At 59.6% G+C, this 113,226-nt stretch carries 108 protein-coding genes and 1 pseudogene (2 of these 109 running past the window's edge); 46 read left to right on the forward strand and 63 right to left on the reverse strand.

Annotated features, from left to right (window positions below; all coding sequences use genetic code 11):
- Both gdhA and ettA read right to left on the reverse strand, forming a co-directional pair.
- Positions 1-32 carry the beginning of an NADP-specific glutamate dehydrogenase gene (gdhA, locus tag BLV67_RS26260; protein WP_069786481.1) on the reverse strand. Its footprint begins 1,306 nt before the window's first position, so the window shows 32 of its 1,338 coding nt (coding positions 1-32); it begins with the start codon at positions 30-32; its stop codon lies beyond the left edge, outside the window.
- A 348-nt stretch (positions 33-380) separates the two neighbouring features.
- Positions 381-2,045 (reverse strand): energy-dependent translational throttle protein EttA, encoded by a 1,665-nt coding sequence (gene ettA, locus BLV67_RS26265; RefSeq protein ID WP_056858231.1) that lies wholly within the window; start codon positions 2,043-2,045, stop codon positions 381-383.
- A 284-nt stretch (positions 2,046-2,329) separates the two neighbouring features.
- On the opposite strand from ettA, the gene BLV67_RS26270 reads away from it, so the two are divergent.
- Both BLV67_RS26270 and glyA read left to right on the forward strand, forming a co-directional pair.
- Positions 2,330-6,181, forward strand: coding sequence for a bifunctional diguanylate cyclase/phosphodiesterase (locus tag BLV67_RS26270; protein ID WP_069786480.1), 3,852 nt, complete (start codon positions 2,330-2,332; stop codon positions 6,179-6,181).
- A gap of 172 nt (positions 6,182-6,353) precedes the next feature.
- Positions 6,354-7,607 carry a serine hydroxymethyltransferase gene (gene glyA, locus BLV67_RS26275; protein WP_056858229.1) on the forward strand — a complete coding sequence of 418 codons (1,254 nt, stop codon included), beginning with the start codon at positions 6,354-6,356 and terminating at the stop codon, positions 7,605-7,607.
- Positions 7,608-7,803: 196 nt separating this feature from the next.
- Here glyA and yjiA read toward each other — a convergent pair whose 3' ends face one another.
- The 3 genes from yjiA to BLV67_RS26290 all read right to left on the reverse strand — a co-directional run bounded on the left by yjiA (position 7,804) and on the right by BLV67_RS26290 (position 11,221).
- The gene (gene yjiA, locus BLV67_RS26280) at positions 7,804-8,811 is read right to left on the reverse strand and encodes a GTPase (RefSeq protein ID WP_163005506.1); all 1,008 of its coding nucleotides are present in this window, start codon (positions 8,809-8,811) and stop codon (positions 7,804-7,806) included.
- Positions 8,812-8,941: 130 nt separating this feature from the next.
- A complete protein-coding gene (locus BLV67_RS26285) occupies positions 8,942-9,139 on the reverse strand; it encodes a YbdD/YjiX family protein (RefSeq protein WP_003176208.1) in 198 nt (65 codons plus the stop codon).
- A 15-nt stretch (positions 9,140-9,154) separates the two neighbouring features.
- Positions 9,155-11,221, reverse strand: coding sequence for a carbon starvation CstA family protein (locus BLV67_RS26290; protein ID WP_069786479.1), 2,067 nt, complete (start codon positions 11,219-11,221; stop codon positions 9,155-9,157).
- A 173-nt stretch (positions 11,222-11,394) separates the two neighbouring features.
- Between BLV67_RS26290 and BLV67_RS26295 the strand changes: the two genes are divergently transcribed.
- The 4 genes from BLV67_RS26295 to BLV67_RS26310 all read left to right on the forward strand — a co-directional run bounded on the left by BLV67_RS26295 (position 11,395) and on the right by BLV67_RS26310 (position 15,035).
- Positions 11,395-11,763: a PilZ domain-containing protein gene (locus tag BLV67_RS26295; protein ID WP_065911141.1), complete on the forward strand. Its 369-nt coding sequence runs from the start codon at positions 11,395-11,397 to the stop codon at positions 11,761-11,763.
- 386 nt (positions 11,764-12,149) lie between these two features.
- Positions 12,150-13,295: a mandelate racemase/muconate lactonizing enzyme family protein gene (locus BLV67_RS26300; RefSeq protein ID WP_069786478.1), complete on the forward strand. Its 1,146-nt coding sequence runs from the start codon at positions 12,150-12,152 to the stop codon at positions 13,293-13,295.
- Between the two features lie 25 nt (positions 13,296-13,320).
- Positions 13,321-14,250 (forward strand): LeuA family protein, encoded by a 930-nt coding sequence (locus BLV67_RS26305; protein ID WP_065911139.1) that lies wholly within the window; start codon positions 13,321-13,323, stop codon positions 14,248-14,250.
- A 38-nt stretch (positions 14,251-14,288) separates the two neighbouring features.
- Complete coding sequence (locus BLV67_RS26310; RefSeq protein ID WP_065911138.1) at positions 14,289-15,035, forward strand: sulfite exporter TauE/SafE family protein; 747 nt, start codon at positions 14,289-14,291, stop codon at positions 15,033-15,035.
- Positions 15,036-15,060: 25 nt separating this feature from the next.
- Here the strand turns inward: BLV67_RS26310 and BLV67_RS26315 are convergent, their stop codons facing one another.
- From BLV67_RS26315 to BLV67_RS26330, 4 genes are read right to left on the reverse strand one after another with little or no spacing between them, the layout of a single operon-like run.
- Positions 15,061-15,795 (reverse strand): hypothetical protein, encoded by a 735-nt coding sequence (locus BLV67_RS26315; RefSeq protein WP_017139307.1) that lies wholly within the window; start codon positions 15,793-15,795, stop codon positions 15,061-15,063.
- 26 nt (positions 15,796-15,821) lie between these two features.
- Positions 15,822-17,189: a DNA repair protein RadA gene (radA, locus tag BLV67_RS26320; protein WP_056858224.1), complete on the reverse strand. Its 1,368-nt coding sequence runs from the start codon at positions 17,187-17,189 to the stop codon at positions 15,822-15,824.
- Positions 17,190-17,224: 35 nt separating this feature from the next.
- Positions 17,225-17,764, reverse strand: a complete 540-nt coding sequence (locus tag BLV67_RS26325) for an ankyrin repeat domain-containing protein (RefSeq protein ID WP_069786477.1) — start codon at positions 17,762-17,764, stop codon at positions 17,225-17,227.
- A gap of 56 nt (positions 17,765-17,820) precedes the next feature.
- Positions 17,821-19,362: a catalase gene (locus BLV67_RS26330; RefSeq protein WP_069786476.1), complete on the reverse strand. Its 1,542-nt coding sequence runs from the start codon at positions 19,360-19,362 to the stop codon at positions 17,821-17,823.
- A 287-nt stretch (positions 19,363-19,649) separates the two neighbouring features.
- Here BLV67_RS26330 and mscL point away from each other — a divergent pair, with 287 nt between their 5' ends.
- Positions 19,650-20,066, forward strand: coding sequence for a large-conductance mechanosensitive channel protein MscL (gene mscL, locus BLV67_RS26335; protein ID WP_056858221.1), 417 nt, complete (start codon positions 19,650-19,652; stop codon positions 20,064-20,066).
- A 45-nt stretch (positions 20,067-20,111) separates the two neighbouring features.
- On the opposite strand, the gene BLV67_RS26340 is transcribed toward mscL, so the two are convergent.
- A complete protein-coding gene (locus BLV67_RS26340; RefSeq protein WP_065911135.1) occupies positions 20,112-20,888 on the reverse strand; it encodes a ferredoxin--NADP reductase in 777 nt (258 codons plus the stop codon).
- A gap of 424 nt (positions 20,889-21,312) precedes the next feature.
- On the opposite strand from BLV67_RS26340, the gene BLV67_RS26345 reads away from it, so the two are divergent.
- Positions 21,313-22,023 carry a helix-turn-helix transcriptional regulator gene (locus BLV67_RS26345; protein ID WP_065911134.1) on the forward strand — a complete coding sequence of 237 codons (711 nt, stop codon included), beginning with the start codon at positions 21,313-21,315 and terminating at the stop codon, positions 22,021-22,023.
- Between the two features lie 167 nt (positions 22,024-22,190).
- Positions 22,191-23,315 (forward strand): methyltransferase, encoded by a 1,125-nt coding sequence (locus tag BLV67_RS26350; protein WP_069786475.1) that lies wholly within the window; start codon positions 22,191-22,193, stop codon positions 23,313-23,315.
- 55 nt (positions 23,316-23,370) lie between these two features.
- Here the strand turns inward: BLV67_RS26350 and BLV67_RS26355 are convergent, their stop codons facing one another.
- The 3 genes from BLV67_RS26355 to BLV67_RS26365 are packed head-to-tail and all read right to left on the reverse strand — an operon-like array spanning position 23,371 to position 25,999.
- Positions 23,371-23,538, reverse strand: a complete 168-nt coding sequence (locus BLV67_RS26355; protein ID WP_010206690.1) for a DUF2474 domain-containing protein — start codon at positions 23,536-23,538, stop codon at positions 23,371-23,373.
- A 12-nt stretch (positions 23,539-23,550) separates the two neighbouring features.
- Positions 23,551-24,558 (reverse strand): cytochrome d ubiquinol oxidase subunit II, encoded by a 1,008-nt coding sequence (gene cydB, locus BLV67_RS26360; protein WP_056858218.1) that lies wholly within the window; start codon positions 24,556-24,558, stop codon positions 23,551-23,553.
- A 1-nt stretch (position 24,559) separates the two neighbouring features.
- Positions 24,560-25,999 carry a cytochrome ubiquinol oxidase subunit I gene (locus tag BLV67_RS26365; RefSeq protein WP_065911132.1) on the reverse strand — a complete coding sequence of 480 codons (1,440 nt, stop codon included), beginning with the start codon at positions 25,997-25,999 and terminating at the stop codon, positions 24,560-24,562.
- 317 nt (positions 26,000-26,316) lie between these two features.
- On the opposite strand from BLV67_RS26365, the gene BLV67_RS26370 reads away from it, so the two are divergent.
- Entirely contained in the window at positions 26,317-27,555 is a 1,239-nt protein-coding gene (locus tag BLV67_RS26370; RefSeq protein WP_069786474.1) for an MFS transporter, read from the forward strand.
- Between the two features lie 152 nt (positions 27,556-27,707).
- On the opposite strand, the gene BLV67_RS26375 is transcribed toward BLV67_RS26370, so the two are convergent.
- The 4 genes from BLV67_RS26375 to BLV67_RS26390 form a co-directional block, all read right to left on the reverse strand.
- Positions 27,708-29,891: a xanthine dehydrogenase family protein molybdopterin-binding subunit gene (locus BLV67_RS26375; protein WP_069786473.1), complete on the reverse strand. Its 2,184-nt coding sequence runs from the start codon at positions 29,889-29,891 to the stop codon at positions 27,708-27,710.
- A complete protein-coding gene (locus BLV67_RS26380) occupies positions 29,888-30,877 on the reverse strand; it encodes an FAD binding domain-containing protein (RefSeq protein WP_065911129.1) in 990 nt (329 codons plus the stop codon). Before BLV67_RS26380 ends, BLV67_RS26375 begins: the two co-directional genes overlap by 4 nt.
- Entirely contained in the window at positions 30,874-31,383 is a 510-nt protein-coding gene (locus BLV67_RS26385; RefSeq protein WP_069786472.1) for a (2Fe-2S)-binding protein, read from the reverse strand. Before BLV67_RS26385 ends, BLV67_RS26380 begins: the two co-directional genes overlap by 4 nt.
- 96 nt (positions 31,384-31,479) lie before the next feature.
- The gene (locus tag BLV67_RS26390) at positions 31,480-31,923 is read right to left on the reverse strand and encodes a DUF4879 domain-containing protein (protein ID WP_069786471.1); all 444 of its coding nucleotides are present in this window, start codon (positions 31,921-31,923) and stop codon (positions 31,480-31,482) included.
- A 209-nt stretch (positions 31,924-32,132) separates the two neighbouring features.
- Here BLV67_RS26390 and BLV67_RS26395 point away from each other — a divergent pair, with 209 nt between their 5' ends.
- Both BLV67_RS26395 and trmA read left to right on the forward strand, forming a co-directional pair.
- Positions 32,133-33,428, forward strand: coding sequence for an NCS2 family permease (locus BLV67_RS26395; RefSeq protein WP_065911126.1), 1,296 nt, complete (start codon positions 32,133-32,135; stop codon positions 33,426-33,428).
- Positions 33,425-34,504: a tRNA (uridine(54)-C5)-methyltransferase TrmA gene (gene trmA / locus BLV67_RS26400; RefSeq protein ID WP_065911125.1), complete on the forward strand. Its 1,080-nt coding sequence runs from the start codon at positions 33,425-33,427 to the stop codon at positions 34,502-34,504. The genes BLV67_RS26395 and trmA overlap by 4 nt, the downstream gene beginning before the upstream one ends.
- A gap of 38 nt (positions 34,505-34,542) precedes the next feature.
- Here trmA and BLV67_RS26405 read toward each other — a convergent pair whose 3' ends face one another.
- From BLV67_RS26405 to BLV67_RS32720, 3 genes are all read right to left on the reverse strand, one after another.
- Positions 34,543-35,010, reverse strand: coding sequence for a DUF2442 domain-containing protein (locus tag BLV67_RS26405; protein ID WP_069786470.1), 468 nt, complete (start codon positions 35,008-35,010; stop codon positions 34,543-34,545).
- A complete protein-coding gene (locus BLV67_RS26410; protein ID WP_065911123.1) occupies positions 35,007-35,435 on the reverse strand; it encodes a DUF4160 domain-containing protein in 429 nt (142 codons plus the stop codon). The genes BLV67_RS26405 and BLV67_RS26410 overlap by 4 nt, the downstream gene beginning before the upstream one ends.
- Positions 35,436-35,520: 85 nt before the next feature.
- Complete coding sequence (locus BLV67_RS32720; protein WP_141722699.1) at positions 35,521-35,751, reverse strand: hypothetical protein; 231 nt, start codon at positions 35,749-35,751, stop codon at positions 35,521-35,523.
- 81 nt (positions 35,752-35,832) lie between these two features.
- Here BLV67_RS32720 and aroQ point away from each other — a divergent pair, with 81 nt between their 5' ends.
- Positions 35,833-36,282: a type II 3-dehydroquinate dehydratase gene (gene aroQ / locus BLV67_RS26415; RefSeq protein ID WP_056858207.1), complete on the forward strand. Its 450-nt coding sequence runs from the start codon at positions 35,833-35,835 to the stop codon at positions 36,280-36,282.
- On the forward strand, positions 36,279-37,127 hold the full coding sequence (locus tag BLV67_RS26420) for a shikimate dehydrogenase (protein ID WP_069786469.1): 849 nt from the start codon (positions 36,279-36,281) through the stop codon (positions 37,125-37,127). Before aroQ ends, BLV67_RS26420 begins: the two co-directional genes overlap by 4 nt.
- A gap of 144 nt (positions 37,128-37,271) precedes the next feature.
- Here BLV67_RS26420 and BLV67_RS26425 read toward each other — a convergent pair whose 3' ends face one another.
- On the reverse strand, positions 37,272-37,937 hold the full coding sequence (locus BLV67_RS26425) for a TetR/AcrR family transcriptional regulator (protein WP_056862012.1): 666 nt from the start codon (positions 37,935-37,937) through the stop codon (positions 37,272-37,274).
- A gap of 80 nt (positions 37,938-38,017) precedes the next feature.
- The gene (quiC, locus tag BLV67_RS26430) at positions 38,018-39,919 is read right to left on the reverse strand and encodes a 3-dehydroshikimate dehydratase QuiC (RefSeq protein WP_017139331.1); all 1,902 of its coding nucleotides are present in this window, start codon (positions 39,917-39,919) and stop codon (positions 38,018-38,020) included.
- Between the two features lie 210 nt (positions 39,920-40,129).
- Here quiC and BLV67_RS26435 point away from each other — a divergent pair, with 210 nt between their 5' ends.
- Positions 40,130-41,464: an MFS transporter gene (locus BLV67_RS26435; RefSeq protein ID WP_065911121.1), complete on the forward strand. Its 1,335-nt coding sequence runs from the start codon at positions 40,130-40,132 to the stop codon at positions 41,462-41,464.
- A gap of 1 nt (position 41,465) precedes the next feature.
- Here the strand turns inward: BLV67_RS26435 and BLV67_RS26440 are convergent, their stop codons facing one another.
- Positions 41,466-42,344: a DMT family transporter gene (locus BLV67_RS26440; protein ID WP_065911120.1), complete on the reverse strand. Its 879-nt coding sequence runs from the start codon at positions 42,342-42,344 to the stop codon at positions 41,466-41,468.
- A 185-nt stretch (positions 42,345-42,529) separates the two neighbouring features.
- On the opposite strand from BLV67_RS26440, the gene BLV67_RS26445 reads away from it, so the two are divergent.
- The 3 genes from BLV67_RS26445 to BLV67_RS26455 all read left to right on the forward strand — a co-directional run bounded on the left by BLV67_RS26445 (position 42,530) and on the right by BLV67_RS26455 (position 44,992).
- Positions 42,530-42,946 carry a membrane lipoprotein lipid attachment site-containing protein gene (locus BLV67_RS26445; protein WP_065911119.1) on the forward strand — a complete coding sequence of 139 codons (417 nt, stop codon included), beginning with the start codon at positions 42,530-42,532 and terminating at the stop codon, positions 42,944-42,946.
- Positions 42,947-43,117: 171 nt separating this feature from the next.
- Complete coding sequence (ypfJ, locus tag BLV67_RS26450; RefSeq protein ID WP_065911118.1) at positions 43,118-44,005, forward strand: KPN_02809 family neutral zinc metallopeptidase; 888 nt, start codon at positions 43,118-43,120, stop codon at positions 44,003-44,005.
- The gene (locus tag BLV67_RS26455) at positions 44,006-44,992 is read left to right on the forward strand and encodes an alpha/beta hydrolase family protein (protein WP_069786468.1); all 987 of its coding nucleotides are present in this window, start codon (positions 44,006-44,008) and stop codon (positions 44,990-44,992) included.
- Between the two features lie 80 nt (positions 44,993-45,072).
- Here the strand turns inward: BLV67_RS26455 and BLV67_RS26460 are convergent, their stop codons facing one another.
- Genes BLV67_RS26460 through BLV67_RS26470 form a run of 3 tightly spaced genes read right to left on the reverse strand, consistent with a single transcriptional unit; the run spans position 45,073 to position 47,134 of the window.
- The gene (locus tag BLV67_RS26460) at positions 45,073-45,660 is read right to left on the reverse strand and encodes an HAD family hydrolase (protein WP_069786467.1); all 588 of its coding nucleotides are present in this window, start codon (positions 45,658-45,660) and stop codon (positions 45,073-45,075) included.
- A complete protein-coding gene (tesB, locus tag BLV67_RS26465) occupies positions 45,657-46,526 on the reverse strand; it encodes an acyl-CoA thioesterase II (RefSeq protein ID WP_017139338.1) in 870 nt (289 codons plus the stop codon). The genes BLV67_RS26460 and tesB overlap by 4 nt, the downstream gene beginning before the upstream one ends.
- Before the next feature lie 38 nt (positions 46,527-46,564).
- The gene (locus BLV67_RS26470; RefSeq protein WP_069786466.1) at positions 46,565-47,134 is read right to left on the reverse strand and encodes a GNAT family N-acetyltransferase; all 570 of its coding nucleotides are present in this window, start codon (positions 47,132-47,134) and stop codon (positions 46,565-46,567) included.
- A gap of 75 nt (positions 47,135-47,209) precedes the next feature.
- Between BLV67_RS26470 and BLV67_RS26475 the strand changes: the two genes are divergently transcribed.
- Entirely contained in the window at positions 47,210-48,130 is a 921-nt protein-coding gene (locus tag BLV67_RS26475; protein WP_058421550.1) for a histone deacetylase family protein, read from the forward strand.
- 171 nt (positions 48,131-48,301) lie between these two features.
- Complete coding sequence (locus BLV67_RS26480; RefSeq protein ID WP_069786465.1) at positions 48,302-49,528, forward strand: TIGR03862 family flavoprotein; 1,227 nt, start codon at positions 48,302-48,304, stop codon at positions 49,526-49,528.
- A 100-nt stretch (positions 49,529-49,628) separates the two neighbouring features.
- Here the strand turns inward: BLV67_RS26480 and rhlE1 are convergent, their stop codons facing one another.
- The gene (gene rhlE1, locus BLV67_RS26485) at positions 49,629-50,966 is read right to left on the reverse strand and encodes an RNA helicase RhlE1 (protein WP_069786464.1); all 1,338 of its coding nucleotides are present in this window, start codon (positions 50,964-50,966) and stop codon (positions 49,629-49,631) included.
- Positions 50,967-51,014: 48 nt separating this feature from the next.
- A complete protein-coding gene (yedA, locus tag BLV67_RS26490; protein WP_065911112.1) occupies positions 51,015-51,911 on the reverse strand; it encodes a drug/metabolite exporter YedA in 897 nt (298 codons plus the stop codon).
- A gap of 160 nt (positions 51,912-52,071) precedes the next feature.
- Between yedA and BLV67_RS26495 the strand changes: the two genes are divergently transcribed.
- Entirely contained in the window at positions 52,072-52,524 is a 453-nt protein-coding gene (locus BLV67_RS26495; protein ID WP_065911111.1) for an Lrp/AsnC family transcriptional regulator, read from the forward strand.
- A gap of 175 nt (positions 52,525-52,699) precedes the next feature.
- On the opposite strand, the gene BLV67_RS26500 is transcribed toward BLV67_RS26495, so the two are convergent.
- Together BLV67_RS26500 and BLV67_RS26505 are read right to left on the reverse strand one after the other, a co-directional pair.
- Positions 52,700-52,963, reverse strand: coding sequence for an acyl carrier protein (locus BLV67_RS26500; RefSeq protein ID WP_069786463.1), 264 nt, complete (start codon positions 52,961-52,963; stop codon positions 52,700-52,702).
- Complete coding sequence (locus BLV67_RS26505; RefSeq protein ID WP_069786462.1) at positions 52,953-53,519, reverse strand: hypothetical protein; 567 nt, start codon at positions 53,517-53,519, stop codon at positions 52,953-52,955. Before BLV67_RS26505 ends, BLV67_RS26500 begins: the two co-directional genes overlap by 11 nt.
- A 485-nt stretch (positions 53,520-54,004) precedes the next feature.
- Here BLV67_RS26505 and BLV67_RS26510 point away from each other — a divergent pair, with 485 nt between their 5' ends.
- The gene (locus tag BLV67_RS26510) at positions 54,005-54,313 is read left to right on the forward strand and encodes a DUF3077 domain-containing protein (protein WP_017139347.1); all 309 of its coding nucleotides are present in this window, start codon (positions 54,005-54,007) and stop codon (positions 54,311-54,313) included.
- Between the two features lie 132 nt (positions 54,314-54,445).
- Here the strand turns inward: BLV67_RS26510 and BLV67_RS26515 are convergent, their stop codons facing one another.
- The 3 genes from BLV67_RS26515 to BLV67_RS26525 form a co-directional block, all read right to left on the reverse strand.
- Positions 54,446-55,057, reverse strand: a complete 612-nt coding sequence (locus tag BLV67_RS26515; RefSeq protein WP_069786461.1) for a 3'-5' exonuclease — start codon at positions 55,055-55,057, stop codon at positions 54,446-54,448.
- 42 nt (positions 55,058-55,099) lie between these two features.
- A complete protein-coding gene (locus tag BLV67_RS26520; protein WP_065911106.1) occupies positions 55,100-55,576 on the reverse strand; it encodes a LabA-like NYN domain-containing protein in 477 nt (158 codons plus the stop codon).
- 118 nt (positions 55,577-55,694) lie between these two features.
- Positions 55,695-56,465, reverse strand: coding sequence for a DUF2076 domain-containing protein (locus BLV67_RS26525; protein ID WP_065911105.1), 771 nt, complete (start codon positions 56,463-56,465; stop codon positions 55,695-55,697).
- 180 nt (positions 56,466-56,645) lie between these two features.
- Here BLV67_RS26525 and BLV67_RS26530 point away from each other — a divergent pair, with 180 nt between their 5' ends.
- Together BLV67_RS26530 and BLV67_RS26535 are read left to right on the forward strand one after the other, a co-directional pair.
- A complete protein-coding gene (locus tag BLV67_RS26530; protein ID WP_069786530.1) occupies positions 56,646-57,305 on the forward strand; it encodes a YciC family protein in 660 nt (219 codons plus the stop codon).
- A 41-nt stretch (positions 57,306-57,346) separates the two neighbouring features.
- Positions 57,347-58,435 (forward strand): endonuclease/exonuclease/phosphatase family protein, encoded by a 1,089-nt coding sequence (locus BLV67_RS26535; RefSeq protein ID WP_069786460.1) that lies wholly within the window; start codon positions 57,347-57,349, stop codon positions 58,433-58,435.
- 126 nt (positions 58,436-58,561) lie between these two features.
- Here the strand turns inward: BLV67_RS26535 and hrpB are convergent, their stop codons facing one another.
- Positions 58,562-61,069, reverse strand: coding sequence for an ATP-dependent helicase HrpB (hrpB, locus tag BLV67_RS26540; protein ID WP_069786459.1), 2,508 nt, complete (start codon positions 61,067-61,069; stop codon positions 58,562-58,564).
- A 254-nt stretch (positions 61,070-61,323) separates the two neighbouring features.
- Here hrpB and BLV67_RS26545 point away from each other — a divergent pair, with 254 nt between their 5' ends.
- Complete coding sequence (locus tag BLV67_RS26545; RefSeq protein ID WP_065911212.1) at positions 61,324-61,743, forward strand: polyribonucleotide nucleotidyltransferase; 420 nt, start codon at positions 61,324-61,326, stop codon at positions 61,741-61,743.
- A gap of 8 nt (positions 61,744-61,751) precedes the next feature.
- Complete coding sequence (locus BLV67_RS26550) at positions 61,752-62,645, forward strand: cation diffusion facilitator family transporter (protein ID WP_069786458.1); 894 nt, start codon at positions 61,752-61,754, stop codon at positions 62,643-62,645.
- On the opposite strand, the gene BLV67_RS26555 is transcribed toward BLV67_RS26550, so the two are convergent.
- The gene (locus BLV67_RS26555; protein WP_058420178.1) at positions 62,642-63,700 is read right to left on the reverse strand and encodes a DUF6515 family protein; all 1,059 of its coding nucleotides are present in this window, start codon (positions 63,698-63,700) and stop codon (positions 62,642-62,644) included. The genes BLV67_RS26550 and BLV67_RS26555 overlap by 4 nt on opposite strands.
- A gap of 443 nt (positions 63,701-64,143) precedes the next feature.
- Here BLV67_RS26555 and BLV67_RS26560 point away from each other — a divergent pair, with 443 nt between their 5' ends.
- Together BLV67_RS26560 and BLV67_RS26565 are read left to right on the forward strand one after the other, a co-directional pair.
- Complete coding sequence (locus BLV67_RS26560; protein ID WP_003194418.1) at positions 64,144-64,623, forward strand: Lrp/AsnC family transcriptional regulator; 480 nt, start codon at positions 64,144-64,146, stop codon at positions 64,621-64,623.
- A 204-nt stretch (positions 64,624-64,827) separates the two neighbouring features.
- Positions 64,828-65,037 (forward strand): DUF2788 domain-containing protein, encoded by a 210-nt coding sequence (locus tag BLV67_RS26565; RefSeq protein WP_025999909.1) that lies wholly within the window; start codon positions 64,828-64,830, stop codon positions 65,035-65,037.
- Here the strand turns inward: BLV67_RS26565 and BLV67_RS26570 are convergent.
- From BLV67_RS26570 to BLV67_RS26585, 4 genes are all read right to left on the reverse strand, one after another.
- Entirely contained in the window at positions 65,032-65,667 is a 636-nt protein-coding gene (locus BLV67_RS26570; RefSeq protein WP_069786457.1) for a pseudouridine synthase, read from the reverse strand. The two genes, BLV67_RS26565 and BLV67_RS26570, sit on opposite strands and share 6 nt — an antisense overlap.
- Before the next feature lie 71 nt (positions 65,668-65,738).
- Positions 65,739-67,211 (reverse strand): AMP nucleosidase, encoded by a 1,473-nt coding sequence (gene amn, locus BLV67_RS26575; RefSeq protein ID WP_162232034.1) that lies wholly within the window; start codon positions 67,209-67,211, stop codon positions 65,739-65,741.
- A 186-nt stretch (positions 67,212-67,397) separates the two neighbouring features.
- Positions 67,398-69,050, reverse strand: coding sequence for an acyl-CoA dehydrogenase family protein (locus tag BLV67_RS26580; protein WP_065911216.1), 1,653 nt, complete (start codon positions 69,048-69,050; stop codon positions 67,398-67,400).
- A 69-nt stretch (positions 69,051-69,119) separates the two neighbouring features.
- Positions 69,120-71,519: a hybrid sensor histidine kinase/response regulator gene (locus BLV67_RS26585; RefSeq protein WP_069786456.1), complete on the reverse strand. Its 2,400-nt coding sequence runs from the start codon at positions 71,517-71,519 to the stop codon at positions 69,120-69,122.
- A 275-nt stretch (positions 71,520-71,794) separates the two neighbouring features.
- On the opposite strand from BLV67_RS26585, the gene BLV67_RS26590 reads away from it, so the two are divergent.
- The 4 genes from BLV67_RS26590 (at position 71,795) to BLV67_RS26605 (ending at position 75,360) form a co-directional block, all read left to right on the forward strand.
- On the forward strand, positions 71,795-72,592 hold the full coding sequence (locus BLV67_RS26590; protein ID WP_058420182.1) for a hydroxymethylpyrimidine/phosphomethylpyrimidine kinase: 798 nt from the start codon (positions 71,795-71,797) through the stop codon (positions 72,590-72,592).
- A 20-nt stretch (positions 72,593-72,612) separates the two neighbouring features.
- Positions 72,613-73,236: a thiamine phosphate synthase gene (gene thiE, locus BLV67_RS26595; RefSeq protein WP_069786455.1), complete on the forward strand. Its 624-nt coding sequence runs from the start codon at positions 72,613-72,615 to the stop codon at positions 73,234-73,236.
- Between the two features lie 17 nt (positions 73,237-73,253).
- Positions 73,254-74,537, forward strand: a complete 1,284-nt coding sequence (hemL, locus tag BLV67_RS26600) for a glutamate-1-semialdehyde 2,1-aminomutase (RefSeq protein WP_069786454.1) — start codon at positions 73,254-73,256, stop codon at positions 74,535-74,537.
- Positions 74,538-74,775: 238 nt separating this feature from the next.
- Positions 74,776-75,360: a tetratricopeptide repeat protein gene (locus BLV67_RS26605; RefSeq protein WP_056861983.1), complete on the forward strand. Its 585-nt coding sequence runs from the start codon at positions 74,776-74,778 to the stop codon at positions 75,358-75,360.
- Here the strand turns inward: BLV67_RS26605 and BLV67_RS26610 are convergent.
- From BLV67_RS26610 to BLV67_RS26640, 7 genes are all read right to left on the reverse strand, one after another.
- The gene (locus BLV67_RS26610) at positions 75,342-76,454 is read right to left on the reverse strand and encodes a succinylglutamate desuccinylase/aspartoacylase family protein (protein ID WP_069786453.1); all 1,113 of its coding nucleotides are present in this window, start codon (positions 76,452-76,454) and stop codon (positions 75,342-75,344) included. The two genes, BLV67_RS26605 and BLV67_RS26610, sit on opposite strands and share 19 nt — an antisense overlap.
- 9 nt (positions 76,455-76,463) lie before the next feature.
- Complete coding sequence (locus BLV67_RS26615) at positions 76,464-77,174, reverse strand: ABC transporter permease (protein ID WP_069786452.1); 711 nt, start codon at positions 77,172-77,174, stop codon at positions 76,464-76,466.
- Complete coding sequence (locus BLV67_RS26620) at positions 77,171-77,887, reverse strand: ABC transporter permease (RefSeq protein WP_069786451.1); 717 nt, start codon at positions 77,885-77,887, stop codon at positions 77,171-77,173. Before BLV67_RS26620 ends, BLV67_RS26615 begins: the two co-directional genes overlap by 4 nt.
- A gap of 31 nt (positions 77,888-77,918) precedes the next feature.
- Positions 77,919-78,689: a transporter substrate-binding domain-containing protein gene (locus BLV67_RS26625; RefSeq protein ID WP_069786450.1), complete on the reverse strand. Its 771-nt coding sequence runs from the start codon at positions 78,687-78,689 to the stop codon at positions 77,919-77,921.
- A 36-nt stretch (positions 78,690-78,725) separates the two neighbouring features.
- Complete coding sequence (locus tag BLV67_RS26630) at positions 78,726-80,783, reverse strand: oxidoreductase (protein WP_065911225.1); 2,058 nt, start codon at positions 80,781-80,783, stop codon at positions 78,726-78,728.
- A 74-nt stretch (positions 80,784-80,857) separates the two neighbouring features.
- The gene (locus BLV67_RS26635) at positions 80,858-81,712 is read right to left on the reverse strand and encodes a MurR/RpiR family transcriptional regulator (RefSeq protein WP_065911226.1); all 855 of its coding nucleotides are present in this window, start codon (positions 81,710-81,712) and stop codon (positions 80,858-80,860) included.
- Positions 81,713-81,817: 105 nt separating this feature from the next.
- Positions 81,818-82,144 (reverse strand): DUF1820 family protein, encoded by a 327-nt coding sequence (locus tag BLV67_RS26640; protein WP_003194436.1) that lies wholly within the window; start codon positions 82,142-82,144, stop codon positions 81,818-81,820.
- A 131-nt stretch (positions 82,145-82,275) separates the two neighbouring features.
- On the opposite strand from BLV67_RS26640, the gene miaB reads away from it, so the two are divergent.
- The 5 genes from miaB (at position 82,276) to lnt (ending at position 87,702) form a co-directional block, all read left to right on the forward strand.
- On the forward strand, positions 82,276-83,604 hold the full coding sequence (gene miaB, locus BLV67_RS26645) for a tRNA (N6-isopentenyl adenosine(37)-C2)-methylthiotransferase MiaB (protein WP_065911227.1): 1,329 nt from the start codon (positions 82,276-82,278) through the stop codon (positions 83,602-83,604).
- 227 nt (positions 83,605-83,831) lie between these two features.
- Entirely contained in the window at positions 83,832-84,836 is a 1,005-nt protein-coding gene (locus BLV67_RS26650; RefSeq protein ID WP_058420190.1) for a PhoH family protein, read from the forward strand.
- Positions 84,829-85,287 (forward strand): rRNA maturation RNase YbeY, encoded by a 459-nt coding sequence (gene ybeY / locus BLV67_RS26655; protein WP_056861975.1) that lies wholly within the window; start codon positions 84,829-84,831, stop codon positions 85,285-85,287. Before BLV67_RS26650 ends, ybeY begins: the two co-directional genes overlap by 8 nt.
- A 43-nt stretch (positions 85,288-85,330) precedes the next feature.
- A complete protein-coding gene (locus tag BLV67_RS26660; RefSeq protein ID WP_010206772.1) occupies positions 85,331-86,170 on the forward strand; it encodes an HlyC/CorC family transporter in 840 nt (279 codons plus the stop codon).
- An 8-nt stretch (positions 86,171-86,178) separates the two neighbouring features.
- Positions 86,179-87,702 (forward strand): apolipoprotein N-acyltransferase, encoded by a 1,524-nt coding sequence (lnt, locus tag BLV67_RS26665; protein WP_069786449.1) that lies wholly within the window; start codon positions 86,179-86,181, stop codon positions 87,700-87,702.
- 156 nt (positions 87,703-87,858) lie between these two features.
- Here the strand turns inward: lnt and BLV67_RS26670 are convergent, their stop codons facing one another.
- A complete protein-coding gene (locus tag BLV67_RS26670; protein ID WP_065911229.1) occupies positions 87,859-88,620 on the reverse strand; it encodes a YdcF family protein in 762 nt (253 codons plus the stop codon).
- 104 nt (positions 88,621-88,724) lie between these two features.
- Positions 88,725-89,036 carry a hypothetical protein gene (locus BLV67_RS26675; protein ID WP_065911230.1) on the reverse strand — a complete coding sequence of 104 codons (312 nt, stop codon included), beginning with the start codon at positions 89,034-89,036 and terminating at the stop codon, positions 88,725-88,727.
- Between the two features lie 262 nt (positions 89,037-89,298).
- Between BLV67_RS26675 and leuS the strand changes: the two genes are divergently transcribed.
- The 5 genes from leuS (at position 89,299) to BLV67_RS26700 (ending at position 95,451) form a co-directional block, all read left to right on the forward strand.
- Positions 89,299-91,905, forward strand: coding sequence for a leucine--tRNA ligase (gene leuS / locus BLV67_RS26680; RefSeq protein ID WP_069786448.1), 2,607 nt, complete (start codon positions 89,299-89,301; stop codon positions 91,903-91,905).
- An 88-nt stretch (positions 91,906-91,993) separates the two neighbouring features.
- Positions 91,994-92,599: an LPS-assembly lipoprotein LptE gene (locus BLV67_RS26685; RefSeq protein WP_065911232.1), complete on the forward strand. Its 606-nt coding sequence runs from the start codon at positions 91,994-91,996 to the stop codon at positions 92,597-92,599.
- Positions 92,600-92,638: 39 nt separating this feature from the next.
- Complete coding sequence (holA, locus tag BLV67_RS26690) at positions 92,639-93,676, forward strand: DNA polymerase III subunit delta (protein ID WP_065911233.1); 1,038 nt, start codon at positions 92,639-92,641, stop codon at positions 93,674-93,676.
- A gap of 223 nt (positions 93,677-93,899) precedes the next feature.
- Positions 93,900-94,064 (forward strand): alternative ribosome rescue factor ArfA, encoded by a 165-nt coding sequence (gene arfA, locus BLV67_RS26695; protein WP_003176285.1) that lies wholly within the window; start codon positions 93,900-93,902, stop codon positions 94,062-94,064.
- Positions 94,065-94,125: 61 nt separating this feature from the next.
- Complete coding sequence (locus tag BLV67_RS26700) at positions 94,126-95,451, forward strand: lytic murein transglycosylase (protein WP_065911234.1); 1,326 nt, start codon at positions 94,126-94,128, stop codon at positions 95,449-95,451.
- A gap of 126 nt (positions 95,452-95,577) precedes the next feature.
- Here BLV67_RS26700 and BLV67_RS26705 read toward each other — a convergent pair whose 3' ends face one another.
- From BLV67_RS26705 to BLV67_RS26765, 13 genes are all read right to left on the reverse strand, one after another.
- Positions 95,578-96,510 carry a S66 peptidase family protein gene (locus BLV67_RS26705; RefSeq protein WP_069786447.1) on the reverse strand — a complete coding sequence of 311 codons (933 nt, stop codon included), beginning with the start codon at positions 96,508-96,510 and terminating at the stop codon, positions 95,578-95,580.
- 119 nt (positions 96,511-96,629) lie between these two features.
- Positions 96,630-97,631, reverse strand: a complete 1,002-nt coding sequence (gene lipA, locus BLV67_RS26710) for a lipoyl synthase (protein ID WP_057444888.1) — start codon at positions 97,629-97,631, stop codon at positions 96,630-96,632.
- 26 nt (positions 97,632-97,657) lie between these two features.
- Positions 97,658-98,305 carry a lipoyl(octanoyl) transferase LipB gene (gene lipB, locus BLV67_RS26715; RefSeq protein WP_016973912.1) on the reverse strand — a complete coding sequence of 216 codons (648 nt, stop codon included), beginning with the start codon at positions 98,303-98,305 and terminating at the stop codon, positions 97,658-97,660.
- Positions 98,305-98,586 (reverse strand): DUF493 domain-containing protein, encoded by a 282-nt coding sequence (locus BLV67_RS26720; RefSeq protein ID WP_017136054.1) that lies wholly within the window; start codon positions 98,584-98,586, stop codon positions 98,305-98,307. The genes lipB and BLV67_RS26720 overlap by 1 nt, the downstream gene beginning before the upstream one ends.
- A gap of 85 nt (positions 98,587-98,671) precedes the next feature.
- Entirely contained in the window at positions 98,672-99,829 is a 1,158-nt protein-coding gene (locus tag BLV67_RS26725) for a D-alanyl-D-alanine carboxypeptidase family protein (RefSeq protein ID WP_065911237.1), read from the reverse strand.
- A gap of 171 nt (positions 99,830-100,000) precedes the next feature.
- Positions 100,001-101,002, reverse strand: a complete 1,002-nt coding sequence (locus BLV67_RS26730; RefSeq protein WP_065911238.1) for a septal ring lytic transglycosylase RlpA family protein — start codon at positions 101,000-101,002, stop codon at positions 100,001-100,003.
- Complete coding sequence (gene mltB, locus BLV67_RS26735) at positions 101,002-102,012, reverse strand: lytic murein transglycosylase B (RefSeq protein ID WP_017136051.1); 1,011 nt, start codon at positions 102,010-102,012, stop codon at positions 101,002-101,004. The genes BLV67_RS26730 and mltB overlap by 1 nt, the downstream gene beginning before the upstream one ends.
- Positions 102,013-102,029: 17 nt before the next feature.
- Positions 102,030-103,133 carry a rod shape-determining protein RodA gene (rodA, locus tag BLV67_RS26740; protein WP_065911239.1) on the reverse strand — a complete coding sequence of 368 codons (1,104 nt, stop codon included), beginning with the start codon at positions 103,131-103,133 and terminating at the stop codon, positions 102,030-102,032.
- A 31-nt stretch (positions 103,134-103,164) separates the two neighbouring features.
- Positions 103,165-105,063: a penicillin-binding protein 2 gene (mrdA, locus tag BLV67_RS26745; RefSeq protein WP_065911240.1), complete on the reverse strand. Its 1,899-nt coding sequence runs from the start codon at positions 105,061-105,063 to the stop codon at positions 103,165-103,167.
- A gap of 15 nt (positions 105,064-105,078) precedes the next feature.
- Complete coding sequence (gene rlmH, locus BLV67_RS26750) at positions 105,079-105,546, reverse strand: 23S rRNA (pseudouridine(1915)-N(3))-methyltransferase RlmH (RefSeq protein ID WP_003176297.1); 468 nt, start codon at positions 105,544-105,546, stop codon at positions 105,079-105,081.
- Between the two features lie 9 nt (positions 105,547-105,555).
- Positions 105,556-106,050 carry a ribosome silencing factor gene (gene rsfS, locus BLV67_RS26755; RefSeq protein ID WP_010206793.1) on the reverse strand — a complete coding sequence of 165 codons (495 nt, stop codon included), beginning with the start codon at positions 106,048-106,050 and terminating at the stop codon, positions 105,556-105,558.
- 69 nt (positions 106,051-106,119) lie between these two features.
- Complete coding sequence (nadD, locus tag BLV67_RS26760) at positions 106,120-106,767, reverse strand: nicotinate-nucleotide adenylyltransferase (protein WP_069786446.1); 648 nt, start codon at positions 106,765-106,767, stop codon at positions 106,120-106,122.
- The gene (locus BLV67_RS26765) at positions 106,764-108,029 is read right to left on the reverse strand and encodes a glutamate-5-semialdehyde dehydrogenase (protein WP_056861962.1); all 1,266 of its coding nucleotides are present in this window, start codon (positions 108,027-108,029) and stop codon (positions 106,764-106,766) included. Before BLV67_RS26765 ends, nadD begins: the two co-directional genes overlap by 4 nt.
- A gap of 174 nt (positions 108,030-108,203) precedes the next feature.
- Here BLV67_RS26765 and BLV67_RS26770 point away from each other — a divergent pair.
- A pseudogene (locus tag BLV67_RS26770) lies at positions 108,204-108,521 on the forward strand (DNA-3-methyladenine glycosylase); the annotation flags it as partial.
- A 161-nt stretch (positions 108,522-108,682) separates the two neighbouring features.
- Complete coding sequence (locus tag BLV67_RS26775; RefSeq protein ID WP_069786529.1) at positions 108,683-109,849, forward strand: hypothetical protein; 1,167 nt, start codon at positions 108,683-108,685, stop codon at positions 109,847-109,849.
- 459 nt (positions 109,850-110,308) lie between these two features.
- Here the strand turns inward: BLV67_RS26775 and BLV67_RS26780 are convergent, their stop codons facing one another.
- Positions 110,309-111,019: a hypothetical protein gene (locus tag BLV67_RS26780; protein ID WP_069786445.1), complete on the reverse strand. Its 711-nt coding sequence runs from the start codon at positions 111,017-111,019 to the stop codon at positions 110,309-110,311.
- 339 nt (positions 111,020-111,358) lie between these two features.
- Entirely contained in the window at positions 111,359-111,796 is a 438-nt protein-coding gene (locus BLV67_RS26785) for a hypothetical protein (protein ID WP_069786444.1), read from the reverse strand.
- 419 nt (positions 111,797-112,215) lie between these two features.
- Here BLV67_RS26785 and BLV67_RS26790 point away from each other — a divergent pair, with 419 nt between their 5' ends.
- Both BLV67_RS26790 and BLV67_RS26795 read left to right on the forward strand, forming a co-directional pair.
- Positions 112,216-113,169 (forward strand): RepB family plasmid replication initiator protein, encoded by a 954-nt coding sequence (locus BLV67_RS26790; protein WP_069786443.1) that lies wholly within the window; start codon positions 112,216-112,218, stop codon positions 113,167-113,169.
- Positions 113,160-113,226: the start of a hypothetical protein gene (locus tag BLV67_RS26795; RefSeq protein ID WP_069786442.1), read on the forward strand. It continues 335 nt past the right edge of the window; the window shows 67 of its 402 coding nt (coding positions 1-67); its start codon is at positions 113,160-113,162; its stop codon lies off the right edge, out of view. The genes BLV67_RS26790 and BLV67_RS26795 overlap by 10 nt, the downstream gene beginning before the upstream one ends.

The following is a 113,226-nucleotide window of genomic DNA, read 5'->3' on the forward strand; positions in this document are numbered from 1 at the left end:
CGCGAAAGGAAGGATTCGACAGATTCGATCATGGAGAAGTCTCGGCAAATTGATTGTTTTTAAATGAGATTGAGCCGGACCTTAGCAATTCATGTTGCACCTGAAAAGCGCAAAGTGTCGCCTTTGTGAATTTAAATGGTGCTTTATATATAAATTATTGTGATTTCTTGCACCATTAAGGGGATTTCACATCAGCAAATGCACCAACGGGTAAACCGCTATCGCAGGCAAGCCAGCTCCCACATTTGATCGGGTTGCCAGCTTGAAAGGCGGCCAAAGGTGGGAGCTGGCTTGCCTGCGATAAATCCACCTCGGCCCTCCTGAATTACGCGCAAAAAAAAGCGGAGCCCGAAGGCTCCGCTCTTTCAAACCAGCCCAACTCAGGCCAGTTTTTTGTGCCGTACACGGTGCGGCTGGGCAGCAGCATCGCCCAAACGCTTCTTACGGTCCGCTTCGTACTCGGTGTAGTTACCTTCGAAGAACACCGCCTGGGAGTCATCTTCGTAGGCCAGGATGTGCGTCGCGACGCGGTCCAGGAACCACCGATCGTGAGAGATCACAATGGCGGCGCCCGGGAAGTCCAGCAGGGCTTCTTCCAGGGAGCGCAGGGTTTCAACGTCGAGATCGTTGGACGGTTCGTCGAGCAGCAACACGTTGCCGCCTTCTTTCAAGGTGAGGGCCAGGTGCAAGCGACCGCGCTCACCACCGGACAGGTCCTTGACGAACTTCTGCTGGTCGCCGCCCTTGAAGTTGAAACGGCCGACGTAGGTGCGCGACGGGATCTCATAGTTGCCGATGCGGATCTGGTCCGAACCCTCGGAGACTTGCTGGAATACCGTTTTGCTGCCGTCGAGGTCTTCGCGGCTCTGGTCCACACAGGCCAGCTGCACGGTTTCACCGATTTCGATGCTGCCCGAATCCGGAGTTTCCTTGCCCATCAGCATGCGGAACAGTGTGGATTTACCCGCACCGTTACCCCCGATAACGCCGACGATCGCGCCTTTTGGCATGGAGAACGACAGGTTGTCGATCAGCACGCGGTCGCCATAGCCTTTGCAGACGTTCTTGAATTCGATGACCTTGTCACCCAGGCGCGGGCCGGCCGGGATGTAGATCTCGTTGGTTTCGCTGCGCTTCTGGAATTCCTGCGACTGCATTTCTTCAAAGCGTTGCAGACGTGCCTTGGATTTGGACTGGCGGGCCTTGGCGCCTTTGCGCACCCACTCCAGCTCTTCCTTCATGGCTTTTTCGTGGGCCGATTGTTGCTTGGATTCGGCCGCCAGACGGTCGGATTTGGCTTCCAGCCAACCGGAGTAGTTGCCCTCGTAAGGGATACCGGCGCCACGGTCGAGCTCGAGGATCCAGCCGGCGACGTTGTCGAGGAAGTAACGGTCGTGCGTGATCGCTACCACGGTGCCCGGGAAGTCGTGCAGGAAGTGCTCCAGCCAGGCGACGGAATCGGCGTCCAAGTGGTTGGTCGGTTCGTCGAGCAGCAGCATGTCGGGAGCCGACAGCAGCAGGCGGCACAGGGCCACACGGCGTTTTTCACCGCCGGAGAGGAATTCGACCTTGGCGTCCCACGCAGGCAAACGCAGCGCGTCGGCAGCGACTTCCAGCTGGCGTTCCAGGTTGTGGCCGTCGCCAGCCTGCAGGATGGCTTCGAGCTTGGCCTGTTCGGCGGCCAGTTTGTCGAAGTCGGCATCTTCTTCGGCGTAGGCGGCGTACACCTCGTCCAGGCGGGCCTGGGCGTTCTTGATCACGGCCACCGCTTCTTCGACCACTTCACGCACGGTCTTGGTCGGGTCCAGGATCGGCTCTTGCGGCAGGTAGCCGATGTTCAGTTCGGGCATCGGGCGGGCTTCGCCTTCGAACTCGGTGTCGACGCCGGCCATGATTTTCAGCAGCGTGGACTTACCCGAACCGTTGAGGCCGAGCACGCCGATCTTGGCGCCGGGGAAGAAGGACAGCGAAATGTTTTTCAGGATTTCCCGCTTCGGCGGAACAACTTTTCCCAGCCGATGCATGGTGAAGACGTATTGAGCCATGGTGAACCTAGCGTCAGTGACTGATGAATTAAGCGGGCGGAGCCCGTGCAGGCCATGCGCGGCGCGGGCCGTTGACTATCATCAATGCCTGCGAGCGGAAAAAGCCTGAATGTCTGGGGCTGGAACGCCCCCGCGTAACCGGCAAAGCTACCTGAATGCGCTTGGGCAGTCCAGCCAGGCGGGGCTGGCACTTTGCCACAAGGCAAGGCATGCTAGCCGCCCTCCGGGCGTCCGGCTTATAGTGCACGTCGCGCGCCAGTCCAGCCAAACCGCAGGATCACAGCTTGTCCAAAGTCACTCCGCCCACGCCCTTGCGCGCCGCTCATATAGCGCCGGGCGCGCCCCTGCACGGCACTTTTAAAGGCGCGTTGGCGACGCTGGTGCTGATGCTTCTGGCGCTATTGTTCTGGCAACTGCTGGACCAGCTGCAGCAAAACCAGAAAAACCAGCAGCAATACACCATCGACTACAGCGCCGACCTGGCTGAACAGATCAGCCTGAACATGGCCCTGAGCGCGAAAATCGCCCTGAACCTGCTGCCGATGGTCGAGCCGCCGCGCAACGACGAACAGCAACAGGCATTGATGCGTACCTTGCAACGTTCGCTGCCGGAGCTGCGCAGTGTCGCCCTGCTCGCCCCCAGCGGCGCGCTGATCAGTGACAGCGCCAAAGACAGCCAGGACCGCGCCTGGCTCGAGGAACTGGTGCAGCGCAGCCACTCGCAACCTTATTACCTGAGCAACAACGCCGACGGCACCCTGATCTATTTGTTGCTGCAGCAGCCCAGTGGCGGCTCGAAAATGTACTGGGCCTTGCGCCTGGCGCCCAACTACCTGAGCAACCTCACCCGCCAGGACGGCCAGGGCCAGCGCCCGATGTGGGCCATCGAGAACCGCCTGAACCACCGCGTGGTCAGCCGTGACAATGGCATGCCCGCACAGTGGGCCTCGGCGCTGACGCCGGATGAATTGAGCAAAAGCGTACTGGTCACGCCCCTGAGCAAAAGCGACTGGCAATTGCGCGGCCTGTTCGACCGCAGTGCGGTGCTGCAACAACTGCTGCCGGCGTTTATCGGTAAATGCCTGCTGGGCCTGGCGTTCTCGCTGATCCCGCTGATCGTGCTGCTGAACATGCGCCGCCGCCAGCGCCAGGTGCATGAGGGCCGCCGGCGTTACCAGGATATTTTCGAAGGCACCGGCGTGGCCCTGTGCGTGCTGGACCTGTCGGAGCTCAAGGCGTTTTTTGACAAAACCCGGGAGCAGACTCGCGAGCAATTGCAGGCCTGGCTGCACAATAACGCCGCAGAACGTCAGCAATTGCTCAGGGAATTGCGCATTACCGAAGTCAACCAGGTGGCCGTGCGCCTGTTGAATGTTGGCTCATGCGAGGAAGCCTGGGAACGCCTGATCGATGATTGCCCACGCAATGCCACCGCCATCGGCTATCAAGTGCTTGAGGCGGTGCTGACCCAGCAAAAGCAGCTGGAGCTGGAAATCCAGCTCAATGACGTCGCCGGTAACGATCAATACCTGTGGCTGGTGATGCGCCTGCCGGAGCAGCAGGACGACTTCAAGGCCGTGATCCTCAGCATCAACGATATCACCAGCCGCAAGCTGATCGAGCTGTCGCTGGTGGAGCGCGAGAGTTTCTGGTCGGACGTGGTGCGCACCGTGCCGGATCACCTGTATGTGCAGGACGTGATCAGCCAGCGCATGATTTTCAGCAACCACCATTTGGGCCACACCCTCGGCTACAACAAGGCCGAACTGCAGCAAATGGGCGAGTACTTCTGGGAAATCCTGTTGCACCCCGAAGATGCCGAGTACTACCACGACTTGCGCCAACGCCAGCGTGAGGTCGGTTACACCACGCAGTTGCAGTGCCAGTTGCGCTTTCGTCATCGCAATAACCAGTGGCGGCGCTTTGATATCCGCGAGCAGGCCCTGGCCCGCGACAAAACCGCGGTGGTCACGCGCATCATCGGCGTGGCCAAGGACATCACCGACCAGATTGAAGCCAGCGAATCCCTGCGCGACAGCGAGCAGCGCTACCGCATGCTGGCCGAAAGCATCAGTGACGTGATCTGCTCCACCGACAGCCAGTTGGCCCTCAACTACGTCAGCCCGTCGGTCAACGCCGTGCTGGGTTATGACGTGGACTGGGTGTTCAAGAACGGCTGGCAGTCGATCATCGCCAACCCGCAGCAACTGGCCGGCATTTACAGCCTGATGGAACAGGTCAGCCGTGCCCTGGGCGACGCCGCCGCGCTGAATACGCTGCGCGATCAAGTGCATACCCAGCTGTTCCTGTTCGACTGCCTGCGCGCCGATGGCCGCAAGGTACCGATCGAGATGCGCCTGGTGCTGGTGTGGGATGAACACGGCGCGTTCGAAGGCATCCTTGGTGTGGGCCGTGACATCAGCCAGCAACGCCGCGCCGAAAAAGACCTGCGCATGGCGGCCACGGTATTCGAGCACTCAACCTCAGCGATCCTGATCACCGACCCGGCCGGTTATATCGTGCAAGCCAACGAGGCGTTCAGCCGCGTCAGCGGCTATGCCGTGGCGGATGTGCTCGACCAGTTGCCGAACATGCTCACCGTCGACGAACAGCAGGAAGCCCACCTGCGTTACGTGCTCAAGCAGTTGCACCAGCACAGTACCTGGGAAGGTGAAGTGTGGCTCAAGCGTCGCAATGGCGAGCATTACCCGGCCTGGGTCGGCATTACCGCCGTGTTCGACGATGAAGGCGACCTGGCCAGCTACGTGTGTTTCTTCAGCGATATCAGCGAGCGCAAGGCCAGCGAACAGCGCATTCATCGCCTGGCGTATTACGACGCCCTGACGCACCTGCCCAACCGCACGCTGTTCCAGGACCGCCTGCACACCGCGTTGCAGTCGGCCGAACGGCAAAAGTCGTGGGTGGTGCTGATGTTCCTCGACCTCGACCGTTTCAAACCGATCAACGACTCCTTGGGCCACGCCGCCGGCGACCGCATGCTCAAGGAAATGGCCACCCGCCTGCTCGGCTGTGTGGCCGAAGACGACACCGTGGCGCGCATGGGCGGTGACGAGTTCACCCTGCTGCTGCAACCACGGGTGAGCCGCGAGATGGCGTTGAACCGCGCAATCAGCGTGGCCGAACAGATCCTGGCGAGCCTGGTGAAGCCGTTTGTGCTGGAGGGCCGCGAGTTCTTTGTGACCGCCAGTATCGGCATCGCCTTAAGCCCGCAGGACGGCAACGAGCTGAGCCAGTTGATGAAAAACGCCGACACGGCGATGTACCACGCCAAGGAGCGCGGCAAGAACAACTTCCAGTTCTATCAGGCCGACATGAACGCCAGCGCCCTGGAGCGTCTGGAGCTGGAAAGCGACCTGCGCCATGCCCTGGAACAGAACGAATTCGTGCTGTATTACCAACCGCAGTTCAGCGGCGACGGCAAGCGCCTGACCGGCGCCGAAGCCCTGCTGCGCTGGCGTCACCCGCGCCGTGGGCTGGTGCCGCCGGGGGATTTCATTCCGGTGCTGGAAGAGTTGGGGCTGGTGGTGGACGTGGGCGACTGGGTGATCTCTGAGGCTTGCCGCCAGCTCAAGACCTGGCACCAGAACAAGGTGCGCGTGCCGAAAGTCTCGGTGAACATCTCGGCACGGCAGTTCTCCGATGGGCAGTTGGGCGAGCGTATCGCCACCATTCTCAAGGACACTGGCCTGCCGCCGGCGTGCCTGGAGCTGGAGCTGACCGAAAGTATCCTGATGCGCGAAGTCAACGAGGCCATGCAGATCCTTGCCAGCCTGAAAAACCTCGGCCTGAGCATTGCGGTGGACGACTTCGGCACCGGTTATTCGTCGCTCAACTACCTCAAGCAATTCCCCATCGATGTGTTGAAGATCGACCGCACCTTTGTCGACGGCCTGCCGTCCGGCGAGCAGGACGCGCAAATTGCCCGCGCAATTATCGCCATGGCCCACAGCCTCAACCTGGCGGTGATCGCCGAGGGCGTGGAAACCCATGAGCAGCTCGATTTCCTGCGTGAGCACGGTTGCGACGAGGTGCAGGGTTATCTGTTTGGGCGGCCGATGCCGGCAAATCGGTTTGAGGCGCAGTTCAGTAACGACGCGCTGTTCATGTTCGACTGACCTCCACAGTGGACGCAGAGCGTCCAGGGCGGCATTCCCACGCAGAGCGTGGGAACGATCGGTGGCTAAAGTGAGCCCCACTTGTCCGCGACATGATGTCCTTTCATATGCCATCTAAAACCCATTGGGTTAGAATGCCCTCCTTTTCTGCCCCCGATCCTTGAGGACCGCCATGTTCAGCCGTGATTTGACTATTGCCAAGTACGACGCCGATCTCTTCGCCGCCATGGAGCAAGAAGCCGTGCGCCAGGAAGAGCACATTGAGCTGATCGCTTCGGAAAACTACACCAGCCCTGCGGTGATGGAGGCTCAAGGTTCGGTTCTGACCAACAAATACGCCGAAGGCTACCCTGGCAAGCGCTACTACGGTGGTTGCGAGTACGTCGACGTGGTTGAGCAACTGGCTATCGACCGTGCCAAGGAACTGTTCGGCGCCGATTACGCCAACGTTCAGCCGCACGCCGGTTCCCAAGCCAACAGCGCCGTGTACCTGGCCCTGCTGCAAGGCGGCGACACCATCCTGGGCATGAGCCTGGCCCACGGCGGTCACCTGACCCACGGCGCCAGCGTTTCCTCCTCCGGCAAGCTGTACAACGCCGTTCAATACGGTATCGATGCCAACGGCCTGATCGACTACGACGAAGTCGAGCGCCTGGCGGTCGAGCACAAGCCAAAAATGATCGTGGCCGGTTTCTCTGCCTACTCGCAGATCCTCGATTTCCCGCGCTTTCGCGCTATCGCCGACAAGGTTGGCGCCTACCTGTTCGTGGACATGGCTCACGTAGCCGGTCTGGTCGCCGCTGGCGTCTACCCGAACCCGGTGCCATTCGCTGACGTGGTGACCACCACCACCCACAAGACCCTGCGTGGTCCACGTGGCGGCCTGATCCTGGCGCGCGCCAACGCCGAGATCGAGAAGAAGCTCAACTCCGCAGTATTCCCAGGCGCCCAGGGCGGCCCGCTGGAGCACGTCATCGCTGCCAAAGCGATCTGCTTCAAAGAAGCCCTGCAGCCTGAGTTCAAGACTTACCAGCAACAAGTGGTAAAGAACGCCCAGACCATGGCCAGCGTGTTTATCGAGCGCGGCTTTGACGTGGTGTCCGGCGGTACTGAAAACCACCTGTTCCTGCTGTCGCTGATCAAGCAGGACATTTCCGGTAAAGATGCTGACGCCGCACTGGGCAAAGCCTTCATCACCGTGAACAAAAACTCCGTGCCGAACGACCCGCGTTCGCCGTTCGTCACCTCCGGCCTGCGCTTCGGCACCCCGGCTGTGACCACTCGTGGCTTTAAAGAAGCAGAGTGCAAAGAACTGGCCGGCTGGATCTGCGACATCCTGGCAGACCTTTCCAACGAAGCCGTGATCGACGCGGTCCGTGAGAAGGTCAAGGCCATCTGCAAAAAGCTGCCGGTGTACGGCGCTTGATTGCAGTTGCGTGACTGAAAAGCCCGGCTCTTGAGCCGGGCTTTTTTATGCCTGAAAAACGGCTCTCTCACCTGAAACCGAATCAAATGTGGGAGCGGGCTTGCTCGCGAAAGCGGTCTTTGAGTTGATACTTGTGCTAGCTGAACCACCGTATTCGCGAGCAAGCCCGCTCCCACATTTTTGACCGTGTTTCAGGTCAGGACTGGTAGACGCGATGGAAGCCTTCACGGATTTTGTCCTCGGGCAACTCGTCGGCAATAAACACAATCACACTTTCACGCGCCTCGCCCTCGGCCCATTCGCTGTCCCAATCGAAACCGTAGAGCTTGAGCACGCCCTGAAACACCATGCGCCGGTCTTCCCCGGCAATGTTCAGCACGCCTTTGTAGCGCAGCAGCTGTTTGCCGTGATCTTCCAGCAACTCATTCATGAACTCGCTGAGCCGGTCGATATCCAGCGGCTGGTCGGTGCGCAGCACCAGGCTGGAAATACGGTCGATGGATGGCGCGGCACTGACCGGGCGCAGGGTCATGCCGGCATTGAGGTTGAAGCCGCGCACGTCGAGCAGTTCGGCCAGGTCGATTTTGCCGTGGTCGACCACCCGAATCGGCGCGCGGCGGTTGATGCGGGTCAGGCGCTGGCTAAGGGCGTCGAAGGTGGCTTCGTCCACCAGGTCGCGCTTGCTCACCAGCAGGCGGTCGGCAAAACCGATCTGGGCCTGGGCGATGGTTTGGGTCAGGTGATGCTCGGCGTGGGCCGCGTCCACCAGGGTGATGATACCGTCGAGGATGTAGCGCTCGCGCAGCTCCTCGTCGATGAAAAAGGTCTGGGCCACGGGCGCAGGGTCGGCCAGGCCGGTGCACTCGATCACCAGGCGGTCGAAGGCGATCTCGCCGCTGTCCAGACGTTCGAGCAGCAGGTACAGGGCTTTGGTCAGGTCGGTGTGGATGGTGCAGCACACGCAACCGTTGGACAGGGTCATGACTTGTACAGGCTCGGCGCCCAACAGTTGGGTGTCGATGCCGGCATCACTGAATTCGTTTTCGATCACGGCGATTTTAAGGCCGTGCTCGGCTTTAAGCAGATGGCGCAGCAAGGTGGTTTTTCCGGCGCCGAGGAAGCCGCTGAGGATGGTGACGGGGATGGGAGAGGACAAAAAATTCTCCTTGAAGAAACACAGAAACAAATGGGGGAGCAGACCCATGTGGGAGCTGGCTTGCCTGCGATGCAAACAACTCGGTCTATCAGTCAGACCGAGGTGATGCTATCGCAGGCAAGCCAGTTCCCACACAAGCCCGCTCCCACATGGGATCACCGCCAGCCCGAATACCGGGTCAGCAGCACTTGGGCCCACCCTTGCCACCGTAACGGGCTTCCTGGCGTTCACGGAAGAACGCCTTGTAGTCCATCATCGGTTTATCCGGGTGCTTGGTTTGCATATGCTCGACGTAGGTGTCGTAGTCGGGCATGCCGACCATCAGGCGCGCGGCCTGACCGAGGTATTTACCGAGGCGACTGATGTCATTGAACATGGTTGCAATCCTCGTTTACGCGTCCGGTACAGCCTGGAACGGGGCTTCTTTGTCCGTGCGTTCTTTGTTGCCCCAGGCGGCGACGCCGACCTTGAGCGCATAGAACAGGATGCTGAAGACCACGAACAGGAACAGCACCGTCAGCGTTGCGTTGGTGTAGGCGTTCCAGATCACGTGTTGCATCTGGTCGATGTTCTTGGCCGGCGCGAGGATCTGGCCGTTGGCCAGGGCATCGCTGTACTTCTTGGCCAGCGACAGGAAGCCGATCGCCGGGTTAGCGTCGAACAGCTTGATGAAACCTGCGGTCACGGTGCAGATCAGCAGCCAGACAGCCGGCAGCATGGTCACCCAAATGTAGCGCTGGCGCTTCATTTTGATCAGCACAACGGTGGCGAGCATCAGCGCGATACCGGCGAGCATCTGGTTGGAGATACCGAACAGCGGCCACAAGGTGTTGATGCCGCCCAGCGGGTCGATCACGCCCTGGTACAGCAGGTAGCCCCACATTGCCACGCAACCTGCCGTAGCAATCAGGTTGGCGGTCCAGGACTCGGTGCGCTTGAGCGACGGCACGAAGGAGCCAAGCAGATCCTGGAGCATGAAGCGTCCGGCACGGGTGCCGGCGTCGACGGCGGTCAGGATGAACAGGGCTTCGAACAGAATCGCAAAGTGGTACCAGAACGCCATGGTGTTTTCACCCGGCAGCACACTGTGCAGGATCTGCGCGATACCCACCGCCAGGGTCGGCGCACCGCCGGCACGCGCCAGGATGGTGGTTTCACCGATGTCATGGGCCACTGCCGTCAAGGCTTCCGGGGTAATTGCAAAACCCCAGCTGCTAACGGTTTGCGCCACCGTCACCACGTCAGCGCCGACTACCGCAGCCGGGCTGTTCATGGCGAAGTACACGCCAGGCTCAATGACCGAAGCGGCAACCATGGCCATGATCGCCACGAACGATTCCATCAGCATCGCGCCGTAACCGATGTAGCGCGAGTTGACTTCGTTATCCAGCAGCTTGGGCGTGGTGCCCGAAGAGATCAGTGCGTGGAAACCCGACACCGCGCCACAGGCAATGGTGATGAACAGGAACGGGAACAGGCCGCCCTTCCATACCGGGCCGGTACCGTCGATGAATTGGGTGAGGGCCGGCATTTTCAGCTCTGGCATGGTGACCAGAATGCCGATCGCCAGGGCAATGATGGTGCCGATTTTCAAGAACGTGGAGAGGTAGTCACGCGGAGCGAGGATCAGCCACACCGGCAGTACCGCAGCGACGAAACCGTAGCCCACCAGCATCCAGGTGATCTGGATCCCGGTAAACGAGAAGGCCTTGGCCCACACCGGGTCAGCGGCGATTTGCCCACCCAGCCAGATCGAACCCAGCAGCAACAGCACGCCGATGACCGAGATTTCCCCAATGCGGCCCGGACGGATGTAGCGCATGTACACGCCCATGAACATCGCAATCGGGATGGTCGCCATCACCGTGAAGATGCCCCACGGGCTCTCGGCCAAGGCCTTGACCACGATCAGCGCCAGCACCGCAAGGATGATGATCATGATCAGGAAGCAGCCAAACAGCGCGATGGTCCCCGGAATGCGACCCATCTCTTCGCGAACCATGTCCCCCAGGGAACGGCCATTGCGACGAGTGGACAGGAACAGCACCATGAAGTCCTGCACCGCACCGGCCAGCACCACGCCGGCAATCAGCCAAAGCGTGCCGGGCAGGTAGCCCATTTGCGCCGCCAGTACCGGGCCGACCAGCGGGCCTGCACCGGCAATCGCCGCAAAGTGGTGACCAAAAAGAATGTGTTTGTTGGTCGGCACATAGTCCAGACCGTCATTGTTAAGCACTGCGGGGGTGGCCCGCCGTGGGTCGAGCTGCATCACATTGTTAGCGATGAACAGACTGTAGTAACGGTACGCAACCAGGTAGATGGCGACAGCAGCAACCACAATCCACAAGGCGTTGATCGCCTCGCCGCGGCGCAAGGCCACTACGCCCAGGGCGCATGCTCCTACAATTGCCAGCACCAGCCAGGGTAGATGGCGTAGCAGGCTATTATTATTTTTCATTTTTATATTCCAGCCAGGGTGGACAGAAAGACAGCCAGCCCGAGTTTAGCGCTGTTGGCCCTAAAGGCCAGCCCCCTACGTTGGTCTAGAGCCTTGCAACCGTAAAAAAAGCAGAAATAAACGCCCGATGATGGCGCAGGGCTACAATTCCCTTATCCACAGAGGGTTTGACCATGAGCGAACACCCGTCCGATCGCCGCCGTTTCCGGCGTATAGCCTTTGATGCCCGAACGACTATTGCGCAAGACCACTGGAATTGGCCGGTGCAATTGGTGGATCTGTCGCTCAAAGGTTTGTTGGTGCAGCGCCCTGATGATTGGCAGGGCGATCACACTCAGCTGTTTGCTGTGGATATCCGTCTGGATCCGCAGGCGCATATAAAGATGCAGGTAAGGCTGGCCCACGATGATCATGGGCAGTTGGGGTTTGTGTGTGAGCACATAGACTTGGAGTCGATCAGCCATTTGCGGCGGTTGATTGAGCTGAATGTGGGCGATCATGAAGAACTGGAGCGTGAGCTGGGCGCCTTGTTAGAGATTTGAAAACCCTCTAAACCGCAGAGGCGACGGGTGTCTGAATAGATCCACTCACCCGCCAGCCTCCGCTACATCCTCATCAATAAAAGTCATACCTTTAGATCAAATCATCATAACAACCCCGCCTGCACGACCACCTGGAAACATATAAACCCTTCACAAAAACGACATACGTCATTTTAATTAAAACTGTAACAACTCAATCCACATTGAATTCGGTGGGAAAAATATGCAACGCCGCTCCTTTCTTTAAAAAGCAACACTTCCAATAATGAAATTATTTTCATGATCGATCATTAAGACGATACGGTTCGCGCGCTTGATAAAAACACAGTTAATAAACTACATTTCACCTGTCCTTCCAGCCCGGCCCTCTAACAGGATGTTAAAGCATGCTTATTGCCAAAGCCGAAATCTTCTTGACCGAAATCCCCTATAAAAACCCCTACCAAACCGCTACCAACATAACCCCGAAGGGGCGGCATATAGTATTAAAGTTAACCACCGATACTGGCTTGGTAGGTTGGGGAGAGTCCGGAATTATCTCAAGACGCTATCCTGCTCAAGGTGATACTCCCGAAACCATGTTGGCCGTCCTTGAAAGTTATCTATGCCCGGCAATCATTGGAAAAGACCCTTGCGCATTCGAAGTTATCATGAGCCAACTCGACACGCTGATCAAAGGGCATCTATTTGCCAAGTGTGCGATTGATCATGCTCTGTTAGACCTCGCGGGCAAAGTGCTTAACATTCCAGTCTGCAACTTGTTGGGCGGTGCATACAACCTCAGCTATACCGTCAGTCGAAGTTTGCCATTTGCCTCCGCCAGGGAGGTGACTGAGCGGGCACTTGAACTACAGGCACAGGGCTATAACCGATTGACACTCAAAGGTTCCGGGGTACTGGAAGATGACTACGCGTGTTTCAAAGCGGTTAGACATGCGCTAGGCGATCACTTTGAGCTCGAAGTAGACCCCAACTGCGCCTACGACGTCCCCACCGCCATCCAATTTATAAAGCGAATTGAGCAGTATGGCGTTTTCGCTGTCGAGCAACCAACGCCAGGTCATGATATCGCTGGGTTAGCGGAAGTAAAGCGGAATGTAGCAACGACTATCATTGCCGATGAAAGCCTGTTTACCCCTAGGGATCTGAAGGACATCATTAGCCTCAATGCAGCACACGCTATATGTCTGAAACCCTTCAAATCCGGCGGAATATTAGCCTCACGTCGACTGTGTGCCGCTGCTGAAGTTGCAGATCTGCAAGTCAGCACGGGTAGCATGCACCCCTTCGGAATTGGCACTGCAGCTCTTCATCATTTTGTTGCCACGCTCAAAGATGTGGCAACCACCGGCTATGGCTGTCCTGCCGAGAGGTTCGCCGATGATATTGTTGATGAAAGCGGTTATTCATTTTGCGATGGCAGAGTAACACTCGCTATCGACAAACCCGGACTCGGCGTTGAAGTCAACGAAGATAAATTGTTGACGTATTCGTCACAATGCAAAGTCGTCGAACACTCAATGCACCGCTAACCCTCATGACAATGGATTGCTTGTGATGACATTTATTACGCTTGTCGACTCAACGCTGCGAGAAGGAAATCAAGCGCCAGGCGTCAAGCTGACAATCAAGTCGACGCTGGCCATTGGCCAAGCACTCGCGGATGCAGGCATCGACTTTATCGAAGCCGGTCACCCCTATGCATCAAAGCAGGAGTTTGACCGAGTCACCTCACTGGTAAAGTCGAGGCTGGCGAAAAACATACTGGCGCACTCGCGTGCGCATCGCGATGACATTGATGCCGTTTACGCAACGGGGGCTAATTGGATAGGGATATTTGCAGGCATTAATGAGGCCTCCCAAAAATACAGGCTCAGAAAAACAAAAGAAGAGATACAAGAACTTGTCAGGCGTAGCATCCTATATGCTAAATCGCTAGGGCTGAACGTGCGATACACCATTGAGGATGCCTCAAGAACTGATCTGGCAGCATTGATTGAAACCTATAAAATCGCCGAAACCGCCGGCGCCGACCGCATATGTTATGCCGACTCACTGGGCATCTGTGAGCCTTTCAAGGTTCGATCCACAGTTCAGCTGATTAAACAGGCATTACCCAACGTTGACTTAGAAGTGCACTTCCATGATGACAGAGGTTTGGCAATGGCAAATACACTGGCCTCCATCGAAGCAGGCGCTACCTTTGTGTCGTGCACCGTGAATGGCATCGGCGAACGTTGCGGTATCACTGAGACATGTCTACTGATTACAAATCTTCATTTCAATTCAATATTGTGCAGCGGCAAAAGCCAAAAGGTATTAAAACTCAGTAGTCTTGTTTCAAAAGCGATAGGCGACACCTTTGATCGCCGTCGTCCGATCATTGGTGAATATAGCTTTGTGCACACCGCAAAACTGCACCTAACCGCTAATAGCAGGGACCGCAATTGCTACCATTGGGTAGACCCCCTCTACTTGAACGAATAACAATTAATGCACTTCATCAGGGATGCAGGTCTTTCAATATGATTGAGCATGAGTGGCTGATAGGCGCAGGGTTGGTCGTACTGGGTGTTATGACGGGTTTTATCGGCACCAATACCGGCGGCAGTGTATTTCTAACAGTGCCGGTGATGATCTGGCTCGGAATATCCCCACAGGCGTCGATAGCGACAGCCCGTCTGGCATCGGTAGGGACGATGTTTGCCGGATTAAGACACTTTCATAACAATGGAAAAGTGGATTACAGGTTAGCGGCCCCCGCCGCCGCACTTGGGTTGGCTGGCGCCTTGGTCGGTGCAAGTCTGCTCGTGCAAATAGATCCGGCGCTGCTGCATAAAATCATTGGCGGTCTGACACTGCTACTGGTGGGGCTTTCACTCATCAGGAAGCCTCACTCGCCGAAGACGGCCCCTTCTTCGCTCAGGCGCTTTTGCGGGTATATCCTGTTTATTCCCGTCGGCATGATCGGCGGCCTGTTCGGCGGGCAGGCCAAGCTATCAACTTATTTGTATATTATATTTTTTAAAAAAACGATCAGTGAGTCAGTTGGCACACGTAAGGTGGGTGGCCTCATCCTCTCAGTCGGCTCGTTAATAATATTCGGTGTCAGCGGAATTATTAATTGGCAGTACGGGTGTTGCCTGATCATAGGCACGCTATTTGGCGCCAATGCGGGCGCCAAGTTTGCTCTTCAGAAAGGCGATAAGTGGATGGAAAGCGCTTTCAACGTAGTCGTGATTGCCTTGGCGTTGAAAATGATCTTCTGGTAGTGACGCTCTCACGCAAAAGCGACACTCAGGGAAACGCGGCACTCGGGGGGAATTCGCTTTCCGTGTCCCAATAACCCGCCTTCTGACGCGACACGGCCTGCCATTGCCCATCGATAAAACGATAGGTCGTGTAGCGGGTTGCGAAATCATCGTCGCCGTCACCGTCCATAAAGGACGAGACCTGCAGTAACTCATCCGTACCGCCGGCGGCTGACGTAGCGATCTGCCAGGCGGCTTTGCCGGTCTGGGCCAGGGTCAGCGGCTCGACCTTGCCGGCCGAGCCCTTATAGCTCATTGGTTTGAGTTGCTGTTTGGCCGGCAGCAGCAGCTGAGTCGCCGGGCCGCTGTAACTGCCCATCGGCGCCGTCTGGTCGATGCTCAAAAAGTACACAGTGTCCGGCAGGCCTTTAAGCGGGGCCTTCTTGACCTTCGCCAAGGGGTAGCCAAGATCGTCGTGCGCAAGCACAGCGCCGGACGCCGACAGCAAACGTACCTGGGCATTGAGCAACGGGTTTTCCACCAGATCGCCGGGCTCGTCAAATGAGTCCTCATCCAGGCCATTGCCCCAGCTGTCTTTATGCAACTGCGCGCTGATGCGCTGGTCTTCCAGCACCTGCAGCACGCTGCCGTCTGCTGTCGCCAGTTCCTGGGCCAGGCGGTAACCGGCCGGCAGTGGGGCCGACTCAGCCAAGGCAATGCCCGACAACCCGAGCAAGGCCACGAACAGGGCACATACCCCCCAACGATTGGTCTGTTGCATTGCGTTCATCCCTGATTGCTTCACGGTTATTCGAACAGTGCATCCAGCGCCTGTTCCAGCCGCGTAACGCCAATAATCTTGATTCCCGGCGGCGATTCCTTCGGCATATTGCCCTTGGGTACGATCGCGCGCTTGAAGCCGTGCTTGGCCGCTTCCTTCAAACGCTCCTGGCCGCTCGGCACCGGGCGCACCTCGCCCGACAGGCCGACCTCACCAAACACCAGCAAGTCATGGGGCAACGGCTTATTGCGCAGGCTGGACATCACCGCCGCCATCAACGCCAGGTCGGAGGCGGTTTCCAGCACCTTGACCCCGCCGACCACGTTGAGGAATACGTCCTGGTCATGGGTGGGAATACCGCCGTGACGGTGCAGCACCGCCAACAGCATTGCCAAACGGTTCTGATCCAGGCCGAGGGTGACCCGGCGCGGGTTGGCCAAGTGGCTGTCATCCACCAGCGCCTGCACTTCCACCAACATCGGGCGAGTGCCTTCCCACGTCGCCATCACCACACTTCCCGGCACTTCTTCCTGGGCACGTGTGAGAAAAATGGCTGACGGGTTGGAGACTTCTTTCAACCCCCGGTCGGTCATGGCAAACACGCCCAACTCATTGACCGCGCCAAAGCGGTTCTTCACGGCCCGCAGCAAACGCAAACGACCATCGGATTCGCCTTCGAAATACAGCACGGTGTCGACCATATGCTCAAGCACTCGCGGCCCGGCCAAGGCGCCCTCTTTGGTCACGTGGCCCACCAGAAAAATCGCCGTACCGCTCTGCTTGGCATACCGCACCAGCAGCGCCGCACTTTCGCGCACCTGGGACACGCCGCCGGGTGCCGATTGCAGCTGCTCGGTGAAAATCGTCTGGATCGAGTCGATCACCATGACCTTGGGTTTTTCGATGCGCGCCGTGGCGATGATGCTTTCGATGCAGGTTTCGGTCATGACCCGCAGTTGATCCTGGGGCAAGCCCAGGCGACGGGCGCGCATGGCCACTTGCTGCTGGGACTCCTCACCCGTGACGTACAGCGCCGGCATGCGGCTGGCAATGCTGCACAGGGTTTGCAGCAGGATGGTCGATTTGCCGATGCCGGGGTCGCCGCCGATCAGCACCACCGAGCCGTCCACCAGCCCGCCGCCCAGTACGCGGTCCAGCTCCCCGGACGCGGTGGAGAAACGCGGAATTTCTTCGACGCTGACTTCGGCCAACGTCTTGATCTGCGCCTGCTGCCCGGTCCAGCCGGCACGGCCGGTGGGGGCTGCAGCGCCGCCGCTTTCGATCATGGTTTCCGTCAGGGTGTTCCATGCACCGCACTCGGTGCACTGGCCGGCCCACTTGGGAAAGGTCGCGCCGCACTCGGTGCAGCCGTACATGCGCTTGGCCTTTGCCATTTGAGAACCTCCAACCGAAAAACCGCGATGATAGCTCAGCGCGGCGCCGGGGTCCGGATTTCACCACTGGCCAAACGTGAAGCGCTATTGCCGATCGGGTCTTCGGCGTTAAGGTCGGCGCCTTTGGCCTTTAACTCATCCAGCAACTCAACGCGCTTGAACAGCCCGGCGTACATGGCGGCGGTCTGCCCGGCGCCGTTGCGCTGGTCGGGGTTGCAGTCGGTGGCGAGCAGGCGCTGGGCGATTTTCAGCTCGCCTTTGAAGATCGCGCCCATGAGGGCGGTGTTACCGCGTTTGTCTTGCACGCAGGCGTCGGCGCCGGCGTTGAGCAGGCGTTCCACGAACGGAGCCTGGCCGTGGTAGGCGGCAAGGATCAGCGCGGTGTAACCCTTGTCATCCTGGGTGTTGAGGCTGTAGCCGGATTCGATAAAGGTGTTGAGCATGTCGATATCGCCACGGCGGGCGGCGTCGAAATAGTAGTTCTGCAACTGGGCCTTGAGCGCGACCGGGTCGGGCGACTCGGCATGGACGACAAAGGCCAGCATGGCCATCAGTAAACCGATAGAAATTCGCATGGGTTTTCTCCAGCTCGGGGTCGACGCCCATCAGCGGGCGCCGACCGTCACCAACGTCAGTCAGTCAGTTTTTCTGCCAGCGCCTTGACGCGCGCCAGGTCGCCTTTTGCCACCTTGGTCACGCCAGTGCCGTACTCAGGGTCAGCCTTGTAGAGGAACGACAGGATGATGTGCTTGCTTTCGTCATCGGTGGTGGCCAGGGAGCCGCCGAAGTTGTCGATCAAGTCCTGACGCTCTTTCTTGCTATAGGAGCGGTACAAGTCACCGGCCTGTTTGAAGTTCTGCTCGCGCTGGATCTTGGCCTGCTGGGTGCTGCCCGACAGCGCCGACTGGCTGTAGCGCGCGGCTTGCGGCTCTTCACGCGGCAGCAGGCGGCTTGGCTGGTAGTTCACGCCCGTGGTGGTCTTGCCGGTGTTCATTGCGCCATCCTGGTTACCGTTGTTGACGGTGACGCGAGGTGCGTTGATCGGCAGTTGCAGGGCGTTCGGCCCCAGGCGGTACATCTGCGTGTCGGCGTAGGAGAACACCCGACCTTGCAGCAGGCGGTCTTCCGACGGCTCAATGCCCGGCACCAGGTTGGCCGGGGCCATGGCCACTTGCTCGGTTTCCTGGAAGACGTTGGCCGGGTTGCGGTTCAGCACCATCTGCCCGACTTTGCGCTCCGGTACGCCAGGCCAGATCTTGGTGGCGTCCAGTGGGTCGAAATCAAACTTGGCCAAATCCTCAGGCTTGAGCACTTGCACGTACAGGTCCCACTTGGGGAAGTCGCCTTTGTTGATGTGAGTGACCAAGTCGTTAGTCATATGGCTGTAGTCACGCCCCTGCACATCGGTTACTTGCTTGGGGTCCAGGTTCTTGATGCCCTGCAGGCTCTTCCAGTGGAACTTGACGTAGTGCACTTCGCCCTTGGCGTTTATCAACTTGTAGGCATGTACGCCGTTGCCGTCCATTTCGCGATAACTGGCGGGCGTGCCGGAGTCGGAATACAACTCGGTGAGTGTGCGGGTGGATTCTGGAACATGGGAGAAGAAGTCGAAACGACGGGAGTCATCGTCGAGGTTAGTGCGCGGGTCAGGTTTGAACGCATGGACCATATCCGGAAACTTGATGGCGTCGCGGATAAAGAACGTCGGGAAGTTATTGCCTACCAGGTCCCAGTTACCTTCGCTGGTGTAGAACTTGGTGGCGAAACCGCGCGGGTCACGCAGGGTTTCCGGGGAATGGTTGCCGTGCACCACCGCCGAGAAACGCACGAAGACAGGGGTGGCTTCACCGGCTGCGAAGACTTTGGCTTTGGTCAAGTCGCTGAGGTTGTCAGTAACGGTAAACGTGCCGTGGCCGCCGGTGCCACGAGCGTGAACCACGCGCTCCGGGATACGTTCACGGTCAAAGCGCTGCAGCTTTTGAATAAGTTGCACGTCTTGCAACAGCACCGGGCCATTGGCCCCGGCGGTTTGTGAATTCTGATTGTCCCCCACGGCGGCGCCGTTATCGCGGGTCAGGTTGGCGGCGTGTACGGAAAGGGACAGCAGGCTGACAGTGACCAGTGCCAGCGCATATCGCGCTGAAACAGGCCCGCGGCTCATTGACGTGTTCATCGAGGTTTCCTCTGGTTTTTTTAGCGCACATTCAGTTGTGCTTGCCAGAGGCTAGTGACCTGCGGGTCAGAAGATAAATAGAAAAACACCACCGGGCTGATTAAGAAAAAAGTGTGGTAAGACCCTGAATTGAAGCGTATTCCGCGCGCGATTGGTGGCACTTTGCAAACTATTTGCGATTTAATGGGTCGATAAAAATTGACAGTGTTAACGGTTGTGTCGAGCGAGCAGGCTACGACTGACTTACACTGACCTCCACCCTTCTCATCTGTAACAAGGAATAACCTATGGGCGTGATCAGTGAGTTCAAGGCCTTCGCGGTCAAAGGTAATGTGGTCGATATGGCCGTCGGTATCATCATCGGCGCCGCGTTCGGAAAAATCGTTTCCTCGTTTGTAGGCGACGTGGTGATGCCACCCATTGGTCTGCTGATCGGTGGTGTGGACTTCGGGGACCTGGCGATAACCCTCAAGGCCGCGCAGGGTGACGTGCCCGCCGTGGTCCTGGCGTATGGCAAGTTTATCCAGAGCGTCATCGACTTCGTGATCGTCGCCTTCGCCATCTTCATGGGCGTGAAAGCCATCAACCGCCTGAAACGCGAAGAAGCTGTAGCCCCAAGCCTGCCGCCGACGCCGACCAAGGAAGAGCTGCTGCTGGGTGAGATCCGTGATCTGCTCAAAGCACAGAACGACAAGCCGCTTTAACCCGTGTTTACCTGGAAAAGGCGCCTGTTTCAGGCGCCTTTTTTATTACCAGTAGTTTTCCACCGCCACCTGCCCAGGGCGCCGACTCAGGCTCAGTTGCAGGTCGCGCTGCTTGAGCAATTGGCGGGTGTCATCGACCATCTGCGGGTTGCCGCAGATCAGCACGCGAGAGTGCTCCGGGGTCAGTGCTACGCCGGCAGCGCGCTCCAGCTCGCCATTCTCGATCAGCGTGGTGATGCGCCCGTTGAGCGCCCCTGGGTGCTGCTCACGAGTGACGATGGGAATGTAGGTGAGCTTATGCGCGTACTCGGCCAGGTACTCACGCTCGCCCAGCGTGTCAATCAGCGACTGATACGCCAGCTCCTTGGCCTCTCGGGCGCTGTACACCAGCACGATGCGCTCGAATTTCTCCCAGACCTCGAAGTCCTGCAGAATCGACAAAAACGGTGCCACCCCGGTGCCGGTACCCAGCAGCCACAGATCACGCCCGTCCACAAAGCGGTTCAAGGTCAGATAGCCAGTGGCTTGGCGCTCCACCATCAAGGTATCGCCCACCTTCAGGCGGCTTAATTCACTGGTGAACTCGCCTCCCGGAACCACAATAGAGAAGAAGTCCAAGTGTTCGTCAAATGGCGAGGACACGATGGAATAGGCGCGCCACACCGTGCTGCCGTCCGCCTTGGTCACGCCCAAGCGCACAAACTGGCCGGCGGTAAACCGAAAGCCCGGATCACGGGTGGTGCGCAGGGTAAACAGGCTGGGCGTCAGCGATTGCACCTCGAGCAAGGTCTGGCAGGTAAATTTCTCAGCACTGGCCGTCATGAGGGGCTCCGTTGAACAGGTGCCCTAGTGTCCCTCAAAGTCGCGCAGGGAAACACCGGTGGTTTGTACTGGCATTGCCACGTGCACGGGGGAGCCGTTCGCGTGTTAACGCTCAAATCGAATCTATCCAGTCCAACTAAACATTTAGCTATTTCTCACCTTCCAACAGGCCATTGCCTGTCACTGTGTAGTTAAACCGCTATCAATTTAATATCACTGCCAAAATATTAATTTTATTAGATATTTCGGTGCAACAGCGATGCATGTACAAAAGATCGCTCGGCGTATAAGTATTAAACAAAGAAAATACGAACAATCAGTAAATTTTTTTCACGCTACGAGCTGTAGGCTTTGTCCTACACTGTTTTCCGTACCCGCTGGGAGATAGGACGTGCCCAGGCAACAACACTATGGAGAGTTACCGATGGTCAACTGGCGCAATACACGACTCCCCAAACTGGAAGGTGAGAACAAGATCAGCACTATTTATGAGATGGTGATCAATCACACCTATGAGCTCGGGTTCCAATACTGCTCATTCACGATGAGCTCACAACAATCAGGCACTCAAACAAAACCCATTCACTTCAATAACTACCCAAGCGAATGGAACAACGTCTACAAACAAGCGCATTTCTTTGACATTGATCCGGTCGTCGCCCACTGCAAAAGCAGTGTGATGCCCATCGTGTGGGATGAAAAAACATTCAACACCACGCCGCACCTATGGTCGTTGGCCCAATCCTTTGGTGTGCATTTGGGGTGGACCCAGGCCGTTCACGACTTTCAAGGCGTGTTCAGCATGCTCACCCTGGGCCGCAGTAACGGCGAAGTCAGCCCGGAAGAGCTTTACGAGAAAGCCGGCCAGGTCCTCTGGCTTTGCCACGTGATGCACGCGGCGGTGGCACAAGAATATGCCGGAAAAACCAGCGTCACGGCGCCTTGCAAGTTGACGCCACGAGAAACAGAAATCCTCAGGTATTCAGCCTTGGGCAAGACGGCGTGCGAAATTGCCATGATCCTGTGCCTGTCGGAGCGCACCGTAGGCTTCCATATCAGCAGTTGCTTGAGAAAACTTGGGGTCAATAACAAGATTGCGGCCGTGCTTTGCGCCTCCAAAGCCGGGTTGTTTTAACCGCTGAAGAAACACCGCATGTAATCCCGCCGAAAAAAAAGTAACATTTACGGCCAATTCTGAGTGTTGATACGGCGCATGGGTGCCACTTCGTTGTTCACTCAGATGGTTGCGCCGGCCTCCCGTGCCCGCTGCCGCCCCATCGATGACCCAGAGCTCCCCCCGCCATGCCCCTGCTTGACAGCCCCTTCGCCCAGCTCGACCTGATTCGCCAGCCAGAGCAACACAATGACCCGTTGCAGGCCTTCGATGCCGCCGACGAGTACCTGCTCAGCTACCTGGCCGAGCAGCAGCCTGGCGCGGCAACCCGTGTACTGGTGCTCAACGACAGCTTCGGCGCCTTGGCGGCCAGCCTTGAAGGCCAGGTGCAGGTCACGTCCAGCGGCGACTCGTTTTTGGCGGCCCAGGGTCTGGAAAAAAACCTGGTACGCAACGGCAAGGCCTTTGATGCCGTGGCATTCGTGCCCGCCAGCCAGCTGCCGGCCGGGCCGTTCGACCGCGTGCTGATCCGCGTGCCAAAGACCCTGGCCCTGCTGGAAGAACAGTTGATCCGCCTGCAAGGGCAGTTGGCGCCAGGCGCTCAAGTCATTGCCGGCGCAATGATCAAGCACCTGCCACGGGCGGCGGGCGAGTTGCTGGAGCGCTATATCGGCCCGATGCACGCCTCCCTCGCCATGAAAAAAGCCCGTTTGCTGATCGCCACGGCTGAAGACCGCCCGGCTGCCGTCTCGCCCTACCCTACTCGCTACACACTAGACACACCGGCCATCGAGCTGTTGAACCACGCCAATGTATTCTGCCGCGAAGGCCTGGACATCGGCACCCGCGCCTTCCTCCCGCACCTGCCAACCAACCTCGGCAGCGCGCGCGTCGCGGACCTGGGCTGCGGCAACGGCGTGTTGGCAATTGCCAGCGCCCTGCAAAACCCCGACGCGCAGTACACCCTGGTGGATGAGTCCTACATGGCCGTGCAGTCAGCGGCCGAAAACTGGCAGGCCGCCTTCGGTGCGCGCGAGGTCACCGTACGCGCCGCCGATGGCCTCGCGGGCCAGGAACCGCAATCTTTGGACGTGGTGCTGTGCAACCCGCCGTTTCACCAACAACAGGTGGTCGGCGACTTCCTGGCCTGGCGCATGTTCCAGCAGGCGCGCGAAGCCCTGGTAGTGGGCGGTGCCCTTTATATCGTCGGCAACCGCCACCTGGGTTATCACAGCAAATTGGCGCGTTTGTTCCGTGGCGTTGAACAAGTCGCCGCCACGCCGAAGTTCGTCATTCTCAAAGCCCGCAAATAAAAAAGCCCTCGTAGCGAGGGCTGGAAAACCGGGCCGCGAAGCCCGGATCGGGATATCAGTGAGTGGTCAGGCCGGCCGCATTCATGAACATGCGCATCAGGCTGGCCACGACGAACAGGGCCAGCACGCTGCCGGTCCAGATCATCGCCAGCCACCCCAGGCGCCGCCACAGCGGCTGTTTCTCGGCCTGTTCAATCTCGTGTAACGAAGGTTTGCCGGACATACAACGACCCTCCTAGTGGTAGCCGTCTTCGTGGGTGACCTTGCCGCGGAACACGTAGTAGCTCCAGAAGGTGTAGCCCAGGATAAACGGGATGATGAACAACGTGCCCACCAGCATGAAGCCCTGGCTCTGCGGCGGTGCGGCAGCGTCCCAGATCGACACGGAAGGCGGAATGATGTTCGGCCACAAGCTGATACCCAAGCCACTGTAGCCGAGGAAGATCAGCACCAGCGTCAGCAGGAACGGCGTGTAGTGCGCATTACGTGCCACCGCGCGGATCAAGCCGTACATGGTCACCAGCACCAGGATCGGCACCGGCAGGAACCAGAACAGGTTCGGCAGGGTGAACCAGCGCGAAGCGATTTCCGGGTGCGCCAGCGGCGTCCACAAACTGACGATGCCGATCACTGCCAGCACCACAAAGGCCAAGGGCCGCGCCAGGTTGTGCATCTGCTCCTGCAACTTGCCTTCGGTTTTCATGATCAGCCAGGTGCAGCCGAGCAAGGCATAGGCAACCACCAGTGCGACGCCGCAGAACAGGGTAAATGGCGTGAGCCAATCCAGCGAACCGCCGGCAAACTGGCGATTCACCACCGGAATGCCATCGATAAACGCCCCCAGCGCCACGCCCTGGAAGAACGTCGCGGCGATGGAGCCACCGATAAACGCCTTGTCCCACAGGTGACGCTTGTCGTCCTTGGCCTTGAAGCGGAACTCAAAGGCCACGCCCCGGAAGATCAGCCCGATCAGCATCAGGATCAGCGGCAGGTACAGCGCCGACAGCACCACCGAATAGGCCAGCGGGAACGCGCCAAACAATGCCGCGCCACCGAGTACCAGCCAGGTTTCGTTGCCGTCCCATACCGGTGCGACGGTGTTCATCATCACGTCACGGTCGACTTTGCCAGGGATAAACGGAAAGAGGATGCCGATGCCCAAATCGAAACCGTCCATCACCACGTACATCATGATGCCGAAGATGATGATCACGGCCCAGATCAGCGGAAGATCAATACCCATCTCAATTCCCCTTGTGCTGGATGTGGGCGTGGTCGTCGTCGCTGCCGTCATCGGCGGCGGACAACGGACGGGCCGGTGTACGTTTCTGGCCAGGGCCGCCATGGGTCGGCTCGCTGCCTTCGTGGGTCTGCGGACCTTTGCGCACCAGGCGCATCATGTAGCCCAACCCGGCGCCGAACAGTGCGAAGTACACCACCACGAACAACACCAGCGTGATGGTCATCTGCGCCAGGCTATGCCCGGAGGAAGCATCCGCCGTGCGCATCAACCCATAGACCACCCACGGCTGTCGGCCGATTTCGGTGGTGAACCAACCGGCAAGAATCGCGATCAGGCCGGACGGGCCCATCCACAACGCCAGGTACAGGAACGGCTTGGACGTATACATCTTGTCGCCCCGGCGCAGCCACAGGCTGAACAGACCGGTGAAGATCATCAGGAAGCCCAGGCCGACCATGACCCGGAACGACCAGAACACAATGGTCGAATTAGGACGGTCTTCAGGCGGGAACTCCTTGAGCGCCGGCACCTGTTTGTCCAGGGAGTGGGTCAGGATCAGGCTGCCGAGGTACGGAATCTCCACCGCGTATTTGGTTTTCTCGGCCTTCATGTCGGGCCAGCCGAACAGGATCAGCGGCGTCGGCTCATTGCCGATATTTTCCCAGTGGCCTTCAATCGCGGCAATTTTCGCCGGTTGGTGCTTCAAGGTGTTGAGGCCATGGAAGTCACCGATCACCGCCTGAATAGGCGCCACAATCAGGGCCATCCACATCGCCATCGACAGCATGGTGCGGATCGCCGGGTTGTCCTTGCCGCGCAGCAAATGCCAGGCTGCCGAAGAACCGACGAAGAACGCGGTGGCCACAAAGGCGGCCGTGGCCATGTGCATCAGGCGGTAGGGGAACGACGGGTTGAAGATCACCGCCAGCCAGTCGGTGGGAATCACCCGGCCGTCGATGATTTCAAAGCCTTGCGGGGTCTGCATCCAGCTGTTGGAGGCCAGAATCCAGAAGGTCGAGATCAGCGTACCGACGGCCACCATCACCGTGGCAAAGAAGTGCAGCTTGCGCCCCACCTTGTTCCAGCCGAACAGCATCACCCCGAGAAAACCCGCCTCAAGGAAGAAGGCCGTGAGCACTTCGTACGTAAGTAGCGGCCCGGTGACGGCACCGGCGAAGTCCGAAAAGCGACTCCAGTTGGTGCCAAACTGATAGGCCATGACCAGGCCCGAAACCACCCCCATGCCGAAGTTGACGGCAAAGATCTTCGACCAGAAATGGTAGAGGTCACGGTAGGTGTCGTTATGGGTCTTGAGCCACAAGCCTTCCAGCACCGCAAGGTAACTGGCCAGGCCGATGGTGATCGCCGGGAACAGGATGTGAAACGAGATGGTGAACGCGAATTGAATTCGGGCGAGATCTAGCGCCTCCAAACCGAACATAAGTCTTCCTCTGTCAGGTAATACCGGCTGCTGGCGGGAGCCTGCACCCACTGCCCCCACGGATATGGAGTGTGGCGAATTTCAATTCGTTTCTTTTTTTACCCATCACGTAGGGATTCTGGCCTTGCGGCCGCCAGACCAATCCCGGGGCCGGTTTTGATCTGGATCAAGCATTGCTGAAAGAGTAGCCCCATTTTCGGACGAAAGCCGTGTGGTTCATTGACGCGTGACAGGTTGCCTCAGCTCAGTTCTTGCAACTATTTGTTACAGCTTGATGCTAATCTGCCCGCTCCCTCTGCTCCTGACCTGACTTCCCGATGCCTAGTGAACCTGCGTTGCTGTTGCGTCACCACCGCCCTTTCATCGCGTTCTGGCTCGCGCGCATCTTCACCGCCAGCGGTTTCCAGATGCTTACTGTGGCCATCGGTTGGAACCTCTACCAACTGACCGGCAATGTGCTGGACCTGGGCTTGGTCGGCCTGGTGGAGTTTATTCCACGCGTGCTGTTCATGTTGCACACAGGCCACGTGGCCGATCGCTATGAGCGGCGCAAGGTCGCCGCCATCTGCCAGACCGTGCAGGCGTTGATTGCCTTATCCCTGGCCATCGGCGGGCTGACCGGCAACGTGACCCGCGAAATGATCTTCATCCTCGCCTTCCTGCTCGGCGCTGCACGCTCGTTTGAGATGCCCACCACCCAAGCGCTGCTGCCGAGCATCGTGCCCAGCGCGCTGTTCCCGCGTGCCGTGGCCTCGTCGCAATCGGCGCAGCAACTGGCCACCATTGTCGCGCCGGCGCTGGGCGGTTTGCTCTATGCGTTTGGCAGCGTGTGGGTGTATGGCCCAACCGTGGTGCTGTACCTGATCGCCTGCGTACTGACCCTCAACCTGCCCGCGCGCCAGACACCGCTCAATAAAGCCAAGGCAACCATGGATTCGCTGCTGGCCGGGATCCGCTTTATTCGCAGCCGCCCGGACATTCTCGGTGCCATCTCGCTGGACCTGTTCGCCGTATTGCTGGGCGGCGCCACGGCGTTGCTGCCGGTGTTCGCCAAGGACATTCTGCTGACCGGCGCCTGGGGGCTGGGCCTGTTGCGTTCGGCACCGGCGGTAGGCGCGTTGTTGATGTCACTGTGGCTGGCGAGGTTCTCGGTAGACCGGCATGTCGGGCGCGTGATGTTTACCGCCGTCGGTGTGTTTGGCGTGGCAACCATTGCGTTCGGCCTGTCGACGTCGTTCTGGTTCTCCCTGGCGGTATTGGTGGTGCTGGGCGCGGCGGACATGATCAGCATGGTGATCCGCGCTTCGTTCGTGCAGCTGGAGACCCCGGATGAAATGCGCGGGCGGGTCAGTGCGGTCAACGGCCTGTTTATCGGCGCATCCAACCAACTGGGCGAGTTTGAATCGGGGATTACCGCCCACTGGTTCGGCACCGTGCCCGCCGTGGTCATGGGCGGGATTGGTACGTTGTTGGTGACGGGGGTGTGGATCAAGCTGTTTCCGACCCTGGCCAACCGCGATCGGATGCATGTGCCGGTGGAAGAAACCAAGGCCTGAGCCACCGGTGAACCTGATGTTGAAATGCAGTCAATGTGGGAGCGGGCTTGCTCGCGAATGCAGTGTGTCAGTCACTGAATGTGTATCTGACACGCCGCATTCGCGAGCAAGCCCGCTCCCACATTTTGATCTTCTGTGGCTTGAAGACCGGGTTACAGCACCTTATCCAGGGTGATAGGAAATTCCCGCACCCGCTTGCCGGTGGCATGGTAAATCGCATTTGCCACTGCTGCCGCCACCCCTACAATGCCGATTTCACCCACGCCCTTGGAGCCCAGGGCGTTGACGATTTCGTCGTGTTCGTCGACAAAAATCACTTCAATGTCGCCGATGTCGGCATTTACCGGGATGTGGTACTCGGCCAGGCTGTGGTTCATGTAGCGCCCCAGCTGATGGTCGACCTGGGTCTCTTCATGCAGTGCCATGCCGATGCCCCAGACCACGCCGCCGAGGATCTGGCTGCGGGCCATTTTCGGGTTGACCACTCGCCCGGCGGCAATGGCGCTCACCACCCGACGCACCTTGATCGTGCCCAGGTCTTCGTCGACCTGAACCTCGACAAACACCGCCGAATGGGTCGCCGTCGCATAGCCTTCACGCTTTTTGTCCGGCTGGCTGTCAACCTGGACGGCTACTACCTCTTCGCCACTGTCCTTGACCAGTTGCGCCAGGGACACACTCACGTCCCCTGTGTGCAATTGGCCGTCTTCAAAGCGCACAGTTCCTGCGTCTTTGAACACCGGGTAAGTCTGCCGGGCAATCGCCAGCAGCTTGGCGTTCAGCGCTTGGCAGGCCTGCTGTACGGCTGTGCCGACGGACGAGACGGTAAACGAGCCGCCCTGTAACGGCGCCGTGGGTAACGACGAGTCACCCAGCAGAAAATGCACATCGGCCATCGCCACACCGCTGGTTTGCGCGGCAATCTGGGTCATCACCGTGTAGGTGCCCGTGCCGATATCGGTGGTGGCGCTGCTGACGGTCAATTGGCCTTGGGCATCCAACTGCGCCTTGGCGCTGGCCTTCATCTGCAGGGCTTCCCACACACCACCGGCCATGCCCCAACCGATCAACTGGTTGCCGTCACGCATGCTGCGCGGCTCGGGGTTGCGCTGGCTCCAGCCGAAGCGCTCGGCGCCTTCGCGGTAACACTCGCGCAGGGCTTTGCTCGACCAGGGTTTGTCTTCGTTCTGGTTGCGCTCGGCGTAGTTGATCAGGCGCAGTTGCACAGGGTCCATCCCCAGGGCGCAGGCCAGTTCATCCATCGCACATTCCAGGCCAATCACGCCCAGCGCGGCGCCCGGCGCGCGCATGTCCAACGGCGTGGACACGTCCAGGGGCACCAGTTTATAGGTCAGTTGCACGTTGTCGCAGTGGTAGAGCATGCCGCTCCACTCCACCACGTGCTCGCTGAAATCTTCGAAGCGCGAGGTCTGGCCAATCGCGGTGTGGCCCAACGCCAACAGGCGACCATTGGCAGCAGCGCCCAGTTGCAAACGCTGCAGGGTGCGCGGGCGGTAGCCGAACGTGAACATCTGTTGACGGGTCAAGGTGACGCGCACCGAACGCTTGAGCGCCAGCGCTGCCATCACCGCCAGCGGCAATTGATACTGCGGGCGCAGGCCCGAGCCAAAGGCACCGCCGACGAATGCGGCAAAAATCCTTACCTGGCTTTTATCCAGGCCGAAGACTTTTTGCACGTAGGCCTGGCAGTTCTGCGGGCCCTGGGTCTTGTCGTGGATATGCAGGGTGCCGTCCGGCTGATACAGCACGGTGCTGGCGTGGGGTTCCATCGGGTTGTGGTGCTCGATGGGCGTGCTGTAGTGCATATCCAGGCTGACGGCGGCGGCAGCCCATTCAGCCTGGAAGTTGCCCCGTGGCTTGGGCGGCGTTTGCGGCGAGGGGTGCGCCTGCTCCTGCAAGGCCGCAAGGTCAGTGGCAAATGCCTCGCTCGCGTATTCGATCTCGACCAGCGAGGCAGCGTGCCGCGCCAGTTCAAGGTTGTCGGCGATCACCAGGGCCAAGGGTTGCCCGTTATAAAGCACGCGGTTGTTATACAGCGGGCGAAACGGCGAGCCGTCGGCCGCATCGGCGTCGGCGAAAGCCTCATCGTAGCTGGCGAGTTTGGGGCGGTTCAGATGATCAAGCACGCTGACCACGCCCGGCAGCGCCAGGGCTTTGGACGCGTCGATCCGGATCACCCGGCCCTTGGCAATCGTGCTTGAGACAACACTGCCATGCAGCAAGTCGTTGCCTGGAAACTCACCGGCATAACGCGCCTGGCCGGTGACCTTGAGCAGACCGTCAACACGGTCCAGGGGTTTGCCGACGGCGGTCATGGGCGTTCTCCTGCGACAGCGGCGTCGCTCAGGGCACGGATAATTGCGCGGCGTGCCAGCTTGATTTTAAAGCGGTTGTGTTCCAAGGGTTCGGCGTCCTGCAGCAAGGCGTCAGCGGCCTGGCTGAAGGTTTCGCGGCTGACCGCCTGCCCGATCAGCGCGGCTTCCACGGCGCGATCGCGCCAGGGTTTGTGGGCCACACCGCCAAGGGCCAGGCGCGCATCGACGATGGTGTCGCCTTCCAGTTCCAGCGCGGCGGCAACGGAGACCAGCGCGAAGGCGTAGGACGCACGGTCACGAATTTTCAGGTAGTGGCTATGGTTGGCGAGACGGTCAGGCGGCAGTTCGATGGCGGTGATCAGCTCATCGTCGGCCAGCAGGTTGTCGCGCTCGGGCGTATCGCCAGGCAGCCGATGAAAATCAGCAAACTCGATCACCCGTGCACCGCCACGCCCTTCGACATGCACCCGCGCCTGCAGCGCTGCCAGGGCGACGCACATGTCCGAGGGATGGGTGGCCACGCAGTGTTCGCTGGCGCCGAGGATCGCATGGATGCGGTTCAACCCCGCGCGCGCCGGGCAGCCACTGCCAGGCTCACGCTTATTGCACGGCACGCTGGCATCATAAAAATAGTAGCAACGGGTACGTTGCAACAGGTTACCGCCGGTGCTGGCCATATTGCGCAGTTGCGGCGAGGCGCCCGCCAGGATGGCCTGGGACAGCAATGGGTAGCGCGCCTCGATCAGCGGGTGCCAGGCCAGGTCGGCATTGCTGACCAACGCGCCGATCATCACCCCGCCGTCGGCGGTCTCCTCTACGCCGTTGAGCGCCAAACCGGTGATGTCGATCAGGTGTTCGGGGCGGCTGATGTTTTCTTTCATCAAGTCCAGCAGGTTGGTGCCACCGGCAATAAACCGCGACGTCGCGCTGCTCAGGTGCACGGCTTCCTGCACATCGGCCGGCTTGCTGTACTGGAAGGGGTTCATTGGTCACCTCCCAGCACGACGTCCTCAATGGCATCGCGAATATTGCTGTAGGCCCCGCAGCGGCACAGGTTACCGCTCATCAGTTCCTGGATTTGCCCGGTGTTGTGGGCGCGGCCCTCATTGGCCAGGCCGACGGCGGAGCAAATCTGCCCTGGCGTGCAGTAGCCGCACTGGAACGCGTCATGCTGGATAAAGGCCTGTTGCATCGGGTGCAACCGGTCGCCGTCGGCCAGGCCCTCAATGGTGGTCAATTCGGCACCGTCGCACATCACCGCCAGGGTCAGGCAGGCGTTGATACGTTTGCCATCGCGCAACACCGTGCAGGCGCCGCACTGGCCGTGATCACAGCCTTTTTTGCTACCCACCAGATCCAGCTGTTCGCGCAGCAGGTCCAGCAAGGTGGTCCAGGGCAACACCTGCAGCTGGCGGTCTTGGCCATTCAGGGTCAGGCGTATCGGGTGGCTGACGAACGGTTGGGTCGTCGTGCCATTAGGGTTCGCGCTCATAAACACCTCACGGGTTGGTGCACTTCCGCGGCGTTCAGGAAAGTCGCCGTCTTAGGGCTACGACTTCCCGAGGTAGTGAGCGTTCAAGGGGATTGATCAGAGGATGTTGAACTCGAGTTTCAAGGTGTTTTGCGCGCCATTGATCGAGATATTGCTGTATTCGAACCAGCCCTGGGCCTGGACATTCAGGTCAAACACATAGATGTAGCCCATCACAGTGCCTGCGCCGTTACAGACTTCGCTGATGTTGCCCACCTGACACACCGGCGTGCGTTGCCCATTCAATTCGGCGCCATTGAAGCGCCCCATCGGGCTTTTGCCCAGGCCGACTTCCATCACCGAAACCCTGGTCTGCCCACGATGGGTGCACATCTGGGTGGTCGTCACGCCCGTGGGGATGATTTCCGTGCAACGTGCCGATTCGACCTTGAATACCCGCACCTCGCTCAAGGGCGGTGCAGCCGCGCCCCACGCCGGTGCCACGAGCCCCAGGCCGATTAAGGCGAACAGAGCTAGACTGCTGGCGTTGGCTTTTTTCATGCTGATAACGACCCTGTGTTTAACGTCGGCGCAGTATGCCTCAAGGCCAGATTCGAGAATACGCAGCCTATCCGCCACATCGCGTCGGCTGCTGGTATCATGCGCCGCTTTTTCCGATCCTCTCTGAAACCACAGGCGCTTGGCGCAGTTTGTGCTTTGACTTAGAGGTCAACAAATAACGACGCAAAATAGCGTCACAGGGAGCCGGCATGCTGGAAAAGCTGTTTCAACTCAAAGCACACAACACCAACGTGCGCACCGAGATTCTCGCGGGTATCACGACCTTTCTGGCCATGGCCTACATTCTGTTCGTGAACCCGAGCATCCTCGGCGAGACCGGCATGGACAAGGGCGCGGTGTTCGTCGCCACGTGCCTGGCCGCCGCCATCGGTTCGACCGTGATGGGCCTGATTGCCAACTACCCGATCGCGCTGGCGCCGGGCATGGGCCTCAATGCCTTCTTCACCTACACCGTGGTCCTGCACATGGGCCATACCTGGCAAGTCGCATTGGGCGCGGTATTCATTTCGGCGGTGTTGTTCTTCCTGCTGTCGATCTTCCGCATCCGTGAGTGGATCATCAACAGCATCCCGCTGCCGCTGCGTTCGGCGATTGCCGCCGGTATCGGCCTGTTCCTGGCGCTGATCGCCCTGCACAACGCCGGTATCGTGGTCAGCAACCCGGCCACCATGGTCGGCCTCGGCGATCTGAAACAACCGGCGCCGATCCTCGCTACCTTGGGTTTCGCGCTGATCGTGGCGCTGGAAGCCCTGGCGGTACGCGGCGCGGTGCTGATCGGCATCCTGGCGGTGACCATCGTGTCTATCGTGATGGGCTTCACTCCGTTCGGCGGCGTGACCTCGATGCCACCGTCCCTGGCGCCGACCTTCCTGCAACTGGATATCAAAGGCGCGCTGGATATCGGCCTGGTCAGCGTGATCTTCGCCTTCCTGTTCGTTGACCTGTTCGACAACTCCGGCACCCTGATCGGTGTGGCCAAACGCGCCGGCCTGATGGGCAAGGACGGCCACATGCCGAAAATGGGCCGTGCACTGATCGCCGACAGTACCGCCGCCATGGCCGGTTCGCTGCTGGGTACGTCGACCACCACCAGCTACATCGAGTCGGCTGCGGGCGTGAGTGCCGGTGGCCGTACCGGTTTGACCGCCATTGTGGTCGCCATCCTGTTCTTGCTGGCGTTGTTCTTCTCGCCACTGGCCGCCAGTGTTCCAGCATTTGCCACCGCGCCGGCGCTGCTGTTCGTGGCCGTGCTGATGACCCAGGGCCTGGCCGAAATCGACTGGGACGACATTACTGTTGCAGCGCCGGTGGTGGTCACCGCCCTGGCGATGCCTTTCACTTACTCCATCGCCAACGGCATCGCCTTCGGTTTCATCGCCTGGACCGCCATCAAGCTGCTTTCGGGCCGCTACCGTGAGCTGAACCCGGCACTGGTGATCCTGTCGATTCTGTTTGTGATCAAGCTGGGCTGGTTCAACGCATGACTTTTGACGCCACAAGCTACACCGCTCAACTGCAAGACAAGGTCACGCGCTTGCGTGACCTGTTGGCACCGTTCGACGCACCTGAACCGCAGGTCTTCGATTCGCCGCTGCAGAACTTCCGCCTGCGCGCGGAGTTCCGCCTGTGGCGCGAAGGCGGTGAGCGCCACTACGCGATGTTCTCCCAGGACGACAAACGCACGCCGATCCTGATCGAACAATTCCCGATCGCAAGCCAACGCATCAACCAGTTGATGCCGCAACTCAAAGCCGCCTGGCAAGCCAGCGCAGCCTTGAGCCACAAGCTGTTCCAAGTGGAGTTCCTGACCACACTGGCCGGCGACGCGATGATTACCCTGTGCTATCACCGCCCGCTGGACGAGCATTGGCACACTGCTGCGAACAAGCTGGCAGCGGACTTGAATGTCAGCGTCATCGGCCGCTCCAAGGGCAAGCGCGATGTGATCGGCCATGACTACGTGGTGGAAAAGCTCGAGGTCGGCGGGCGCACCTTCAGCTACCGCCAACCCGAGGGCGCGTTCACCCAGCCCAACGGCACCGTGAACCAGAAGATGCTCAACTGGGCCTATGAAGCCTTGGGCGATCGCCCGGATGATTTGCTGGAGTTGTATTGCGGCAACGGCAATTTCACCCTGCCACTGGCAACCCGTGTGCGTAAGGTACTGGCCACCGAAATCAGCAAGACCTCGGTGAATGCGGCCTTAAGCAACCTTGATGAAAACGCAGTGGCTAACGTCACCCTGGTGCGCCTGTCTGCCGAAGAGCTCACCGAGGCACTCAACGAAGTTCGACCGTTCCGCCGTCTGCACGGCATCGACCTGAAAAGCTACGAATTCGGTAGCGTCTTCGTCGACCCACCGCGCGCCGGCATGGACCCGGACACCTGCGAACTGACCCGACGTTTTGACAACATCCTGTACATCTCCTGCAACCCGGAGACGTTGGCGGCAAACATTGCGCAACTGCATGACACGCACCGGATTACCCAGTGTGCGATGTTTGACCAGTTCCCGTGGACGCACCATATGGAGTCCGGGGTGTTATTGACCCGCCGGTAAACTGTGGGAGCTGGCAAGCCAGCGACCACACCGGGTTTTCATGCATCTGTTGAATCACCGTTATCTACCGGCTCCTTGCGTGGCCGACCGCCTTTCTTGCCATTGGCTCGGGCGGCAGCGGTTTTGGCGGCGCTGCTCTTGCGACCGTTACGCGACGCTACCATGCTTGTTGCCAGGTCCATCAAGGGCTGGCTGGTGGCGATGAGGCCGGTGATCGACACGTCCAGATCCTGCGCCTCACAGCACAGCGCCTTGCCGCCAAAGCCGACCTCCAGTTGCTGAAAGTCCTCCAGGGAAAACCCTTCGAACTCCGGCAGCCCGGCCACCGGCAACATGACGCGGCTGCCGTCGCTGAAGCCGATGGAAATGCACTCGTGTTCATAGCGCACGTTGCTGGCATTGGCGTACAGACGTTTGAGCTTGCGCCCACGGGCGATTGCCTTATCGACATCGGCCTCAGTGAGCGGCTTGTAGGGCACGACTTTGGCTTTTACGATTTTTTTCATAAATCAATCTCCACAAAACCTGGTGCCCTGACCAGATTCAAAATTGTCTTCTGCCCCACAACATCGTGCCGGGCACGTGCAATCACATAAACACCGCGCTGAATGATCAACCCCGGCAATACCTCATCGGCGTCCCAATCCCAGGAATGATTCTCCAGGCAAACCGTTTGCAGTTTCTCCCACCAGATCCTGCGTGCCCGCGCCAGGTAATGCGGCTGCATGATCGCCTCGCGTATTTCCTTCAGGAGCGCAGTAGATGGCCGCCTGCGATCCGGCTCCACATCCCACAACTCCACGTCTGCATCCACAAAGCTGAAACGAAAACGCGCATCCCATGCCATGCCCCTCACATGAACGTGGGGCGGGCAGTGTTCATCCCGCAAAAACACTGAAATCACATATCCCTTGTAAGCACCTACTTTCATCGTAACCCATCCGTTAGGTTATTTTCCGTCAGGTAACAATTTTTCCGTGGCACCCGACAACCGGCTCCATCCTTGCGAAGCTGTTTCACAGATTAGTAACGACGAACAACCCCGCGAACACGGGGTTGTAACCACTCATGCCGACGGCTGGAAATACCCTGCCAACGCCCGCAAGTCCTGCTCGTTCAGCAACCCCGCGTAATACTTCAACTGAATCCGCGCCAGCCAATACCCATGCTGTGCGTTGATTTTTCAATCGATAGTGAATTTGATGCTGCGGGGTATGCCTGCGAATAAGCGTTCGATAATCGAACACATCAGCCGCCTTCAATTGACCAAATTAACCATTCGGTACATTTTATCCACACAACCAATAATAAGTGTGGAGATACCCTTTATGCCGCCCATCGTGCTGGTGCTCAACGGCCCCAACCTCAACCTGCTCGGCACTCGCGAGCCTGCTACCTACGGGCATGAAACCCTGGCCGACATCGCCGCACTGTGCGGCCGCAGCGCGGAAAACCTCGGGTTGAAAATCGAATTTCGCCAGACCAACCACGAAGGTGAACTGCTCGACTGGATCCACGGTGCCCGCGCCCGTTGCGCCGGTATCGTGATCAACCCGGCGGCCTGGACCCACACCTCCGTAGCGATTCGCGACGCACTGGTGGCCAGTGAAGTGCCGGTGATTGAAGTGCATTTATCCAATGTGCATGCGCGCGAGGCGTTCAGGCACCACTCGTTTGTGTCGCCCATTGCCAAGGCGGTGCTTGCAGGCTTTGGCAGCCATGGTTATCACCTGGCGCTGGAACACTTCAGCCACAGCCTCAAAGGATCCGCCCGATGAAACCGCGCATCCTCGCCGGCCTGATCGGCGCCGGCATCCAGGCCTCCCGCACGCCCGCCCTGCATGAACAGGAAGGCGACGCCCAAGGCTTGCGCTACCTGTATCAGTTGATCGACCTGGAAGCCCTGCAACTGAACATCAACGCCCTGCCCGACCTGCTGGACGCGGCCGAGTTGATGCACTTTACCGGCTTGAACATTACCTACCCGTGCAAGCAGGCAGTGCTGGCGCTGCTCGATGAATTGTCTGACGAGGCGCGAGGCATTGGCGCCGTCAATACCGTGGTGTTCAAGGATGGCAAGCGCATTGGCCATAACACGGATTGCCTGGGGTTTGCCGAAGGTTTCCGGCGCAACTTGCATGATGTCGCGCGCGAGCGCGTCGTACAGATGGGCGCCGGCGGTGCGGGCGCAGCAGTGGCCCATGCGTTGCTGGCCCAAGGCGTGCAGCACTTGAGTATTTTTGATGTGGACATGACCCGCGCCCGCGACCTGGTGGATAACCTTGCGCAGCGCTTTGGTGCCGGTCGCGCCCAGGTTGGCAACCAACTGGAGAACGCGATGGCCGAGGCGGATGGCTTGGTGAACACCACGCCCATGGGCATGGCCAAGCTGCCCGGCACGCCGGTGCCGCAGGCGCTGTTGCGAGCCGAACTGTGGGTCGCGGAAATCGTGTATTTCCCGCTGGAAACCGAACTGCTGCGCGACGCCCGCGCCCTGGGTTGTCGCACGCTGGACGGCGGCAATATGGCGGTGTTTCAGGCGGTGAAGGCGTTTGAACTGTTCAGTGGCGAGGCGCCGGATGCGCAGCGAATGCTGGCGCACTTTCAGAGCATGAATGGCTGACTGCCGAAACCGAAATCAAAAAATGTGGGAGCTGGCTTGCCTGCGATAGCGATTCAACAGTCACTATTGATGTGACTGGCACACCGTCATCGCAGGCAAGCCAGCTCCCACACTGATTGCATTCCAGATTGGGAGTCGGTGGGTTCAAGCCTGCAGGTACCGCATCACCGACTCACAAATCATCTCCCGATGCCGCTGTTTAATCGCCTCATCCGACAGCTCGATCTGAAAAATCTCACTGAACGTATGGCGGTTGGACACCCGGTAAAAGCTGAATGAGTTGATCAGCAGGTGCACATCCAGCGGTTCCAAGCCCTCGCGAAACACCCCCATCTCGGCGCCCCGCCGCAATGTGGCGCCCAGCGCTTCGAGGATGTTGCTGTTCATCGCCTTGATCGAATCCGAGCGCTTCACGTATTCCGCGTTGTGGATATTTTCGATGCTGACGATGCGCACGAAATCCACGTTCTGGTCGTGGTGATCAAAGGTGAACTCCACCAGCCGGCGGATCGCTTCACGCGGTTCAAGGGCCGTGAGGTTCATGCGGGTTTCGGTGTTGCGGATGTCGCCGTAGAGTTTTTCCAGCACCTCGACGTACAACTGCTCCTTGCTGCCGAAGTAGTAATAGATCATGCGCTTGGAGGTGTGGATACGCTCGGCGATCGCATCCACGCGCGCGCCGGACAGGCCCTGCTGAACAAACTCGACGATGGCTTCCTGCAGGATGTTTTCGCGGGTCTTTTCCGGGTTGTTCTTGCGACTCTTGCGCGGTGTGTCTGACACAGCGGAGAGGTCGGGGGTCAGGGTCATGGTGCGCTCACGGCCATTTGTGTTGTGCAAACGGCGATTATGGGCCGAGGCGCTTCCCGAAGGAAGCACCTGCCCGGCCGTTATAAACGCGCCTGACGTGCCGCGCCGCTGCGCGATTTGGCCATCGCGGCCAGGCGCACCGCCACATTGGCCGCGCCATACCCGGCGTAGCCGTTCTTGCGCTGGATGATCTCAAAGAAAAACCGCCCTTCGAACGCCTCGGTGTACACATGAAACAACTCACCGCCCTGGGCATCACGGTCGTACAGCACGTTGTAGTACGCCAGTTCGCTGAGGAACTCATCGTCGAAATCAAACCGTGCGGCCAGGTCGTCGTAGTAGTTGAGCGGGATATCCAGTAACGGCACACCGGCTGCTTTGGCGCGGCTGACCTCCGCGAAAATATCTGCGCAGTCAAAAGCAATGTGGTGCACGCCCGAACCACGATAACTCGACAGCGCGTGGGAAATTGCCGTGTTGCGGTTCTCGGAAATATTCAACGGCAAGCGGATCGAACTGCACCGGCTGCGCAACGCTCGGCTTTTCACCAGGCCATAAGGGTCGGGCAGCACCACTTCATCATCGGCTTCGAAATCCAGCAGGCTCTTATAGAACAGCACCCAACTGTCGAGGCTGTCGGCCGGCAAGGCCATGGCCATATGGTCGATGCGCAGCAAACCGCCGCTGGACGCCGTTGCCGCTTGCAAGTTGAAGTCGGTGTCGTACAGCGCACCCTCGGCAGGGTCCACCAGATAAATCAGGCTGCCATCCGGCGCACGTACCGCCGCCAGCTCCAGCTCGTTAGGCCCGACCAGCCCGCGATACGGCTGGCCTTTGTAGGCCACGGCCCGCTCCAGCGCCTTGGCGCTGTCCTTGACCCGAATGGCCGTGGCGCACAACGACGGGCCGTGGGCTTCGAAAAAGTTGTGGGCGAACGAATAGGGTTCACAGTTGAGGATCAGGTTGATATCCCCCTGGCGCAACAGGCTCACACTCTTGGAGCGGTGCTGCCCAGCCTTGACGAACCCCAGGCGTTCCAGCCAGTGGGTCAGCTTGGCGCCGAGGCTTTCGTCCACGGCAAACTCGAGGAATTCGATACCGTTGTATTCGCTGGCCGCCGGGGTATCAAACAGAATCTCGACGGGCTGGGCCGGCGCCTCCTGCTTGAGGCGTTCACGGGTTTTCTCTTCCAGGTACAGCAGCGAACGCAAGCCATCCGCCGCATTCGCGCGGGTCGGCGCGGCGCGGAAACCGTCGTTGAAAATCTCCAGGGACAACGGCCCGGTGTAGCCACTTTTGATGATCGGCGCGAGAAAACCTGCCAGGTCAAATTCGCCCTGCCCCGGGAAACAGCGGAAATGCCGGCTCCACTCCAGCACATCCATGGCCAGGACCGGCGCGTCGGCCATTTGCACAAAGAAGATTTTGTCGCCGGGGATGTCGGCAATGCCGCTAGGGTCGCCCTTGAGCGACAAGGTATGGAAGCTGTCGAGCAACACGCCCAGGCTTGGGTGATCGACCTGACGCACCAGGTTCCACACCTGCTGCCAGGTGTTCACATGCTTGCCCCAGGCCAGTGCTTCATAACCAATGCGCAAACCACGGCGGCCGGCGTGCTCGGCCAGCAAGCTGAGGTCATCGAGCAAAATGCGTTCATCGCCCACGCAATCTGCCGAGGCATTGCTGCACACCAGCACCAGGTCGGTGCCCAGCTCCTGCATCAAATCGAATTTGCGCTCGGCGCGTTCCAGGTTGCGCGCCAGGCGGTCGCGGCGGCATCCTTCAAAGTCGCGGAACGGCTGGAACAAGGTGATGGCAATGCCCAGGTCGGCGCACATCTGCCTAACTTCCCGCGGGCTGCCGTCGTAATACAACAGGTCGTTCTCGAAGATCTCCACCCCGTCGAACCCGGCAGCGGCGATGGCTTCGAGCTTTTCCGGCAGGGTGCCGCTCAAGGAAACGGTGGCAATGGAACGTTGCATGGGGCGACTCCCGGAGTTGTTATTTGCAGCAAATTATTGGCCCCTAGCCTACACGCAGCAATTAAAATGTACGAACCGGTTAGTTTTTTGTGCGATTACCGAACACTATGCCCTGTTGGCGAATTGACGACTTTTTAACCACTGCGCACCATCGAACCTGCACCAAGACCCAGAACACACCATAAAAATTTCAAAAACGGGTACGACCTCATGCCTTCGCAAAACTCCGCTCTGGCCGCGCGCCCGGGCAACCCGCACGCCGGCATCGGCGACAAGATCCGTGGCGCCATGGCCGTGGGTAAAACGCGCTGGGGCATGCTGGCCCTGGTGTTCTTCGCCACCACCCTGAACTACATCGACCGCGCCGCCCTGGGCGTGATGCAACCGATCCTGGCCAAAGAGATGAGCTGGACGGCGATGGACTACGCCAACATCAACTTCTGGTTCCAGGTCGGTTATGCCATCGGTTTTGTGCTGCAAGGCCGGCTGATTGACCGCGTGGGCGTCAAGCGCGTGTTCTTCTGCGCCGTGCTGCTGTGGAGCCTGGCCACCGGTGCCCACGGCCTGGCCACCTCGGCGGTGGGCTTTATGGTCTGCCGCTTTATTCTCGGGCTGACGGAAGCCGCCAACTACCCGGCCTGCGTCAAGACCACGCGCTTGTGGTTCCCGGCCGGTGAGCGCGCAGTGGCCACCGGCATCTTCAACGCCGGCACCAACGTCGGCGCGATGATGACCCCAATGCTGCTGCCGTTGATTCTGCACGTGTGGGGCTGGCAGGCGGCGTTCCTGTGCATGTCGGCACTCGGCGCGATCTGGCTGGTGTTCTGGGGGTTGAAGTACTACAACCCGGAAGACCACCCGACGGCCAAACAATCCGAATTGGACTACGTGCAACAGGAAGCCGAACCCGAGCAACCGAGCGTGCCGTTCAGCCGCATCCTGCGCATGCGCGGCACCTGGGCCTTCGCCCTTGCCTACGCCATGACCGCGCCGGTGTTCTGGTTCTACCTGTATTGGTTGCCGCCGTTTTTGAACCAGCAATACAACCTGGGCATCAACGTGACCCAGATGGGCATTCCGCTGATCATCATTTACCTCACCGCCGACTTCGGCAGCGTGGGTGGCGGGATTCTGTCGTCATTCCTGATCGGCCGCGGGATGAATGCGATCAAGGCGCGGCTGTTGTCGATGCTGCTGTTTGCCTGCTGCATCGTCGGCGTGATCATGGCTGCCGGCTCCAGCCAATTGTGGGTCGCAGTGTTCGCCATCTCCCTGGCGATCGGCGCACACCAGGCCTGGACCGCCAACATCTGGAGCCTGGTGATGGACTACACGCCCAAGCACATGATGAGCACGGTGTTCGGTTTCGGCGGCATGTGCGCGGCCATCGGCGGCATGTTTATGACCCAGATCGTCGGGCACATCCTTACCGTGACCAACAACAACTACACCCTGTTGTTCACCCTGATCCCGGCGATGTATTTCATTGCGCTGACCTGGATGTACTTCATGGCGCCGCGCAAGATTCCCACAGTCGACGTGTAACTCACCGCCGCCGCTGCTGCCAGGCAGCGGCCAGCCCGCTCATGCAGATCACCCCGATGCCGACCACCGTGGTCACATCGGGGGTATGGCTGAACACCAGCCAACCCAACAACCCCGCAAACACGATCTGGCAATAGCCGAACGGTGCCAGCAAGGCCGGCGCCGCGAAGCGGAACGCCTGGGTCAACATCAAGTGCGCCGTCATGCCGCAGCTGCCCAGCGCCAGCATCAAGCAGGCATGCCACAGCGTCGGGACCTGCCAGAAGAACGGCACCAACGCACTCATCACCAAGGTATTGCACAGCCCGGCGAAGAAGTTACTGGTGGTCGGTGTGTCGTATTGGCTGAGGATGCGCGTGAGTAATTGGTAGAAACAGAAGAACATCGCCGAACACAGCGGCAGCAACACCGCAGGCGTGAACAACTCACCGCCGGGGTGGATGATGATCAACACACCGACAAACCCGCAAATCACCGCCAGCCATTGGCCACGCGTGACGTGCTCGCCGAGCAAAGGCACCGATAGCGCCGTCACCAGGATCGGTGCCAGGAAGTTCACCGCCGTGGCTTCCGCCAACGGGATGTAATGCAGTGCCGCAGTAAAAAACAGACTCGTGCCCAACAGGCACAACGCCCGCACCACCTGCATGCCCGGCCGCTTGCTGCGCAGCACCCGCAAGCCGGATTGCGGCAGGAAAATCCCGGCCATCAGCAAGGTGTGCACCAGGTAACGCGCCCACACCACCATTACAATCGGGTAAAACCCGGCCAGGTATTTGGACAGGGCGTCGTGGCTGGAGAACAGAAACGTCGCCAGCACAATCAGCAGGATGCCTTTGAAAGGATGGTTGACGCCGGAAAGCGGTGTGCTGACAGTCATTGAATTCTCTTGCATGGTGGGCTGAACGCTTTGGCACTCAACCCGGTAATCTAGCAGTCGGGCTTGCGTCTGCCCCAAGAGCATAACCAAACACCGTGCGAACAGCGCACTAAATCACGGGTTTCGAGTCCAACGCTGCACGTTCACCGTCGCGTTGCACCCTTTTTAACCAAGGCCATGTCGCTATGAAAAAAACACTCTTTGTTCTTTCTGCCCTTGCCCTGCTCACCGCGTGTAACAAGGAACCCAAGGAAGCCCCAAAGCCCGCCCCCGCCTCCGTGCAAGCCACGCTGGTGCCGGCAACCCCACCGACCGATAAATGGGTCGGCAAATGGATCGGCGTCGAAGGCCTGAACCTGACCATCGCCAAGGACGACAGCATCGGCCGTGGCCACTACCTGCTTACCATGAAATACGGCCTTGATGCCGACGACTCCGGCACCTTCAAAGGCGAAGCCAATGAAGACGGCATCAGTTTCACCCGCCCGGACGGCCCGCAACAGTTGAGCGCCGGCGACGGTGAAGCCACGGGCCTTAAATGGCTGGCAGATAAAAAAGACTGCCTGGTCGTCGATACCGGCGAAGGCTACTGCCGCGACTGAGGCGGCAAACCTGACATAACTTTCATCTGGCGCCCCTGCCGACACGGCCTGACAGCAGCGATACTAGGCAGCTCTCGTTGCTTGTCGGACAGCCGGGCTGGCGCCATGCCCCTGCACCAACAACACTGCTCTTAAAATAAAGAGCACAGGCTTAACGAGAGGACTGCACCAATGCTATGGAAAAAAGGCCGACGCAGCGACAACGTGGTGGACGCCCGCGATGACAGTGGCGGCGGCGGTGGCGGTATGCGCTTTGGTGGCGGCAAAGGCCTGAGCCTCACGGCGATCGTGCTGATCGTCGGCATTGGCTGGCTGACCGGCCAGGACCCGATGCAGATCCTCGGCCAACTAAGCGGTCAGATGGAGCAAGCGCCGCCGGCGAGCACGCAGGCGCGCCAGGCGCCGCCGGCCAACGACCAGCAGGCCGATTTCGTGCGCGCCGTGCTGGGCGACACGGAAGACACCTGGGGCCAGGTGTTCAAGGAAAACGGGTTGGTCTACAAGAACCCGAAACTGATTCTGTTCCGTGGCCGGGTCAATTCCGCCTGCGGTGGTGCCACCTCGGCCAGCGGCCCGTTCTATTGCCCGGCTGACCAGCAAGTGTATCTGGACCTGGATTTCTTCCGGGAGATGTCGCAACGCTTCAAGGCTTCGGGCGAGTTCGCCCAGGCGTATGTGATCGCCCACGAAGTCGGGCACCACGTGCAAACGCTGCTGGGCATCTCGGCCAAGATCCAGGCCGCACGCCAGCAAGGCCGGCAGATGGAAGGTGACGGCGGTTTACTGGTACGCCAGGAACTGCAAGCCGACTGTTTCGCCGGCGTGTGGGCCAACCGCGCGCAAAAACGCCTGAACTGGCTGGAGCCGGGCGATATTGAAGCGGCACTGAATGCGGCCAACGCCATCGGCGATGACCGTTTGCAGCAACAGGGTCAAGGGCGCGTAGTGCCGGACTCGTTTACCCACGGCACCTCCGCACAGCGGGTTCGCTGGTTCAAGACCGGCTTCGCAGAGGGCCAGATCACTCAATGCGACACCTTTACAGCCAAGAGTCTTTAAATGAATAAACGATTGGGATTGCTGCTTAGCGCATTAGCGATGTGTTCCACCACCACTTGGGCCGCAGAGAAAGAACATGGCGTCAAGGTGGTCAGCCCCGATCGTTTCCAACTGGATGCCGGCACCTTGAGCCTGGGTTTGAGCCAGGACTGGAGCCGGCCGCTGCCCAACGTCACCCGCGCGTTGATCATCGTGCACGGTCGCCTGCGCAATGCGCAGACCTACCTGCAAAGCGGCGAAGATGCCGCCCAGCACGCAGGTGTTGCCGCCAATACCCTGGTGATCGCGCCGCAGTTTCTGAATGAGTTGGATACCCAGCGCAACCACCTCGACAATCAGCTGCTGCGCTGGAACCACAACGACTGGATGGCCGGCGACCCGTCGACCGGCCCAGGCCACATCAGCTCCTACGGCGCCCTCGACCAGATCATCAAGCACCTGGGCAACCGCAAGCTGTTCCCGGCCTTGAAAGAAATCGTGGTAGCCGGCCATTCCGGCGGCGGCCAGGTGGTGCAGCGCTTCGCCCTCACCGGCCACGACCACCCGATGCTGCAAACCGAAGGCATCAGCCTGCGTTACGTGGTGGCCAACCCATCGTCCTACGCCTACTTCACCCCGCAACGCCCGGTGAAGTTTGATGTGGCCAGTTGCCCAGGCTTTAACGACTGGAAGTACGGCATGCAAAACCTGCCGGATTACGCCAAGGGCCAGAGCGCGCAGCAGCTTGAGCAGGTTTACGTGTCACGCAACATCACCTACCTGCTGGGCCAGCAAGACACCGACCCCAACCACCCGGCGCTGGATAAAAGCTGCGAAGCCGAAACCCAGGGCGCGTATCGCCTGATTCGTGGGCATAACTATTTTGACTACCTCAAGCAGCGCCATCCGCAACTGACGCAAAAGCTGGTGGAAGTGCCTGGGGTTGGGCACGACGGCGATAAGATGTTTACGTCGCCTGAGGGTGAGAAGGTGTTGTTTAGTCAGTAGGTGACAAAACCGGATCAAAAATGTGGGAGCTGGCTCCCACACAAGCTAGCTCCCACCTAAGCCCGACCAAGGTGCCTGGGTTAGAGCATTCGGCGCAACGCCGCGCAATCCTCAGCATGCCAATCCGCCAGTTCCGGCCACGGGTTCTCCGGCAAGTTCACCAGCACCGTGCGCGTCCCCGCCGCCCGGCCACAAACCAGGTCAAAGCGGTAATCGCCGACCATCACCATCTCACTCGGCGCTACTTTCCAGGCAGTCGCGAACTTCAGCAACCCACCCGGATCGGGTTTTGGCGGCGCATTCTCACGCCCCAGCACATCCTCAACGGCAAAGCAGTCCGCCAGGCCTATAGCTTGCAGGGTGATATGCGCCAACTCTTGCGCATTGCGCGTCAGGATGCCCAGGCGATAACCCCGCCCGGCCAGCTCGCGCACCAGCTCCACCGCGCCGACAGCAGCCACCGAACCCACGGCCAGCTCCCGCTCGTGCTCAAGCAACCAGGCATGCTTGGCCGCCGCCACTTGCGCAGGTAATGCCGCCAGGTGCGTGAGAATGTCGGCTTCAGGTGGAATATCGAGGGCCGCGCGAATCGCCGCAAAATCATGCACGGCCACCGTGAGGGTGCCGTCCATATCAAACACCCAATGTTTAACGTCCGACAGGCTCATGCCCAATCCTTGCGATGCCGAATCAGCCCTTCCTGGGTCACCGAAGCCACCAGTTGCCCGGCGCGGTTGTACACGCTGCCTCGTGAGAAACCACGGGAATTACCGGCCCACGGGCTGTCCATGGCGTAGAGCAGCCAGTCATCGGCACGCAGGTCGGCGTGGAACCACAACGCATGGTCAAGGCTGGCGACCTGCATGTCTTTCTGCCAAACCGTTTTGCCGTGGGGCAGCAGCGAGGTCGTCAACAGGCCGAAGTCCGAAGCGTAAGCCAGCAGGTATTTGTGCAGCGCCGGCGAATCGGCCAGTGCGCCGTCAGCACGAAACCACACGTACTTGACCGGGTCGGATGGCTGCGGGTTGAACGGGTCTTTTTCGGTCACCGGGCGCACTTCGATCGGCTTGGGGCACAGCAGCTTGTCGCGCATGTGCTCGGGGATCAGGTGCGCGCGTTGCTTGGTCAGTTCCAGCTCCGACGGCAGGTTTTCCGGGCCGACCACCACGGGCATGGTGGTCTGGTGCTCAAAGCCTTCTTCGTCATACTGGAACGAGGTGGTGCAGGTGAAAATCGGGTTGCCCTTCTGGATCGCCGTGACGCGGCGCGTGCTGAAACTGCCACCATCGCGCACGCGGTCCACCGAATACACCACGGGCAGCGCTGCATCGCCAGGGCGCAGGAAATAGCCATGCAGGGAATGCACGTGGCGCGCTTCTTCTACGGTCTGGCTGGCAGCCGACAGCGACTGGCCCAGCACCTGGCCGCCGAACAGTTGGCGAAAACCCAGGTCCTGGCTGCGGCCGCGAAAGAGGTTTTCCTCGATCGGCTCCAGGGTCAGCAAGTCCACCAGATCTTCCAATACTTGGCTCATAGAGCAACTCCTACAATCAATAGAGCATTCCGGGCTGCTTATCCGTGCAGCGTGTCCAACCATTGGGCGCGGGTGATGCGGTACAACACATGATGGCGCAGCGGTTCATCGGCTGCGACCTTGGGGTGTTCAAAATCTGCCTGCGGATCGTAATGCATACCGATGGCCTGCATGACTTTTTGTGATGGCAGATTGGATTCGGTGGTGAAGGCGAGGATTTCATCCAGCTGCAGCCGGTCGAAACCACAGCGCAGCGCGGTCCACGCCGCTTCACTGGCGTAACCCAGGCCCCAATGCTCACGGGCCAGGCGCCAGCCAATTTCTACCGCTGGGGTAAAGTCGGCCTCGAAGTTGACGTTTTGCAGCCCGGTGAGGCCGATAAATTCGCCGGTGTCCTTGCGGTGCAAGGCCCAAAAGCCAAAGCCATATTCGGCGAAGTGCCCGCGAATCCGGCCGATCAACGCCGCGCTTTCCAAGTGGCTCAGCTTGGCCGGGAAATAACGCATCACCTGCGGGTCGGCGCACATGCGCGCAAATTCCGTCAGGTCGCTGTCCCGCCATTGGCGCAGCACCAGCCGTGCGCTTTCCAATTCCATTATCGGCTCCATGGGTCCCCTCCCTTGCCATGTGCGTGAGTGTACAGCGCTGGTAAGATCCGTCGCAGGTTCCCGTCAGAAAATCCCATGCCTTTGCCATTGATCTACCACGATGACTACAGCCCTGAGTTCCCGGCGGACCACCGGTTCCCCATGGACAAATTCCGCCTGTTGCGTGACCACTTGGTGGACAGCGGCCTGACCCAGGACAGCCACCTGCTGCGACCCGAGGTCTGCCCCGCCGAGATTCTGGCCCTGGCCCATGAACCTGGGTATATCGAGCGCTACATGAGCGGCGAGCTGTCCCGCGAAGACCAACGCCGCCTCGGTTTGCCCTGGAACGAAGCCCTGGCCCGGCGCACCGTGCGTGCGGTTGGCGGCTCCATTCTCGCAGCGCAAAAGGCCCTGGAACACGGCCTGGCCTGCCACCTGGCGGGCGGCACGCACCACGCCCATTACGACTACCCGGCAGGCTTTTGCATCTTCAATGACCTGGCGGTGATCAGCCATTACCTGCTGGCGAGCGGGCGGGTCAACCGCGTGCTGATCTTCGACTGCGACGTCCACCAGGGCGACGGCACCGCGCGCATCCTCCATGACACACCGGACGCCATCACCGTGTCGCTGCACTGCGAAAAGAACTTCCCGGCGCGCAAGGCCCAGAGTGACTGGGACATTCCACTGCCCATGGGCATGGGCGATGCCGACTACCTCAAGGTGGTCGACGACGCGCTCAACTACCTGTTGCCGCTGTACCAGCCCGACCTGGTGCTGTACGACGCGGGTGTGGATGTGCACAAAGACGACGCCCTCGGTTACCTCAAGCTCACAGATGCAGGCGTCGCCGCACGTGATGAAAGCGTGATGCGCCACTGCCTGGGCCGCGATATTCCAGTGATGGGCGTGATCGGCGGCGGCTACAGCAAAGACCGCCCGGCCCTGGCGCGTCGCCACGGCATCCTGCACCACAGCGCACAACGGGTGTGGGCGTCATCAGGTTGTCATTGAGTTGTGGGCGTTACCCACAATGCCTGTGGAACGGCCTGTGGATAACTTGAGCGTAAGGGCCTGAAAGCCAGCAGCCGTAAGGCGTGTAGGAAAGTGTACGTTTTTTGATCAGGCAGCTACGCCGTCGTCGGGTAGAATGCTCGCCCTATTCAAGCGACCGTAGCCCTGCCCATGCCTCAGACCCCTTCTCAACACGTCACTATTATCGGCGGCGGCCCTGCCGGGCTGATGGCCGCTGAAGTCTTGAGCCAGGCGGGCGTGCGGGTGGACGTGTACGACGGCATGCCTTCGGTGGGGCGCAAGTTCCTGCTGGCGGGCGTGGGCGGCATGAACATCACCCACTCCGAGGCGTATCCGGCGTTTCTGTCGCGTTACGCCGAACGCGCGCCGCACATGGCGCCATTGTTGCGCGCGTTTGGCGCAGAGGCTTTGTGCGAGTGGATTCATGGCCTGGGCATCGAGACCTTTGTCGGCACCTCCGGCCGCGTATTCCCCACCGACATGAAAGCCGCCCCACTGCTGCGCGCCTGGCTCAAGCGCCTGCGCGACCAGGGCGTGGTTATCCACACCCGGCATCGCTGGCTGGGCTGGAACGACGACGGCGGTTTACTTATCCACAGCCCGGACGGCGATAAAACTGTCCACAGCGATGCGGTGGTGCTGGCCTTGGGCGGCGGCAGCTGGTCGCGCCTGGGCTCCGACGGAGCCTGGCTCAAGTTGCTGGAAGATAAAGGCGTGCCCTACGCCGCGCTGCAACCGAGCAATTGCGGCTTCGAAGTGTCGGGCTGGAGCGAGTTGATGGTCAGCAAATTCGCGGGCGCGCCGCTGAAGAACGTCGCCATCGGCCTTGGGGAGGACAAGCCTCGGCTGGGCGAATGCGTGGTCACCGCCATGGGCATCGAGGGCAGTTTGATCTACGCGCTGTCGGCGCCGATTCGCGAAGCGATCAACCGTGACGGCTCAGCCACTGTGCATATTGATTTGTTGCCGAGCAAGCCGCTGGACAAGGTGCAAGCCGCCTTGGCCAAGCCCCGTGGCTCGCGGTCGATGAGCAAGCATTTGCACAGTCAGTTGGGGCTCGATGGCGTGAAGGCGGCGCTGTTGCGTGAACTGGCGCCAGCTGAGCACTTCAATGACCCGGCGCAATTGGCGGTGGATATCAAGGCGCTGCCGCTGACACTGGTGAAGACTCGACCGATGGATGAGGCGATCAGCACCGCAGGCGGCGTGCCGTTTGAGGCGTTGGATGAGCGCTTGATGCTCAAGCAATTGCCAGGCGTGTTCTGTGCCGGGGAGATGCTGGATTGGGAAGCGCCGACCGGCGGGTATTTGCTGACGGGGTGTTTTGCCAGTGGGCGGGCGGCTGGGCGTGGTGTATTGGAGTGGCTTAAGCGCTAGGTTTGAGTCCGCTATCGCAGGCAAGCCAGCTCCCACATTTTGAACGGTGAACACCGTCAAATGTGGGAGCTGGCTTGCCTGCGATGAGGCCCTGACAGGCTTACTTCTTCTTGCGCGGCCCAGTGTTGAACACCGGCACCTTACGCACCGGCTTGATCGACGGCTCAGCCGGCGCCACATCACCACTGTCCACCCACTTACCCAAATTGCGCTTGCCGCCACCGCCGCCTGAAGTTTTAGGCTTCTTCGGCTTTTTCGGCTTCTTCACCACCTGCCCGCTGGCATCGGTGTCCGGCACGCGGTGCTCGGGTTCGAAGTCCGGCTCCATCTGGCGGGTCAGGGTCTGACGCGTGAGCATCTCGATGGCCGACAGCATGTTCACTTCATCGGCACACACCAGCGAAATCGCCTCACCGGTGTTGCCCGCCCGGCCGGTACGGCCGATACGGTGGATGTAGTCTTCAGCCACGATCGGCAGGTCAAAGTTGACCACCAGCGGCAAGTCTTCAATGTCCAAGCCACGGGCCGCCACGTCGGTGGCCACCAGAATCTGCACGTCGCTGGATTTGAAACGGTCCAGCGCACGCTGGCGGGTGGCTTGGGGTTTATCGCCATGGATGCCGTCGGCATTGATGCCCAGGCCCTGCAACTTGTCCACCAGCGCATCCACGCCGTTACGGGTCTTGGCAAACACCAGTACCTGCTTCCAGCGGCCTTTGCGCATCAGGTGCACAAACAGCTCCGGCTTTCGCTTCTTGTCCACCGGCACCACCCACTGCTTCACGGTGCTGGCGGCGACGTTACGCGGGCTCACTTCAACGCTCAGCGGGTCGTTGAGCATCTGCCCGGCCAGTTGGCGGATTTCATCGGAGAAGGTCGCGGAGAACAGCAGCGTCTGGCGCTTTTTCGGCAGCATGCGGTAGATGTTCGCCAGCTCTTCGGAGAAGCCCAGGTCGAGCATGCGGTCGGCTTCGTCCAGTACCAGGGTTTGCAACTGGTTGAGTTTCAGCGCGTTCTGGCGGAACAGGTCGATCAGGCGGCCCGGCGTGGCGACCAGGATGTCGACGCCCTTGCGCAGCTTCATCATCTGCGGGTTGATGCTCACGCCGCCGTACACCGCGTAAGTGGTCAGCGGCAGGTTCTGCGCGTACTCGGCGACGCTGGCGTGAACCTGCTCGGCCAGTTCGCGAGTCGGGCACAGGATCAGCGCACGCGCCGAGTTGGCGGCGACTTTCGGCCCTTCCATGGTCAGCAATTGCAGGAGCGGCAGGGCGAAACCTGCGGTTTTGCCGGTGCCGGTCTGGGCCGCGGCCATCAGGTCGCGACCAGCCAGCACCGCCGGAATGGCTTGCGCCTGCACCGGCGTCGGGGTCTGGTAGCCAAGCGTCTCAAGGGCGCGCAGCAAGGGTTCGATCAGGCCAAGTGTGGCGAAAGTCATGTGTTTACCGTAGGAAAAATTCAGCGCAAGGTCGCAATGCGCCGCAGTTTACCTTATTTCCGGTTTTGGCTTACGCCACTGTGGCAGGCTGATCAATAGCACCGCGCTGATGATCACCAGCATCGCCAAGGCTTCTTCCATGCCGATGGTTTCGCCAACGAACACAATGCCCAGTAACACCGCGACTGCCGGGTTCACATAGGCGTAGCTGGTCGCCGCCGCCGGGCGCACATGCTTGAGCAGGTACATATAGGCATTGAAGGCGATGATCGAACCGAACACGGCCAAGTACGCCAAGGCCAGCCAGCCTTCAATCGGCGGCACAGCCTGCAGGCGTTCGCCGCAGAGCGCACTGCCCACCAACAGCAAGGCACCGGCGACGATCATTTCCGCCGCACTGGCCATCGCGCCGGCAGGTAACGGCAAGTGCCTGCTCCACACCGAGCCGAAGGCCCAGGAGGCGGCGGCAAACAGCAGCAACATCGCCCCGGTCGGGCTCGACTGCAGGTTGGAGCCCATATTGAGCATGGCAATGCCGATAATCCCCAGCACCACCCCGGCCCACTCCAGGCGGGTATTACGTGCGCCCCAGAAATAGCCGCACAGCAACGTGAACAACGGCACCGTCGCCACCGCCAATGCCGCAACACCCGAGGTAACCCCCGTGTGCTCAGCCACCGACACCGCGCCATTGCCGAAGGTCAGCAGCAAAATGCCGATCCTGGCCGCAGCCTTCCACTGCACCCACGTCGGCGCAGGTGCCCCGCGCCAGCGCAAAAAGCCATACATCACCAAACCCGCCACCAGGAATCGAATCCCGCCGAGCATCAGCGGCGGCCAGTATTCAACGCCGATTCGAATCACCAGGTAGGTAGAACCCCAAATCACATACAGCGCAAAAAAAGCGGCGATCAGCGGTAACGGAAAGCGACGTGGGCCAGGCATTGGGCGGCTCTATGGCAGGAGGTGGGAGGCTTATTCTAAAAAGGCAGCACGCTAAACATAAGTTACAAAACCTGTTTAAAGCGCCGATACACTTTTCAAAGCATGGTTGTGAGGGCTATAAACCGTGCTTTCGAAAGCCACGCGTGACTGGAGCCTTATCATGGACAAATACGACCGCATGCTCCTCAGCGCCCTGCTCGAAGACGGCCGCGCGTCCTACGCGCAATTGGCCCGCACGGTAAACCTTTCTGCGCCGGCCGTGGCTGAGCGCGTGGCCAAGCTGGAGGCCAGTGGTGTGATCACCGGGTATCAGGCCAAGGTGGACCTGTCCAAAATCGGCCTGCCCATCCAATGCACGATCGAACTGCGCTTGACCAACAACGGCAGCCAGAAGGTCTACGACGCCCTGGCTGAAATCCCCGAACTGACTGAATGCCATCGGGTCACGGGCGACCCGTGCGTGATCATGCAAGCGGCGGTGGGGTCGATGCCGGAGCTGGAGAATTTGATTAACCGCGTGGCGAAATTCGGGTTCAGCAAGACTTCGATTATTTTGTCCAGCGCGATAGAACGGCGAGTGCCGTTGGGGCAGTTGGAGGGTAAAGCCACCTGACACCGATCGTTCCCACGCTCTGCGTGGGAATGCAGCCCAGGACGCTCTGCGTCCGCGCTTGAAGTCGTGACGCAGAGCGTCACCGGAGGCATTCCCACGCGGAGCGTGGGAACGAGCAAAAAGTGGTGGCTGATACACCGCCATCGCAGGCAAGCCAGCGATGGCGTCAGTTGCTTCACCGAAGGCTTGAGCGCTGAACAATCAAATCGATAATCTGCTTAATGGTCGTGATGTGATCCCAGTCTTCCTGAGTCGCTTGCAGGTTGAACTGCCACTTAATCTGCATAACGAAGCAGGTCAGGTCGTCATCAATGATCTTAAAGTCATGGATGAAATCCGTTTGCTCGGTCACCTGGCTTCGGTCGATGAAGCCGATGATATCGACGAACAGCTGAATCACTTTTTCGCTGATCTCGGCTCGGGTCAGGCTACCTTCCATTTCTCGCCTCATAGGCACACTTACCAATACTGATCAGGTCAAAAATAGCCAACCCTGCAGCAACGAAGGGAATGCCCCGCCCAATAATGCCAAATACTCGAACGGTGCCGAACGTTGCTTTTGCCATCTTGGCCGCTGTCGGTTGCCGGATCAGTGTTCGAGGGAAAAAGCGCATTCCAATGACGCTAGCCAAATTTGTCGTTTTGCTTGAGCCGACGTGGACCCAAGTCCCCACGGCGATTTTGCTGATTGGTATGCCTGCCGCGCCAGTGAGAACCGTTGCCGCCGTCAGGCCGTAATGTTGCTGCGTGCATTTCCAGAGGTCGTCAACAGTGGCGTCAGGCGCCGTTGAGTCCGCCTGAATGGGCCTGAGCAACGTGTAACTGGCACCATGAGTCCATCCTGGCGAGTTAGGTAAAACCATGACTGCCGGGCAGCTTGTCATCATGTTTCCCAAATGAAACGTCATGCTGGACGTCGAGCCGAAATCGACGCCATTGCGCTGGAGTTCAGACTGGCTTCGCATGATTGCTGTGTGGAGGTCGCTTTCCTGCATGACGTAGTCCCTTTACGTAAATAGCAGGCGAGATGTTAAGTCGCAAAAAGGAGCGATAGACGGGTGAAGGGAAAAACCGGAAAGGTCCGACGACGCAATAGGGCTTCCCCTACTTACCATTCAGAAAGAGTGAAGAAGGCCCTAAAAACAGCTGATGTTTTGGTGGCCAGCAGGACCGATCCCTTTCATTTGCGGGACGTTTCCTAGAGAATTCCACGGCCTTGTTTCCGTCGGTTCAGGTAGCTAGTCTCGCTCTGTCATCGAATGTTCGGTGACTGGACGTGCAAGTCCGACGACGGTAATACGCATCAGCCTTAACTCTCAACGTCTGTATTTCAGGCGTTGATTCGTTATGGCAGTTGTACGCGGGAGATCTTCGGATCTACCGGACTCCGTCACGGTCTTGCACACCCGCGTACTGCTGCCACCCTAATTCGTGTGCGAGCGAACGGTTGCAGCTTCTTAACTGACGGAGAAGCTACATCATGGTCAAAGTAACCCCCGATCCACCCAGCTCCAAGCCAGACTTCCTCAGCGAAGACGCCCTCCTCAACCGCCGAGCCATCGACTACTACCTCAAAGCATCCGCCCCGGACGCGCCCAATTTTGTGCTCAATGACAACCTGAGTTTCGAAGACGCCCTCGCCCATGCGGCCGACTTGCTGCATTGCGCGGTCGAGACGGTGAATGTGTCGGGGGAGACGCTCAGCACCCAGCAGCGGGCGGTGATGCATTTGGTGGGGATGGCCAAAGGTGTGGTGGATCGGGCGTTAGAGTGTGTGCAGCCTCGATAGCCAGCCGCCGATCGTTCCCACGCTCTGCGTGGAAATGCAGCCCAGGACGCTCTGCGTCCGCGCTTGAAGTCGTGACGCGGAGCGTCACAGGAGGCATTCCCACGCGGAGCGTGGGAACGATCATCGTAAGGCTTAGAACCCGCGGTGCTTTTTCAGGTGTTCGTTGATCTTCGCCGCGGGCACTTTCTGCAAGGTACACAGCAGGTCATGGGACAGTTCGCGCAAGCCATGGGTGCCGCGCAGTTGCTGGGCCAGGTGCGCGGTGAGGTTGGCCGCCATCTCCGCATCCGCCATCGCCCGGTGAGCCTTGCCGGTGTGGGGCAGTTGGGCGAACGCGTTCAGCGTGCCGAGCTTGTGGTTGGGCGCCGACGGCATCAGGCGCCGGGCCAGTAGCAGCGAGCAGGCGAATTTTTGCAGGCGGGTGCGGCGGATCAGGCCCAGTTCGAAGTCCCAGAACTTCTGGTCGAATGCGGCGTTATGCGCCAGCAGCGGCGTAACGCCGACGAATTCATTCACTTCATTCATCACCCGCTCAGCCGGTGGCGCGCTGCGCAGCATGGCGTTGCTGATGCCGGTGAGTTGTTCGATAAAGCCCGGCACGCGCACGCCGGCATTCATCAGGCTCTGGTAGCGGTCCACGATTTGGCCGCGCTCGAGGATAACCACCGCGATTTCCGTGGCCCGGCAGTGGCTGCTCGGGGTGATGCCGGTGGTTTCAAAGTCGATGACCGCTATACGTTCCAAACCTGTTCCAACTCCGTCTAACTATTGATTAAGCCACAGCACTTATTTGAGCAGCAGCGCGCCTTCGATGGGCACGTAGCGGCTGGCGGCGCGTATCAGCGAGTTGGCCGTCAACCCCGGCACGCCGTAGGCCACGGCTTCAACGCCGTGCTTTTGGATGATGCGTTCGAGCAGCATGTCGAAATCACCGTCGCCGGAAGCCAGCACCACTTCGTCGACGTGGTCGGCGGCGTCCATGATGTCCAGGGTGATGCCCACGTCCCAGTCGCCCTTGGCCGAGCCGTCGGCGCGCTGGATGTAGGGTTTGAGTTTTACCGTAAAGCCCAGGTTGCGCAGGATCTGCTGGAATTGCTGCTGCTTGCTGTCGCCACGGTCGATGGCATAAGCGTACGCCTCGACGATCTGCCCGCGTGAACCGATATCAGCCCACAGCGCCGCATAGTTGAAGTGGCAGCCATACGCCTGGCGCACGGTGTAGTAGAGGTTTTGCACATCGGCGAACACTGCAATTTTTTTCACCGCACTTCCTCATGACAGCCAGGCGCCACGGCCCGGAAAGGTTGCCAGTATGCCAGCCATGGGAAAGTTTCAGCGAAAAATCAGCCCGGGGCGACGAAGCGCCCCGGTTGAAGGCGGGTCAGACGAAGGAGTCGTCGTCGCCGAAGGAGGAGGAATCGTCGGAGTAGTCGCTGTCTGCGAAGCTGTCGGATGAGTTGTCATTGCCCCAGCTGTCATTGCCGGCAAACTTCTGGTCGTCATTGCCCCAGTTGCCATTGTCGCTGGCCGGTGCCGGTTCTTCGCGGATGATTTCTTCCACCACCTGCGGCTGCTGCGAGTTGTGGCTGAACAGGCTGCTGATGCCTTCGGCCAGCATCACACCACCGGCCACACCGGCGGCGGTTTTCAGCGCGCCACCCAGGAAACCACTGCCGATAGGCGCGGCGGGGGCTTGCGGCGGCTGTTGATAATTCTGCTGTGGCGCAGCGTAGTTCTGTTGCGGTGCAGGCTGGCCGAACGATGGCCGCGCCGGCTCACGCCAGCCGCCGCCGGAAGAAGGCGGAGCACTTTGTGCCGGTTGCGAGTCGCGGGAACTGCTGCCACCAAAGATGCTCGACAGGAAGCCACCACTGCTCGGCGCCGGTTGCGCGGCCTGGGAGCGGGCCTGTTGCAGTTCGTCCTGCAATTGCTGGATCTGCTGCGCCTGTTGCTTGTTCTGCGCGTCGAGGCTTTTGATCGCGTGTTCTTGCACCAGGATCGACTGGGTCATGTAGTACCCGGCGGCCGGTTGGCGAGTCAGGTGCTCCTTGATCCGCGCCTCGGCCAGGGCGTCGCGGGGGGCTGAGTCCGTTTCGGCTTGTTGCAACCGTGAAAACAGTCCATCGATCAGGGTTTGCTCTTCGCTGTTCATGGCGACCTCGTTAGATTGCCGGTAGAAATCATGGGCCCGCCTGTGATCAGGTGAGCTACAGCGTAGTTATGGGGGTGTTACCAGACGTTTCAATGGTCTTTACGTAAGGTTTACGTTTGCTTACCTCTCGTCATGATCGGTTAAAGTGTTCGCCTTGCTTTTAGGGCTGTGATGAACCTGATGAATCCGTTAGACGTATTGCGCGACTCTCTCCGTTTCACCCAACGCAACCTGGGCGCCATCGTCCAGCTGTGCCTGCCGTTGGTGATCCTCGAAGCCCTGCTGCAACAGGTGCTCGACCACACACTGGGCCCGGATGCGTTCCCCGGTTACAGCGTGGTCGTCGGGTTGTTGGTGTACCCGCTGTACACCGGCGCCTTGATCCTGTTTCTGGATGCGCGCACCCGTGGTGAGTCGCCCAGCACTAAAGATGTGTGGGCCATGGCCCTGGCCATGTGGCCGCGTTTCGCCCTGCTGACGGCGGTCAGCACCTTGCTGATTTTGCTGGGGCTGTCGCTGTATTTCCTGCCGGGCCTGTGGCTGATGGTGGTGCTGGCGTTTGCCGAGTACCTGCTGGTGTTGCGCGGCATGTCGGCGCTGGAGGCGATGAAGGAAAGTTTGCGCCTGACCCGTGGGCATTTCTGGCGAATCCTGGTGTGCCTGCTGTGCGTAATGACGCCGTTGTGGCTGCTCAAAGGCGCGAGTGTGGCGGTGTACCCCAACCCCGCGCCGCTGCTGGGTTTGCTGATCGACAGTGCCCACAGCTTCCTGCAACTGTTTACCAGCGTGGTACTTTTCCGTTTGTTTATGCTGATCGGTGGCGATGCCGACGCACGGTGATATGCTCCGTACCACCTCTGATAACGCTATAAGCCGAGCCAATGACCCGTTTATTGCGCATCACCCTGCTGAGCCTGTTGATCATCGCGGGCCTGCTCGCGGCCCTGATCTACAGCCTGACCTGGCGCCCCGTCGACAAGCAGACCCTGCCGGTCAGCTGCGTAGCGCCACGTGCGCCGACCTTGCTGCCGGGGCAGGCGCTCAAGGTCATGACCTGGAACGTGCAATACCTGGCCGGCAAGAACTATGTGTTCTGGTACGACAGCCCCGACGGCAAAGGCCCGGACGATCGCCCCACGGTGGAAGACATGGCCTTCAGCCTGGACGAAGTGGCGCGGGTTATTCGCGACGAACAACCCGACATCCTGTTGTTGCAGGAACTCGATGAAGGCGCCAAGTCCTCTCACTATCAGGACCAGGTCGCGTTGCTCCAGGAACGCCTGGTCGACCTGTACCCGTGCAGCGCCCAGGCGTTCGACTGGAAAGCCGACTTTGTGCCCAACCTGCATATCTTCGGCAGCGTCGGCCGCAAGCTCGTCACGCTGAGCCGCTACCAGATCGAACACGCCGAGCGCCTGCAATTGCCGGTGTCCCCGGCCAACTTCATCAGCCGTCAGTTCCAGCCTAAACCGGCGTTATTGCTGACCTACCTGCCGTTGAGCGATGGCGGCCAACTGGCCGTGCTCAACACCCGCCTGGATGGCGATAAGCCTGGGCGCTCGGCGGTGCAGGAGCAGGCCAAAGCCACGCTAAAACTGCTGGACAAGTTCGAAGGCCGTGGCACGCCTTGGCTGATTGGCGGGGATTTCAACCTGCTGCCGCTGGGGCAGTTCCTGCGCCTGGACGCGGGCAAGCGCGGGCAGTATTCGCCGGACAGCGAGCTGCATTTGCTGTGGGATAAATACCCGATGATCCCGAGTAACAGTGAATCCAGTGGGATTGACCGGGCGAAGTGGCTGACGAACTTCCCCAATGACCCGAGCGTGGATGGGCCGGATCGGACGTTGGATTACTTGTTCTACAGCCCTAGGATCAAGCGGGTGGAGGCCAAGGTGCGCCAGGAGGATACGTTGCGTATCTCTAACCACTTGCCAGTGATCGCCCGGTTCCTGCTGCCGGCAGCGCAATAACCCGCACCACTACACCCCATGCGGGAGCGGGCTTGCTCGCGAAGGCGGTGTGTCAGTCAGCACATGTATCAACTGAACCACCGCTTTCGCGAGCAAGCCCGCTCCCACATTGGATCTTCACATCACCTACTTTCGGGGTTTGATCCGGGCGGTAGGTTCGGCCACCAAGGGGTCATCCGGCCAGTAATGCTTGGGGTATCTTCCCTTCAAATCCTTCTTCACCTCCGCATACGTACTGCGCCAGAAGTTCGCCAGGTCCTGCGTCACCTGCACCGGCCGACGTGCCGGGGACAGCAGGTGCAGCTTGACCACTTGGCGCCCACCGGCAATGCGCGGCGTGTCCGCCAGCCCGAACAATTCCTGCAAGCGCACCGCCAGAATCGGCGGCTGTTCGCTGTAGTCCAAGCGCACCGATGAGCCCGAGGGCACCTTCACATGCTGTGGCGCCAGCTCGTCCAGGCGCTGGGGCAGCGGCCAGGGCAGCAGGTTGTGCAGGAAGCTGGAAATATCCAAATTAGAAAAGTGGCTGAGGCGCGAGACTTTACCCAGGTAGGGCATCAGCCAATGCTCCAAATCGGCCAGCAAGGCTTTGTCGCTGATATCCGGCCATTCGCTGGTTTTACCCGCGTCCAGCTGGCGCAGCAGCATGACGCGCGCCTGCCACTGGCGCAGTTCGGGCGTCCACGGCAGCAGCTCCAGGCCTTTGCGGCGCACCAGGTTGACCAGTGCCTGGCTGCGTGCGGACTCATCCAGGCCGGTCAGCGGCTCGCGGCTGAGCACCAGCTCACCGACTTTGCGTTGGCGTTCGGCGCGCAGCACGCCTTCGCGTTCATCCCAATCAAGCTGGTCGACCGTGCGCACTTGCTCGGCCAGCACGCTGTCGAACAGCGCCGGGTCAAAATCCGCCGCGAGGTAGATGCGCTCTTCGCGCTGGCCCTGGCGGCTGCCAAGGTCGGCGATCACCAGCCACGGTTGCTTCATCAGGCTGTCGGCCTCGGCGAACAGCGCGGCGCGGCCGTTGGCCAGGCGATATTCGGCGCCACCGGGGCGGCGTTGCTGGGCGACGCGGTCGGGGTAGGCCAGCGCCAGCAAGGCGCCGAGCCAGCGCGGGTGGTCGGGGTCGGCCACCGCTTGAGTCGGCTGGCCGCGCAAGTAGCCCCGGTACTGACGGGCCAGTTGCTTGGCGCGCTGCACGCCGCCCTGGGTGCCACGCGCGCGTTCTTCTCCCGACATCAATGCCAGGCGAGTGTGCAAATCCGCACCGCCGCCGCGCAAGATATCGCGCTCACCCAATAAGGCCGCCACCTCACAAGCGGTCGCGGCCAGCCCCAGGTCCTGCCCGCGCAGCAACAAGTGGGCGATACGCGGGTGCGCGGGCAACTCCACCATTTTCCGGCCATGGGCGGTGAGCGTGTCGTCGTTCAGCGCGCCAAGGCGCACCAGCAAATCCTGGGCCTGGGCATACGCGGCAGTCGGCGGCACGTCCAGCCACACCAGTTGCGTGGGCGTCACGCCCCAGCGCGCCAGTTGCAAGGCCAGGCCCGCCAGGTCGGCGGCGAGGATTTCCGCGCTGCCGTAGGCGGCCAAACCTTCGTGCTGGTCTTCGGACCACAGGCGATAACACACGCCCGGTTCCAGGCGCCCTGCCCGGCCGGCTCGCTGGGTGGCGCTGGCGCGGGAAATGCGTTGGGTGTCGAGGCGGGTCATGCCGCTGCCGGGGTCGAAACGCGGCACCCGCGCCAGCCCGGCGTCGATCACCACGCGCACGCCATTGATGGTCAGGCTGGTCTCGGCAATGTTGGTGGCCAGCACCACTTTGCGCTTGCCGGCGGGCGCCGGGTCGATGGCGGCGCGCTGGGCGTTGAGGTCGAGTTCGCCATGCAGCGGGCACAGCAGCACATCAGGGCGATCACCCAAGGCGTCGGCCAGTTGTTGATTGACCCGGCGAATCTCGGCCTGCCCGGGCAGAAACACCAGAATGCTGCCCGTTTGGTCCTGCACCGCGTCGAGGACGGTCTGCACCACGCGCGGCTCGATAAACTCACCGGCCTGGTACGGCCGCCCCCAGCGCATCTGCACCGGGAACATGCGCCCTTCGCTGCGCAGGATCGGCGCGTCGTTCAGCAGACTCGCCAGGCGCTCGCCTTCGAGGGTGGCGGACATCAGCAGGATTTTCAGCGGTTGCTCGTCGCGAAACAGCTCGCGGCCGTTGAGGCTCAGGGCCAGTGCCAGGTCGGCGTCGAGGCTGCGTTCGTGGAACTCGTCAAAAATCAGCAACCCCACGCCGTCCAGTGCCGGGTCGTCTTGCAGCCGGCGCGTGAGAATGCCTTCGGTGACCACTTCGATGCGGGTGTTGGGCCCGACTTTGCTGTCCAGGCGGATGCGGTAGCCGACGGTTTCACCGACTTTTTCACCCAGCTCACTGGCCAGGCGTTCGGCAGCCGCTCGCGCGGCGAGGCGCCGAGGTTCGAGCATCAGGATGGTTTGCCCGGCCAGCCAAGGCTCATTTAATAAAGCCAACGGCACACGGGTGGTTTTACCGGCACCGGGCGGCGCTTCCAGCACGGCCTCATGGCGATTCGCCAAGGCGTCACGCAGGGCGGGTAAAACATCATCAATCGGCAACGAATTCATACTGGCTCCAAAGCAGAGCGGCGAGTATAACGGCGAACTGAGGGATGCCGGTGATGGTCTCATAAACACCCTCCGGTCCCCTTGGGAACACGGTTAAATGGGGGGGCGGGCTTGCTCGCGAATGCAGTCTGTCAGTTGATATATATGTTGATTGACCCACCGCAATTCGCGAGCAAGCCCGCTCCCACATTTGAGCATCGTCGCCTGGTAGATCTGGCTTATAGTCACCTTTCACAAGTGTTCAGGAGCATTTTATGCGTATCGCTTCCCGTGTTATCGGCGGTGTTCTCGCCGTCACCCTGCTGAGCCAACTGACGGCCTGCGGCTCGATTTTCTACCCGGACCGCCGTGGCCAGATCGACGGCAAAATCGACCCGGCCATTGCCGTGCTCGACGCCGTGGGCCTGCTGTTTTATGTGATCCCGGGCCTGATCGCCTTTGGCGTGGACTTCGCCACCGGCGCCATCTACTACGAACCAGGCAAGACCGCCCAAGTCGCGCCGGAAAAACTGCACGAAGCCATCGGCGCCGACGGCAAGGTCGACAACGCCAAGCTGCAATCCATCATTGAGAAAGAAACCGGCCGCAAGCTGCCGCTGGACGATCCGCGCATGCTCCAGTTCAAGGGTAGCGTGCAACAACTCGCGTCCCTGGGCCTGCAGCCCGCCGCTTAAGGATCCGTATGACCAGCAGCCCCGAACACGCCAGGCTCCTGCGCCTGGCCACCCGCGCCTCGGTGGGCGTGGCCTGTGCGCTGATTATCACCAAGGCCATCGCCTGGTGGTTCAGCGGCTCGGTGAGCATGCTCGCCGGGTTGACCGACTCGCTGCTCGACGGCGTGACGTCGCTGTTGAACCTGCTCGCGGTGCATTACGCGCTGCGCCCGGCCGATGACGATCACCGTTATGGGCATGGCAAGGCCGAATCGCTGTCGGGCATGGCCCAGGCGTTGTTTATCGCCGGCAGTGCGGTGTTGATCGCCGTTCAGGCGTACCAGCGCTTGCAGCACCCGGAACCGGTTGGCGCGCCGTGGTTGAGCATTGGCGTCATCGTGTTTTCGCTGCTGATGACCGTGGCGCTGCTGATGCTGCAACACCGAGTGATCCGCGAAACCGGCTCCAACGCCGTGCGCGCCGACTCCCTGCACTACCGCTCCGACTTGATGCTCAACGGCAGTATTTTGGTGGCACTGGTGTTGGCAGGTTTTGGCTTTCATCAGGTGGATGCGTGGTTCGGCCTCGGTATTGCCGCGTATATCCTGTGGAGCGCGATCCAGATCGCCCGCGAGAGCTTTGCCGTGCTGATGGATGAGGAACTGCCGCCGGATGTCAGCCAGCACATGCTGGAGTTGGCGCGCAATGTGCCGGGCGTGCTGGGTGCGCATGATTTGCGCACGCGTATTTCCGGCAGCCACTGGTTTGTGCAGTTGCATTTGGAATTGCCGGGGGAATTGACCCTGTCAGTGGCCCACGGCATCAGCGACCAGGCCGCCGATGCCATTCACAAGGCTTACCCGCGTGCCGAAGTGCTGGTGCACGCCGACCCGCGGGAAGTGGTGACGGGCAACAAAACCTAGTACTGCACCTGATAGCCGCGACTGGTCAGGCAGTTGCCCTGGGCCTGGCGGTAGGTTTGCACCACCGCCGGGTCCGGGGCGTAGGTGACAGTGCGTGGGTCGAAACCGCTTTGCTGCACCGCCCAGCGATAACAGTCGTAGCCGTCCTGCTGCACCTGGGCCGGTGACTGGCCGTTGGCCGGGTAGGCCACCACGTCATAGCCGTTGCCCTGCGGCGCGGGTTGTGGCGCCGGCACTTCGGTCGGCGGTTGCACAACGACGTATTGCTGGGTAGCGTTTTCATAGGTGTAGTAGGAACCCGCCGCGAGGAAGAACAACGCGCTGCCCACCCACACTTCCCGTGCGTAGTCCGGCAGGTATTGCACACGGATCCCGTAGGGCGGCGTCACCACCACGTAGCGCGGGCCTTGCGGGCGATACCAGTAGCCGCCGGAGAAGAAGTAATCCTGGCCACGGTAAGGCACGCGGTAATTGCGGTCGGGGAAACGGTCGACCATGTAACCCGGGCGATACTGCGGACCTGGCCCCCAGCCATTGCCGTGCCCTGAAGGGCGGCCCGGCCAGCGGTTGTCATTGGGGTGCCCGTTATTAAAGCCGCCGCCCGGACGCGGGCCTGGGCCATTGCCGGCCTGCCAGTGCTGGTTGCCATCGTTACGGCGCGGGATGTCCTGATAGTAGCCCTGGCGCGGTTCCTGGGTTTGCCGCACCGTGTCCGGGCGGCCCTGGATCGGCAGGTTGTTCGCAGGTTGCGGTGCCGGCCGCGGTTGCTCGTTATTTTGCGGCCGACCTTGCCACTGCCCACCGCCGTGCTGCTGTTGCTCGGCGCGATCAAAATGCGGGTTCTGCGGGCGCGGTGGGTTGTTTTCCGGACGCGGTTGAGTGTTCTGCGGGCGCGGCTGGTTATTCTGCGGGCGCGCCTGTTCATTGCCACGCCCGCCTTCCGGGCCTCTTTCATGCTGACCACCGCCTTCATAGCGCGGGTCGTCGGCCATCACTTGGGTGCCGACGCTGACCATCAGCAAACCTACACCTGCCATACGCCAGATGCGCTTCATGCTATTCCTCACTGCGGATTAGGGCCTGGAGTGTCCGGCCTTACTGCATGAGACTGGAAAAGCCTCACCCGGTTCTGAGACAGGTTATCAGTCACGAGAAGTATTTTTTGAGGTAAACGCGCAGACAAAGAAAAAGGGGCGACCCGTCGGCCACCCCTTGAGAATTTCGTCCTGGCTCAACGCTTTTGACGTTGGCTCACCTCACGCCGTCTTGTGGACAGTGTGCAGCCTGGAGGCCGGCTCAACCCTGCTGGGGCGGCGGCCGCAGCAGGCCTGATTGGGCGAGCTGCAATGGACTGTTGTCCAGGCGGTGATTCTGTTGATAAAGATACAGGCCAACGCCCGACAGATGATTGCGAAGATTGCGTCAATAAACAGTGCTTGCGCAATTTTTAACCCTTCATGGATAATTCACCGCAATAGTTACGACAAAGGCCAACCCAATGAGCAAGCTTGACCGATACGACCTGAGTATTTTGGCGGAATTGCAGCGCGACGCGAGGATCTCCAACCAGGAGTTGGCCGAACGCATCGGCCTGTCGCCGTCGCCGTGCTCACGCCGGGTCAAGCAGTTGGAAGACGACGGTTATATTGCGCGTCAGGTCGCTCTGCTCGACCGCAAGATGCTGGGCTTAAGCCTTACGGCCTATGTACTGATCGGCATGGACCGTCACACGCCTGAGCGTTTCGAGAATTTCGAAGCGGCGATCCGCACCCTGCCGCAAGTGCTGGAGTGCAGTTTGGTCACCGGGATGGATGCGGACTATCAGTTGAAAGTGGTGGTGCCGGACATGGACCACTACCAGAAATTGCTGCTGGGGCATCTGACCCGGATTGAAGGCGTGACCAGCGTAAGGTCGAGCTTTGTGCTGAACCAGGTGCTCAACAGCACCGAGTTACCGTTGACGCATCTGCGTACTTGACCTCAGGAGCGATGCATAAACCCTGTGGGAGCGGGCTTGCTCGCGAATGCGGTCTGTCAGTTATTGAAGATGTGACTGATAAACTGCATTCGCGAGCAAGCCCGCTCCCACATTTGGATTGCACTTCGATCCAGATCAATGTTGTACCTTTGACGCTGCCTTATACTTGCCGCCTGCCCTGTCGGAAAAATCCCCATGAACAACATCGACCCCGCCCTCTTTGAAGAATGGATGATGACCGGCCTGGTCACGATCCTGATCATCTTCATGGGCTTTATCGTCTGGGACCTGGCGAAGAAATCCAAGGCCGGGCGCTTTGGGTCGTTTATCCTGTTTTTCGTGCTGGGCCTGGGCGTGGCCGCGTTCATCATCAAAAGCGTGGTGATCGGGCTGATCGAGTCCGGCGCTTTATAAACGCGCCGGCACTGCCTTCCACTGGCCTTGGTCCAGGCCATCGATCGACCAGTCACCAATACGCACACGCACCAGGCGCAAGGTCGGCAAGCCCACCGCCGCAGTCATGCGCCGCACCTGGCGGTTACGCCCCTCACGGATGACCAACTCCAGCCAATACGTCGGTACGCTTTTGCGAAAGCGCACCGGCGGGTTGCGTGGCCACAGTTCGGGTTCGTCCAACTGCCGCGCTTGGGCAGGCAAGGTCATGCCGTCATTCAGCTCTACGCCGTCACGCAGGCGTTGCAGCTGCTCTTCGGTGGGCTCGCCTTCAACTTGCACCCAGTAGGTTTTCGCCAGCTTGTGCTTGGGGTCGGCAATGCGCGCCTGTAGCTGGCCATCGTTGGTCAGCAGCAGCAGGCCTTCGCTGTCACGGTCCAGCCGCCCGGCCGGGTAGATGCCGGGGATATCGATAAAGTCCTTGAGGGTCGCGCGCCCGCCTTCGTCGCTGAATTGGGTCAGCACGTCGAAGGGTTTATTGAACAGGATCAACTTCGGCTCGGCCGGTGGCGCCTTGGCGACACGCCGTGCTGCGGAGTTCGGGGGTTTCACGCCAGGGCGGCGCGCATCGGGGCGGGTAGGACGGGACATGGCAAAGGAACATCTAACGGTCAGGACCGACAATGCTAGTGGCCTGACCGCTAAATGACCATCCCAACCGCTTAGCGGAACGGCGGTTCGTCGAAGCTGCGCAGTTTGCGCGAGTGCAGCGAGTTGAGTTCGGTGCGCAACAGATCCACCGCCTCGATGCCGATTTTCAAGTGCTGGCTGACCGCACGCTCATAAAACGCGTTGGCCGAACCCGGCAGCTTGATCTCGCTGTGCAGCGGTTTGTCCGAAACACACAGCAAGGTGCCGTATGGCACACGCAGGCGATAACCTTGGGCCGCGATGGTGCCGCTTTCCATGTCCACCGCCACCGCGCGGGACAGGTTGATCAGCGGCCGTTCTTGCGCCCAGCGCAGTTCCCAGTTGCGGTCGTCGTAGGTCAGCACAGTGCCGGTGCGCAGGCGCTTTTTAAGCTCTTCGCCTTTTTCGCCGGTGACATTGGCAGCGGCTTGCTGCAGGGCCATCTGCACTTCGGCCAGCGCCGGGATCGGGATGTTCGGCGGCACGACGCGGTCGAGAATCCCGTCGCGACGCATATACGCGTGAGCCAATACGTAGTCGCCGATGGTCTGGGATTGGCGCAGGCCGCCGCAATGGCCGATCATCAGCCAGCAATGCGGGCGCAGCACGGCCAGGTGGTCGGTGATGTTTTTGGCGTTGGACGGGCCGACGCCGATGTTCACCAGAGTCACGCCGTGGCCATCAGTGGCCTGCAGGTGGTAGGCCGGCATCTGGTAACGGTGCCACACCACGCCTGCGGCAATGGCCGAGGCTTCGCCGTGGTCCATGCTCTTGTCGATGATCACGTTGCCCGGCAGCACCATGCGGATAAACCGCGGGTCGCTGCGCAGTTGCTCCAGGCCATGCAGGATGAACTGGTCCACATAGCGGTGGTAGTTGGTCAGCAGGATCCACGGCTGCACATGGCGCCAGTCGCTGCCGGTGTAGTGCACCAGCCGGCGCAGGGAAAAGTCCACGCGCGCCGCATCGAACAGCGCCAGTGGCAGCGGGTCGGTGTTTTCCCAGTCGTAGAGGCCATCGGCAATGCCGTCGGTGGCGGCGGACAAGTCGGTGCTGGGGAACACACGGGCGAGGGTCGCAGCGGTAACGCCGGAGCCAGCCAGTTCATCACCCTGCTCCACCACATACGGGTACGGAATATTCTGCTGGCTCACGCCGACTTCCACCGTCACGGTGAAGTCATGCATCAACGGCACCAGTTGCTCCAGCAGGTACTTACGGAACGCCGCCGGATGAGTGACGGTGACACTGTAGGTTCCCGGCAATTGCACCTTGGCGTATGCGCGGGTGGTCTGTGGGACTTCGCCGTGGCAGTGGTAGGTCAGGCGCAGTTCCGGGTAGCGAAACAGCGCGCGTTGTTCGGCGTCCGGCTCGACGCGGTCCTTGAGGTATTGCTTGAGGGCTTGATTAAGCGCACCGGTAGCGCGCTCATGCAGAGCGGCCAGCCGGTCCACGGCTTCTTCGGCGGTTTGAACGACAACAAAAGCTTCGGTCACGGTAAGCATCCTGTGTTCTGACTTGCAGGCCTTTATCTTGCCTGTATCCCAGGCTCACTGAAACACCGGAATTGGAATGCTGCTTTTAAAGGTGGGAGCTGGCTTGCCTGCGATGGCGGTGTATCAGCCAAGTACTCAGTGACTGATACACCGCCATCGCAGGCAAGCCAGCTCCCACATTTTGACCGTGTTCAATCAGAGGGATTGTGGAGTTGAACGGGTAACGATCGCCGCCACATCCACCCCGCGCGGCAAGGTGCCGTACACCCGGCCGGACGATGCCCCGAGGCGGCTGGCGATAAACCCATCGCTGACCACCGCATTCCCGGCCTCCAGCAACAGCTTGGCCTGCAACGCTACGGCAATGTCCTCGGTCAACTGCCGGGCGCGGTACTGGATGTCTTGGGTATCCATAAACGCCGACTTCAATTGCTCGATATGCCCCGCCAGTTGCGTGTCGCCATGCCCATCGCCCAGTTCGACAAACAACGCCTCCAACACGCCCGGCTCTTTGGACAAGGCGCGCAGCACATCCAGGCACTGCACATTGCCGGAACCTTCCCACGTCGAATTCACCGGCGCCTCACGGTACAGACGCGGCAAGATGCTGTCCTCGACATAACCGGCGCCGCCCATGCACTCGGCGGCCTCATTGATCATGGCGGGCGCGCGCTTGCAGATCCAATACTTGCCTACCGCCGTCACCAGCCGGGCGAATTTGGCTTCCTGTTCGTTATCCAGATGGTCCAGCGCCCGGCCCATGCGCATGCTCAAGGCCAGGGAGGCTTCGCTCTCCAGCGCCAGGTCGGCCAGCACGTTTTGCATCAATGGTTGTTCACTGAGCACGCGACCGCCGACCGAGCGATGGGCGCAATGATGGCTGGCCTGGGTCAACGCCTGACGCATCAAGGCGCTGGAGCCGACCATGCAGTCGAAACGAGTCATGGCGACCATCTCGATAATGGTCGGCACGCCCCGGCCTTCTTCGCCAACCATCCAGGCCAGGGCGCCACGGAACTCCACTTCGCTGGAGGCGTTGGAGCAGTTGCCGAGTTTGTTTTTCAGGCGCTGGATGTAGAACTGGTTGCGGGTGTCATCCGGGCGATGCCTTGGCAACAGGAAACACGTCAGGCCTTTGTCGGTCTGCGCCAGGGTGAGGAACGCATCGCACATCGGCGCCGAGCAGAACCACTTGTGCCCGACCAGCTCATAGGCCTGGCCAGGGCCGCCGGCGCCCACCGGGTAGGCGCGGGTGGTGTTGGCGCGCACGTCGGTGCCGCCCTGTTTCTCGGTCATGGCCATGCCGATGGTGGCGCCGGCTTTGTGGGCGATGCCGACGTTGCGCGGGTCGTATTCGGTGTTGAGGATTTTCGGCAGCCAGGTCTGCGCCAGGTCCGGTTGCAGGTGCAGGGCCGGGACGCAGGCGAAGGTCATGGTCAGCGGGCAACCGCTGCCGGCTTCGGCCTGGCTGTGCAGGTAGGTCATGGCGGCGCGGGCCACATGGGCGCCGGGCTGCGGATGCGCCCACGGCAGCGATGGCAGGCCATGCTCGATGGCGGTGCGCATCAGCTCGTGATAAGCCGGATGAAACTCCACCAGGTCGATGCGATGGCCGTAGCGGTCATGGCTGTTGAACACCGGCTTGTTCTGGTTCGCCAAAAACCCCGCCGCCATCAATGGCCCGCCCGCCAGCGCACCATATGCATCGATTCGAGCCTGCGCCCAGCCGGCGCCAAAGCGGCGCGACCATTCTTGCAAGGGCAGGTCGATACGATAGAGGTTGGTACCGTCCAGGGACGGCGGCTGGTTGGTGACGTCGTGGGTTTCGGCAAACGGGTGCAGGTTCATGACGGGCCTCCTGGAAAATAGGCCACGTGCAGTTGAGGCCTGAATTTCAGTTAAGCACCGTCATCGGGCTTAAAAAAGTGGCATACCCGCCGATTGCTCGGCGCTTTCGCCCTCTAACGGGCACAGCAGGCGCCGCTCCAGCACCGTTTGCAGCGCCTCGAAACGCACGGGTTTACTGAGGCGATCAGTGATGCCGACCCCATGGCAGCGTTCGCGATCCGGGGCGTGCAGCGAGGTGCTCAGGGCAATCACCGGCAGTTCGCCGCAGCCGGGTAGCGCACGAATCTGACAGCACAACGAGAAGCCGCCTTCAGACACATCCAGCAGCACCGCTTCAAACGTATCGTCCTGCAAGAGCGCCAAGGCGGCCGGGCCGTTATCCACGGTTTTCACCCGGTAACCCAGTTTGAGCAGCATGCCGCGTACCGCCAATTGGCCGACGCTGTTGTCATCCACCAACAGCACGGTGCACTCCTGGGGCGCTCGTTGCGCATGGGGTTTGTGCGTTGCCGGTTTGGGCTCGGGCGGCACCGCGTCGACGCTGATGTCCAGCTGAAAGCGGCTGCCCTTGCTAAGTTCGGAATGATGGGTCAAACGCCCACCGAGCAGTTCTATCAGCTGCCGGCAAATCGCCAGGCCGATGCCCAGGCCGCCGTATTCGCGGGTCATCGAACCGTCGACCTGGAAGAAGCGCTGATACAGCGTGGCCTCATCGAGGAAAGCGAAGCCGATGCCGCTGTCGGTCACAATAAAGCTCAGGCGCAGCTCGCCGTCACTGTGGGGCACACCTACCACACGCACGCGCACCGCGCCTTCGTGGGTGAACTTGAAGGCATTGTCGAGCAGGCAGTCCAGGCACTGGGTAAGTTTGCCGGCATCGCCGATCATCCGGTCCGGCAGTTCATCGGCCACGTCGATGGAAAACGCCAGGCCTTTGCTCTTGGCGCTGGCGGTGAATTGCTGGCGCAAGGTGTCGAGGGTGCCGCGCAGGCTGAAGACCTGGGGCTGGGCGGTGAGGCGCCCGGCTTGCAATTCGGTCAGGGTGAGAATGCCGTTGACCATGCGCATCATGTCCCGCGCCGAACCGGCGGCGGTTTGCTGGTATTGGGTAAGGTCGTCGTCCAGCGGCACGGTTTGCATCAGCTCTAACGAGCCGATCACACCGTTCATTGGGGTGCGCAACTCGTGGGTCAGCGTGGCGAGGAACTCATCTTTAAGGCGGTTACTGCGTGCCAATTGCTGATTGAGCACTTCAAGCTTCTGGCTGGCGTCAAACAGGATCTGCGCCTGTTGCTCACGCATGCCGTTGATGCGGTCCGCCAGGGCCAGGGACAACAGCGCCACTTCGATGGCCGAGCCGAGTTGGCTGGCGTACATGGTGAGGAACATATTCGGCAGGTAGCCCAACACCATCAGGGTATTGACCACCCCGCCCAGCAGGAATGCCGACCAGGCGATGATGAAGTAACGCGCCATGCGCTGGCCGCAATACCAGGCCTTGATGGCGGCCACAAAGATGGTCACGGTAAACACCAGCGCCAACCCCGTGGCCAGCCGCAGGGCCACGGCGTAGCTGGTCAGCAGCGCCAGCACCATGACCAACGCGCCGGCCGCTGCCAGCGCCAGTAAAACCCGATCAAGCCAGCGGCTGTGCTGCGCGGTGTGCAGGAAACTGCGCGCGAACAAGCTGCCGAACAACGCCGCCGAGCCAATCAGGAACGGCACCGCCGCGTTCGCCCACCATGGGTCGTTCGGCCAAAAATACTCTACCGCTACGCCGTTGACCGACAGTTGGTACAGGCCAAACGAGGCGATATAAAGGATGTAATACAGGTAGCTGGTGTCGCGCACGCTCAAATAGATGAACAGGTTGTAGACCAGCATCCCCAGTAACACGCCATAGATCGCCCCCAACACATACAGGCGCAGAGGCTGCTGCTCCATGTACGCGGTGGCGGACCAGAGCGTCAGCGGTGCCTGGATCGAGCCCTGGCTTTGCAGGCGCAGGTACACGGTTTGCTGCTGGTCGGGCACGAAATTGAGCTTGAACAGGTAGTTGGCCTGGCGCACTTCACGGCTGGAAAACGCCAGGCTGCTGCCCGTGCGGCTGGTCAGGCGGTAATTGCCGGTGCTGTCGCGCTGGTAAAGGTCGAGTTCGTTAAGCGGCGGGTACGCCAACTCCAGAAACCAGGTGCGCGGGGCTCGGGGGTCAGTGGCGGTGTAATGCAGGTCGACCTTGAGCCAGAACACCGAGCGTGAATAGCCGGCGTTGAGAGTGGTTTTGTCATGGGTTTTGAATTGGGCGGCGTAGGCAGGAGCACTGACATCGGCGATGGTGAGGGCGTCGGTTGGGTCTTCGAGTACTTGCATGACGCGGCCCAGCGGCAGGCTCCGAGTGTCCGGGTTGAACTCGATGGCGCCGGCGAGCATCGGCAGCCCGCACAATAAAAAGATCAGCAAATAGCGCATAGAGCCCCAGCGTGGCCTGTCCGGTTATGTCAAAAGCCCCCCATTCCTTTTGAGTAGACGTATACCGGCGATACATTAAGTTGTTTGGATCCACTTTAGCATAGCCGCTAGAGGCCATTGGACACCATTGAAATAATTTTTTGAAAGGCTCTAGAACGGCGCTTTCAGAGAGTTTATTGAATAAAAATGGCGAACCAACAGCCATAAACACAGGGTGAAATTCCCCGCTCGCCCGACAGCCACGCAAAAAGCGATTGGTGGTAAGCTCGCGCACCATGAATATCTACAGCTCTCGCCCTGTTGTCCTCTGTCTCTCCGGCCACGACCCCAGTGGTGGCGCCGGCTTGCAGGCAGATATCGAAGCCCTGCTCGCCCAAGGCTGTCATGCGGCCCCCGCCGTCACCGCCCTGACCGTGCAGAACACCGTCAATGTCAGCGATTTCCGCGTGCTCGACCGCGAGTGGGTGCTGGCCCAGGCCAATGCCGTGCTCAGCGACTCCGAAGTCGCGGCGGTGAAGCTGGGCATGCTCGGTTCCACCGCGATGGTCGACACCGTGGTCGAGCTGCTGCAGGCGCACCCGCACCTGCCGGTGGTCTGCGACCCGGTGCTGCGTGCCGGTGGCGGCGGCAGCCTGGGCAAGGACGAAGTCGGCTACGCCATGCGTGAGCGGCTGTTGCCGCTGTCGCTGATCGCCACGCCGAACCTGCCGGAAGCGCGCATCCTCGCCGAATTGCCCGAGGGTACGGCGGACGAATGCGCCGAGAAGCTGCTGCCGTTTGTAAAGCATCTGCTGATCACCGGCGGCCACGGCGACGAGCATGAAGTGCACAACCGCCTGTACAGCCGCGACGGCACGCGCCAGACCTTTACCTGCCAGCGCCTGCCCGGCAGCTATCACGGTTCGGGCTGCACGCTGGCCAGCGCCTTGGCCGGCAGGATCGCCCAGGGCGAAAGCCTGGCCAGCGCGGTGCAATCGGCGCTCAACTACACTTGGCGCACCCTGCGTGATGCCGAACAACTCGGCCAGGGCCAGTTCGTGCCGCGCCGTTTGCCGCTGGATTTCTGCTCTTAACCGCACAAGAGGCCTGCTCGATGAAACTACGTGGCCTTTACGCCATTACCGACAGCCAACTGTTGGCCGGCAAGTTCCTTGCCTACGTCGAAGCGGCACTGGACGGTGGCGTGACCCTGTTGCAGTACCGCGACAAAAGCAGCGACGAAGCCCGGCGCCTGCGTGAGGCCGAGAAGCTGCGCGAGCTGTGCTCACGCTACAAGACCCAGTTGATCATCAACGATGACGCCGAGTTGGCCGCGCGCCTGGGCGTCGGCGTGCACCTGGGCCAAACCGACGGCCCACTGACCCCGGCCCGTGCATTGCTCGGTTCCAAAGCCATCATCGGCGCCACCTGCCACAGCCAGATCGAACTGGCCGAGCAGGCCGCCAAGGAAGGCGCGAGCTACGTCGCCTTCGGTCGTTTTTTCAATTCCAACACCAAGCCCGGCGCGCCGGCCGCCACGCTCGACATGCTGGCCCAGGCCCGCACGCGCCTTCACCTGCCGATCTGCGTGATCGGCGGCGTCACCCTGGCGAACGCCGACCCCCTGGTGGCCCACGGTGCCGACCTGCTCGCCGTGGTGCACGGCCTGTTCGGTGCCGACAGCACCCAGGAAGTCACGCGCCGCGCCCGCGCCTTCAACGCCCTTCTTAAAGTTTAAGTGTAGAGAGCCCGATCATGTCCCGTTCCGAAACCCTGTTTGCCAATGCCCAAAAACACATCCCCGGCGGTGTGAACTCCCCCGTGCGTGCGTTCAAGAGCGTCGGCGGCACACCGTTGTTCTTCAAGCATGCCGAAGGCGCCTACGTCACCGACGAAGATGACAAGCGCTACGTTGACTACGTCGGTTCCTGGGGGCCGATGATCCTCGGCCACAGCCACCCGGACGTGCTCGACGCCGTGCGCCAGCAGCTGCAACACGGCCTCTCCTACGGCGCGCCAACCGCCATGGAAACCGAGATGGCGGACCTGGTGTGCTCAATCGTGCCGTCGATGGAAATGGTGCGCATGGTCAGCTCCGGCACCGAAGCCACCATGAGCGCAATCCGCCTGGCCCGTGGTTTCACCGGCCGCGACAGCATCATCAAATTTGAAGGCTGCTACCACGGCCACTCCGACAGCCTGCTGGTAAAAGCCGGTTCCGGCCTGCTGACCCAAGGCGTGCCAAGCTCGGCCGGTGTGCCGGCCGCGTTTGCCAAACACACCCTGACCCTGCCGTTCAACGACATTGCGGCCGTTGAGCAGATGCTCAGCGAAGTCGGCCAGGACGTGGCGTGCATCATCGTCGAGCCGGTAGCCGGCAACATGAACTGCGTGCCACCGGCACCGGGCTTTCTGGAAGGTTTGCGCGAGCAGTGCGACAAGCACGGCGTGGTGCTGATTTTCGACGAAGTGATGACCGGTTTCCGCGTGGCCCTCGGCGGCGCCCAGGCTTATTACGGCGTCACGCCGGACCTGAGCACCTTCGGCAAGATCATCGGCGGCGGCATGCCCGTGGGCTGCTTCGGCGGCAAACGCGACATCATGCAGCACATCGCGCCGCTGGGCCCGGTGTACCAGGCGGGCACCTTGTCGGGTAACCCGTTGGCCATGGCTGCCGGCCTGACCACCCTGCGCCTGATCAGCCGCCCGGGTTTCCACGCCGAGCTGACCGACTACACCACGCGCCTGCTCGATGGCCTGCAACAGCGCGCCGATGCCGCTGGCATCCCGTTCGTGACCACGCAAGCGGGTGGCATGTTCGGCCTGTACTTCAGCGGCGCCGACGATATCGTCACCTTTGATGACGTGATGGGCAGCGATGCCGACCTGTTCAAGCGCTTCTTCCATTTGATGCTCGAAGGCGGCGTTTACCTGGCACCGAGCGCTTTTGAAGCGGGTTTCACCTCGATCGCCCATGGCGAAGCCGAGTTGAAACTGACCCTGGATGCTGCCGAGCGCGCTTTCGCAGCCCTGAAGTAAGCCCCGAATTAAGGGACACACACATCTGACGTTGCCCCTCGCAGCGTCAGATTTGCTACTTTGCCTACAGAGATTTCCTGCTTTTTTCGAGAAATTACCTGCAATCCGGCAGATAACTTGCCTACGCAGCAGAAAAACGAGTAAAGACTTTGTAAGCAGGGGCCTGCTTATTTCATAATGCGCGCTTATTGGACTCCCCCGAGGGTCCGCGTGCCCCGTCAGAGGTAAGTCGATTCCCATGAAACGCACCGGCCGCACCCTGGTTCTGGGCTGCCTGTTGCTCCTTCAGCCGCTGCTGGCACATGCCCAGGCAGGCGGCAACTCGTTGTTAATCCCAGCGATGGGTCGTTGCACCCTCAATACCCAGCCAGACAGCCAGGCCGAAGCGCTGAGCGCGTGCCAGAAACAGGCCGACGGTGGGGATGCGCAGGCGCAATACGAGTTGGGCGAGTACTTCCACGACGACAAAAACCCTGCCCGCGACCTCAACAAAGCCCTGAGCTACTTCGAGAAGGCTTCGTTGCAGGGCCATGCCCAGGCGCAATTCCAGCTGGGCAACATGTTCTTCAAAGGCGAAGGCGTGCCGGCCAATAACGTTCAGGCGTACATCGTGCTGAAAATGGCGGCTGTCAACGGCGCCGAGGACGCACTGGACACGGCCGACGAAGTCGCCGAGCACATGCAGCGCGATGAATTGGAAGTGGCCACCCAGGTACTGGGCCAGATCTTCCGCAATTACCTGCAGGAATTGCAGAGTGCCGATGGGCGTTCGCCCTTCTCGCCCTTGCCCGACCCCATCGCGCCTCAGGGCGACAACAGGTAGCCCTGTCGGTAGGCCGTTGCACCTGCAACATGCGCAATCGTCATGCCGCTGATGGCCATGCGCCTTAGTGATCGCACATACAGCAAACCTTCCCGAGTACAGGCAATGGCCGTCACGCTGTCGCTGATCGGGTCAATGATGTGCGCCACGACTTGACCCGCGCTCAAATAATCCCCGACCTTGGCACAAAATACGATCAAGCCGCCCACCGGGCTGACGACGGGCTCAACGCCGGCCAGCGGCGTGGGCGGGTTCAATAAAGGCGGCAACTCAGGTGCCTGGCCCTCGATGACGCCCGCGTGCGTAAGGTAGTCAATCAAAGCCCGGCAATCCTGTTCGGCCAGCTCATAACTCACGTCGGCCACACCTCGCAGTTCCAGCGTCACGGCAAAACCGGGCGGCGCCACACGTTGCGGGAAGCGCGCCTCTATCTGCTGCCAAAACAAGCTGAAGCACTCATCGAAGGACTGCCCACCGGCGTCTGTCGCCATAAAGCACGCCTGTGCCCCCAGGTAACGGGCCAGGGGTTCCACTTGTGGCCAGCAAACCGGCGACGCATACAGATGCTGCACGGCCTCGAAATCACAATGCAAGTCGAGCACGATATCGGCATCGCAGGCCAGGCGCTGAAGCGTCAGGCGCATGGCCTGTACCTGGTTGGCAGGCACTTGGCTGGTGAGCACGCGAACCAGCACCGAACGAATCAACCGCAAGTTTTCCTCAGGGTCATCGGTCAGCAGTGCCTCTACGGCATCACCCACCTGCCGGCTGACATCAAGGAAGTGCCGATTGAAGTTCTCCCGGCTGTCGTAATCGAAACGGCCTTGAGGCACGTCCATCAACACTTGCTCCAGGCCCATGGGGTTGGCCACCGGCACCAGCACCACCGCACCACGTAACAGGCCCGCAGCCTCCAATCGCAACAACCTCCGCTTGAGATGCCACACCACCAACATCCCCGGCAGTTCATCGGCATGCAGGGAAGACTGGATATAGACTTTGCCCACGCCATCGGCCGGGCCGTAGTGAAAACTATGGATCTGCCGCGTCGTACCCGGCACGGTTACTGGCAGTTGATGCACGCGTTCATACATGGCGACCTCCTATCGGCTTGGGTCAAGAAATCTCAGCCAACGCTTCTCGGCCAGGTGAAAAAGGCCGACCAGAGCGAAGGTGATGCATAGATAAATAGCCGCGGCGATGCCGAAGGACTCGAACGTCAGAAAGGTCGCGGCATTGGCATCCCTGGCCACTTTCAGCACATCGGGGACCGTGGCGGTGAACGCCAGCGTGGTGGAGTGCAGCATGAAAATCACCTCATTGCTGTAGTACGGCAATGCGCGGCGCAGGGCCGACGGCATGATCAGATAGGTGTAGAGCTTCCAGCCATCGAACCCTAACGCCCTGGCGGCCTCCACTTCACCGCGCGGCATGGAGCGGATGGCACCGGCGAGGATTTCGGTGGTGTAGGCGCCCGTGTTAAGGGCAAAGGCCAGCAGTGTGCAGTTCAAGGCATCACGGAAAAAAGCGTCCAGAAGCGGCTGCTCGCGTACAGCTGCCAGGCTGTATAGGCCGGTATAACAAACCAGCAACTGGACATAGAGCGGCGTTCCGCGAAACAGATAAGTGAAGCTCTGCACCGGCCAACGCACCCACGAGCGGGTTGAAACCCGGGCAATGGACAACGGCAATGCCACCAGCAGCCCAAGGCATAACGAAGCACTGGTGAGCCACAGCGTCATGGCCAGGCCGGTGATTTGCTGACCGTCGGAATAGAGAAACGGCCGCCAATATTCCTGTACCAGTTCAATCATCGCGGCGCCTCCTGCCCTGCACCGCCATAACGACGCTCAAGCCAGCGCAGCACCGCATTGGAGGCGCTGCTGAGGAGCAGATAAATAAAGCCCGCCAGCAATAGAAAGCTCAATAGCTGCTGGCTGCTTTTGCCAGCCACCTGAGCCACCTTGATCAAGTCTGCCAAACCGATAATCGACACCAACGCGGTAGCCTTGAGCAAGACCATCCAGTTATTGCCCAGCCCCGGCAAGGCGAAGCGCATCATCTGTGGAAAGGTTATGTAGATGAAACTTTGGCTGGGCTTCATACCCAGCGCTTTGGCCGCCTGTGCCTGCCCACGTGGCACCGCCAACAATGCGCCACGAAAGGTCTCGGTAAAATAAGCACCGTAGATAAACCCCAGGGTCAGTACGCCGGCAGTCAAAGGGTCAATTTCGAGGTAGGCCCAGCCCATCACAGCCGTCAGGCGGCTCACACCGGTTTGTACGCCGTAAAAGATCAGCAGCATCAACACCAGGTCCGGCACCCCGCGGATCAGGGTGGTGTAGACCTGTGCTGAAACACGCCAGGCCCTGACGCGTGACAGCTTGGCACGCGCCCCGAGCAGACCGAAGATCAGCCCCAGCAACAGCGATAGCAGCGCCAGCTTCAGGGTCACCCATACGCCTTGCAGCAGTAACGGCGCAAAACCCTCCAGGGTCGCGACAAAGCGCGCAACGTTCTCCAGCATGACCACGCCCTCCAGTTATGATGACGGGCGGTCAATTGCCGCTGAACATGTCGACGCCTGGGAAATACTGTTCTTGCAGGCGAGCATAGGTGCCATCGGCATGCAGCGCTGCCAGGCCCTGATCCAGCAGAGTCTTCAGCGCCTGATTGCCCTTGGCGATGCCAATGGCACTCATGGAAGGCATCAGCTCGCTTTCTATGACCTTGCCCAATTCGAAACCGGCACCTTGAGGCGAGCGCAAAAAGCCACTTTGCGCCTGTTGGGCGTCCTGCAACGAAGCGTTAAGCCGACCCGCCACGAGGTCGGCGTAAACCTGTTCCTGATCGGCGTAGGCCACCACTTTCATGCCCTTAGGGGCCAACACGCGCTTGGCGTAGGTTTCCTGAGTACTGCCCTGCAAATAGCCCACGGACTTGCCCTTGGCGTCGCCAAGGTCGGTGCCGGCCTTGAACACCATGGCGGAGGGGCTGGAGAACACTTGCGAAGAGAAGTCGATGATCTTGCGCCGCGCTTCGGTCACGGTTACCGACGCCAGTATGGCGTCGATCTTGCCGGCCCTGAGGCTGGGAACCAGGCCGTCAAAGTCGCTTTCGACCCATTGGCAGCGCACCTTCAAATGCGCGCAGATGGCGTTGCCGATATCAATCTCGAAACCGACCAAAGTACCGGTATTGTCTTTATAGGCAAAAGGCGCGTAGTTAGGGTCAGCACCGAAGCGTATGACCTCATAGTTGTTGGCGGACACCCAGTTGCTGACCACTAGGAAAGCCAACACCGATAACATCAGAACTAATTTTTTCATTATTTTATTCCTTGTTATTGTTTGCACAGCAGGACGTTACAACACCTCTAAATGAGGAATTTCGCGACGCATGACCAACGAGCCGGCAGGCGCATCAAACTCACGCGCCAGCCGATGCCCTGAAAACACGGCAGCCGCAATGGTTCCAGGCGCCAGGCAGTCCCCCACCAATGCGACCGACTCAATACCCGCCTCAAAGCGTTGCTCCGTTGCCTCGTTGAGTGCCTGGTACAGGCCTTGCTCAGGCTCACGGGCTGTCACCAGCAACAAGGACGCCACGGTAATGAACCTTGGCCGGCCGGTGTACATACAACTGGCAACCGCACCTTCAGGCGTCACCGCCGCCAACGAGTGAGAGGCGATGATCGTGACATTGAGTTCCAGCAGGCGACGCTGGATGCGCTGTTGTTCAAGCGTGTTATGGGTCCAGGTCGCCACATCCGGCGCAGGGGTGACAAAGATCACCTCCACGCCCTGCGCTACCAACTGCTCTGCCAACACACTGCCCATGTAGTAGTGGTCATCATCGAACAGCAGCACCGGTGAAGCAGGGACTGTTCCGGCCAGCAGATCATCCGGGGTCAGTACCGGCAGGTGTTCCAACCCCGGCAAGGCCTGGCGCAATACACGCCCCAGACCATCGGTGCGCCAGCGCGAACCGGTGGCGATAAACACGTGGGCGGCGGCGAAGTCCAACACGTCCTGGGCTTGTAGCTGACTTTCTCGATAGATCTCTACTGAAGGCAATCGGCTGAGCGCGTCCAGCCGGTAGTCGAGCACCCGTGACCAACTCGCCAACCCTGGCAGCCTGGCTTCAAGGAACACACGCCCGCCCAGCGTGCGCGTGCCTTCGACCAGCGCCACCTCCATGCCCCGCGCGCCCAGTATCCGCGCGCATTCAAGGCCGGCAGGCCCTGCCCCGACCACCAGCGCGCGTGCGGGGTTAGGCGCACGGGGCGTCGACTCGGGGTGCCAGCCGCGCCGCCATTCTTCACCCAGGGTGGGGTTTTGCGTGCAGCGCAGCGGGGTGCTGGTGTGGTCACCACTGACACAGACGTTGCAGCCGATGCATTCGCGAATCTCCTCCAGACGCCCTTGCTCTATCTTCTTTGGCAAGAAGGGGTCGGCAATCGAGGGACGGGCAGCGCCGATCAGGTCCAAGACGCCTCGACGCACCAATGAGACCATGGTGTCCGGTGAGGTAAACCGACCCACGCCCACCACCGGCTTGGTGGTCAGCGCTTTGAGCCCGAGCAGGAACGCCTCTTGAAAACCTTCAGGGGCAAACCGTGAGGTCACGCTGTCGTTGGACCAGTCGGCAACGTTGACATCCCACAGGTCCGGCAGCTGCGCCAACAGCGAAAAAATCTCGCGGCCTTCGCCCTCGCAGGCCAGCCCGCCAGCGACCTGTTCATCCACGGCCAGCCGCACGGCGACTGCGCAACGATCACCCACCGCATCGCGGGTATCTTCAATCAACTCACGCAACAGCCGTACACGATTCTCCAACACCCCACCGTACTCATCGGTGCGCCGGTTATTGCGTGGGGTCAAAAAGTGAAACGGCAGGCCAAGGTCGTGGCCGGCATACACGTAAATAATATCGAAACCCGCCTGGCGTGCCCGTAACGCAGCAGCGCGATGCATCTGGCGCAGTTGCTTGATATCGGCGCGGCTCATGGCCCGGGCTTGCACCGGGTCGTAACCACGCACCGGTGTATTGGAAGGCGCCCAGGGGATTTCGCGGCTATAGCGATTGGGCGCCGAATAGCCATTGAACGCCAGTTCGACGCCGGCCAATGAGCCATGCAGATGGACGGCCTCACACATTTTCGCCAGCGCGGGGATGTCGCGTTCATCCCATAAGCGCGCTTCTATATAAGGCGAAAACTCGCTCAGCGGGCTGATCTCGCACTCCTCCGTACACACCACCCCCCAACCCCCCTCGGCTTTGACCCCGCGCATGGCGGCCATGGCCGAGGGATGCACATGGCCCATGCCATTACAGTGCGGCACTTGGTAAAAGCGATTACGCGTGCGAACCGGCCCAATGTGTACCGGCTCAAAAAGAATGTCATACCGAGGATCGCGCACAGGGCTACTCCCGAACCAATAAGTTCGCTAAAGACAGTTAAATAAAAAGCGTTAGTTAAATAACGCTTAAGCGGTCAACTCTGGGTGTAACCCACAAACGCCTGATGCAACTGGGCGATCGCATTCAAGTGCTCTTCCATTTCCGGTCCCAGTTGTTTGGACATAGCGTTAATCAACAAGTGAGTCAGCGATAACATGGTGGCCGTCGAATCCCATAACAAATCAAATTCGGTCGACACCCGAAACACTTCGTTGGCGTTTTGCTCGGCCCACTCACAAAAGTTGTCGGTTATCAGCGTGACCGCAATGCCGCGTTTGCGTGCCGCCTGGCACAGCAGTAAAGACTGGCGGGAATGGCGCCGCGCCTCATAGACAATCAGCATTGAATCGGCAGACGGCGCCAGCAACACCTCGCCGAAATGCCCTGATGCACCGTCCACCAGATGCACGCCTGTGCGCAGGTATTGCAGCATGTGGACCATGGAGCAGGCGATGCCCCGCTCGGTGCCGAAACCGGCGACAAAAACCTGCGGGCTTTGCGCCAGCCTTGAGGTCACCACGCGCCAAGGCTCGGTGCGGGTGTACTCGTAGACCCGCACCAACGCCGCGATCTCCAGTTGCAGGCTGTTGGCCAGCGGGTTTGCGTCGCCTTCTGCCTGGAACGCCCGCAGCCGGTCGCCGATCAGCCATGGGCTGTCACCCAGGTCGTCTTTGAGTTCGTGTTTAAGGTCTTTGAAATGCTTGTAGCCCAACGCCCGGCAGAATCGGCCGACCGTGGACTCGCTGATCTGGAGCTTGTACGCCACCTGCGCCGAATTCTCGAACGGCAGGTCTTTGAGGTTCGCCAGGATATAGGCCGCCAGCGCCCGATAAGCCTGGGACTTGGATGACAACTGGTGTTCGAGGGATTTTTTTATGGATGTGCTCATGGCGTCCTCTCTGCATGGGCACAAACTGCTATTTTTCTGTCAAACCGTCAACGGCGACTGAAAAGTTTCAGAAGTGTCTTACAACACCCTGTCACCAGCGCAGTGTCACTTTTCCGGCATCGGCATCGGAAACGGCATCACATTACTGGTGCCGCGCGCCTCGCTGATCTTCGGCGTGCCGAGGCGCTCGACTTCATCGATGCGCACAATCGAATGCATCGGCACAAAGCTGCGCACCACGCCTTCAAACTGCGCCTTGAGTTTTTCTTCGCCCGGGTCGACGACCAATTGGGTGCGCTCGCCAAAGACGAACTCTTCCACCTCCAGGAAGCCCCACAGATCACTTTGATAGATCTGCTTGGCGTACATTTCGAACACCTGGCCCTGGTTGAGGAAAATCACCTTGTAGATTGGAGCTTCACGTTTGGTCATGGTGGGCGAATAACACATGGGGGATATAAAAGAGGGCGCGAACTATAGCATGGCACCCGATGCACAGCGCTAGGAACCAATGGGCATGCCCCCTATAATGCGCGGTTCTTTACCTCCAGTTGATGATTCCCATGGCCAAGAAGCTTTACATCGAAACCCACGGTTGCCAGATGAACGAGTACGACAGCTCGCGCATGGTCGACCTGCTGGGCGAACACCAGGCCCTGGAAGTCACTGCCCGCGCCGAAGATGCCGACGTCATCCTGCTCAATACCTGCTCGATCCGCGAGCGTGCCCAGGACCGTGTGTACTCCCAGCTGGGCCGCTGGCGTGAATTGAAACTGGCCAACCCGGACATGGTGATCGCCGTCGGCGGCTGCGTGGCCAGCCAGGAAGGCGCCGCGATCCGCGACCGCGCCCCCTATGTCGACGTGGTTTTCGGCCCGCAGACCCTGCACCGCCTGCCGGAAATGATCGACGCCGCACGCATCACCAAGCTGCCGCAGGTGGACGTGTCATTCCCGGAAATCGAAAAATTCGACCATTTGCCCGAACCGCGCATCGACGGGCCGAGTGCCTATGTGTCGGTGATGGAAGGCTGCAGCAAGTACTGCACCTTCTGCGTGGTGCCCTACACCCGTGGCGAAGAAGTCAGCCGGCCGTTTGACGACGTGCTGGCCGAAATTATCCACCTGGCCGAAAACGGCGTGCGCGAAGTGACCTTGCTGGGCCAGAACGTCAACGGCTATCGCGGCCAGACTCACGACGGGCGCCTGGCCGACCTCGCGGAGTTGATCCGCGTGGTGGCTGCGGTGGATGGCATCGAGCGTATTCGCTACACCACCTCGCACCCGCTGGAGTTCTCCGACAGCCTGATCCAGGCGCACGCCGAAGTGCCGGAGCTGGTCAAGCACCTGCATTTGCCGGTGCAGTCGGGTTCTGACCGCATTCTGGCGGCCATGAAACGCAACCACACGGCCCTGGAATACAAATCCAAGCTGCGTAAATTGCGCGCGGCGGTGCCGGGTATCTGCATCAGCTCGGACTTTATCGTCGGGTTCCCCGGCGAGACCGAGAAAGATTTCGAGCAGACCATGAAGCTGATCGAAGACGTCGGCTTCGACTTCTCCTATTCGTTCGTCTACAGCCAGCGTCCGGGCACCCCGGCTGCCGATCTGGCAGATGACACCCCGGAAGCGCTGAAAAAAGAGCGTTTGAACGCACTGCAGCATCGCCTGAACCAGCAAGGTTTCGAGATCAGCCGACAAATGGTCGGTTCGATCCAGCGCATCCTGGTCACCGACTACTCGAAAAAAGACCCGGGCGAGTTGCAAGGGCGTACCGAGAACAACCGGATCGTCAACTTCCGCTGCGACACGCCCACCCTGATCGGCCAGTTTGCCGATGTGCACATCGATGCGGCGCAACCGCACTCGCTGCGGGGGTCGCTAATCAACTGACCTCTGACCGGATAAAGATCAAAATGTGGGAGCTGGCTTGCCTGCGATAGCGGTGGGTCAGCCGACACATCTGGCACTGACACACCGCCATCGCAGGCAAGCCAGCTCCCACAGTGGATTTTCATGGTTCTTGAGATTGAGCCAGCCTATATAAGTGCTTTCGCACGCCGAGCGCTGGCGTTATCCTCTCCTTCACCTAAACAGCCAAAGGGCGGCTAAAAGCAACCTTGAACGCACCCATAGCAGAACCCCATCGTTTTATCCTCGAGCCGTTTGAGGCTCGCCGTTTCGCCAACCTGTGCGGACAGTTCGACGAGCACCTGCGCCTGATCGAACAACGCCTGAGCATCGAGATCCGCAACCGCGGCAATCAGTTCGAGCTTATTGGTGAACCCCAGCACACCACGTCTGCAGAAAACCTGCTGCGCCGCCTCTACCGCGAAACCAAGGGGAGTGAGCTGTCGCCGGAGACCGTGCACCTGTACCTGCAGGAATCCGCCGTGGAAGACTTGGCCAACAACCCGGTGGCCGAAGCCAGCGTGGCCCTGCGCACCAAAAAAGGCATGATTCGCCCACGCGGCTTGAATCAGCAGCGCTACGTCAAGGAAATCCTCGGTAACGACATCAACTTCGGCATCGGCCCCGCCGGTACCGGCAAGACCTACCTGGCCGTGGCCTGTGCGGTCGACGCCCTGGAGCGCGAGCAGGTGCGACGCATCCTGCTGGTACGCCCGGCAGTCGAGGCTGGCGAGAAGCTTGGCTTCCTGCCCGGCGACCTGGCCCAGAAGATCGACCCGTACCTGCGCCCGCTCTACGACGCGCTGTACGAGATGCTCGGCTTTGAATACGTGGCCAAGTTGATCGAGCGCCAAGTGATCGAGATCGCCCCGCTGGCCTACATGCGTGGTCGCACCTTGAACAACAGCTTCATCATCCTCGATGAAAGCCAGAACACCACCGTCGAACAGATGAAAATGTTCCTCACCCGTATCGGTTTCGGCTCCACCGCCGTGATCACCGGCGACGTCACCCAGGTCGACCTGCCCAAGGGCACCAAGTCCGGCCTGGCCCAGGTGATCGATGTGCTCAAGGACGTGCCAGGCATCAGCTTCACACATTTCATGCCTAAAGACGTGGTTCGCCACCCGTTGGTGCAGCGCATTGTCGAAGCCTACGAGCGCTTTGAGCACCGTGATGACGCACCCGCCAAGGACGTGCGCCGCGATGCTTGAGCTAGACCTGCAGCTGGCCACCGAAGCGCCCGCCCCCAGCGAAGCGCAGTTCCGTCAGTGGTGCGCCCTGGCCCTGCGCCAGCGCACCGCCGACTCGGAGCTGACCATCCGCCTGGTGGACGAGCCCGAAGGCCGTGAACTGAATCACACCTGGCGCCAAAAGGACTACGCGACTAACGTGCTGTCCTTTCCCGCCGACGTGCCGGATGAGTTACTGGATATCCCGTTACTGGGCGACCTGGTGATCTGCGTCGAAGTGGTCGAGCGCGAGGCGAAGGAACAAGGCAAGGAACTTGAAGCCCACTGGGCCCATCTAGTCATCCACGGCTGCTTGCATCTCTTGGGTTACGACCATATAGACGATGACGAAGCCTGCGAAATGGAAACACTGGAACAAACGTTGCTTGCTGAACTGGGTCACCCTGATCCGTATGCAGACGACGAAAACTGAAACTACACATAACTGACACAACAAAGGATTTAGAGTAATCGCTATGAGCGAAGACCGATCGAGCAACGGGCAGAAGTCATGGCTGGGTAAACTGACCCAGGCTTTTGCCCACGAGCCGAAAAACCGCCAGGAGCTGCTGGAGCTGCTGCGCGAGGCCCATCAGAACAAGTTGCTGGACAGCGAAGCGCTGGCCATCGTCGAAGGCGCCATCCAGGTGGCTGACCTGCAGGTGCGGGACATCATGGTCCCGCGCTCGCAGATGATCAGCATCAAGGCGACCCAGACCCCACGGGAATTCCTCCCGGCCGTGATCGACTCGGCGCACTCGCGCTACCCGGTGATCGGTGAAAGCCATGACGACGTCATGGGCGTCCTGCTGGCCAAGGACCTGCTGCCACTGATCCTCAAGGAGAACGGCGACAGCTTCAACATCAAGGACTTGCTGCGCCCGGCCACCTTCGTGCCTGAATCCAAGCGCCTGAATGTGCTGCTGCGCGAGTTCCGCGCCAACCACAATCACATGGCCATTGTGATCGACGAATACGGCGGCGTGGCCGGTCTTGTGACCATCGAAGACGTGCTTGAGCAAATCGTCGGCGACATCGAAGACGAACACGACGTCGAAGAAGACAGCTACATCAAGCCGCTGCCCAGCGGTGATTTCCTGATCAAGGCGCTGACGCCGATCGAGAACTTCAACGAGTTCTTCGACAGCGAATTCTCCGACGATGAGTTCGATACCGTGGGCGGTTTGGTGATGAGTGCGTTCGGGCACCTGCCAAAACGTAACGAAACCACCGAGATTGGCGCTTATCGCTTTCGCATCTTGAATGCCGACAGTCGCCGCATTCACTTGATCCGCCTGACACCTATTGCCCGCTAAGGACTGATATGCGCCGTCTGATTGCACCCGGCTGGCCCGGTAACCTGCTGGCCGCGGTGGCTGGCGCCGTCACTACCCTGGCGCTGGCGCCCTTCGATCTGTGGCCATTTGCGCTGCTGGCCGTCGGGCTGTTCTACGTCGGCCTGCGCGAGCTGACGCCACGCCAGGCCCTGGGCCGTGGTTGGTGCTTCGGTTTCGGCCTGTTTGGCGCCGGTACCAGCTGGATCTACTACAGCATCCACCATTTCGGCGGTGCTTCGGTGTTGCTGGCTGGCTTTTTGATGCTGCTGTTTACCGCCGCCATTGCCTGGTTCTTCGCCCTGCCCGCTTGGCTGTGGGCACGCTGGCTGCGTCGTAATGAGGCGCCGGTGGCCGATGCGCTGACCTTTGCGGCGCTGTGGGTTGGCCAGGAAGCGTTTCGTGGTTGGTTCCTGACGGGTTTCCCTTGGCTGTACTCCGGTTACAGCCAACTTGATGGCCCGCTCACCGGCCTGGCGCCACTGGGCGGCATGTGGCTGATCTCCTTTGCCCTGGCGCTGACGGCTGCCGTGCTGTGCAACTTGCCACGCCTGCTGGCAAGCAAGCGCAACGGCTTCATCGGCGCAGGCTTGGTGTTGTTGGTTGCACCCTGGGCCATAGGCCTGGCGCTCAAGCATCATGCCTGGACCTTGCCCTCCGGCGCACCGCTGACCGTGGCGGCGATTCAGGGCAATGTCGAACAAAGCATGAAGTGGGACCCCGCGCAGATCGACGCGCAGTTGGCGCTGTACCGCGACATGAGCTTCAGCTCCAAGCCGGTAGACCTGCTGGTATGGCCGGAAACCGCGGTGCCGGTGCTCAAGGAATCCGTCGAAGGTTACCTGGGCATGATGGGCAAGTTTGCCGCCGACCGGCACACCGCGCTGATCACCGGCGTACCGATCCGCCAGGAAGTGCACCACCAGAAGCGCTACTTCAACGGCATCACCGTGGTGGGCGAAGGCGAAGGCACTTACCTCAAGCAAAAACTGGTGCCGTTTGGTGAGTACGTGCCGTTGCAAGACATGCTGCGCGGGCTGATCGCTTTCTTTGACCTGCCGATGTCGGACTTCGCCCGCGGCCCGTCCGATCAGGCGATGCTGCAGGCCAAGGGCTATCAGATTGCGCCGTTCATTTGCTATGAAGTGGTGTACCCGGAATTCGCCGCAGGCCTGTCGGCCCAGAGCGATTTACTGCTGACCATCAGCAACGACACCTGGTTCGGCCGCTCCATTGGCCCGCTGCAACACCTGCAAATGGCGCAGATGCGTGCGTTGGAGGCTGGTCGCTGGATGATCCGCGCCACCAACAATGGCGTGACCGGCCTGATCAACCCGTTCGGGCAGATCACCGCGCAGATCCCGCAGTTTGAACGCGGGATTCTCTACGGCGAAGTGGTGCCGATGCACAACCTGACGCCGTACCTGCAATGGCGCTCGTGGCCGTTGATCATTGTGTGCCTGGGCTTGTTCGGTTGGGCGCTGCTGGCGGGCCGGATGTCGAAAACGGTCTAAAGGCTTAAACACAAGTTCCTGTGGGAGCTGGCTTGTGTGGGAGCGGGCTTGCTCGCGAATACGGTGTATCAGTTAACGAATAAGCTGACTGACACACCGCTTTCGCGAGCAAGCCCGCTCCCACATGAACCGCTTTCCACATTTGGAATTGCGGCGTTATCGGTAAAACACCCGATACCCCACCTGCCCCACCGCCTCATTGATCAACTGCCCGCTGCGCCACACCGACACGAACTCCGGCATCCAGCCGCCCAGTGGCCGCGCATTGTCCACGCCCAAAAAGCCCACCGGCCCCGGCACTACGGCAAAGCCGGCCTTCTCGAAGCTCCACACCGCACGCGGCATATGCCAGGCCTGGGTTACCACCACCACGCGCTTGATGCCTTGCGGCAACAGGATGTCGGCGCTCATCTGCGCGTTTTCCCAAGTGGTGCGGCTGCGCTCTTCTTTCCAGCGCACGGTGACGCCGAAGTCATCCTGCATCGACACCGCCATCAACTCGGCCTCGCTGGGAGGCGTGCCGTAGTGCAAGCCGCCGCTGGTCAGCACCGGCAAGCCAGAGGCCTTGGCCAGACGCGCGGCATAACGCTGGCGCTCAAGCCCTGTACCGGTGGGTTGATCGGTGCCCCACGCAGGGTCGCCGCGCTCACGCCCAGAACCCAACACCACAATTGCATCGGCGCGCTGGGCCAGCGTCGCCCATTCTTCACGGGCCAACGGTGGCTCGGTCTCCAAGGCATGCGCGCCCCATTGCACCATCACCGGCAGGCTGATCAACCAAAGCCCGCCGAACCCCACGGCAAAGCAGCATCCGGCCAGGCGCGGGCGACTTTTACGCAACCACCAGGCAAGCGCCAGCAGCAGCAAAAAAAGGCCGGGCGGCAAGAGCAATTGTTTAATGAAATAACGAAAAGGCATCGGGCATCTCCAAAGATGCCCGAAGCCTAGATGCAACGGGGTTCAGCGACAATCTTTACCAACCTGTTTCGAGACGGCTCAAAGGTTAACGTGGTGCTCCACGTTTACCGTGCGGCCCGACGTTTGTCGGGACCGCGAGCCGCAGACACATCTTTCAGCCAGATCACCTTGGCCGAACGCAAAGGCTCTTGGGCGGGCGGGGCAGCCCGTTCCTCGGAGGCACGGTGGTGATTCAATTCCAGGTAGCCCTTGATCAATTCAAGTTCAGCCTGGCTCAAGCCTCGCAACTCCAGCTCCAGAGGCCGCTCATCAAGCAATCGGCCTGCGGTTCTTGCGGCATCCAATGCCCGACCCAAACGGTCGATCAGTCCTTCATACAATTGCGGTTTCATTAAAGTTCGCTGCGATTCAACCATCCCCTCACCTCATTGAAGATAAGACTCACTCCCCAATAAACAGCGTAGTCCCCGTGGCTGCGCCTGCCTCGCGCCGCGACAGACGGCCCTCGCCGCGCAATCAGGGTTTCCCTCGATAGAGTGGGGTCATGTATGCTACGGCGCTTCCTGTAACTCCACTTCCCGCAGGGTTTGGGCACGGACGCGCCGCTTTTTGGTGTCGATCAACCTGAATGTTGTACCGAAGAGGATTAGGCCACCCCTATTCAGTTCAAAAGTAGCCATGCACGAACAATATCAGCCCCGTGAAATAGAAAATGCCGCCCAAACCTTCTGGGACGAGCAAAAGTCCTTTGAAGTCAGTGAACAGCCAGGCAAGGAGACTTACTACTGCCTATCGATGTTCCCTTACCCCAGCGGCAAGCTACACATGGGGCACGTGCGTAACTACACCATCGGCGACGTAATTTCCCGCTACCAGCGCATGCTCGGCAAAAATGTCCTGCAACCTATGGGTTGGGACGCCTTCGGCATGCCGGCGGAAAACGCCGCGATGAAAAACAACGTGGCGCCCGCCAAGTGGACCTACGAAAACATCGCCTACATGAAAACCCAGCTGCGCAGCCTGGGCCTGGCGGTGGACTGGTCCCGCGAAGTGACCACCTGCAAGCCCGATTACTACCGCTGGGAACAGTGGCTGTTCACGCGCCTGTTCGAAAAAGGCGTGATCTACCGTAAAAACGGTACCGTGAACTGGGACCCGATCGACCAGACCGTACTGGCCAACGAGCAGGTCATCGACGGTCGCGGCTGGCGTTCCGGCGCGGTGATCGAAAAGCGCCAGATCCCCATGTACTACTTCAAGATCACGGCCTACGCCGATGAACTCTTGTCGAGCCTCGATGACATGCCGGGCTGGCCTGAACAAGTCAAGACCATGCAGCGCAACTGGATCGGCAAATCCAAAGGCATGGAAGTGCAGTTCCCGTACAACGTCGATTCCATCGGCGAAGCGGGCGCACTGAAAGTCTTCACCACCCGCCCAGATACGTTGATGGGCGCGACCTACGTCGCCGTGGCCGCTGAACACCCGCTGGCCACTCAGGCTGCCGAAAATAACCCTGAGTTGCAGGCGTTCATCGCCGAATGCAAAGGCGGCAGCGTGGCCGAAGCCGACGTTGCCACCCAAGAGAAAAAAGGCCTGCCGACCGGCCTGTTCGTCGAGCACCCACTGACGGGCGAAAAACTGCCGGTGTGGGTCGCCAACTACGTGCTGATGCACTACGGCGATGGCGCAGTCATGGCTGTGCCGGCCCACGACGAGCGCGATTTCGAGTTCGCCACCAAGTACAGCCTGCCGATCAAATCCGTGGTGCGTACCAGTTCCGGCGAGACCAACCCGGCCCCGTGGCAAGACGCCTACGGCGAGCACGGCACGCTGATCAACTCCGGTGAATTCGACGGCCTGGACTTCCAGGGTGCGTTCGACGCCATCGAAGTTGCCTTGATCAAGAAGAACCTCGGTGCCTCGCGCACCCAGTTCCGCCTGCGCGACTGGGGCATCAGCCGCCAGCGCTACTGGGGCTGCCCGATCCCGATCATCCACTGCGAAACCTGCGGTGACGTGCCGGTGCCGGAAGATCAGTTGCCGGTGGTCTTGCCTGAAGATGTGGTGCCCGATGGCGCCGGTTCGCCATTGGCGCGCATGCCCGAGTTCTACGCGTGCGCTTGCCCGAAATGCGGCCAGCCTGCCAAGCGTGAAACCGACACCATGGACACCTTCGTCGAGTCCTCGTGGTACTACGCCCGTTACGCCTCGCCACACTATGAAGGCGGCCTGGTAGAAAAATCCGCAGCCGACCACTGGTTGCCGGTGGATCAATACATCGGCGGCATCGAACACGCGATTCTTCACCTGCTTTATGCGCGCTTCTTCCACAAGCTGATGCGCGACGAAGGCCTGGTGAGTTCCGATGAGCCGTTCAAGAACCTGCTGACCCAAGGCATGGTAATCGCCGAGACTTACTATCGCCGCGAAGCCAATGGCGCCTACACCTGGTTCAACCCGGCGGACGTCGAACTTGAGCGTGACAGCAAAGCCAAGGTAATCAGCGCCAAGCTGAAATCCGACGGCCTGCCGGTTGAAATCGGTGGCACCGAGAAGATGGCCAAGTCCAAGAACAACGGCGTTGACCCACAGTCGATGATCGATCAGTTCGGCGCCGATACCTGCCGCCTGTTCATGATGTTCGCCTCGCCGCCCGACATGAGCGCCGAATGGTCCGACTCCGGGGTTGAAGGTTCGCACCGCTTCCTCAAGCGCGTCTGGCGCCTGGCGCACGCCCATGTCAGCCAGGGTTTGCCGGGCAAACTGGACGTGGCGTCGCTGAGCGATGAGCAAAAAGCCATCCGTCGCAGCACCCACCTGGCCATCCGCCAGGCCAGCCAGGACGTGGGCCAGAACCACAAGTTCAACACCGCCATCGCCCAGGTGATGACGCTGATGAACGTGCTGGAAAAAGCCCCGCAAGCCACCGAACAGGACCGCGCGCTGGTACAGGAAGGCCTGGAAGCTGTGGTGTTGCTGCTGGCGCCCATCACGCCGCACATCAGCCATGAGCTGTGGAGCCGCCTGGGCCATAGCGATGCGGTCATCGATGCGCGCTGGCCGGTGCAGGATGAAAGCGCGCTGGTGCAGGACACATTGCAACTGGTTATCCAGGTTAACGGTAAACTGCGCGGCCAGATCGACATGCCTGCCAGCGCCAGCCGTGAAGACGTGGAAGCCGCAGCGCGTATCAACGAAAACGTGCTGCGCTTTACCGAAGGCCTGACGATCCGCAAAGTGATCGTAGTGCCGGGCAAACTGGTCAACATCGTCGCCAGCTAATCGGATCGGGCGCAGGGCTTGAGCCCTGCGCCGAACTAAACCTTTAAGGCCTCGATAAGGCCAACATGGTTTCAAGGGGAGCAACAAAATGATCAAACGCAATTTGCTGGTGATGGGCCTCGCTGTGCTGCTGAGCGCTTGCGGCTTCCAGCTGCGTGGCACCGCCACCAATGAACTGAGCATCAAGGAACTCGACGTCAGCGCGCGCAACGCCTACGGCGATACCTTGACCCAACTGCGCCAGACCCTGGAAAGCAGCGGTGTACGCGTGGGCTCCGGCGCCACTTACAAACTGAACCTGGTGGACGAGAAAGAAACCCAGCGTAACCTCAGCTACGCCAGTGCCGGCCGTGCGTCGGACATTGAGCTGAACACCCTGGTCGTCTATGAACTGCAAGGTCGCGACCACCTGCCATTGATGGGTGACAAGATTGAAGTGCAGAAAGTTGTCAGCCACGACGGTAACAACCTGGTGGGCTCGGACTCGGAGATCATCCAGGTTCGCAAGGAAATGCGTCGTGAGCTGATCCAGCGCCTGATGATTCGCCTGCAACAGCTGACGCCGGAAAAACTCGCCGCCTTGCAGCTGACCGCCGACAACAAGGCCAAGGCTGACGCCGACGCCCTGAAAGCTGCGCAGGAATACGAAGACAACACGCCGAAACAATCGCCTGCCGAAGTCCCTGTCGAGTAAGCCAGACGGGGCGCCCCTGGCGCCCCGTTCGCCCCGCCTATGAAACTTGCCCCCGCCCAACTCGCCAAGCACCTGCAAGGTGGCCTTGCGCCTGTGTATATCGTCAGCGGTGATGACCCGTTGCTGTGCCAGGAGGCGGCCGACGCGATTCGCAGCGCCGCACGCCGGCAAGGCTTCGATGAACGCCAGGTGTTCAGCGCCGACGCCAGTTTCGACTGGGGCACGCTGCTGCAAGCCGGTGCGAGCATGTCGTTGTTCGCCGAGAAACGCCTGCTGGAACTGCGCCTGCCTTCGGGCAAGCCCGGCGACAAGGGCGCGGCGGCGTTGATGGAATACTGCTCACGCCCCGCTGAGGACACGGTGCTGCTGATCAGCTTGCCCAAGCTCGATGGCAGCGCGCAGAAAACCAAGTGGGGCAAGGCGCTGGTAGAAGGCCCGCAAACCCAGTTCATTCAGATCTGGCCAGTGGACAGCAACCAGCTGCCGCAGTGGATACGTCAGCGCCTGTCGCAATCAGGGCTGTCGGCAACGCAAGATGCCGTCGAGCTGATCGCCGCCAGGGTCGAGGGCAACCTGCTTGCCGCCGCCCAGGAGATCGAAAAGCTCAAGCTGATGGCCGAAGACGGGCAGATCACCGTCGAAACCGTCCAGGGCGCAGTCGCTGATAGCGCGCGCTTTGATGTGTTCGGGTTGGTGGACGCGATTCTCAATGGCGAACCCGCCCACGCCCTGCGCATGCTCGAAGGCTTGCGCGGCGAAGGCGTGGAACCCCCGGTGATTCTGTGGGCGCTGGCTCGTGAGCTGCGAGTGTTGGCCAATATTGCCCTGCAATACAGCCAAGGCACGCCGCTGGACAAGTGCTTCAGCCAGGCCAGGCCGCCGGTGTGGGACAAGCGCAAACCCCTGATGAGCAAAGCCCTGCAACGCCATTCGGCGCAACGCTGGGCGCAGCTGTTGCTGGAAGCGCAGCGCATCGATGCGCAGATCAAAGGCCAGGCGGCGGGCTCGCCGTGGATGAGCCTGAGCCGTTTGTCACTGTTGATGTCTGGCCAACGTCTGACACTGCCTGCCGAATAACCCCCTCTCTCGTAAGCACCACAGTCCCAATGTGGGAGCGGGCTTGCTCGCGAATGCGGTGTATCAGTCAACAAACTCAGTGACTGACACAACCCATTCGCGAGCAAGCCCGCTCCCACATTTAGATCCCGTTTACACTTCTTGAAACTCGCCGGGCTTTACAGCCGCGCCACTTCGGCAGATGATTTGCACCGCTTCACCCCACCTCAAGAGAGCAATGAACATGAGCAAAAAGCCATCCAAGCATGGCCCCAACAAGGCCAAATCCATCATCGCCCAGCCACTGTTCCGCAGCCGTCAGGAACGCGCCGGCAAGGGCAAAGGCAGCTACCGCCGCGAAGCCTTCCAGTCTAATAGCTGGGAGGCTTCTTACTTTCTGGCTGCCTGAAGGCAAGTGCCCCTCCGGCATGATAAGGTCGGTACTTGATTTGTAATCCCTGGACCTGTGCATGCCCTCTAGCCTTTCCCGTCGTTGGCACCTTCGCCAACTGATCGCTGCCTCCAGCCTCATTCTGCTTGTCGCCTGCGCCGAGAAACCCACCGCCGCGGACGCGCAACCCCTGCCAAAGCTCCAGACCGTGCCGGCCGTCGCGCCTGCCGTGGTCCCCCCTTTGGCCGTGGACAACCTTGATATCCAGCCGACCCAGACCTTTGCCGAATGGCAGGCTGGCTTTCGTGCACAAGCCCTGAGCGCGGGGATCACCCCCGCCGTCTTCGATAACGCCTTTGCCGGCGTGACGCCCGACATGGCAGTGATTCGCGCCGATCGCAGCCAACCGGAATTTTCCCGCCCGGTATGGGAATACCTCGACGGTGCCCTGTCGCCGGTACGCGTGCGTAATGGCCAAGCCTTGCTGATCAAGTACGCCGATATCCTGCAACGCATCGAAGAGCGTTATGGCGTTGACCGCCAGGCACTGGTTTCGGTGTGGGGCATGGAAAGCAACTTTGGCCAGTTCCAGGGCAATAATTCGGTGATCCGATCGCTCGCGACCCTGGCCTATGAAGGCCGCCGCCCGGCGTTCGCCCAGGCGCAACTGCTGGCGGCGCTGCAGATCATCCAGCACGGCGATATCTCTGCCGACCAGATGAAAGGTTCGTGGGCCGGGGCCATGGGCCAGACCCAGTTCATCCCGACCACCTACAACACCCATGCCGTGGATTTCGATGGCGACGGTCGCCGCGATATCTGGAACAGCCCGGGCGACGCCCTGGCCTCCACTGCGCACTACCTGCAAAGCTCCGGCTGGCAGCGTGGCCAGCCGTGGGGCTTTGAGGTGAAACAACTGCCGGCGAACTTCGATTACGCCCTGGCCGACGGTGGCATCCGCAAGAGCGTTGGCGAGTGGATGAGACTCGGCATTCAGCTGCCACCTGGCGCGAGCATGCCACCCAACGTCGAACAACTGTCTGCCGCCCTGCTGCTGCCGGCCGGCTATCGTGGCCCGGCATTCCTGGTGCTGGATAACTTCCGCGCGATCCTCAAGTACAACAACTCATCGTCCTACGCGCTGGCCGTGGGCCTGCTCTCTGAGCGGTTTGCTGGCGGTGGTGTGATTCGTGGCGATTGGCCCAAGGATGAGCTGCCGCTGAGTCGCTCTCAGCGCATCGATTTACAAACAGTGCTCAGCGCCAAAGGCTATGACGCGGGCAACCCGGACGGGATTATCGGCGCCAACACGCGCAAGGCGATTCGGGCGGCGCAGCAGTCGTTGGGTTGGCCCGCGGATGGGTATCCGACGGTGAAGCTGCTGGAGTCGTTGCAGAGCCGCTGAGGACACGATCGTTCCCACGCGCTGCGTGGGGGAATGCCGCCTTGGACGCTCTGCGTCTGCTCTTGAGGGGGTGACGCGGAGCGTCACAGGATGCATTCCCACGCAGAGCGTGGGAACGATCGACTCTCAGGCCTTGAACACTACATCCTGCTCCAACACCAACTGCTGCTCCCCCGCATCCAACCGCACCAGCGCGCCCAGCGGCAGCGTCAGGTTCGGGTCGCAGTGCCCACTGCGCCAGCCGGATAACACCGGAATACACAGCGGCTCGAAGGTCTGTTTGAGCAGCCGCTCCAACGCCGCCTTGTCCACACCCGATACATCCCCGACCAGCACACCGGCGACCTGGCACAGCTTGCCCGCCAGGCGCAAATGGGTCAGCAGCCGGTCTATTCGGTAGAGCGGCTCGTTGACGTCTTCGATAAACAGAATGATGCCTTCCGCGTCAATCTCAAACGCCGTGCCCATCACCGCTGCAATCATCGACAGGTTGCCACCGAGCAAACGCCCGCAAGCGATACCCGGCTCAATCGTGGTCAGCGGATAAGCAACCGGGTGTGCCAGCACGCTGCACTCGCTCAGTTGCCCGCGCAGCATGCTGAACAACGATGACTCGGTGGGCTGCTGTTTGTCACCGAGCAGGTCAGCGTTGAGCATTGGCCCATGAAAGGTCACAAAACCCGCGTAGCGGTTGATGGCCAGGTGCAATGCGGTGATGTCGCTGTACCCCACAAATGGCTTGGGGTTGGCACCAATCAGGTCGAAATCGAGCGTGTCCAGTAATCGCGGGGTGCCATAACCGCCCCGCAGGCAGAAGATGGCATCGATTTCGGGATCGGCAAACGCCCCATGCAAATCGCGCAGGCGCACCTCGTCGCTGCCGGCCAGGTAGCCATCGCGCTCATACACACCGGGAAATATGCGCAGCTCATGGCCACGGGCGCGCATCCACTGGCCGGCTTTTACAACATCCAGTGCGGCAGGGCCGGCGGGAGCGATCAGGCCAATGACGCCTTCGGGGCGCAGGGCAGGCACGGCAGCCGAGAGTTGAGTCGTCATCCATGGTTCTCCGTGGTTGGATACCCAGGCACTCTAGCCAGTGATGGTTGCAAACAGAAGGGAGAAAAGGAGGGAAACTCTGTAGGAGCAGTTCGGCTGCTCCTACAGAGGGAAAGCGCTTACGAAACCAGGCTCGCCTTGACCAGCTTGGCTTGCTCATCGGCGTGGTACGAGGAACGTACCAGCGGGCCCGAAGCCACGTTCTTGAAGCCCATCTTGTAACCTTCCTCGGCGAACCAGGCGAAGGTGTCCGGGTGCACGAAACGCTGCACCGGCAAGTGGCTGCGCGACGGTTGCAGGTACTGGCCCAGGGTCAGCATGTCGATGTCGTGTTCGCGCATGCGCTTCATGACTTCGATGACTTCCTCGTCGGTCTCGCCCAAGCCCAGCATCAGGCCGGATTTGGTCGGGATGTGCGGCATCATCTGCTTGAATTTTTGCAGCAGGGTCAGCGACCACTGGTAGTCCGAACCCGGACGCGCGGCCTTGTACAGGCGTGGCACGGTTTCCAGGTTGTGGTTGAACACATCCGGCGGCTCGGCCGCGGTAATTTCCAGCGCGACGTCCATGCGGCCGCGGTAGTCCGGCACCAGGGTTTCGAGCATCACGTTCGGCGACAGCTTGCGGATCTCGCGGATGCAGTCGGCAAAGTGCTGGGCACCGCCGTCACGCAGGTCGTCGCGGTCTACGGAAGTGATCACCACGTATTTGAGTTTCAGGTCGGCAATGGCAATCGCCAGGCTTTCCGGCTCGTTGACGTCCAGCGGCTTCGGCCGACCGTGGCCAACGTCGCAGAACGGGCAACGACGGGTGCAGATGTCACCCATGATCATGAAGGTGGCGGTGCCGCCGGAGAAGCACTCGCCCAGGTTCGGGCAGGAGGCTTCTTCGCACACACTGTGCAGCTTGTGTTTGCGCAGCAGGGCCTTGATACGGTCGACTTCCGGCGAAACCGGGATGCGCACGCGGATCCAGTCGGGCTTCTTCGGCAGTTCGGTGGTCGGGATGATTTTCACCGGGATGCGTGCAACCTTCTCGGCGCCGCGCAGCTTGACGCCGGCTTCGACCTTCGCACGCGGGGCCGGGGCCGGACGCTCGGTGATGTCCAGCGTCGGGATCATGGTTTGCACTGCATCAGTAGTCATAATCAGTCGATTCCGCCCGTAAGGGTCGTCTGCTCAGCATAGTCGAGGTGTTTGACGAGCTGCGCACGCAGCCGGGCACTTACCTCGGCAAATTTAATCGGTGTGGCGTGGTCGCTCAGTTGCGTCATCGCCAGCCCGGCGTAACCGCACGGGTTGATGCGCCGAAACGGCGCCAGGTCCATGTCCACATTCAGGGCCAGCCCATGAAAGGAGCAACCATGGCGAATGCGCAAACCGAGGGAGGCGATTTTCGCGCCGTCCACGTATACACCGGGTGCATCGGGCTTGGCCGCGGCGGTGACGCCGTAACTGGCCAACAGCTCGATCAGGCAAGCCTCCATGCGGCTTACCAGGTCACGTACGCCAAAACCCAGCTTGCGCACGTCCAGCAGCAAATAGGCCACCAGCTGACCAGGGCCATGGTAAGTCACTTGGCCACCTCGGTCGACCTGCACCACCGGAATATCACCCGGCAGCAGCAAGTGCTCAGCCTTGCCGGCCTGGCCCTGGGTGAAGACCGGCGGGTGTTCCACCAGCCAGATTTCATCCGGGGCCGAGCTGCCGCGCTCGTTGGTGAAGCGCTGCATGGCATGCCAGACCGGCTCGTAGGCCATCTGGCCGAGCTCGCGAAAGCCCAGAACCTGTGACATCACAACACCATGTGTACGAAGCCGGTGGCCCGCAGTTCACTGTTGATGTCGTAGAGCTGGTCTTGACCGGTCGCAACGATGTGCAACTGGATCGTGGTGTACTTACCGTTGGAGCTCAAACGCTCGTCCACCCGGTTGTCGTTGATCGTCGCGTGTTTACGCACGATCTCGAGAATCTTGTCTTTGTTGCCCACACCGGTATCGCTGATCACCTTGACGGGATAGTCCACGTTGGGGAATTCGATCTTTGGCGCCTTTACTTCTACTTCTTTATCGGTCATGGCAGAACAGCCTCGTAAGCGCTAAGCCGTGGCGACGGGCAAAGCCCCGCGCTGGATCAACGCGGGGCTTTGCAGGTGCGCACAATCAGTTGAACAAGCCGTAGAAGAATAGACGGATGCTATCCCACACGCGGCGGAAGATACCACCTTCGTCAACGGCGTCCAGTGCGATCAGGTCGGCGCTGTGCACCACCTTGTCGTCCAGCTTCACTTCGACTTTACCGATCACGTCACCCTTGGCGATTGGGGCTACCAATTGCGGGTTCATGGTCATGCTGGCAGCAAGCTTTTTCAGCTGGCCTTTAGGCATGGTCAGGGTCAGGTCATCGGCCAGGCCGGCCTTGACTTGATGGGTCGCGCCTTTCCATACCGGGGCTTGAGCCAGCTCAGCGCCCTTCTGGTAGAAGGTCTGGGTTTCGAAGAAGCGGAAGCCGTAAGTAAGCAGTTTTTGCGTCTCCGCCGCACGGGCCTGCTCGCTGTTGGTGCCAAATACCACGGCGATCAGGCGCTGGCCGTCACGTACAGCCGAGGACACCATGCAGTAGCCGGCTTCTTCGGTGTGGCCGGTTTTCAGACCGTCGACGGTCTTGTCACGCCACAGCAGCAGGTTGCGGTTAGGCTGCTTGATGTTGTTCCAGAAGAATTCCTTCTGGGAGTAGATCGCATAGTGCACCGGGTCGACACGGATGATCGCGCGAGCCAGCAGGGCCATGTCATGAGCCGACGAGTAGTGCTCCGGGTTCGGCAGGCCGGTCGGGTTCATGAAGTGGCTGTTGGTCATGCCCAGGTCGCCGGCGGTCTTGTTCATCAAGTCGGCGAACGCGTCTTCGCTGCCGGCGATGTGCTCGGACAGGGCCACGCTGGCGTCGTTACCGGACTGGATGATGATGCCGTGCAGCAGGTCGCTCACAGTAACTTGCGAACCAACCTTGATGAACATCCGCGAACCGCCGGTGCGCCAGGCGTTTTCGCTGACGGTAACCGGGTCATTCTCGCCGATCTGGCCGCGACGGATTTCCAGGGTCGCGATGTAGGCCGTCATCAGCTTGGTCAGGCTGGCCGGGGGCAGGCGCTGGTCACCGTTGTTCTCGACCAGCACGTTGCCGCTGGCGGCATCCATGAGGACCCAGGCCTTGGCGGCCAATTGCGGGGAAGCTGGCACCATTTCAACCGCCCAGGCGGCCGGGGTGATGATCAGCGAAAGAAGCAGGCACGTGCGTTTGGCTAAGGTGGTGATGTTCATCCGTCTCTCGAAATTGCTTATGGAAACTTGCCCTCGCGGGCAAAACTATTCAGACAGCCCGCTGCCAGACTGTCGCGTGTTCGGTTGCCCGCTCACCCCTTGCCCCTGGGTTTTTATTGTTCACGAGCCAACAACCTGGGTTCAGGCGAACCTGAACCATCAATCCTTTACTTATTCAGCCGTGACGACGCTGGGTTGCCCCAGGTTGGCCAGGCGCACACTGTTCTGTACTTGCGCCACTTCGCTTGGCGAACCAATCGGCCCCATGCGAACACGGTGCAGGGTTTGCTGGTTACGCACGATGGAGCTGATAAATACGGGCGCGCTGACCATGCCGCTGAGCTTGGACCTTAACAGTTCTGCCGCATCCGGGTTGGCGAAAGCGCCGACCTGCAGGTACTGGCCACCCACTGTAGATGCCCCTGGCGCTGCATGCGGCACCACCACTGTGTCCGGTGCGTGCTGCGCCGGTGGCGGTGTCCACTGCTCGATCTTGCCCGTCGAGGCGGTCACTTGCGGTTGCGGGGTTTGTGGCTCGTTGAGCATCAAGGGTGCCGGTTTGCCACGCTGAGCCCAATACTGCGCCGGGTCGATACCTTCAACTTTCACACGCGCGGTGCCGGTTTCGGCATAACCGAGTTTCTTCGCGGCGGCGTAGGACAAGTCGATGATCCGGTCCGAATAGAACGGCCCACGGTCGTTGACCCGCAGGATCACCGTGCGGTGGTTGTCCAGGTTGGTCACGCGTACATAGCTGGGCAGCGGCAAAGTCTTGTGGGCCGCGCTCATGCCGTACAGGTCATACACTTCGCCGTTGGCGGTGTTCTGGCCATGGAATTTGGTGCCATACCAGGACGCCGTGCCCGTTTGCGAGTAGGTCTTGGATTCCTGCAGCGGGAAGTAATTCTTGCCCAGCACGGTATACGGGTTGGCCTTGTAAGGCCCGGTGTGCAGGGTCGGCGTGGCATCCGGGATCTTCGATACATCGACATCCCACCACGGCGCGCCGTCTTTGTGCGCGCGGTTGATGTCCAGGCCCGGCTGGGCGCGCACGATAGCCCCGCCCTTCGGCGCCGGAGCACGGCTGGTGGTGGAGGAACAACTGACAACCAGCAAGGACAACGCGGCGAACGCCACCAGCTTGAGCGGTTTTTGGAACGGCGATACCCGCATTACTTGTTGCCCCGTGCTTGGACCAGCATGTCTGACAGCTGATGCACGGCCATGGCGTACATCACACTGCGGTTATAACGCGTGATTGCGTAAAAATTCTTCAGGCCCATCCAGTATTCCGGGCCGTTTGCGCCTTCGAGGCGGAACGCCGTCACCGGCATATCATCGCGTGGCGCATTCTGACTCGACCAGCCCAGCGCTCGCAACTCCCCGACGGTCTTGACCGGCTCAATACCTTGGGTCAAACCTTCGTCGGCGCGCTCGCCGGTGACATCGGCGCGGATCACCACCGGTTCGCCAGCCACCCAGCCATGGCGCTTGAAGTAGCTGGCCACGCTGCCGATGGCATCGTCCGGGTTGCTCCAGATATTGATGTGGCCGTCACCGTCGAAATCCACCGCATAGGCGCGGAAACTGCTCGGCATAAACTGCGGCAGGCCCATCGCACCGGCGTAGGAGCCCTTGAGCGTCAACGGGTCGACCTGTTCTTCCCGGGCCAGCAGCAGGAATTCACGCAGCTCCTTGCGGAAAAACTCGGCACGCGGCGGGTAATCGAAGCCCAGGGTCGACAAGGCGTCGATCACCCGGTAACTGCCGGTGTTGCGCCCGTAGAAGGTTTCGATACCGATGATGGCGACGATAACCTGGGCGGGCACGCCGTATTCCTGCTCGGCGCGCGCCAGTACCGCTTCGTGCTGGCGCCAGAAGTCCACGCCACGCGCCACGCGGGCGTCGGTGAGGAACATCGGGCGGTAGTCTTTCCACTGTTTGACGCGCTCGGCGGGACGCGAGATCGCATCAAGGATCGCCTGCTTGCGCTGGGCTTCACGGAACACGCCCATCAGCTGTTCACCGGCAAAACCGTAGTCGCGGGTCATTTCACCGACAAATTCGGCGACCTGGGGTGAACCATCGTAGTCACCGGCCTGCACCTCTTGCGTCGCGCCCAGGAGCCCAATCAGGCCCATCCAGGACGCGTGCCGAGTCGCCCAGCCGCGCATTACTTGCATTGACATCTTCACCTTATTCAAACCTGCGCGATCCACTTGCGATGCGTGTGAATCGACATCAAAACCCCAAACGCTGACATCAATGTCACCAGCGAAGTTCCGCCGTAGCTAATGAACGGCAACGGCACCCCAACCACCGGCAACAGGCCACTGACCATACCGATGTTGACGAAAACGTAAACAAAAAAAGTCATGGTCAGGCTGCCGGCGAGCAACTTGCCGAACAGCGTCTGCGCCTGGGCGGTAATCACCAGGCCGCGACCAATCAACAACACATAGATCAGCAACAGGGCGCAAATGCCCACCAGGCCGAACTCTTCGCCCAATACCGCAATAATGAAGTCGGTGTGGCTCTCGGGCAAAAAGTCCAGATGCGACTGCGTGCCCAGCAACCAGCCCTTACCAAATACGCCACCGGAACCGATGGCCGCCTTGGACTGGATAATGTTCCAGCCAGTGCCCAGCGGGTCGCTTTCCGGGTCAAGGAAGGTCAGGATCCGCTGCTTCTGGTAGTCGTGCATAAAGAAGAACCACATCGCCACGGCGACTGGGATAGCGGCGGCCAGCACGCTGAGGATCCAGCGCCAACGCAGCCCCCCCATAAACAGCACGAACGCGCCGCCCGCGAGGATCAGCAGCGAGGTGCCGAGGTCGGGCTGGCGCACGATCAAGATAAACGGCACGCCGATCAGGATAAGGCTCACCCCCACGTGCTTGAGTTGCGGCGGCAAGGTGCGCTTGGACAGGTACCAGGCGATGGTCGCCGGCATCAGGATCTTGAGGAATTCCGAGGGCTGGAAGCGAATCACCCCAGGTATGTTGATCCAGCGCGTCGCGCCCATCGCGTTGTGGCCCATGACATCCACCACCACCAGCAGCAATACGCCGACGACATACCCCAAGGGCACCCAGCGCGCCATGAACCGCGGCTCCAATTGGGCGATCACCACCATCGACAACAGACCCAGGCCGAACGACGACGCCTGCTTGATCAGCAAGTCCCAGTTCTTGCCGCTGGCCGAATACAGCACGAACAGGCTGCCGGCCGCCAAGGTCAGCAGCAGGATCAACAACGGGCCATCAATGTGCATGCGCTGCAGTAACGTCGCACGGCGACGCATCACATCCTCACTGGAGAGGATGCGGTCAAAATTACTCTTCACGGGCCGTAACCTCGGTGCTTGAAGGGGGGCCGCCATATTCGGGTTTGAGCCTGCCGTCGTCGGCCAACAGCCAGGCGTCCATGATCTGACGCACCACAGGCGCCGCAACGCCGGAGCCGGACTCGCCGTTCTCGACCATCACCGCCACCACGATTTTCGGCGCGTCGGCCGGCGCAAACCCGACAAACAAGGCGTGGTCGCGGTGACGTTCCTGAACCTTGGAGCGGTCGTACTTCTCGCCCTGCTTGATCGCAACCACCTGGGCCGTGCCGCTTTTGCCGGCAATACGGTACTGCGCACCGGCTGCGGCCTTGCGCGCCGTACCACGGGCGCCGTGCATCACTTGCTGCATGCCGTGGTTGACCTTGGCCCAGTCGGACGGGTCGCGCAGCACGATGTCGGGAATCGGGTTTTCATCCACAGGTTTCTGACCTTCGATGGTCTTGGCCAAGTGCGGGCGGTTCCACACGCCTTTGTTGGCCACCAGCGCGGTGGCCTGGGCCAGTTGCAATGGCGTGGCCTGCATATAGCCCTGGCCGATGCCGAGGATCAGGGTTTCACCCGGGAACCACGCCTGGCGACGGGTCGCGCGTTTCCACTCCCGCGACGGCATCAAGCCAGGGGATTCTTCGAACATATCCAGGGAGACTTTCTGACCAAGGCCGAACTTGCCCATATAGGCAGACAGCCGATCAATCCCCAGCTTGTGGGCCAGGTCATAAAAATAGGTGTCGTTGGAGCGCATGATCGCGGTGTCCAGGTCGACATAGCCGTCACCGGTGCGGTTCCAGTTACGGTATTTGTGATCGTAGTTGGGCAGCATGTAGTAGCCGGGGTCGTACACGCGGCTCGAGGCCGTGACCACACCCGAATCCAGACCGGCAATCGCCACCGCCGGCTTGATGGTCGAACCCGGCGGGTACAGCCCGCGCAGTACGCGGTTGAACAGCGGCCGATCGATGGAATCACGCAACTCGGCATAGGCCTTGAAGCTGATACCGGTCACAAACAGGTTCGGGTCGAAACTCGGCTGGCTGACCATCGCCAGTACTTCGCCAGTGGCCGGGTCAAGCGCCACCACGGCGCCACGACGACCGCCGAGAGCCATCTCCGCGGCTTCCTGCAACTTGATATCCAGGCTCAGCACAATGTCTTTGCCGGGGATCGGGTCGGTGCGCTTGAGCACACGCAGCACGCGGCCACGGGCGTTGGTCTCAACTTCTTCGTAACCCACCTGGCCGTGCAACTCCGGCTCGTAGAAACGCTCGATGCCGGTTTTGCCGATATGGTGGGTGCCGCTGTAATTCACCGGATCGAGGCTTTTCAGCTCTTTCTCGTTGATGCGCCCCATGTAGCCGACCGAGTGCGCGAAGTGTGCCCCTTGCGGGTAATGCCGCACCAACTGCGCCACCACTTCCACACCCGGCAAACGGAACTGGTTCACCGCAATGCGCGCGATCTGTTCTTCATTGAGCTCGAACAGGATCGGCACCGGCTCAAATGGCCGACGCCCCTGTTTCATGCGTTTTTCGAAGATCACGCGGTCTTCCGGCGTCAGTTGCAGCACCTCGACGATCACGTCGAGGACCTGCTGCCAATCGCCGGAACGCTCGCGGGTCATGCTCAGGCTGAAACTGGGCCGGTTGTCTGCTACCACTACGCCATTGCGGTCGAAAATCAACCCGCGGGTCGGCGGGATCGGCTGCACATGCACCCGGTTGTTTTCCGACAACGTGGAGTGATAGTCGTACTGGATCACCTGCAGGTAATACAGGCGCGCAATCAGCACCGCAATCAGACCCACCACCAAAAAAGCGCCAAACACCACGCGTGCGCGTACCAGACGTGCGTCTTTCTCGTGGTCCTTGATGCGGATCGGCTGGGTCATCGGCAATGGCGCAGATTATTTGTGGTAAGGGTGCCCGGACAGAACTGTCCAGGCGCGATACAGCTGTTCACCGATCAGAATCCTTACCAACGGGTGCGGCAACGTGAGTGCCGACAGCGACCAGCGCTGGTCCGCCCGCGCGCAGACTTCCGGCGCCAGCCCTTCGGGGCCGCCGACCATGAAGTTGACGGTACGCGAGTCCAGGCGCCAGCGGTCCAGTTCGACCGCCAACTGCTCGGTGCTCCAGGGCTTGCCGTGCACCTCGAGGGTGACGATGCGCTCGTTGGGGCCGACCTTGGCCAGCATGGCTTCGCCTTCCTGACGGATAAAGCGCGCCACGTCGGCATTCTTGCCCCGGGTGTTGAGCGGTATTTCCACCAGCTCCAGCGACAGCTCAGCGGGCAGACGCTTGGCATACTCGTGCCAGCCTTCTTCCACCCACTTGGGCATGCGTGAACCGACAGCGATCAGACGCAGGCGCACAGCCGTTCCTTATTCCTGGTCTTTGTTGAGCTTGTCGAAGTGCGCGTGGCCCACTTCCGGGCTGTGGTGCTTGCCATCCGCCGCGCGGCTCTGCTCGGCGCCTTTCCACAGACGCTCCAGGTCGTAGAACTGACGGGCGTTGCTGGTCATCATGTGAACGATCACGTCGTCCATGTCCAGCAGTACCCAGTCGCTGTCGCCCTTGCCTTCTTCACCCAGTGGCTTGACGCCCTGGGCTTTGACGGCTTCGCGAACCTTGTCGAGCATCGCGCCGATCTGGCGGTTGGACGTACCAGTGGCAATGATCATGTAGTCGGTGATGCTTTGCTTGTCGCGCACGTCCAGTACCTGGATGTCCTGGGCTTTAACGTCTTCCAGGGCCGCCACGGCGACTTTTACCAGCTCTTCGCCAGCCAGCTCTGGGCCGGTGTGCGCTTCTACCGGCAGCGGGGCGCTTTTGAAAGTGCCTTTGCGCTTAACTTTGCTTACGTCTTTGTTCGTCATATAAAACTCGTTTTGCTCGTATGTTCGGGCGCTCGCTGCACGAATGTTCGTGCGATCAAGCGCGCCTTTTCAGTTCGACGCACGGTAAAGCCCGTGCGCATCGATGTAGGCCAGGACCGCGTCAGGCACCAGGAAACGTACCGACTTCCCGCTGGCCAGCAGTTGACGGATCTGGGTGGCGGACACCGCAAGCGGGGTCTGCCAGACGAATGCAATATTCCCGTTCGGCCCGGTCAGGGCCAAGGGGTCACTTACCGACCGCGCGGCCAGCAGGTTGCGCAAGGCATCCGGCGGTTCGCTGTCGGCATCCGGGCGTTGCAAAACCAGGATGTGGCAATGCTGGAGGAGTTCCTCCCAGCGATGCCAAGAGGGCAGGCCGCAAAATGCGTCCCAGCCCAAAAGCAGAAACAACTGGTCATCTGCGGCCAACTCGGCGCGCATCAGTTCCAGGGTGTCGACAGTGTAGGACGGTTTATCGCGTTTGAGTTCGCGGTCGTCCACCACCAGCGGCGATATACCTTCTACAGCCAGGCGCACCATTTCCAGGCGTTGCTGCGCAGACACCTGCGGCATATCGCGATGGGGCGGGCGCGCATTGGGCATCACACGCAACTCATCCAGCGCGAGGGCATCCGCGACTTCCAGGGCACTGCGCAAATGGCCGATGTGCACAGGGTCGAAGGTGCCGCCGAGCAGCCCGATGCGTTTACCCGTCAAGTGCGCACATGACCGTCGCCGAACACCACGTACTTCTCGCTGGTCAGGCCTTCCAGGCCGACCGGGCCGCGTGCGTGGAGCTTGTCGGTGGAAATGCCGATCTCCGCCCCCAGGCCATACTCGAAGCCGTCGGCAAAACGCGTCGAGGCGTTGATCATCACCGAGGCGGAATCCACTTCGGTGAGGAAACGCCGGGCATCGCTGAAATGCTCGGAAACAATGGCGTCGGTGTGCTTGGAGCCGTATTTGTTGATGTGTTCGATGGCCTGGTCCAGGTCGTCGACGATGCGAATCGACAGGATCGGCGCCGTGTACTCGGTGTACCAGTCGTCTTCAGTGGCTTCGATCACGTCAGCGCCCAGCAGTGCACGGGTGCGTTCGCAGCCGCGCAGTTCCACGCCCTTGTCACGGTAGATGGCAGCCAGCGGCGGCAGCACGCGCTCGGCAATGCCGACGTGCACCAGCAGGGTTTCCATGGTGTTGCACGGGGCGTAGCGGTGGGTCTTGGCGTTGTCGGCGATACGGATCGCCTTGTCGAGGTCGGCCGCGATGTCGATGTACACATGGCACACGCCGTCCAAGTGCTTGATCACTGGCACCTTGGCATCACGGCTGACGCGTTCGATCAGGCTCTTGCCACCACGCGGCACGATCACGTCGACGAATTCCGGCATGGTGATCAACGCGCCTACGGCAGCGCGATCAGTGGTTTCCACCACCTGCACCACTTCAGCCGGCAGCTCGGCCACGGCCAGGCCCTGCTGAATGCACACAGCAATGGCGCGGTTGGAATGGATCGCCTCGGAACCGCCACGCAGGATGGTCGCGTTGCCCGACTTGAGGCACAGGCTCGCAGCGTCGATGGTCACGTTCGGGCGCGACTCATAGATGATGCCGATCACACCCAGGGGCACGCGCATCTTGCCCACCTGAATGCCGGACGGCAGATAGCGCATATCGCGGATTTCACCGATGGGGTCAGGCAGCTTGGCCACCTGACGCAGGCCTTCGATCATGTCGTCGATACGTGCCGGGGTCAGCGCCAGGCGGTCCAGCAGGGCCGGCTCCAGGCCATTGGCGCGGCCGTTGGCCAGGTCCAGTTCGTTGGCGGCGGCCAACTCGGAGCGCGAAGCATCCAGAGCATCGGCGGCAGCCAGCAGGGCACGGTTCTTCTGCGCAGTGCTCGCACGGGCGATCAACCGCGAGGCCTGCCGGGCAGCGCGACCCAGGCGGGTCATGTAGTCAAGAACGGACTCAGTCATGGTCAGGGAGTCTTGGCAAAGAGGAAAGCGGCAGATTATAGCTGTGACGCCGCCCGACTGACAGCGGTGAGGGGCGGATGGTCGAAATGAACTGTAAAAACTTGGGGTTCAGCGGTAATTAAGGTGGGAGTTGTTATTATTCGGTCACATTTAGCCGTATTAACCTGTGCCGCCATGTCCAGTTTTGCCCCACAGCTCCCCGCCAGCGCCCTGCCCGACAGCTTCTTCGACCGTGACGCGCAAATACTTGCGCGCCAATTGCTCGGCAAAGTCATCCGCCACCGCGTTGGTGAAACCTGGCTTTCGGCGCGAATTATCGAAACCGAAGCCTATTACGTGGCCGAAAAAGGCAGCCATGCCTCACTCGGCTACACAGAAAAGCGTAAGGCTTTGTTTCTGGATGGTGGGCACATCTACATGTACTACGCCCGTGGCGGCGATTCGCTGAACTTCAGCGCCCACGGCCCCGGCAATGCGGTGCTGATCAAGACGGTAGCTTTTAACCTGTGATTTTTTGGGTGTCGTTTCATCACTGGGATCATACCTAACCCCCCGGCTTTTCTCACAGCGTATGCGGCATGCGATGGATCATGACGGCTCCACTTGACCAACTACTCCGATCAATGACAATGGCGGAAATATTAGGAGCGGTCATGAACGCAAATCGGATTTTGGTAGGGGTCTGGGCCGCCGTTGGTGTGGGGGTTGTCGTTGCGATTGGGGTGCTCGGTGCTTATGGGCATTACCTTGGCCCAGTTTCTCGGAACGCCACAGATTGGGGAAGCTTCGGATCAGTGATGGCGGGGGCGTTCACCCTACTCAGTTCGTTCGCGACCATTGGAACGTTACTATTTCTTTACCTTCAACAATTGAAGGGTGAAGAACGCCAGATTTTACTGGACATAGAAAATCAGGATAAACAGCAAAAGCACGACATTGTTGTCGAAAAGCAGTTGGCTGCTTTGACATTTGAACAATACCTTAATCATCGAAAGGTTTTTATTGAAAGGCTAAATGAACAATCCGTTTTTTTTAGGGGGGATATAGGCTTCGCTGATCCAGATAGGGTCTACACAGCAATGTTTGCTAAAAACAGCCCTAGCCATTGTGAGTATAAGGTTGAGATCGGTAAGCCGGAAAATGCCAAAGCCTATGACCTTACGGACTGTCTAGCGATTTACGCCTCTATTAGCGAGCTATTAGAAAATTACCGCGACATGGAAAAACACCTAGTTCTTGTTCAGAAAATTGTTCACCTGCAAGGCTGTCTCGGAATGACTTATGTCGGGGCACATAAAGAAGGTGATATTTTCTTTATGGGTCTGAATGCAGGGCTAAATATATACGACATATCAAAAACATTGCAGAGAATAGAACGGGTTCTCAACTCAATTCTTTTTTTCACTGGAAACGAAAAGGCTGCCTCAATTCAGCATAAAGGACAAAGCTCACTTATTCGTGATGGGCTTTATAAAACTCTAACGGAGTATCATCGAGCGAAAGGCGGGATTGAACTGCGATTTCAAATTGAGGCATTGCCTTATCTTCACGAACTTTATGAGATTAGTCAGATCCACTTCATAGTTACGGAAAGAATTCTCGAGAAAACCTATTTCGCACTGGCAACCATGTTTTGCAGTCATTGCGAAATAGAAAAACTTGCAGATTTCGACTACGCAGATGAATTAACAACTATTATCCTTCGCGAAATTGAAACGGCAAAAAATCAATACGCTGATAACCCTGATGAAATGAAAATTTTGAACAGAGCCGACAGTTGTCTCTGGGCGGCAATGAACCACCTTGGAGTAACTGAATAAAAATATCAGGTAACGCTATTTACCTATTTGATCAAGGCGGTAGCGTTTAACCTGTGATTTTTTGGGTGTCGTTTCATCACTGGGATCATACCTATCCCCCCGGATTTTCTCACTCCGTGGGTATTGGCCCGGTTGCGAACGCCCGGCCAATGATGCGTTAAAAGCTCTTGTAGTCCGATCAGGGTGGTTTGATGTGCGGGGACTTGTACCCGTGCAGAAAATCGCCGGGAATGGCTTCTATGCCTGCAATAATCCGTTGCTTTTGGCATTACAGATACACGCTTCGCGTTTGGCGTGCGGTGGCTCGCCTATTCTGGTGATCGCTTCGCTTTTTTAAAAGAAAGTTCAAAGGCGAAATAAACCGCCAAGGTATCAAGGTTATTCCGCTAGGGATAAAACGGAAAATTTACATAAGAAACGAAAAAAGCCCTTTATTGGGCCTTTTGTTTTTGACAGGTCTTAATATTTAACCCAGTCAACTAAGTCTCTATAATGCTTAATTTTATCATTAAATACGGCCATAAACTCAACGCCGCCGAGTTCAAAGCATGGGTGAAAAAGTGATTGTCTTGTTGCTTTCTTTTCTTGGCTTTCTACTTCTTGATAATCGTAAGCCTTACTACCAGCGATCAAAGTGAAGTAGCCAATGTTGCATTTTATTTTCTTGAAAACTCGACCGTTTTTCACAAGCGATATTCTTACAACGTATTCTCTTCTAACTTCTTGATATTTGAAAAAGTCAGTTTCAGGCTTATCTAAAAATACCTCCCACACTGCCGGGTCAAAATTGATTTTATTGGTGGCGTTCTTCTCAACATCTGATGCAAGATAATCAGTATATTTTTTTGTTTGAGAGAGCGAAGAAACTGGCTTATATGCTTTTGCAACGCAAAGTTTTATCGCCGCAAAATCGTAATCATATTCGTCAAGGTCAATAATATGAATTTTTTTTGCTCTCGCCTCTGTGTATTCATCAGACTTAAAATAGTCCTTAAATACAGCATTGGCGACATTTATGCCCGTTGAGTAATTACTGATAATGAGATATTTATTTAGTCTATGATTAGAATAGGTTTTGTCTTTACTTAATACAGCAGCAGAACGGAACGCATCATAAGCTAATTGTCTAACGTCAAATTTTTTTGGTTTAGTGATAATTGTTTTTAACATAAGTCTCCTTTTTTAATTTCTTACTTTTATTAAATCATATTAAAAGTTCTTGTCAAATTAAACCGCCAAACTTTTTAGTGTGAAAGATATTATTGTCAAACCCTATTTTAAAATAAAGTTCGACCATAAATATATTTTAAACATGCTATTGACACGCAGTTAAAGGCTTAATCAAGCCATTAAATGACCGTCGCAAAAATGCGAAAACTCAAAAATATCAAAATTTTCTAAAAATAAATTAGACAAAACTTTGTATAAATTATTTTCACGGAATAAACCGCCAAGGAATTGAAGACATAAAAAAGCCCCGGTGAAGGGGCTTCAAGGTGTCGCTAGGTTTTAGATTTTTTCGGCTTTCAACTTGTCGATCAAATCTTCAAACGTATCAACCTCGTGTTTCTGCATCAAGTCAGCCAAAAACAAAGAATAGGTTTTGAAACCTTTGTCTTTCATAGCTTGACTAGCAATGCCTTGCTTCGACTTCTTCAAGATGAACTCAACGCCATCTATCTCAACTTTATACTTCGTCGTAGGCTCCTTGGGTGCCTTTGGTGCGTTTTCGCTCACGCTCTTGCCGGTTTTAGCTGGGGTTTCTACTTTGTAGTAGGAAAGCACCACACCAACAAAATCAGCCTCGTTGTAGCCGTGTTTTTCACGCAAAGCATCCAGCTCTCCAACCAGATCAAGAACCTTAGCTTCGTTGGCGTCAGCTTTTAGGCTTTCAATCTGTGCTTCCAATGATTTTTGCTGTGCGAGTAGGTCAAGCAATTTAGACATTTTCAACGATCCTTGATGGTGTTCGCCGGATCATAATTTCAAAAAAAAATCTTGTCAAAATAAACCGCCAAGGTTTAAGCAGTTAAGGTTTTGATTTTAGATCCACCAGATGAGCTTTTGACGTTCTGCCCTACATCTTCTTAATACATTTACGAAGTAAATACCTTTTCTTTCCCTGAAACGTTCAAATAAGACCGAAAAAATAAGGAAATCTTGAAAATCTCGGTTAACGCTCCTTATAAAAATATGGGTTTATGGTTAACGCTCCTTATAAATCCACATACAAAAATGCTTTAAAAGCTGAATAAAAATTCAGCACAATAATATAGTTAACGCAAATTATAAAAGTTTTCCTGTTCTCTCTTGAAATTATCTTTTTTTATGATTTCATATAAGTATTAACAGGCGAAAAAATAACCATGAAATATTCATTAAAAACAAAAGAGAGAAAAGTATTTTCATTAAATACGTTTGTATCAGTGCCAAAAGCGTTTCTAGCGTTGCCGCTGTTTAACATAGCAAATCAGTCGGAAGAGTTAGCCGATAAGATAACAATACCAAAATATCAAAACATGCGTGATATTGTCATGAATTCATCATCATTAACTATATTCAATGATTTTGAGTTCTTTCTTTTTATTCTACGCAAAGTAATAAACAGCAATAGCACTGAAATCGAGTTTGCAACCAAAGAATTGATGGACGATCTAAAAATTGCCAATAACCAGCGTCCCAATTATTTAAAAATCTTTCAAGCGTCCATGATTAAGCTTGGACAAATAAACGTCTCCTATAAAGAAAAACGCGATGATAAAATTGTTGCTGTTGTATTTTCTTTTATTGAGGGCGAGCTAGAAAAAGACAAATGCACAATCTCTGTTTCAAAAAGATTTATTGAGTTTTTTGGAAGTCTAAAAGAGCTTTACGAAATAGATCCTAGAATACTCGGCAAACTAACAAATGAATATCAAAGAATGCTTTATGTTTTGTATGTGTGTAACAGACGTAATGACGTGAATTATTTCAGTGTTGAAATGTTGAAGCAGCGTTTCAGGATCAATAGTGAAAAGATGCCCGATAAAACGTTCGTATTGAAAATAAGAAAAGCAAATATAGCTCTTCAAGCAATGGGCTTTATAGATGGTTTCACAGAGACAAAAAAAGAACCTGAAAAATTGCGTAGTCAAACAATTAGATTTGATGTGAGTTACAGCTATAAAACTCTTTACAAAAAAAACGATAAAAAGAAGAGTGCGGAAGGGTCGAATTCAGACGATTTTGATCGTGAGTTGAGTGAAGATTTTTACGAAGAAGTTGAAGAGCCAAAAGCACCTAATAAATTAACAGATGATGGGGACGAAGAATGGATATAAATGAAATTAAAGAAATAGATTTGAAGCACGTCAGCCTAGCAGCTACGGGCTTGATTA

The sequence above is a fragment of the Pseudomonas salomonii genome, from assembly GCF_900107155.1.
GTDB lineage: Bacteria > Pseudomonadota > Gammaproteobacteria > Pseudomonadales > Pseudomonadaceae > Aquipseudomonas > Aquipseudomonas salomonii.

Bases quoted from the DNA above. Each gene is read 5' to 3' on its own strand.
- ettA (WP_056858231.1), bottom strand. From the start codon at position 2,045: ATGGCTCAATACGTCTTCACCATGCATCGGCTGGGAAAAGTTGTTCCG.
- glyA (WP_056858229.1), top strand. From the start codon at position 6,354: ATGTTCAGCCGTGATTTGACTATTGCCAAGTACGACGCCGATCTCTTC.
- yjiA (WP_163005506.1), bottom strand. From the start codon at position 8,811: ATGGGTCTGCTCCCCCATTTGTTTCTGTGTTTCTTCAAGGAGAATTTT.
- BLV67_RS26285 (WP_003176208.1), bottom strand. From the start codon at position 9,139: ATGTTCAATGACATCAGTCGCCTCGGTAAATACCTCGGTCAGGCCGCG.
- BLV67_RS26290 (WP_069786479.1), bottom strand. From the start codon at position 11,221: ATGAAAAATAATAATAGCCTGCTACGCCATCTACCCTGGCTGGTGCTG.
- BLV67_RS26295 (WP_065911141.1), top strand. From the start codon at position 11,395: ATGAGCGAACACCCGTCCGATCGCCGCCGTTTCCGGCGTATAGCCTTT.
- BLV67_RS26300 (WP_069786478.1), top strand. From the start codon at position 12,150: ATGCTTATTGCCAAAGCCGAAATCTTCTTGACCGAAATCCCCTATAAA.
- BLV67_RS26305 (WP_065911139.1), top strand. From the start codon at position 13,321: ATGACATTTATTACGCTTGTCGACTCAACGCTGCGAGAAGGAAATCAA.
- BLV67_RS26310 (WP_065911138.1), top strand. From the start codon at position 14,289: ATGATTGAGCATGAGTGGCTGATAGGCGCAGGGTTGGTCGTACTGGGT.
- BLV67_RS26315 (WP_017139307.1), bottom strand. From the start codon at position 15,795: ATGCAACAGACCAATCGTTGGGGGGTATGTGCCCTGTTCGTGGCCTTG.
- radA (WP_056858224.1), bottom strand. From the start codon at position 17,189: ATGGCAAAGGCCAAGCGCATGTACGGCTGCACCGAGTGCGGCGCGACC.
- BLV67_RS26325 (WP_069786477.1), bottom strand. From the start codon at position 17,764: ATGCGAATTTCTATCGGTTTACTGATGGCCATGCTGGCCTTTGTCGTC.
- BLV67_RS26330 (WP_069786476.1), bottom strand. From the start codon at position 19,362: ATGAACACGTCAATGAGCCGCGGGCCTGTTTCAGCGCGATATGCGCTG.
- mscL (WP_056858221.1), top strand. From the start codon at position 19,650: ATGGGCGTGATCAGTGAGTTCAAGGCCTTCGCGGTCAAAGGTAATGTG.
- BLV67_RS26340 (WP_065911135.1), bottom strand. From the start codon at position 20,888: ATGACGGCCAGTGCTGAGAAATTTACCTGCCAGACCTTGCTCGAGGTG.
- BLV67_RS26345 (WP_065911134.1), top strand. From the start codon at position 21,313: ATGGTCAACTGGCGCAATACACGACTCCCCAAACTGGAAGGTGAGAAC.
- BLV67_RS26350 (WP_069786475.1), top strand. From the start codon at position 22,191: ATGCCCCTGCTTGACAGCCCCTTCGCCCAGCTCGACCTGATTCGCCAG.
- BLV67_RS26355 (WP_010206690.1), bottom strand. From the start codon at position 23,538: ATGTCCGGCAAACCTTCGTTACACGAGATTGAACAGGCCGAGAAACAG.
- cydB (WP_056858218.1), bottom strand. From the start codon at position 24,558: ATGGGTATTGATCTTCCGCTGATCTGGGCCGTGATCATCATCTTCGGC.
- BLV67_RS26365 (WP_065911132.1), bottom strand. From the start codon at position 25,999: ATGTTCGGTTTGGAGGCGCTAGATCTCGCCCGAATTCAATTCGCGTTC.
- BLV67_RS26370 (WP_069786474.1), top strand. From the start codon at position 26,317: ATGCCTAGTGAACCTGCGTTGCTGTTGCGTCACCACCGCCCTTTCATC.
- BLV67_RS26375 (WP_069786473.1), bottom strand. From the start codon at position 29,891: ATGACCGCCGTCGGCAAACCCCTGGACCGTGTTGACGGTCTGCTCAAG.
- BLV67_RS26380 (WP_065911129.1), bottom strand. From the start codon at position 30,877: ATGAACCCCTTCCAGTACAGCAAGCCGGCCGATGTGCAGGAAGCCGTG.
- BLV67_RS26385 (WP_069786472.1), bottom strand. From the start codon at position 31,383: ATGAGCGCGAACCCTAATGGCACGACGACCCAACCGTTCGTCAGCCAC.
- BLV67_RS26390 (WP_069786471.1), bottom strand. From the start codon at position 31,923: ATGAAAAAAGCCAACGCCAGCAGTCTAGCTCTGTTCGCCTTAATCGGC.
- BLV67_RS26395 (WP_065911126.1), top strand. From the start codon at position 32,133: ATGCTGGAAAAGCTGTTTCAACTCAAAGCACACAACACCAACGTGCGC.
- trmA (WP_065911125.1), top strand. From the start codon at position 33,425: ATGACTTTTGACGCCACAAGCTACACCGCTCAACTGCAAGACAAGGTC.
- BLV67_RS26405 (WP_069786470.1), bottom strand. From the start codon at position 35,010: ATGAAAAAAATCGTAAAAGCCAAAGTCGTGCCCTACAAGCCGCTCACT.
- BLV67_RS26410 (WP_065911123.1), bottom strand. From the start codon at position 35,435: ATGAAAGTAGGTGCTTACAAGGGATATGTGATTTCAGTGTTTTTGCGG.
- aroQ (WP_056858207.1), top strand. From the start codon at position 35,833: ATGCCGCCCATCGTGCTGGTGCTCAACGGCCCCAACCTCAACCTGCTC.
- BLV67_RS26420 (WP_069786469.1), top strand. From the start codon at position 36,279: ATGAAACCGCGCATCCTCGCCGGCCTGATCGGCGCCGGCATCCAGGCC.
- BLV67_RS26425 (WP_056862012.1), bottom strand. From the start codon at position 37,937: ATGACCCTGACCCCCGACCTCTCCGCTGTGTCAGACACACCGCGCAAG.
- quiC (WP_017139331.1), bottom strand. From the start codon at position 39,919: ATGCAACGTTCCATTGCCACCGTTTCCTTGAGCGGCACCCTGCCGGAA.
- BLV67_RS26435 (WP_065911121.1), top strand. From the start codon at position 40,130: ATGCCTTCGCAAAACTCCGCTCTGGCCGCGCGCCCGGGCAACCCGCAC.
- BLV67_RS26440 (WP_065911120.1), bottom strand. From the start codon at position 42,344: ATGACTGTCAGCACACCGCTTTCCGGCGTCAACCATCCTTTCAAAGGC.
- BLV67_RS26445 (WP_065911119.1), top strand. From the start codon at position 42,530: ATGAAAAAAACACTCTTTGTTCTTTCTGCCCTTGCCCTGCTCACCGCG.
- ypfJ (WP_065911118.1), top strand. From the start codon at position 43,118: ATGCTATGGAAAAAAGGCCGACGCAGCGACAACGTGGTGGACGCCCGC.
- BLV67_RS26455 (WP_069786468.1), top strand. From the start codon at position 44,006: ATGAATAAACGATTGGGATTGCTGCTTAGCGCATTAGCGATGTGTTCC.
- BLV67_RS26460 (WP_069786467.1), bottom strand. From the start codon at position 45,660: ATGAGCCTGTCGGACGTTAAACATTGGGTGTTTGATATGGACGGCACC.
- tesB (WP_017139338.1), bottom strand. From the start codon at position 46,526: ATGAGCCAAGTATTGGAAGATCTGGTGGACTTGCTGACCCTGGAGCCG.
- BLV67_RS26470 (WP_069786466.1), bottom strand. From the start codon at position 47,134: ATGGAGCCGATAATGGAATTGGAAAGCGCACGGCTGGTGCTGCGCCAA.
- BLV67_RS26475 (WP_058421550.1), top strand. From the start codon at position 47,210: ATGCCTTTGCCATTGATCTACCACGATGACTACAGCCCTGAGTTCCCG.
- BLV67_RS26480 (WP_069786465.1), top strand. From the start codon at position 48,302: ATGCCTCAGACCCCTTCTCAACACGTCACTATTATCGGCGGCGGCCCT.
- rhlE1 (WP_069786464.1), bottom strand. From the start codon at position 50,966: ATGACTTTCGCCACACTTGGCCTGATCGAACCCTTGCTGCGCGCCCTT.
- yedA (WP_065911112.1), bottom strand. From the start codon at position 51,911: ATGCCTGGCCCACGTCGCTTTCCGTTACCGCTGATCGCCGCTTTTTTT.
- BLV67_RS26495 (WP_065911111.1), top strand. From the start codon at position 52,072: ATGGACAAATACGACCGCATGCTCCTCAGCGCCCTGCTCGAAGACGGC.
- BLV67_RS26500 (WP_069786463.1), bottom strand. From the start codon at position 52,963: ATGGAAGGTAGCCTGACCCGAGCCGAGATCAGCGAAAAAGTGATTCAG.
- BLV67_RS26505 (WP_069786462.1), bottom strand. From the start codon at position 53,519: ATGCAGGAAAGCGACCTCCACACAGCAATCATGCGAAGCCAGTCTGAA.
- BLV67_RS26510 (WP_017139347.1), top strand. From the start codon at position 54,005: ATGGTCAAAGTAACCCCCGATCCACCCAGCTCCAAGCCAGACTTCCTC.
- BLV67_RS26525 (WP_065911105.1), bottom strand. From the start codon at position 56,465: ATGAACAGCGAAGAGCAAACCCTGATCGATGGACTGTTTTCACGGTTG.
- BLV67_RS26530 (WP_069786530.1), top strand. From the start codon at position 56,646: ATGAATCCGTTAGACGTATTGCGCGACTCTCTCCGTTTCACCCAACGC.
- BLV67_RS26535 (WP_069786460.1), top strand. From the start codon at position 57,347: ATGACCCGTTTATTGCGCATCACCCTGCTGAGCCTGTTGATCATCGCG.
- hrpB (WP_069786459.1), bottom strand. From the start codon at position 61,069: ATGAATTCGTTGCCGATTGATGATGTTTTACCCGCCCTGCGTGACGCC.
- BLV67_RS26545 (WP_065911212.1), top strand. From the start codon at position 61,324: ATGCGTATCGCTTCCCGTGTTATCGGCGGTGTTCTCGCCGTCACCCTG.
- BLV67_RS26550 (WP_069786458.1), top strand. From the start codon at position 61,752: ATGACCAGCAGCCCCGAACACGCCAGGCTCCTGCGCCTGGCCACCCGC.
- BLV67_RS26555 (WP_058420178.1), bottom strand. From the start codon at position 63,700: ATGAAGCGCATCTGGCGTATGGCAGGTGTAGGTTTGCTGATGGTCAGC.
- BLV67_RS26560 (WP_003194418.1), top strand. From the start codon at position 64,144: ATGAGCAAGCTTGACCGATACGACCTGAGTATTTTGGCGGAATTGCAG.
- BLV67_RS26570 (WP_069786457.1), bottom strand. From the start codon at position 65,667: ATGTCCCGTCCTACCCGCCCCGATGCGCGCCGCCCTGGCGTGAAACCC.
- amn (WP_162232034.1), bottom strand. From the start codon at position 67,211: ATGCTTACCGTGACCGAAGCTTTTGTTGTCGTTCAAACCGCCGAAGAA.
- BLV67_RS26580 (WP_065911216.1), bottom strand. From the start codon at position 69,050: ATGAACCTGCACCCGTTTGCCGAAACCCACGACGTCACCAACCAGCCG.
- BLV67_RS26585 (WP_069786456.1), bottom strand. From the start codon at position 71,519: ATGCGCTATTTGCTGATCTTTTTATTGTGCGGGCTGCCGATGCTCGCC.
- BLV67_RS26590 (WP_058420182.1), top strand. From the start codon at position 71,795: ATGAATATCTACAGCTCTCGCCCTGTTGTCCTCTGTCTCTCCGGCCAC.
- thiE (WP_069786455.1), top strand. From the start codon at position 72,613: ATGAAACTACGTGGCCTTTACGCCATTACCGACAGCCAACTGTTGGCC.
- hemL (WP_069786454.1), top strand. From the start codon at position 73,254: ATGTCCCGTTCCGAAACCCTGTTTGCCAATGCCCAAAAACACATCCCC.
- BLV67_RS26605 (WP_056861983.1), top strand. From the start codon at position 74,776: ATGAAACGCACCGGCCGCACCCTGGTTCTGGGCTGCCTGTTGCTCCTT.
- BLV67_RS26610 (WP_069786453.1), bottom strand. From the start codon at position 76,454: ATGTATGAACGCGTGCATCAACTGCCAGTAACCGTGCCGGGTACGACG.
- BLV67_RS26615 (WP_069786452.1), bottom strand. From the start codon at position 77,174: ATGATTGAACTGGTACAGGAATATTGGCGGCCGTTTCTCTATTCCGAC.
- BLV67_RS26620 (WP_069786451.1), bottom strand. From the start codon at position 77,887: ATGCTGGAGAACGTTGCGCGCTTTGTCGCGACCCTGGAGGGTTTTGCG.
- BLV67_RS26625 (WP_069786450.1), bottom strand. From the start codon at position 78,689: ATGAAAAAATTAGTTCTGATGTTATCGGTGTTGGCTTTCCTAGTGGTC.
- BLV67_RS26635 (WP_065911226.1), bottom strand. From the start codon at position 81,712: ATGAGCACATCCATAAAAAAATCCCTCGAACACCAGTTGTCATCCAAG.
- BLV67_RS26640 (WP_003194436.1), bottom strand. From the start codon at position 82,144: ATGACCAAACGTGAAGCTCCAATCTACAAGGTGATTTTCCTCAACCAG.
- miaB (WP_065911227.1), top strand. From the start codon at position 82,276: ATGGCCAAGAAGCTTTACATCGAAACCCACGGTTGCCAGATGAACGAG.
- ybeY (WP_056861975.1), top strand. From the start codon at position 84,829: ATGCTTGAGCTAGACCTGCAGCTGGCCACCGAAGCGCCCGCCCCCAGC.
- BLV67_RS26660 (WP_010206772.1), top strand. From the start codon at position 85,331: ATGAGCGAAGACCGATCGAGCAACGGGCAGAAGTCATGGCTGGGTAAA.
- lnt (WP_069786449.1), top strand. From the start codon at position 86,179: ATGCGCCGTCTGATTGCACCCGGCTGGCCCGGTAACCTGCTGGCCGCG.
- BLV67_RS26670 (WP_065911229.1), bottom strand. From the start codon at position 88,620: ATGCCTTTTCGTTATTTCATTAAACAATTGCTCTTGCCGCCCGGCCTT.
- BLV67_RS26675 (WP_065911230.1), bottom strand. From the start codon at position 89,036: ATGGTTGAATCGCAGCGAACTTTAATGAAACCGCAATTGTATGAAGGA.
- leuS (WP_069786448.1), top strand. From the start codon at position 89,299: ATGCACGAACAATATCAGCCCCGTGAAATAGAAAATGCCGCCCAAACC.
- BLV67_RS26685 (WP_065911232.1), top strand. From the start codon at position 91,994: ATGATCAAACGCAATTTGCTGGTGATGGGCCTCGCTGTGCTGCTGAGC.
- holA (WP_065911233.1), top strand. From the start codon at position 92,639: ATGAAACTTGCCCCCGCCCAACTCGCCAAGCACCTGCAAGGTGGCCTT.
- arfA (WP_003176285.1), top strand. From the start codon at position 93,900: ATGAGCAAAAAGCCATCCAAGCATGGCCCCAACAAGGCCAAATCCATC.
- BLV67_RS26700 (WP_065911234.1), top strand. From the start codon at position 94,126: ATGCCCTCTAGCCTTTCCCGTCGTTGGCACCTTCGCCAACTGATCGCT.
- BLV67_RS26705 (WP_069786447.1), bottom strand. From the start codon at position 96,510: ATGACGACTCAACTCTCGGCTGCCGTGCCTGCCCTGCGCCCCGAAGGC.
- lipA (WP_057444888.1), bottom strand. From the start codon at position 97,631: ATGATCCCGACGCTGGACATCACCGAGCGTCCGGCCCCGGCCCCGCGT.
- lipB (WP_016973912.1), bottom strand. From the start codon at position 98,305: ATGTCACAGGTTCTGGGCTTTCGCGAGCTCGGCCAGATGGCCTACGAG.
- BLV67_RS26720 (WP_017136054.1), bottom strand. From the start codon at position 98,586: ATGACCGATAAAGAAGTAGAAGTAAAGGCGCCAAAGATCGAATTCCCC.
- BLV67_RS26725 (WP_065911237.1), bottom strand. From the start codon at position 99,829: ATGAACATCACCACCTTAGCCAAACGCACGTGCCTGCTTCTTTCGCTG.
- BLV67_RS26730 (WP_065911238.1), bottom strand. From the start codon at position 101,002: ATGCGGGTATCGCCGTTCCAAAAACCGCTCAAGCTGGTGGCGTTCGCC.
- mltB (WP_017136051.1), bottom strand. From the start codon at position 102,012: ATGCAAGTAATGCGCGGCTGGGCGACTCGGCACGCGTCCTGGATGGGC.
- rodA (WP_065911239.1), bottom strand. From the start codon at position 103,133: ATGCGTCGCCGTGCGACGTTACTGCAGCGCATGCACATTGATGGCCCG.
- mrdA (WP_065911240.1), bottom strand. From the start codon at position 105,063: ATGACCCAGCCGATCCGCATCAAGGACCACGAGAAAGACGCACGTCTG.
- rsfS (WP_010206793.1), bottom strand. From the start codon at position 106,050: ATGACGAACAAAGACGTAAGCAAAGTTAAGCGCAAAGGCACTTTCAAA.
- BLV67_RS26765 (WP_056861962.1), bottom strand. From the start codon at position 108,029: ATGACTGAGTCCGTTCTTGACTACATGACCCGCCTGGGTCGCGCTGCC.
- BLV67_RS26775 (WP_069786529.1), top strand. From the start codon at position 108,683: ATGAACGCAAATCGGATTTTGGTAGGGGTCTGGGCCGCCGTTGGTGTG.
- BLV67_RS26780 (WP_069786445.1), bottom strand. From the start codon at position 111,019: ATGTTAAAAACAATTATCACTAAACCAAAAAAATTTGACGTTAGACAA.
- BLV67_RS26785 (WP_069786444.1), bottom strand. From the start codon at position 111,796: ATGTCTAAATTGCTTGACCTACTCGCACAGCAAAAATCATTGGAAGCA.
- BLV67_RS26790 (WP_069786443.1), top strand. From the start codon at position 112,216: ATGAAATATTCATTAAAAACAAAAGAGAGAAAAGTATTTTCATTAAAT.